At 65.7% G+C, this 107935-nt stretch carries 122 protein-coding genes, 2 tRNA genes and 6 pseudogenes (2 of these 130 running past the window's edge); 82 read left to right on the forward strand and 48 right to left on the reverse strand.

The window, feature by feature from the left end; translation table 11 throughout:
* Positions 1-262 carry the final stretch of an alpha,alpha-trehalose-phosphate synthase (UDP-forming) gene (locus tag ACM608_RS17015; RefSeq protein WP_419684826.1) on the forward strand. Its footprint begins 1148 nt before the window's first position, so only the last 262 of its 1410 coding nucleotides appear in the window; its start codon lies beyond the left edge, outside the window; its stop codon occupies positions 260-262.
* A gap of 84 nt (positions 263-346) precedes the next feature.
* Here ACM608_RS17015 and ACM608_RS17020 read toward each other — a convergent pair whose 3' ends face one another.
* Positions 347-1453 carry a mechanosensitive ion channel family protein gene (locus ACM608_RS17020; RefSeq protein WP_419684828.1) on the reverse strand — a complete coding sequence of 369 codons (1107 nt, stop codon included), beginning with the start codon at positions 1451-1453 and terminating at the stop codon, positions 347-349.
* Between the two features lie 124 nt (positions 1454-1577).
* Here ACM608_RS17020 and purS point away from each other — a divergent pair, with 124 nt between their 5' ends.
* Genes purS through ACM608_RS17035 form a run of 3 tightly spaced genes read left to right on the forward strand, consistent with a single transcriptional unit; the run spans position 1578 to position 2904 of the window.
* On the forward strand, positions 1578-1814 hold the full coding sequence (gene purS / locus ACM608_RS17025) for a phosphoribosylformylglycinamidine synthase subunit PurS (RefSeq protein ID WP_419684830.1): 237 nt from the start codon (positions 1578-1580) through the stop codon (positions 1812-1814).
* Between the two features lie 11 nt (positions 1815-1825).
* Entirely contained in the window at positions 1826-2494 is a 669-nt protein-coding gene (gene purQ / locus ACM608_RS17030; RefSeq protein WP_419684832.1) for a phosphoribosylformylglycinamidine synthase subunit PurQ, read from the forward strand.
* Entirely contained in the window at positions 2491-2904 is a 414-nt protein-coding gene (locus ACM608_RS17035; RefSeq protein ID WP_419684834.1) for a GFA family protein, read from the forward strand. Before purQ ends, ACM608_RS17035 begins: the two co-directional genes overlap by 4 nt.
* Positions 2905-3085: 181 nt before the next feature.
* Here ACM608_RS17035 and sucC read toward each other — a convergent pair whose 3' ends face one another.
* Positions 3086-4285 (reverse strand): ADP-forming succinate--CoA ligase subunit beta, encoded by a 1200-nt coding sequence (gene sucC / locus ACM608_RS17040; RefSeq protein WP_419684837.1) that lies wholly within the window; start codon positions 4283-4285, stop codon positions 3086-3088.
* A 110-nt stretch (positions 4286-4395) separates the two neighbouring features.
* On the opposite strand from sucC, the pseudogene ACM608_RS17045 reads away from it, so the two are divergent.
* Together ACM608_RS17045 and ACM608_RS17050 are read left to right on the forward strand one after the other, a co-directional pair.
* Positions 4396-4890: pseudogene (locus ACM608_RS17045) on the forward strand (sterol desaturase family protein); the annotation flags it as partial.
* Positions 4891-5729: 839 nt separating this feature from the next.
* Complete coding sequence (locus ACM608_RS17050; RefSeq protein WP_419684838.1) at positions 5730-6161, forward strand: DUF488 family protein; 432 nt, start codon at positions 5730-5732, stop codon at positions 6159-6161.
* A 12-nt stretch (positions 6162-6173) separates the two neighbouring features.
* Here the strand turns inward: ACM608_RS17050 and ACM608_RS17055 are convergent, their stop codons facing one another.
* The 4 genes from ACM608_RS17055 to crtY all read right to left on the reverse strand — a co-directional run bounded on the left by ACM608_RS17055 (position 6174) and on the right by crtY (position 10450).
* Entirely contained in the window at positions 6174-7106 is a 933-nt protein-coding gene (locus ACM608_RS17055; RefSeq protein WP_419684840.1) for a phytoene/squalene synthase family protein, read from the reverse strand.
* Positions 7093-7674, reverse strand: a complete 582-nt coding sequence (locus ACM608_RS17060) for a TIGR00730 family Rossman fold protein (protein WP_419684841.1) — start codon at positions 7672-7674, stop codon at positions 7093-7095. Before ACM608_RS17060 ends, ACM608_RS17055 begins: the two co-directional genes overlap by 14 nt.
* 158 nt (positions 7675-7832) lie before the next feature.
* The gene (locus ACM608_RS17065) at positions 7833-9311 is read right to left on the reverse strand and encodes a phytoene desaturase (RefSeq protein ID WP_419684842.1); all 1479 of its coding nucleotides are present in this window, start codon (positions 9309-9311) and stop codon (positions 7833-7835) included.
* Positions 9308-10450 (reverse strand): lycopene beta-cyclase CrtY, encoded by a 1143-nt coding sequence (gene crtY, locus ACM608_RS17070; RefSeq protein ID WP_419684843.1) that lies wholly within the window; start codon positions 10448-10450, stop codon positions 9308-9310. Before crtY ends, ACM608_RS17065 begins: the two co-directional genes overlap by 4 nt.
* 102 nt (positions 10451-10552) lie before the next feature.
* On the opposite strand from crtY, the gene ACM608_RS17075 reads away from it, so the two are divergent.
* The 3 genes from ACM608_RS17075 (at position 10553) to rpoN (ending at position 14067) form a co-directional block, all read left to right on the forward strand.
* A complete protein-coding gene (locus ACM608_RS17075; RefSeq protein WP_419684844.1) occupies positions 10553-11620 on the forward strand; it encodes a methyl-accepting chemotaxis protein in 1068 nt (355 codons plus the stop codon).
* Between the two features lie 63 nt (positions 11621-11683).
* The gene (lptB, locus tag ACM608_RS17080) at positions 11684-12466 is read left to right on the forward strand and encodes an LPS export ABC transporter ATP-binding protein (protein WP_419684845.1); all 783 of its coding nucleotides are present in this window, start codon (positions 11684-11686) and stop codon (positions 12464-12466) included.
* 119 nt (positions 12467-12585) lie between these two features.
* Positions 12586-14067 carry an RNA polymerase factor sigma-54 gene (gene rpoN / locus ACM608_RS17085; RefSeq protein WP_419684846.1) on the forward strand — a complete coding sequence of 494 codons (1482 nt, stop codon included), beginning with the start codon at positions 12586-12588 and terminating at the stop codon, positions 14065-14067.
* Positions 14068-14096: 29 nt separating this feature from the next.
* Here the strand turns inward: rpoN and ACM608_RS17090 are convergent, their stop codons facing one another.
* On the reverse strand, positions 14097-14390 hold the full coding sequence (locus tag ACM608_RS17090; RefSeq protein WP_419684848.1) for a 4a-hydroxytetrahydrobiopterin dehydratase: 294 nt from the start codon (positions 14388-14390) through the stop codon (positions 14097-14099).
* Positions 14391-14440: 50 nt separating this feature from the next.
* Here ACM608_RS17090 and ACM608_RS17095 point away from each other — a divergent pair, with 50 nt between their 5' ends.
* Genes ACM608_RS17095 through ccmB form a run of 3 tightly spaced genes read left to right on the forward strand, consistent with a single transcriptional unit; the run spans position 14441 to position 16067 of the window.
* The gene (locus tag ACM608_RS17095) at positions 14441-14848 is read left to right on the forward strand and encodes a metallopeptidase family protein (protein WP_419684850.1); all 408 of its coding nucleotides are present in this window, start codon (positions 14441-14443) and stop codon (positions 14846-14848) included.
* On the forward strand, positions 14845-15423 hold the full coding sequence (gene ccmA, locus ACM608_RS17100; RefSeq protein WP_419684852.1) for a heme ABC exporter ATP-binding protein CcmA: 579 nt from the start codon (positions 14845-14847) through the stop codon (positions 15421-15423). The genes ACM608_RS17095 and ccmA overlap by 4 nt, the downstream gene beginning before the upstream one ends.
* Complete coding sequence (gene ccmB / locus ACM608_RS17105) at positions 15420-16067, forward strand: heme exporter protein CcmB (RefSeq protein ID WP_419684853.1); 648 nt, start codon at positions 15420-15422, stop codon at positions 16065-16067. The genes ccmA and ccmB overlap by 4 nt, the downstream gene beginning before the upstream one ends.
* Here ccmB and ACM608_RS17110 read toward each other — a convergent pair.
* Genes ACM608_RS17110 through ACM608_RS17120 form a run of 3 tightly spaced genes read right to left on the reverse strand, consistent with a single transcriptional unit; the run spans position 16064 to position 19898 of the window.
* A complete protein-coding gene (locus ACM608_RS17110; protein ID WP_419684854.1) occupies positions 16064-18397 on the reverse strand; it encodes a xanthine dehydrogenase family protein molybdopterin-binding subunit in 2334 nt (777 codons plus the stop codon). The two genes, ccmB and ACM608_RS17110, sit on opposite strands and share 4 nt — an antisense overlap.
* Positions 18394-19377, reverse strand: a complete 984-nt coding sequence (locus tag ACM608_RS17115; protein ID WP_419684856.1) for an FAD binding domain-containing protein — start codon at positions 19375-19377, stop codon at positions 18394-18396. Before ACM608_RS17115 ends, ACM608_RS17110 begins: the two co-directional genes overlap by 4 nt.
* Positions 19374-19898, reverse strand: coding sequence for a 2Fe-2S iron-sulfur cluster-binding protein (locus ACM608_RS17120; protein WP_419684858.1), 525 nt, complete (start codon positions 19896-19898; stop codon positions 19374-19376). Before ACM608_RS17120 ends, ACM608_RS17115 begins: the two co-directional genes overlap by 4 nt.
* A 228-nt stretch (positions 19899-20126) precedes the next feature.
* Here ACM608_RS17120 and ACM608_RS17125 point away from each other — a divergent pair, with 228 nt between their 5' ends.
* Positions 20127-20378, forward strand: a complete 252-nt coding sequence (locus tag ACM608_RS17125) for a hypothetical protein (RefSeq protein WP_419684860.1) — start codon at positions 20127-20129, stop codon at positions 20376-20378.
* Positions 20379-20388: 10 nt separating this feature from the next.
* Here the strand turns inward: ACM608_RS17125 and metH are convergent, their stop codons facing one another.
* From metH to ACM608_RS17145, 4 genes are all read right to left on the reverse strand, one after another.
* Positions 20389-23061 carry a methionine synthase gene (gene metH, locus ACM608_RS17130; protein WP_419684862.1) on the reverse strand — a complete coding sequence of 891 codons (2673 nt, stop codon included), beginning with the start codon at positions 23059-23061 and terminating at the stop codon, positions 20389-20391.
* Positions 23062-23210: 149 nt separating this feature from the next.
* A complete protein-coding gene (locus tag ACM608_RS17135) occupies positions 23211-24260 on the reverse strand; it encodes a homocysteine S-methyltransferase family protein (RefSeq protein ID WP_419684864.1) in 1050 nt (349 codons plus the stop codon).
* Positions 24257-25198, reverse strand: coding sequence for a methylenetetrahydrofolate reductase (gene metF, locus ACM608_RS17140; protein WP_419684866.1), 942 nt, complete (start codon positions 25196-25198; stop codon positions 24257-24259). The genes ACM608_RS17135 and metF overlap by 4 nt, the downstream gene beginning before the upstream one ends.
* Positions 25195-26139: an ArsR/SmtB family transcription factor gene (locus ACM608_RS17145; RefSeq protein WP_419684867.1), complete on the reverse strand. Its 945-nt coding sequence runs from the start codon at positions 26137-26139 to the stop codon at positions 25195-25197. The genes metF and ACM608_RS17145 overlap by 4 nt, the downstream gene beginning before the upstream one ends.
* 109 nt (positions 26140-26248) lie before the next feature.
* Between ACM608_RS17145 and ACM608_RS17150 the strand changes: the two genes are divergently transcribed.
* Both ACM608_RS17150 and ACM608_RS17155 read left to right on the forward strand, forming a co-directional pair.
* Positions 26249-27109, forward strand: a complete 861-nt coding sequence (locus ACM608_RS17150; RefSeq protein WP_419684869.1) for a VacJ family lipoprotein — start codon at positions 26249-26251, stop codon at positions 27107-27109.
* Positions 27110-27174: 65 nt separating this feature from the next.
* Positions 27175-27495, forward strand: a complete 321-nt coding sequence (locus tag ACM608_RS17155; RefSeq protein ID WP_419684870.1) for a hypothetical protein — start codon at positions 27175-27177, stop codon at positions 27493-27495.
* Between the two features lie 49 nt (positions 27496-27544).
* Here ACM608_RS17155 and ACM608_RS17160 read toward each other — a convergent pair whose 3' ends face one another.
* The gene (locus ACM608_RS17160; RefSeq protein ID WP_419684873.1) at positions 27545-27862 is read right to left on the reverse strand and encodes a phasin family protein; all 318 of its coding nucleotides are present in this window, start codon (positions 27860-27862) and stop codon (positions 27545-27547) included.
* Positions 27863-27998: 136 nt separating this feature from the next.
* Here ACM608_RS17160 and ACM608_RS17165 point away from each other — a divergent pair, with 136 nt between their 5' ends.
* Positions 27999-28286 (forward strand): DUF3297 family protein, encoded by a 288-nt coding sequence (locus tag ACM608_RS17165; protein ID WP_419684875.1) that lies wholly within the window; start codon positions 27999-28001, stop codon positions 28284-28286.
* Positions 28287-28363: 77 nt separating this feature from the next.
* Here ACM608_RS17165 and cobT read toward each other — a convergent pair whose 3' ends face one another.
* The 4 genes from cobT to ACM608_RS17185 are packed head-to-tail and all read right to left on the reverse strand — an operon-like array spanning position 28364 to position 32713.
* Positions 28364-30208, reverse strand: coding sequence for a cobaltochelatase subunit CobT (cobT, locus tag ACM608_RS17170; protein ID WP_419684877.1), 1845 nt, complete (start codon positions 30206-30208; stop codon positions 28364-28366).
* A gap of 50 nt (positions 30209-30258) precedes the next feature.
* The gene (locus ACM608_RS17175; RefSeq protein WP_419684879.1) at positions 30259-31035 is read right to left on the reverse strand and encodes a tyrosine-protein phosphatase; all 777 of its coding nucleotides are present in this window, start codon (positions 31033-31035) and stop codon (positions 30259-30261) included.
* A gap of 1 nt (position 31036) precedes the next feature.
* A complete protein-coding gene (gene cobS / locus ACM608_RS17180; protein ID WP_419684882.1) occupies positions 31037-32047 on the reverse strand; it encodes a cobaltochelatase subunit CobS in 1011 nt (336 codons plus the stop codon).
* A gap of 57 nt (positions 32048-32104) precedes the next feature.
* Positions 32105-32713, reverse strand: coding sequence for a J domain-containing protein (locus ACM608_RS17185; RefSeq protein ID WP_419684884.1), 609 nt, complete (start codon positions 32711-32713; stop codon positions 32105-32107).
* 18 nt (positions 32714-32731) lie between these two features.
* Between ACM608_RS17185 and ACM608_RS17190 the strand changes: the two genes are divergently transcribed.
* From ACM608_RS17190 to ACM608_RS17255, 14 genes are all read left to right on the forward strand, one after another.
* On the forward strand, positions 32732-33025 hold the full coding sequence (locus ACM608_RS17190) for a BolA family protein (RefSeq protein WP_419684885.1): 294 nt from the start codon (positions 32732-32734) through the stop codon (positions 33023-33025).
* The gene (locus ACM608_RS17195; protein WP_419684887.1) at positions 33022-33738 is read left to right on the forward strand and encodes a glutathione S-transferase; all 717 of its coding nucleotides are present in this window, start codon (positions 33022-33024) and stop codon (positions 33736-33738) included. Before ACM608_RS17190 ends, ACM608_RS17195 begins: the two co-directional genes overlap by 4 nt.
* A 42-nt stretch (positions 33739-33780) precedes the next feature.
* Positions 33781-34446, forward strand: a complete 666-nt coding sequence (gene hisG, locus ACM608_RS17200; RefSeq protein WP_419684888.1) for an ATP phosphoribosyltransferase — start codon at positions 33781-33783, stop codon at positions 34444-34446.
* Positions 34436-35722: a histidinol dehydrogenase gene (gene hisD, locus ACM608_RS17205; protein ID WP_419684890.1), complete on the forward strand. Its 1287-nt coding sequence runs from the start codon at positions 34436-34438 to the stop codon at positions 35720-35722. The genes hisG and hisD overlap by 11 nt, the downstream gene beginning before the upstream one ends.
* Before the next feature lie 125 nt (positions 35723-35847).
* Positions 35848-36309, forward strand: coding sequence for a transcription antitermination factor NusB (nusB, locus tag ACM608_RS17210; RefSeq protein WP_419684892.1), 462 nt, complete (start codon positions 35848-35850; stop codon positions 36307-36309).
* Between the two features lie 65 nt (positions 36310-36374).
* The gene (gene thiL, locus ACM608_RS17215; RefSeq protein WP_419684894.1) at positions 36375-37217 is read left to right on the forward strand and encodes a thiamine-phosphate kinase; all 843 of its coding nucleotides are present in this window, start codon (positions 36375-36377) and stop codon (positions 37215-37217) included.
* Between the two features lie 218 nt (positions 37218-37435).
* Entirely contained in the window at positions 37436-39601 is a 2166-nt protein-coding gene (locus ACM608_RS17220; protein ID WP_419684897.1) for a sodium-translocating pyrophosphatase, read from the forward strand.
* 139 nt (positions 39602-39740) lie between these two features.
* The gene (locus ACM608_RS17225; protein WP_419684899.1) at positions 39741-40061 is read left to right on the forward strand and encodes an antibiotic biosynthesis monooxygenase; all 321 of its coding nucleotides are present in this window, start codon (positions 39741-39743) and stop codon (positions 40059-40061) included.
* An 82-nt stretch (positions 40062-40143) separates the two neighbouring features.
* Positions 40144-40362, forward strand: coding sequence for a translation initiation factor IF-1 (gene infA, locus ACM608_RS17230; RefSeq protein WP_010162480.1), 219 nt, complete (start codon positions 40144-40146; stop codon positions 40360-40362).
* An 8-nt stretch (positions 40363-40370) separates the two neighbouring features.
* Entirely contained in the window at positions 40371-40940 is a 570-nt protein-coding gene (locus ACM608_RS17235; protein ID WP_419684904.1) for a Maf family protein, read from the forward strand.
* Positions 40933-41913: a ribonuclease gene (locus ACM608_RS17240; protein ID WP_419684906.1), complete on the forward strand. Its 981-nt coding sequence runs from the start codon at positions 40933-40935 to the stop codon at positions 41911-41913. The genes ACM608_RS17235 and ACM608_RS17240 overlap by 8 nt, the downstream gene beginning before the upstream one ends.
* On the forward strand, positions 41897-42091 hold the full coding sequence (locus tag ACM608_RS17245) for a DNA gyrase inhibitor YacG (RefSeq protein ID WP_419684908.1): 195 nt from the start codon (positions 41897-41899) through the stop codon (positions 42089-42091). Before ACM608_RS17240 ends, ACM608_RS17245 begins: the two co-directional genes overlap by 17 nt.
* A 34-nt stretch (positions 42092-42125) precedes the next feature.
* Positions 42126-42201: transfer RNA gene (locus tag ACM608_RS17250), tRNA-Phe, on the forward strand.
* Between the two features lie 95 nt (positions 42202-42296).
* Complete coding sequence (locus tag ACM608_RS17255; protein WP_419684909.1) at positions 42297-44489, forward strand: MHYT domain-containing protein; 2193 nt, start codon at positions 42297-42299, stop codon at positions 44487-44489.
* Here the strand turns inward: ACM608_RS17255 and ACM608_RS17260 are convergent.
* Positions 44486-45745, reverse strand: coding sequence for a diguanylate cyclase domain-containing protein (locus ACM608_RS17260; protein WP_419684910.1), 1260 nt, complete (start codon positions 45743-45745; stop codon positions 44486-44488). The genes ACM608_RS17255 and ACM608_RS17260 overlap by 4 nt on opposite strands.
* A gap of 178 nt (positions 45746-45923) precedes the next feature.
* Here ACM608_RS17260 and ACM608_RS17265 point away from each other — a divergent pair, with 178 nt between their 5' ends.
* From ACM608_RS17265 to ACM608_RS17400, 28 genes are all read left to right on the forward strand, one after another.
* Complete coding sequence (locus ACM608_RS17265; protein WP_419684912.1) at positions 45924-48464, forward strand: hypothetical protein; 2541 nt, start codon at positions 45924-45926, stop codon at positions 48462-48464.
* Between the two features lie 184 nt (positions 48465-48648).
* Positions 48649-49020 (forward strand): 30S ribosomal protein S12, encoded by a 372-nt coding sequence (gene rpsL / locus ACM608_RS17270; protein WP_419684914.1) that lies wholly within the window; start codon positions 48649-48651, stop codon positions 49018-49020.
* 63 nt (positions 49021-49083) lie between these two features.
* Positions 49084-49554, forward strand: coding sequence for a 30S ribosomal protein S7 (gene rpsG / locus ACM608_RS17275; protein ID WP_419684916.1), 471 nt, complete (start codon positions 49084-49086; stop codon positions 49552-49554).
* A 78-nt stretch (positions 49555-49632) separates the two neighbouring features.
* The gene (gene fusA, locus ACM608_RS17280) at positions 49633-51729 is read left to right on the forward strand and encodes an elongation factor G (RefSeq protein WP_419684917.1); all 2097 of its coding nucleotides are present in this window, start codon (positions 49633-49635) and stop codon (positions 51727-51729) included.
* A 78-nt stretch (positions 51730-51807) separates the two neighbouring features.
* The gene (gene tuf, locus ACM608_RS17285) at positions 51808-52998 is read left to right on the forward strand and encodes an elongation factor Tu (protein ID WP_419684919.1); all 1191 of its coding nucleotides are present in this window, start codon (positions 51808-51810) and stop codon (positions 52996-52998) included.
* Between the two features lie 106 nt (positions 52999-53104).
* Positions 53105-53416: a 30S ribosomal protein S10 gene (rpsJ, locus tag ACM608_RS17290; RefSeq protein WP_419684921.1), complete on the forward strand. Its 312-nt coding sequence runs from the start codon at positions 53105-53107 to the stop codon at positions 53414-53416.
* 272 nt (positions 53417-53688) lie between these two features.
* Positions 53689-54438, forward strand: coding sequence for a 50S ribosomal protein L3 (gene rplC, locus ACM608_RS17295; protein ID WP_419684923.1), 750 nt, complete (start codon positions 53689-53691; stop codon positions 54436-54438).
* Between the two features lie 2 nt (positions 54439-54440).
* On the forward strand, positions 54441-55067 hold the full coding sequence (gene rplD, locus ACM608_RS17300) for a 50S ribosomal protein L4 (protein WP_419684925.1): 627 nt from the start codon (positions 54441-54443) through the stop codon (positions 55065-55067).
* Positions 55060-55371, forward strand: coding sequence for a 50S ribosomal protein L23 (locus tag ACM608_RS17305; RefSeq protein WP_419684927.1), 312 nt, complete (start codon positions 55060-55062; stop codon positions 55369-55371). The genes rplD and ACM608_RS17305 overlap by 8 nt, the downstream gene beginning before the upstream one ends.
* A gap of 3 nt (positions 55372-55374) precedes the next feature.
* Positions 55375-56211, forward strand: a complete 837-nt coding sequence (rplB, locus tag ACM608_RS17310) for a 50S ribosomal protein L2 (RefSeq protein WP_419684928.1) — start codon at positions 55375-55377, stop codon at positions 56209-56211.
* Positions 56212-56217: 6 nt separating this feature from the next.
* Complete coding sequence (gene rpsS, locus ACM608_RS17315; RefSeq protein ID WP_419684930.1) at positions 56218-56493, forward strand: 30S ribosomal protein S19; 276 nt, start codon at positions 56218-56220, stop codon at positions 56491-56493.
* A complete protein-coding gene (gene rplV / locus ACM608_RS17320) occupies positions 56493-56870 on the forward strand; it encodes a 50S ribosomal protein L22 (RefSeq protein WP_419684932.1) in 378 nt (125 codons plus the stop codon). Before rpsS ends, rplV begins: the two co-directional genes overlap by 1 nt.
* 4 nt (positions 56871-56874) lie before the next feature.
* Positions 56875-57588, forward strand: coding sequence for a 30S ribosomal protein S3 (rpsC, locus tag ACM608_RS17325; protein WP_419684933.1), 714 nt, complete (start codon positions 56875-56877; stop codon positions 57586-57588).
* A gap of 13 nt (positions 57589-57601) precedes the next feature.
* The gene (gene rplP / locus ACM608_RS17330) at positions 57602-58033 is read left to right on the forward strand and encodes a 50S ribosomal protein L16 (RefSeq protein ID WP_419684935.1); all 432 of its coding nucleotides are present in this window, start codon (positions 57602-57604) and stop codon (positions 58031-58033) included.
* Between the two features lies 1 nt (position 58034).
* Positions 58035-58238, forward strand: coding sequence for a 50S ribosomal protein L29 (rpmC, locus tag ACM608_RS17335; protein WP_419684937.1), 204 nt, complete (start codon positions 58035-58037; stop codon positions 58236-58238).
* Positions 58239-58249: 11 nt separating this feature from the next.
* Entirely contained in the window at positions 58250-58513 is a 264-nt protein-coding gene (rpsQ, locus tag ACM608_RS17340; protein WP_419684939.1) for a 30S ribosomal protein S17, read from the forward strand.
* An 18-nt stretch (positions 58514-58531) separates the two neighbouring features.
* Complete coding sequence (gene rplN, locus ACM608_RS17345; protein ID WP_419684941.1) at positions 58532-58903, forward strand: 50S ribosomal protein L14; 372 nt, start codon at positions 58532-58534, stop codon at positions 58901-58903.
* Position 58904: 1 nt separating this feature from the next.
* Positions 58905-59222: a 50S ribosomal protein L24 gene (gene rplX / locus ACM608_RS17350; protein WP_419684943.1), complete on the forward strand. Its 318-nt coding sequence runs from the start codon at positions 58905-58907 to the stop codon at positions 59220-59222.
* Positions 59215-59799, forward strand: a complete 585-nt coding sequence (gene rplE / locus ACM608_RS17355) for a 50S ribosomal protein L5 (protein WP_419684945.1) — start codon at positions 59215-59217, stop codon at positions 59797-59799. Before rplX ends, rplE begins: the two co-directional genes overlap by 8 nt.
* Positions 59800-59821: 22 nt before the next feature.
* Positions 59822-60127 carry a 30S ribosomal protein S14 gene (gene rpsN, locus ACM608_RS17360; protein ID WP_419684947.1) on the forward strand — a complete coding sequence of 102 codons (306 nt, stop codon included), beginning with the start codon at positions 59822-59824 and terminating at the stop codon, positions 60125-60127.
* Between the two features lie 12 nt (positions 60128-60139).
* Positions 60140-60535: a 30S ribosomal protein S8 gene (gene rpsH / locus ACM608_RS17365; protein ID WP_419684949.1), complete on the forward strand. Its 396-nt coding sequence runs from the start codon at positions 60140-60142 to the stop codon at positions 60533-60535.
* Positions 60535-61068 carry a 50S ribosomal protein L6 gene (rplF, locus tag ACM608_RS17370; protein ID WP_419684951.1) on the forward strand — a complete coding sequence of 178 codons (534 nt, stop codon included), beginning with the start codon at positions 60535-60537 and terminating at the stop codon, positions 61066-61068. Before rpsH ends, rplF begins: the two co-directional genes overlap by 1 nt.
* Positions 61068-61421: a 50S ribosomal protein L18 gene (gene rplR / locus ACM608_RS17375; RefSeq protein WP_419684953.1), complete on the forward strand. Its 354-nt coding sequence runs from the start codon at positions 61068-61070 to the stop codon at positions 61419-61421. The genes rplF and rplR overlap by 1 nt, the downstream gene beginning before the upstream one ends.
* On the forward strand, positions 61422-62156 hold the full coding sequence (gene rpsE / locus ACM608_RS17380; protein WP_419684955.1) for a 30S ribosomal protein S5: 735 nt from the start codon (positions 61422-61424) through the stop codon (positions 62154-62156).
* A gap of 5 nt (positions 62157-62161) precedes the next feature.
* The gene (gene rpmD / locus ACM608_RS17385; RefSeq protein WP_419684956.1) at positions 62162-62338 is read left to right on the forward strand and encodes a 50S ribosomal protein L30; all 177 of its coding nucleotides are present in this window, start codon (positions 62162-62164) and stop codon (positions 62336-62338) included.
* A 141-nt stretch (positions 62339-62479) separates the two neighbouring features.
* Entirely contained in the window at positions 62480-63031 is a 552-nt protein-coding gene (rplO, locus tag ACM608_RS17390) for a 50S ribosomal protein L15 (RefSeq protein WP_419684958.1), read from the forward strand.
* Between the two features lie 110 nt (positions 63032-63141).
* The gene (secY, locus tag ACM608_RS17395; RefSeq protein WP_419684959.1) at positions 63142-64509 is read left to right on the forward strand and encodes a preprotein translocase subunit SecY; all 1368 of its coding nucleotides are present in this window, start codon (positions 63142-63144) and stop codon (positions 64507-64509) included.
* The gene (locus ACM608_RS17400; RefSeq protein WP_419684960.1) at positions 64506-65156 is read left to right on the forward strand and encodes an adenylate kinase; all 651 of its coding nucleotides are present in this window, start codon (positions 64506-64508) and stop codon (positions 65154-65156) included. Before secY ends, ACM608_RS17400 begins: the two co-directional genes overlap by 4 nt.
* A 178-nt stretch (positions 65157-65334) precedes the next feature.
* Here the strand turns inward: ACM608_RS17400 and ACM608_RS17405 are convergent, their stop codons facing one another.
* Entirely contained in the window at positions 65335-66255 is a 921-nt protein-coding gene (locus tag ACM608_RS17405; protein WP_419684961.1) for a hypothetical protein, read from the reverse strand.
* Here ACM608_RS17405 and ACM608_RS17410 point away from each other — a divergent pair.
* The 3 genes from ACM608_RS17410 to ACM608_RS17420 all read left to right on the forward strand — a co-directional run bounded on the left by ACM608_RS17410 (position 66254) and on the right by ACM608_RS17420 (position 67929).
* The gene (locus tag ACM608_RS17410) at positions 66254-66994 is read left to right on the forward strand and encodes a TlyA family RNA methyltransferase (RefSeq protein ID WP_419684962.1); all 741 of its coding nucleotides are present in this window, start codon (positions 66254-66256) and stop codon (positions 66992-66994) included. The two genes, ACM608_RS17405 and ACM608_RS17410, sit on opposite strands and share 2 nt — an antisense overlap.
* A gap of 41 nt (positions 66995-67035) precedes the next feature.
* Positions 67036-67320: an accessory factor UbiK family protein gene (locus ACM608_RS17415; RefSeq protein WP_419684963.1), complete on the forward strand. Its 285-nt coding sequence runs from the start codon at positions 67036-67038 to the stop codon at positions 67318-67320.
* Between the two features lie 102 nt (positions 67321-67422).
* Entirely contained in the window at positions 67423-67929 is a 507-nt protein-coding gene (locus ACM608_RS17420; protein WP_419684964.1) for a YbjN domain-containing protein, read from the forward strand.
* A gap of 156 nt (positions 67930-68085) precedes the next feature.
* On the opposite strand, the gene ACM608_RS17425 is transcribed toward ACM608_RS17420, so the two are convergent.
* A complete protein-coding gene (locus ACM608_RS17425) occupies positions 68086-69465 on the reverse strand; it encodes a M20/M25/M40 family metallo-hydrolase (RefSeq protein ID WP_419684965.1) in 1380 nt (459 codons plus the stop codon).
* Between the two features lie 80 nt (positions 69466-69545).
* Between ACM608_RS17425 and ACM608_RS17430 the strand changes: the two genes are divergently transcribed.
* From ACM608_RS17430 to ACM608_RS17450, 5 genes and pseudogenes are all read left to right on the forward strand, one after another.
* Complete coding sequence (locus ACM608_RS17430) at positions 69546-70013, forward strand: RNA pyrophosphohydrolase (protein WP_419684966.1); 468 nt, start codon at positions 69546-69548, stop codon at positions 70011-70013.
* Positions 70014-70030: 17 nt separating this feature from the next.
* Positions 70031-70930 carry a DUF481 domain-containing protein gene (locus ACM608_RS17435; protein WP_419684967.1) on the forward strand — a complete coding sequence of 300 codons (900 nt, stop codon included), beginning with the start codon at positions 70031-70033 and terminating at the stop codon, positions 70928-70930.
* Between the two features lie 182 nt (positions 70931-71112).
* Positions 71113-72317: pseudogene (locus ACM608_RS17440) on the forward strand (hydrolase).
* Positions 72314-73345, forward strand: coding sequence for an arginine N-succinyltransferase (locus ACM608_RS17445; RefSeq protein WP_419684968.1), 1032 nt, complete (start codon positions 72314-72316; stop codon positions 73343-73345). The pseudogene ACM608_RS17440 and the gene ACM608_RS17445 overlap by 4 nt, the downstream one beginning before the upstream one ends.
* Before the next feature lie 2 nt (positions 73346-73347).
* Positions 73348-74601, forward strand: a complete 1254-nt coding sequence (locus ACM608_RS17450; RefSeq protein ID WP_419684969.1) for an N-succinylarginine dihydrolase — start codon at positions 73348-73350, stop codon at positions 74599-74601.
* Between the two features lie 153 nt (positions 74602-74754).
* Here the strand turns inward: ACM608_RS17450 and gloB are convergent, their stop codons facing one another.
* Genes gloB through ACM608_RS17475 form a run of 5 tightly spaced genes read right to left on the reverse strand, consistent with a single transcriptional unit; the run spans position 74755 to position 78453 of the window.
* Positions 74755-75480, reverse strand: a complete 726-nt coding sequence (gloB, locus tag ACM608_RS17455) for a hydroxyacylglutathione hydrolase (protein WP_419684970.1) — start codon at positions 75478-75480, stop codon at positions 74755-74757.
* Complete coding sequence (locus tag ACM608_RS17460; RefSeq protein ID WP_419684971.1) at positions 75477-76547, reverse strand: NAD(P)H-dependent flavin oxidoreductase; 1071 nt, start codon at positions 76545-76547, stop codon at positions 75477-75479. The genes gloB and ACM608_RS17460 overlap by 4 nt, the downstream gene beginning before the upstream one ends.
* 6 nt (positions 76548-76553) lie before the next feature.
* Entirely contained in the window at positions 76554-76970 is a 417-nt protein-coding gene (locus ACM608_RS17465) for a VOC family protein (RefSeq protein ID WP_419684972.1), read from the reverse strand.
* The gene (locus ACM608_RS17470; protein ID WP_419684973.1) at positions 76967-77722 is read right to left on the reverse strand and encodes a tetratricopeptide repeat protein; all 756 of its coding nucleotides are present in this window, start codon (positions 77720-77722) and stop codon (positions 76967-76969) included. The genes ACM608_RS17465 and ACM608_RS17470 overlap by 4 nt, the downstream gene beginning before the upstream one ends.
* Complete coding sequence (locus ACM608_RS17475) at positions 77719-78453, reverse strand: alpha/beta hydrolase (RefSeq protein ID WP_419684974.1); 735 nt, start codon at positions 78451-78453, stop codon at positions 77719-77721. The genes ACM608_RS17470 and ACM608_RS17475 overlap by 4 nt, the downstream gene beginning before the upstream one ends.
* A 96-nt stretch (positions 78454-78549) precedes the next feature.
* Between ACM608_RS17475 and ACM608_RS17480 the strand changes: the two genes are divergently transcribed.
* Together ACM608_RS17480 and ACM608_RS17485 are read left to right on the forward strand one after the other, a co-directional pair.
* Positions 78550-78639, forward strand: a tRNA-Ser gene (locus ACM608_RS17480).
* A gap of 165 nt (positions 78640-78804) precedes the next feature.
* Positions 78805-80265, forward strand: a complete 1461-nt coding sequence (locus tag ACM608_RS17485) for a tyrosine-type recombinase/integrase (protein ID WP_419684975.1) — start codon at positions 78805-78807, stop codon at positions 80263-80265.
* Here the strand turns inward: ACM608_RS17485 and ACM608_RS17490 are convergent.
* A complete protein-coding gene (locus tag ACM608_RS17490) occupies positions 80262-80639 on the reverse strand; it encodes a helix-turn-helix transcriptional regulator (RefSeq protein ID WP_419684976.1) in 378 nt (125 codons plus the stop codon). The two genes, ACM608_RS17485 and ACM608_RS17490, sit on opposite strands and share 4 nt — an antisense overlap.
* Positions 80548-81996, reverse strand: coding sequence for a hypothetical protein (locus tag ACM608_RS17495; protein WP_419684977.1), 1449 nt, complete (start codon positions 81994-81996; stop codon positions 80548-80550). The genes ACM608_RS17490 and ACM608_RS17495 overlap by 92 nt, the downstream gene beginning before the upstream one ends.
* Positions 81997-82144: 148 nt before the next feature.
* Here ACM608_RS17495 and ACM608_RS17500 point away from each other — a divergent pair, with 148 nt between their 5' ends.
* The 5 genes from ACM608_RS17500 to ACM608_RS17520 all read left to right on the forward strand — a co-directional run bounded on the left by ACM608_RS17500 (position 82145) and on the right by ACM608_RS17520 (position 86071).
* Positions 82145-82531, forward strand: a complete 387-nt coding sequence (locus ACM608_RS17500; protein WP_419684978.1) for a hypothetical protein — start codon at positions 82145-82147, stop codon at positions 82529-82531.
* Between the two features lie 73 nt (positions 82532-82604).
* The gene (locus ACM608_RS17505) at positions 82605-83393 is read left to right on the forward strand and encodes a hypothetical protein (RefSeq protein WP_419684979.1); all 789 of its coding nucleotides are present in this window, start codon (positions 82605-82607) and stop codon (positions 83391-83393) included.
* Positions 83393-83971 (forward strand): hypothetical protein, encoded by a 579-nt coding sequence (locus ACM608_RS17510; RefSeq protein ID WP_419684980.1) that lies wholly within the window; start codon positions 83393-83395, stop codon positions 83969-83971. Before ACM608_RS17505 ends, ACM608_RS17510 begins: the two co-directional genes overlap by 1 nt.
* A 268-nt stretch (positions 83972-84239) precedes the next feature.
* A complete protein-coding gene (gene mobC / locus ACM608_RS17515) occupies positions 84240-84557 on the forward strand; it encodes a plasmid mobilization relaxosome protein MobC (protein WP_419684981.1) in 318 nt (105 codons plus the stop codon).
* Positions 84554-86071, forward strand: coding sequence for a relaxase/mobilization nuclease domain-containing protein (locus ACM608_RS17520; RefSeq protein ID WP_419684982.1), 1518 nt, complete (start codon positions 84554-84556; stop codon positions 86069-86071). The genes mobC and ACM608_RS17520 overlap by 4 nt, the downstream gene beginning before the upstream one ends.
* A 509-nt stretch (positions 86072-86580) precedes the next feature.
* Here the strand turns inward: ACM608_RS17520 and ACM608_RS17525 are convergent.
* The 14 genes and pseudogenes from ACM608_RS17525 to ACM608_RS17590 all read right to left on the reverse strand — a co-directional run bounded on the left by ACM608_RS17525 (position 86581) and on the right by ACM608_RS17590 (position 99547).
* Positions 86581-88623: a hypothetical protein gene (locus tag ACM608_RS17525; protein WP_419684983.1), complete on the reverse strand. Its 2043-nt coding sequence runs from the start codon at positions 88621-88623 to the stop codon at positions 86581-86583.
* On the reverse strand, positions 88608-89525 hold the full coding sequence (locus ACM608_RS17530) for a TRAFAC clade GTPase domain-containing protein (RefSeq protein WP_419684984.1): 918 nt from the start codon (positions 89523-89525) through the stop codon (positions 88608-88610). Before ACM608_RS17530 ends, ACM608_RS17525 begins: the two co-directional genes overlap by 16 nt.
* A complete protein-coding gene (locus ACM608_RS17535; protein ID WP_419684985.1) occupies positions 89518-90534 on the reverse strand; it encodes a TRAFAC clade GTPase domain-containing protein in 1017 nt (338 codons plus the stop codon). The genes ACM608_RS17530 and ACM608_RS17535 overlap by 8 nt, the downstream gene beginning before the upstream one ends.
* A gap of 6 nt (positions 90535-90540) precedes the next feature.
* Positions 90541-91602 carry a GTPase-associated system all-helical protein GASH gene (locus ACM608_RS17540; RefSeq protein ID WP_419684986.1) on the reverse strand — a complete coding sequence of 354 codons (1062 nt, stop codon included), beginning with the start codon at positions 91600-91602 and terminating at the stop codon, positions 90541-90543.
* 22 nt (positions 91603-91624) lie between these two features.
* Complete coding sequence (locus ACM608_RS17545) at positions 91625-93118, reverse strand: metallophosphoesterase (protein ID WP_419684987.1); 1494 nt, start codon at positions 93116-93118, stop codon at positions 91625-91627.
* A 336-nt stretch (positions 93119-93454) separates the two neighbouring features.
* Positions 93455-93748, reverse strand: a complete 294-nt coding sequence (locus ACM608_RS17550) for a hypothetical protein (protein WP_419684988.1) — start codon at positions 93746-93748, stop codon at positions 93455-93457.
* Between the two features lie 29 nt (positions 93749-93777).
* Positions 93778-94169, reverse strand: a pseudogene (locus ACM608_RS17555) (IS6 family transposase); the annotation flags it as partial.
* A 6-nt stretch (positions 94170-94175) separates the two neighbouring features.
* Positions 94176-94445 (reverse strand): annotated as a pseudogene (locus ACM608_RS17560) (integrase); the annotation flags it as partial.
* 31 nt (positions 94446-94476) lie between these two features.
* Positions 94477-95526, reverse strand: a complete 1050-nt coding sequence (locus tag ACM608_RS17565; protein WP_419684989.1) for an alcohol dehydrogenase catalytic domain-containing protein — start codon at positions 95524-95526, stop codon at positions 94477-94479.
* 38 nt (positions 95527-95564) lie between these two features.
* Positions 95565-95945, reverse strand: coding sequence for a hypothetical protein (locus tag ACM608_RS17570; protein ID WP_419684990.1), 381 nt, complete (start codon positions 95943-95945; stop codon positions 95565-95567).
* Between the two features lie 108 nt (positions 95946-96053).
* Positions 96054-96821, reverse strand: coding sequence for an SDR family NAD(P)-dependent oxidoreductase (locus ACM608_RS17575; protein WP_419684991.1), 768 nt, complete (start codon positions 96819-96821; stop codon positions 96054-96056).
* A 187-nt stretch (positions 96822-97008) separates the two neighbouring features.
* Entirely contained in the window at positions 97009-98274 is a 1266-nt protein-coding gene (locus ACM608_RS17580; RefSeq protein ID WP_419684992.1) for an aromatic ring-hydroxylating oxygenase subunit alpha, read from the reverse strand.
* Between the two features lie 46 nt (positions 98275-98320).
* On the reverse strand, positions 98321-98668 hold the full coding sequence (locus tag ACM608_RS17585; protein ID WP_419684993.1) for a hypothetical protein: 348 nt from the start codon (positions 98666-98668) through the stop codon (positions 98321-98323).
* Positions 98669-98812: 144 nt separating this feature from the next.
* Complete coding sequence (locus ACM608_RS17590; protein ID WP_419684994.1) at positions 98813-99547, reverse strand: TetR/AcrR family transcriptional regulator; 735 nt, start codon at positions 99545-99547, stop codon at positions 98813-98815.
* 923 nt (positions 99548-100470) lie between these two features.
* Here ACM608_RS17590 and ACM608_RS17595 point away from each other — a divergent pair.
* The 5 genes from ACM608_RS17595 to ACM608_RS17615 all read left to right on the forward strand — a co-directional run bounded on the left by ACM608_RS17595 (position 100471) and on the right by ACM608_RS17615 (position 103058).
* Positions 100471-100938, forward strand: coding sequence for a hypothetical protein (locus ACM608_RS17595; RefSeq protein WP_419684995.1), 468 nt, complete (start codon positions 100471-100473; stop codon positions 100936-100938).
* The gene (locus ACM608_RS17600; RefSeq protein ID WP_419684996.1) at positions 100938-101564 is read left to right on the forward strand and encodes a hypothetical protein; all 627 of its coding nucleotides are present in this window, start codon (positions 100938-100940) and stop codon (positions 101562-101564) included. Before ACM608_RS17595 ends, ACM608_RS17600 begins: the two co-directional genes overlap by 1 nt.
* 7 nt (positions 101565-101571) lie before the next feature.
* A complete protein-coding gene (locus ACM608_RS17605) occupies positions 101572-102066 on the forward strand; it encodes an antitoxin Xre/MbcA/ParS toxin-binding domain-containing protein (protein ID WP_419684997.1) in 495 nt (164 codons plus the stop codon).
* Positions 102067-102201: 135 nt separating this feature from the next.
* Positions 102202-102465, forward strand: a complete 264-nt coding sequence (locus tag ACM608_RS17610; protein WP_419684998.1) for a hypothetical protein — start codon at positions 102202-102204, stop codon at positions 102463-102465.
* Positions 102466-102866: 401 nt separating this feature from the next.
* Positions 102867-103058, forward strand: coding sequence for a DUF5818 domain-containing protein (locus tag ACM608_RS17615; RefSeq protein ID WP_419684999.1), 192 nt, complete (start codon positions 102867-102869; stop codon positions 103056-103058).
* Between the two features lie 190 nt (positions 103059-103248).
* Here the strand turns inward: ACM608_RS17615 and ACM608_RS17620 are convergent, their stop codons facing one another.
* Entirely contained in the window at positions 103249-103719 is a 471-nt protein-coding gene (locus ACM608_RS17620; RefSeq protein ID WP_419685000.1) for a thermonuclease family protein, read from the reverse strand.
* An 89-nt stretch (positions 103720-103808) separates the two neighbouring features.
* Positions 103809-104456 carry an SOS response-associated peptidase gene (locus ACM608_RS17625; protein ID WP_419685001.1) on the reverse strand — a complete coding sequence of 216 codons (648 nt, stop codon included), beginning with the start codon at positions 104454-104456 and terminating at the stop codon, positions 103809-103811.
* A gap of 50 nt (positions 104457-104506) precedes the next feature.
* Between ACM608_RS17625 and ACM608_RS17630 the strand changes: the two genes are divergently transcribed.
* A complete protein-coding gene (locus ACM608_RS17630) occupies positions 104507-105103 on the forward strand; it encodes a hypothetical protein (RefSeq protein WP_419685002.1) in 597 nt (198 codons plus the stop codon).
* Here the strand turns inward: ACM608_RS17630 and ACM608_RS17635 are convergent.
* The 3 genes and pseudogenes from ACM608_RS17635 to ACM608_RS17645 form a co-directional block, all read right to left on the reverse strand.
* Positions 105094-105336: a hypothetical protein gene (locus tag ACM608_RS17635; RefSeq protein WP_419685274.1), complete on the reverse strand. Its 243-nt coding sequence runs from the start codon at positions 105334-105336 to the stop codon at positions 105094-105096. The two genes, ACM608_RS17630 and ACM608_RS17635, sit on opposite strands and share 10 nt — an antisense overlap.
* Positions 105332-105688 (reverse strand): annotated as a pseudogene (locus ACM608_RS17640) (alpha-ketoglutarate-dependent dioxygenase AlkB); the annotation flags it as partial. The gene ACM608_RS17635 and the pseudogene ACM608_RS17640, both read right to left, overlap by 5 nt.
* A 514-nt stretch (positions 105689-106202) precedes the next feature.
* Positions 106203-106388, reverse strand: a complete 186-nt coding sequence (locus ACM608_RS17645; RefSeq protein WP_419685003.1) for a DUF6771 family protein — start codon at positions 106386-106388, stop codon at positions 106203-106205.
* Between the two features lie 703 nt (positions 106389-107091).
* On the opposite strand from ACM608_RS17645, the gene ACM608_RS17650 reads away from it, so the two are divergent.
* The 3 genes and pseudogenes from ACM608_RS17650 to sthA form a co-directional block, all read left to right on the forward strand.
* Positions 107092-107454, forward strand: a complete 363-nt coding sequence (locus tag ACM608_RS17650; protein ID WP_419685004.1) for a hypothetical protein — start codon at positions 107092-107094, stop codon at positions 107452-107454.
* Positions 107455-107505: 51 nt separating this feature from the next.
* A pseudogene (locus ACM608_RS17655) lies at positions 107506-107640 on the forward strand (FAD-dependent oxidoreductase); the annotation flags it as partial.
* 200 nt (positions 107641-107840) lie between these two features.
* On the forward strand, positions 107841-107935 hold the 5' end (the start) of the coding sequence (gene sthA, locus ACM608_RS17660; protein ID WP_419685005.1) for a Si-specific NAD(P)(+) transhydrogenase. Its footprint extends 964 nt past the window's final position; only the first 95 of its 1059 coding nucleotides appear in the window; it begins with the start codon at positions 107841-107843; its stop codon lies off the right edge, out of view.

A 107935-nucleotide genomic window follows, 5' to 3' on the forward strand; every position in this document is an offset into this window, starting at 1 on the left:
CGTGCTGATCCTGTCACGCTTTGCCGGGGCCGCCGCGCAGCTGACCGAGGCGGTGCAGGTGAACCCCTATTCCGCCGAGGAGATGTCCGACGCGATCATGGTCGCGCTGCGCATGCCGCGCGAGGAGCGGGTGAGGCGCTGGCGGTCGATGATGGACAATATCGAGGCCGAGGATGTGATGTGGTGGATGCGCAGTTTCACCGACGTCCTGCGCGCCGCGCCAGTTGCGGCGAATGATCGAGTGGAGGCGGTGGCTTCGTGATGATCCTCCCCTGGGAGGGGAGGGGGACCAGCCGCAGGCTGGTGGAGGGGTAGTCTCCACGCACGAACCGCTCGCTTGTTGCGACTACCCCTCCACCGCCTTCGGCGGTCCCCCTCCCCCTCCGGGGGAGGATGCGTTGAAGATCTCCTGACGCCGCCTCGGCAGGGCCTCGGGCATTTCCTCGCGGATGAAGGCGAAGACGCCCTCGCGAATGTCGCAGCGCAGGTCGAAGGCGGTGCCGGCGTCCTTGGCGGTCATCAGCCCGCGCACCTCGATCGTCTCCGGCTTGCTGTCGGTCACCTGCACGTTCCAGAAGCGGCCGTCCCAACGCGGGTTGGCCTGGATCAGCTCGCCCGCCTTCTCCCGGATGCGGGCGATGTCGGCGGCGGGATCGAGGTGCCAGAAGACCGAGCCCATCAGCTGGCTGGTCTCCCGCGTCCAGTTCTGGAAGCTCTCCTCCAGGAACTTGGAGACGGGGACGACGAGGCGGCGGTCGTCCCAGATGCGGACGACCACATAGGTCAGGCGGATCTCCTCGATCCGGCCCCATTCCGCGTCGATGATCACCACGTCGTCGATGCGGATCGGTTCGGTGAACGCCATCTGCAGGCCAGCGATCAGGTTCTTGAGCGCGGGCTGCGCGGCGGCGCCGACCGCGAGTGCCGCCAGACCGGCAGAGGCGGCGAGGGTGACGCCGATGGTGCGGATGGCAGGGACGCTCATCAGCATCAGGCAGAAGGTCAGCATCATCACAACGAACAGCGCGATGCGATGCAGGATCGCGGCGCGCGTCCGCCGCCTTCGCGCGCGCAGATTGTCAGCGACGCTGATATCGGCGCGGACCTGGATGGTGTCGTTGGTCGCGCTGAGCACGGCGACGATCAGCCAGCCGAACAGTGCCGGCACGGTCAGCCCCGCGAGCAGCCGCCAGATATTCTCCCAGCGGTTCGGCAGGTCGAGGCCGGGCTGCACCACGGTGAGCGCGATCGCGACGAGCAGCCAGCGGGTCGGGCGGCGGAGGCGCTGAACGAAGATGTCGTCGGTCTGTGTCGCCGTCCGCGCCGCCGCGCGCTTTGCGATGAAGAAGAAGATGCGGTGGGCGATCAGCACGATCGCGACCGCCGCTGCTACGGCGATCAGGCCCTGTGCCCAGCCGGGCAGATCGTCGACGGCGTTGCTGATGTCGGTCATTCGAGTCCTTCGAAGCGGGCCGGCTCCGGGATGAACGGCGCGGGCCGCCGCCCGTTCCCGCCTTGCCCAGGCGGCTCGCCTGACGCATAGGGCGGGCCATCCACGATTTGACCCCGAGGCTGCCATGAAGACCCGCGTCTACGTCACCTTGAAGGGCGGCGTGCTCGACCCGCAGGGCCGGGCCATCCACCAGGCGCTCGACGGATTGGGCTTCACCGGCGTCAACGACGTGCGCGCGGGCAAGATGATCGAGCTGGACCTCGCAGAGGGCGTGACTGAGGGGCAGGTCGAGGAGATGTGCCGCAAGCTGCTGGCCAATACCGTCATCGAGAATTTCCGCATCGAGCATCCGGCGAAGTAGGAGGCAGCGCCATGAAGTCCGCCGTCATCGTCTTCCCGGGTTCGAACTGCGACCGCGATCTCGCCACCGCGATCGAGGCGGTGACGGGCCGCGCGCCGGAGATGGTGTGGCACAAGGAGACAGAGCTGGACCGTGACGTCGGGTTCATCGGCGTGCCGGGCGGTTTCTCCTATGGCGACTATCTCCGTTCGGGCGCGATGGCGGCGCGGTCGCCGGTGATGCGCGCGGTGGCGGAGGCGGCGGCACGCGGCGTACCGGTGCTGGGCGTGTGCAACGGGTTTCAGGTGCTGACCGAGGCGGGGCTGCTGCCCGGCGCCCTGATGCGGAACGCCGGCCTCAACTTCGTCTGCCGCGACGTCGCGCTGACCGTCGAGAACAGCCAGTCGATGTTCACCAGCCGCTATGACGCGGGCGAGGCCATCACCATTCCGGTCGCGCATCACGACGGCAACTACACCGCCGATCCGGAGACGCTGGACCGGATCGAGGGCGAGGGGCGGGTTGCGTTCCGCTATGCCGAGAAGGTCAACGGCTCCGCGCGCGACATCGCCGGTATCCTCAACGACGCGGGCAATGTGCTGGGCATGATGCCGCATCCCGAACGGATGATCGAGGCGGCGCATGGCCGCAGCGATGGCCGGCGGCTGTTCGAAGGGCTGCTGGAAACGGTCGGCGCGTGATCACCGGCGGCTGCCTCTGCAAGGCGGTCCGCTACGCGGTGGACGTGGACGCACCCTTGGCGGTCAGGACCTGCTGGTGCCGGCTCTGCCAGTATCTCGGCGGCGGCACGGCGACGGTGAACGTGTGCTTTCCGGCCGACAAGGTGACGCTCACCGGCGACCTTTCTTACCACGGCGCCGTGGCGGATAGCGGGAACGAGATGCGGCGCGGCTTCTGCCCGGCCTGCGGCACGCCGGTGACCAGCGAGGCGCTGGCCCGCCCGCATCTGATGTTCTTCCGGGCGGGAACGCTGGACGATCCGTCGATCGCCGCGCCGGAGGCGACGATCTGGACAAGCGAGAAGCCGGCCTGGGGCTTGGTCAGCGACGCGATCCCAAGCTATCCGGCGCAGATCCCGCCGGTGGCGTAGGACGATCCTCGATCCGTTCGTGCTGAGTGAAGTCGAAGCACGGGGTCAAAGCCGATCGCGTCTTACCCGTCCTTCGACTTCGCTCAGGACGAACGGGTGATGAGGTGACTTTACAACGCAGCTACGCTGCTTGTGCCTTGAGGTAGTAAGAGCGCCCGCCTGATGGCGGGCGCCCCCTAGATCACGCCGCCTTGCTGACCTCGGCAACGATCTTCTTCGCCGCGTCGCCCAGGTCGTTGGCGGCGATGATCGGCAGGCCGGAGCCGGCGAGGATGTCCTTGCCTTCCTGCACGTTGGTGCCCTCCAGGCGGACGACCAGCGGAACCTGCAGGTTCACTTCCTTCGCCGCGGCGATGATGCCCTCTGCAATGATGTCGCAGCGCATGATGCCGCCGAAGATGTTGACGAGGATGCCCTCGACCGCCGGGTCGGAGAGGATCAGCTTGAACGCCGCCGTCACCTTCTCCTTCGAAGCGCCGCCGCCGACGTCCAGGAAGTTGGCCGGGAACGCGCCGTTCAGCTTGATGATGTCCATCGTCGCCATGGCGAGGCCCGCACCGTTGACGAGGCAGCCGATCGTGCCGTCCAGCTTGATATAAGCGAGGTCGTACTTCGACGCCTCGACCTCGGCCGGATCCTCCTCGGTCTCGTCGCGGAGCGCGAAGACATCCTTGTGGCGATAGAGGGCGTTCGAATCGAAGGAGACCTTGGCGTCGAGGACGAGGAGCTTGTCGTTCACCGTCTGCACCAGCGGGTTGATCTCCAGCATCGACATGTCGGTGGCGACGAAGGCGTTGTAGAGCTGCTCGGCGGTCTTCGCGGCCTGCTTGCCAAGGTCGCCGGTCAGCTTCAGCGCGGCGGCGACGGCGCGGCCGTGATGCGGCATGAAGCCCTCGGCCGGATCGACCGAGAAGGTCTCGATCTTCTCGGGCGTGTCATGGGCAACCGCCTCGATGTCCATGCCGCCCTCGGTCGACACGACGAAGGCGATGCGGCTGGTGGCGCGATCGACCAGGATCGAGAGGTAGTATTCCTTGGCGATGTCAGCGCCGTCGGTGATGTACAGGCGGTTGACCTGCTTGCCGGCCTCACCCGTCTGGATCGTGACGAGCGTGTTGCCGAGCATGTCGGTGGCGTTGGCGCGAACCTCATCCAGGGTCTTGGATAGGCGGACGCCGCCCTTGGCATCGGGGCCGAGTTCCTTGAACTTGCCCTTGCCGCGGCCGCCGGCGTGGATCTGCGACTTCACGACGTAGAGCGGCCCGGGGAGCTTGCCGGCGGCCTCGACCGCCTCGTCCACGGTCATCGCGGCATAGCCGGCGGGGATCGCGACGCCGAACTTCGCGAGCAGTTCCTTGGCCTGATATTCGTGGATGTTCATGGGTAGAGGTTCCCCGAGGCTGCGAAAGAGTTGCGTGGGGCTAAAGCACAGGCGCGCGGCGATTGCCAGTGCGGCTCGCATGTGCAGCAAGGGAGGGCTATATGCCGGCGATGCCCTGGTACGCTGGCCTTGCCCTGTTCCTTGCGACCGTCCTGTTCATGGAGGGATTCGCCTATGTCATGCACCGCTGGGTGATGCATGGGCCGGGCTGGTTCCTGCATGCCAGCCATCATCGGGCGCGTAAGGGCCATTGGGAACTGAACGACCTCTATGCGGTGATCTTCGCGATCCCCTCGATCGTCATGCTGCTGGGCGGAGTGCAACTCGGCTGGTGGCCGGGCTGGGCCTGGATCGGGGCAGGAATCGCGGCTTATGGGGCGATCTATTTCGGCTTCCACGACTGGCTGGTCCACAACCGCCTGCCCCACCGCATCGTGCCGCGATCGGCCTATCTGAAGCGGATCGTGCAGGCGCACCGCTTGCATCATGCGGTAGAGACGAAGGGCGGTACGGTGAGCTTCGGGTTCCTGTGGGCGCCGAAGGCCTCCTTGCTCAAGCGGCGGCTGGGGGTGCTCCGCGACGCCCAAGCGGGCCGGGCGGCGCCCGCTCCGGAACCTGTTGCCGAGCCCCTCGCTGCAGCCGGAAGGGAGGACCTGGTAGCGGCCGCACCGGACGTGCTCGTTCGGGCGGTGCCGGACCCGCGGATTGCTGAGCGCCGCGCGAGCATTCGCGAACGGCTGGCCGGGATGGAAGGCGTTCCGTCGATCGATTGGTTCGTCAACGGCGATGCGGTGCAAAGCGAAGAGCGATGGCGCGCGGGCAACCCCCAGGGCATGGTCCTGATCAGCAGCGAAGCCTCGATATCAAGCAAGGTCAGGATCATCGTCCGCGGGACCAACGCCTTGCTGGCGATCGCACCCGGCGTGCGGATCGATCGCGGCCGGATCTACATCGGCGGCGACAATTGTACCGTTCTGATCGGCCCCCAGGTCGTGCTGGAGGACGTGTTCCTCGCTGCGGACGACTGTAACAGCCTGATGGTCTTTGGAAGCGGGGCGAGTTGGCGGCACGGCTTCGGTCTTGCGAGGGAGGGGCGGAGCTTGCTGATCGGCGACGACTGCATGTTCGCCAAGCAGGTGGAGCTGCGCACATCCGATTCCCACGGGATCTTCGACCGGCAAAACGGCGAACGCATCAACCAGGGGCAGGATGTTACCATCGGGCCCCATGTCTGGCTCGGCCAAGGCGCGCGGGTTGCAAAGGGGAGCTACATCGCGGCAGGCAGCATCGTCGGGCAGGGCAGCCTCGTGCTCGGGCGGCTCGAAGAGGAAAACGCGGTTTACGTCGGCCGTCCGGCGCGGCTTCAGCGATCGGGCATAGTCTGGTCGCGCAGCTTCGATGCAGGCGATATCCCAACCGCCTTTCGCTGACGGCGGCTTTCAAGGTGCGTATCTTCACCATTGGCTATGAAGCCGCCACGCAGAACGAACTGATCGCCGCTTTGCAGGGAGCGGGCGTGACCCTGCTGGCGGACATCCGGGCTGTGCCGTTGTCGCGGCGACCGGGTTTCTCCAAGAACATCCTTGCCAACGGACTGCGGGAGGCGGGCATCGGCTATGTCGGGCTGAAGGCGCTCGGCACGCCGCCGGAAGGCCGCGAAGCGGCGCGGAAGGGCGATCAGGCCACGCTCGAACGGGTCTATGCGGCGCAACTGGATACGGCGGAAGCGGCGCTGCAGGCGGCGCAGCTCCGCGACATGGCGGCGGAGCAGCCGACTGCGCTGCTCTGTTTCGAGCGGGAGCCTGGCGGATGCCACCGTTCGCTGCTGGTGAAGGCCGCGCTGCCCGAGGCTGAGGTCGTGGACTTGTACCCGTAAGCCGATCGGCGGTCAGCGCGGGCGGGTCCACAATCCCGACGGCCGCGCCTTCCCGCTCGGCGGGCGCAGCGCCTCTCCCGCCGCCTTGGCGATCCAGCCGAGCTTGGCGGCCTTGCTGGTGACGACGCGGGTGTCCCAGGCGCGTTCGCCGCGTGCGGCGACCTCGCGGGCGATGCCGCCGTAGATGCCGGCAGCCGCGAGCACTGCCCAGGCGGAGCGGTAGGGGAGGCGCGTGGCGCCGATGCGGGCGCTGGACTCGAAGGCTTCCGCGCGTGTGGCGAGGCGCTTGGCGAGGACGGCGAGGCGCTTGCGGTAGAAGGGCTTCATGTGCTCGCCGGGCGGCATGTCCATCTCGACCAGCCAGTCGACCGGCAGATAGCAGCGGCCGGCGACGTCGTCCTCGCCGATGTCGCGGGCGATGTTGGCGAGCTGGAAGGCGAGGCCGAGGTCGCAGGCGCGGTCGAGCGTGTCCTCGTCCTCAGGCGAAACACCCATCACCACCGCCATCATGCAGCCGACGCTGCCCGCGACATGGTAGCAATAGCGGTAGAGATCGTCCTCGGAGCGCGGGCGCCAGTCGGCGGCGTCGAGGGCGAAACCCTCCACCAGATCGAGGGCGAAGCGGTGCGGCATCTCGGTCTCCGCCGCGACGACGCCGAGGGCGTCGAAGGCGGGATCGCCGGTCCGCTCGCCGGCGAGGGCGCGTTCGGTAAGGTCGCGGATCTCGGCCAGCCGTGCCGCCGGGTCCTCGACCGTCTCATGGCCGTGGCCGGCGACCTGTCCGTCGGCGAGATCGTCGCAGCGGCGGCACCAGGCGTAGAGCAGCCAGGCCCGCTCGCGCACGCCGGGGTCGAAGAGTTTCGAGGCGGCGGCGAAGGACTTGGACCCGACCGCTATGCTGTCCCGCGCAAAAGCGACGAGGGCGGCGCGGTCAGCGTTCCCCATCGTCGATCCACTTGTCGAGGACCGGCGGGACATAGTCGGCGAGCTTGTCGAGCAGAGGGCCGACCTCGCTTTCGACCTGCAGCAGATCGCGGTGCTCGATCTTCAGGAAACCCTGGCGGACGACATGGTCGAGGAAGCGGAGCAGGGGATCGTAGAAGCCGGCGACGTTGAGGAGACCGACCGGCTTGGCATGGTCGCCGAGCTGCGCCCAGGTCCAGATCTCGAACAGCTCCTCCAGCGTGCCGATGCCGCCGGGGATGGCGATGAAGCCATCGGCGCGATCGGCCATGATCGCCTTGCGCTCATGCATCGAGCCGGTGAGGATCAGCTCGGTGAGGCCGCGATGCTCGACCTCAAGCGCCGCCAGCGAGTCGGGGATAACGCCGGTGACACGGCCGCCCTTGGCGAGGGCCGCATCGGCGACCACGCCCATCAGGCCGACCGATCCGCCGCCGTAGACGAGGGTGATGTCGCGTACCGCCAGCGCCGCGCCGAGGCGCTCGGCGGCGGCGCGGTAGGCAGGGTCGAAGCCGGGGGAGGACCCGCAGAAGACACAGATGGAGCGCACCGCCTACATCCTCCCCAGCAAAGCTGGGGAGGGGGACCAGCGAAGCTGGTGGAGGGGCCGCCGTTGCAAAGGGCGGTTGCACCGCCGCCCCTCCACCACTCGCTTCGCGAGCGGTCCCCCTCCCCGAGCAAGCTCAGGGAGGATGAAGAGGCTCTCCCTCACCGCAGATCCTCGATCATCAGCCTCGCCGTTGCCTTGGCCGAGCCGACGACGCCCGGAATGCCCGCGCCTGGATGAGTGCCGGCCCCGACGAAATAGAGGTTCCCGATCTCCGGATCGCGGTTGTGGACCCGGAAATAGGCGCTTTGGGTGAGCAGCGGCTCCAGGCTGAAAGCGGAGCCGAGATGGGCGTTGAGATCGGCCGAGAAGTCGTTCGGCGCATAGTGGAAGCGGGTGACGATGCGGTCCCGCAGGCCGGGGACGACGCGGCGCTCCACCTCCTCAAGGATGCGGTCGGCATAGGCGGGGCCGACCACGCCCCAGTCGATCGGCAGCTTGCCTTGATGCGGGACGGGCGCGAGCGCGTAGAAGGTGGAATGCCCCTCCGGCGCCATGCTCTCGTCGGTGGCCGTCGGGTGGTGGAGGTAGAGCGAGAAGTCGGCGGGCAGCACGCCGTGATCGTAGATGTCGTCCAACAGCCCGCGATAGCGCGGCCCGAACAGGATCATGTGGTGCGGCACGCCCGGCCAGCGCCCCCTGATCCCGAAATGGACGACGAAGAGCGAGGGCGAGAAGCGCTTCTTCTCCAGGCCGCGCGCCATGCGGCTGGCGTGGGTGGAATGGCGGATCAGGTCGCGGTAGCTGTGGACCACGTCGGCATTGCTGGCGATCGCGTCGAAATCGCCGGTCCAGCCGCTGGCGGTTGTGACTGAGGTTACCCGGTCACCCAGCGCATCGATGGCCGTCACCGCGTCGTTCAGCCGGATGGTGCCGCCGATCCGCTCGAAATGTCCCGCCATGCCGGCGATCAGCCGGTTGGTGCCGCCCTTAGCGAACCAGACGCCGCCATCACGTTCCAGCTTGTGGATCAGCGCGTAGATCGAACTGGTCGTCATCGGATTGCCGCCGACGAGCAGGGTGTGGAAGCTCAGCGCCTCGCGCAGCTTCTCGTTCTTCACGAAGCTGGCGACGATCGAATAGACCGATCGCCAGGCCTGGTACTTGGCCAGCGCCGGCCCCGCCTTCACCATCGCTGCGAAGTCGAGGAAGGCGACGTGCCCGAGCTTCTCGTATCCCTCCCGGAACACGCCGGCGGAATAGTCGAGGAACCGCTTGTAGCCGGCGATGTCCTCCGGGTTCAGGCGGGCGATCTCCGCCTGCAGCGCGGGATCGTCGTTGGTGTAGTCGAAGTTGGTCCCGTCCGGCCAGTTGAGGCGGTAGAAGGGGGTGATCGGCACGAGATCGACATCGCGCGCCATCTCATGCCCGGTCAGCGACCAGAGTTCGCGCAGACAAGCGGGATCGGTGATGACGGTGGGGCCGGCGTCGAAGGTGAAGCCGTCCTTCTCCCAATAGTAAGCCCGCCCACCCGGCTTGTCGCGCGACTCCAAGATGGTGGTCTGGATGCCCGCTGCCTGCAGGCGGATGGCCAGCGCGAGGCCGCCGAAGCCGGCACCAATGACCGCCGCCGTCTTCACGAGCGGATCGCCCGGATCGCGGCGTCGATCGGCACGGGCGGCTTGCCGGCCAGAATGCGAACCTTGTCGAGGGGACCCGAGCGCGCGGCGTAGAAGCGTTCGATCAGGCCGGGGGAGAGGGTGTAGAAGCGTTCGAGCACGCGGTAGCGATCCTTCGGTTCGGCGGCGCGGAACAGCATCCGGCTCAACATGCGATAGAAGCCGCGTTCGCGCCAGCGGGCGGCGGCATAGGTGCGGGTCACCTCGTGCAGCGAGCGGCCGTCGAGATGGACGAGGCGGACGATCAGGCTGGCGAGGCGGACGGCGTCGGGCAGCGAATAGCCGGTGACGGGGTGGAAGAGGCCGGCGCGCATCCCGGCCTTTGCGACGCCGTCATGGCCCCAGAGACGGTCGAAATCGCCACCCATCGCGACGGGCAGGGATCCGGCCTCCTCGCTCTCGACGGCGGCCACCGTCCATCCGCGCGCCTCGGCATAGCCGGCGATGCGTGAGGCGATGGTGGCGCGATCGAGATCGGGGCCGTCGCTATAATAGGTGTCCTCGACGAAGATGCGGTCGGGGGCGAGGGGGAGGAGATAGATGAAGCGGTAGCCGTCCTCCTGCGCCACCGTCGCGTCCATCAACACGGGCCGTTCGAGGGCGTGGGGTGCGGCGAGGCGCAGTTCCTGACCCACAAACTTCTGCCAGCCGAGATCGAGGGCAGAAAGGTCGCCCGCGCCCCGCGCGTCAATCACTCCACCCGCATCGATGACTACGCCGCTTTGCAGGGTGACGGCGTTCGACGTCATCTCCGTAGCGGCGTCGGTGACGATCGTACCGGGCGGAAGCAGGCGGGGCAGCCGATCGGCGAGGTCGTGCGAGCGGATCGAGTTGTAGCTGCTCTTCAGCTGGCGCCGGTGGCCGGGGAAGGCGACATCGTACCCCTTCCAGCGATGACCGATGAACGGGGCCACAATCCAGCGGTCGCCATGCGCCACGTCGCTGTCGAAGAAGGACCAGAGATGGTTGCCGCCGATCGGCCCCGGCTCGATCAGGCGGATCGACAGGTCGCGGCGGCGATGGGCGAGCGCATGGGCGATCAGCGCCCCCGACAACCCCCCGCCGACGATCGCCAGATCGCATCGCTTGTTCAACGCCATGGGTGGCGGGTAGCCGCTCCGGCACCGACAATCCACCGTGCTTATCAGCTCCTTAAGCTATCGGCCTCATTCCAGAGGTGAAACGTATTGGAGTTTGTGAAGATGGGTTCGGCATTGCCGATCGGGGGCGGTGGGGAGGCACCGTGGCGCGAGAGCGACGGTGCCCAGGCGCTGATCGAGTTTGCGTTGGATGGAACGATCGCCTGGGCGAATGCGGCCCTGCTCGGACTGGTGGAATATCGCCTCGACGAGATCATCGGGCGGCATCACCGGCTGTTCTGCACCCCCGACGACGCAATGTCCGCCGAGTACCGGGCGTTTTGGGAGCGGCTCGGGTGCGGTGAGTTCGAGCTGGGGGAGTATCGCTGGCTGACCAGGAGCGGGCGCGAGATCTGGCTGCAGGCGACCTCCGCGCCGATCTTCGGGCCGAACGGCGCGCCAATCCGCGTGCTGAAGATGGCCCGCGATATCACCGCCGATAAGTCGGTGCGCGCCGAGGTGGCGGGCAAGGTGCGCGCCATCGACCGGTCGCAGGCGGTGATCGAGTTCGATCTCGGCGGCCGCATTCTGGACGCCAACAGCAATTTCCTCGCCATCTTCGGCTATGGGCGCGGCGAGCTGATCGGGCAGCATCATCGCGTCCTGTGCAGCACCGAATTGGCGGCAAGCGATGGGTATCAAGGGTTCTGGGCGAAGCTGGCCGGGGGCGAGTTCGACAGCGGGCGCTACATGCGCCGGGCGCGCGACGGGCGGGACGTGTGGATCCAGGCGACCTACAATCCCATCTTCGACGCGCAGGGCCGGCTGCAGAAAATCGTCAAGTTCGCCAGCGACGTGAGCGGGCAGGTCCGGCTGGAGCAGGAGGTGCAGGCGCGGCTGGATGAAGGTGAGGCGTTTCAGGAAGAGCTGGAGGCGCAGCGCCGCGAGCTGGAGCAGACGCTGGGCCAGCTGTCCGACATCGTGGCGGCGATCGGGTCGATCGCGTCGCAGACCAACCTCCTCGCGCTCAACGCCACGATCGAGGCGGCGCGTGCGGGTGAGGCAGGGCGCGGCTTTGCGGTGGTGGCGAGCGAAGTGAAGAAGCTCGCCTCCGACACCCGCATCGCCACCGACCGGGCGGCGGCGATGGTGCGCGATCGTTCGCGGGCCGTTTCGCGCCAAGCGGCTTGATCGGGGCGGCGGGCGCTCCTACTCCATGCACGAAGCCTGCCAGTCGGCGGTAAGGACGTGCATATGAGCCCTGAAGGAACCCTGCTGGAGCGGCCGGATATCTCGCATCCCCGTGCCGGTGCGCCGCAGGGGCTGTCGATCGTCTCCATCGCCAAGGGCTATGACGGGCGGCAGGTGCTGTCGGATGTAAGCCTGGACGTAGCGCGCGGCGAGGTGGTCGGCCTGCTCGGCCCCAATGGCGCGGGCAAGACGACCTGCTTCTATTCGGTGATGGGGCTGGTGAAGCCGGATGCCGGGCGCATCCTCCTCGACGGTGACGACATCACCGGCCTGCCGATGTACCGCCGCGCGATCCTCGGCCTCGGCTATCTGCCGCAGGAGACCTCGATCTTCCGCGGCATGACCGTCGCGCAGAACATCATGGCCGTGCTGGAGATCGTCGAGACCGACAAGGCGCGGCGGCAGGAGCGGCTGGAACGGCTGCTCGGCGAGTTCCACATCGATCGCCTGCGCGACGTGGCGGCGACGGCGCTTTCCGGCGGCGAGCGGCGGCGGTGCGAGATCGCGCGCGCACTGGCGGCGAACCCGTCGATCATGCTGCTGGACGAGCCGTTCGCCGGCATCGACCCGATCTCGATCGCCGACATCCGCGATCTGGTGAAGGACCTGAAGCGCCGCGACATCGGCGTTCTGATCACCGACCATAACGTCCGCGAGACGCTCGACATCGTCGATCGCGCCTGCATCATCTACGACGGCAAGGTGCTGTTCCAGGGCACGCCCGAGGCGCTGGTCGCCGACGAAAACGTGCGACGGCTCTATCTGGGCGAGGGCTTTTCGTTGTGACGCGGGGGCAGGGTCATGCCTGCCGCCACATCGTCATCCCAGCGAAGGCTGGGATCGCGTCGAATGAAGCGTGCCGTTGCCAAGCGATGCCAGCCTTCGCTGGCATGACGGTGTAGCTGGTGTCGCTCGCCCCCCGCCTGGACGTCCGCCAGTCGCAATCGCTGGTGATGACGCCGCAGCTGCAGCAGGCGATCAAGCTGCTGGCGCTGTCCAATCTCGAACTCGAAGGCTTCGTCTCGTCGGAGCTGGACAAGAACCCGTTGCTGGACGCGGGGGACCAGGAGCGCGAGGCGCCCGTCGAGGACGGGCCCGATCTGCCCGACGAACCTGTCACCGCCGACGCCCTGCTGGAGACCGGCGACGCGATCGCCGACGCGCCGCTGGACGCGGATTATGTGGCCGAGACCTTCCATCACGACAGCCCCGCCGACGCGCCCGGGCCGTCGCGCGACAGCGGCCCCGCGACCGGCGGCGGCGATGGCGAGGCGATCGACTTCGACAGCTTCGCCGGGCCGGAACTCTCGCTGCACGATCATTTGATGACGCAGGCGGGCGAGGTCCTGTCCGGCGCGGCCTTGGTCATCGCCGGCGAGATCATCGATCGCATCGACGAGGCAGGCTACCTTTCCGCCGAACTCGACGGTGTGGCGCGCCGTCTCGGCACCGATCTTGACGCGGTGGAGCAGGTGCTCGCCGTCGTTCAGAGCTTCGATCCGTCAGGCGTCGGCGCGCGCGACCTTGCCGAATGCATCGCCATTCAGGCGCGCGAGGCGGACCGCTACGACCCGGCGATGGCGGCGCTGATCGCCAATCTCGATCTCCTCGCGCGCGGCGAGATCCCGCGCCTGCGCCGGATCTGCGGCGTGGACGAGGAGGACATGGCCGACATGATCCGCGAACTGCGCGGATATGATCCGAAGCCGGGGCTGAAGTTCGGCAGCGACGAGTCGACCGTGATCGTCCCCGACATCTTCATCGCCGAGACGGTGAAGGGCTGGGCGATCGAACTGAACGCCGCCACTTTGCCCCGCGTCCTCGTCAACCGCGCCTATTATGCCGAGCTGTCGGGTGGGCCGCAGGACAAGGCGAGCCGCGCCTGGCTGTCCGACTGCCTCGCCAGCGCCAACTGGCTGATCAAGGCGCTCGACCAGCGCGCGCGGACCATCGTCAAGGTCGCGACCGAGATCGTGAAGCAGCAGGAGGCGTTCTTTCGCCAGGGCGTCGAACACCTCCGCCCCTTGACCCTACGCACCGTGGCGGAGGCGATCGGGATGCACGAGTCCACGGTTAGCCGGGTGACCTCCAACAAATACCTGTCCTGCGCGCGAGGCACCTTCGAGCTGAAATACTTCTTCACCAGCGGCATCCAGGCGGCGGATGGCGGGGAGAACATCTCGGCCGAGGCGGTGAAGAGCCACATCGCGAAGCTGATCGCGGCGGAGAGCGCCAAGGACATCCTGTCCGACGACAAGCTGGTCGAACTGCTGACCGCCAAGGGCTTCGACATCGCGCGGCGGACGGTGGCGAAATACCGGGAGGCGATGGGGATCGGGTCTTCGGTGCAGCGGCGGCGGCAGAAGGCGATCGGCAACGCGGCGTAAGACTCCACACTCCCCTCCCACGGGGATGGCTAAGATGAGAGGCTGTCGATCGCCCTCGCCATCTTCACGTCCCGCTCCGACAGTCCACCCGCGTCATGGGTGGTCAGCAGCACGTCCACCCTGTTCCACACGTTCGACCATTCGGGATGGTGGTCCGCCTTCTCCGCCAGCAACGCCACCCGCGCCATGAATCCAAACGCCGCGCTGAAATCGGCGAAGGTATAGCGGCGGGTGATCGCATCCCGCTCTGCATCGTAGGTCCAGTCCGGTAGTTCGTTCAGCGCCGCCGCGCGCGCCTCATCGCTCAATCGCTCGATCGCCATCCTGCTCTCCTCTGGCGCGGGGATAATCGTCCGCTTATGTCGCCCGGAGCATGGACGACCGTCAAACCCCCCGCTTCGCGCCGACCGCAGAGGAAATCGAGGCGATCGCAAGAGGCGCGATGGCGCGGCTCCCGGAGGCGTTCCGCGCGCATCTCGGCGACGTTGTCCTCCGCGTCGAGGATTTCGCCGGCGAGGACGTGCTGGCCGAGATGGGGATCGAGGATCCGTTCCAGCTCTCCGGCCTCTACACCGGCCGTCCCGTCGGCGATAAGTCGGTCAGCGACTTCGCGGCGATGCCCGACATGATCCACCTCTATCGCCGTGCCATCCTCGACGAATGGGCCGAGGGGGGCGAGAGCCTGGAGACACTGGTCAGCCACATCCTGATCCACGAGGTCGGGCATCATTTTGGCCTGTCCGACGACGACATGCACGCGCTGGAGGCCGAGGCGGGATGACGCGGCTGTCCTGCCGCGGGCTGGCGGCGCTGCGTGGCGACAGGCTGCTGTTCGACGGGCTGGACCTGGAGGTGCAGGCGGGCGGGGCGGTGATCGTCACCGGGCCGAATGGCGCGGGCAAGTCCACGCTGCTGCGGATCATCGCGGGGCTGCTGCCGCCGAGCGCCGGTCGGGTGAAGCGCGAGGGTGCGGTGGCGCTGACCGGCGAGGGCGCGGCGTTGGACGAGGACAGGCCGCTGTTCGATGCGCTGATGTTCTGGGCGCGGATCGACGGGCGCGACGATCACGACGTGCGGCGCGGGCTGGACGCGATGGGGATCGGTGGGCTGGCCGACGCGCCGGTGCGCTACCTTTCGACTGGACAGCGGCGGCGCGCGGCGATCGCCCGGACGATCGTGTCGGGTGCGCCAATCTGGCTGCTGGACGAGCCGGCGAACGGCCTCGACGCGATCGCGACGGAGCGGCTGATCGGGGCGATCGGCTTGCATCGCGGCCGGGGCGGGATCGCGGTGATCGCCACGCACCAGCCGCTGCCGCTCACCGACGCCCGGCCGCTCGTGCTGGGCGCGTGGTGAGGATCGTGCTCGCCATTCTCGGTCGCGACCTCCGCCGCCATGCAGCCGGCGGCGGGGCGGTGCTGCCGGTCATGTTCTTCCTGCTTGTCGCGGTGCTGTTTCCCTTTGCGGTCGGGCCGGATGGCGCGCTGCTCTCCCGCACCGGCGGCGGGGCCTTGTGGATGGCGGCGCTGTTAGCGGCGCTGATGCCGGTCGATCGCCTGATCGCCGCCGATGTGCAGGCGGGCATCCTCGATCAGCTTGCATTGCGCGGCGTGCCGGATGAGACGGTCGCCGCCGCCAAGCTGCTGGCCCACTGGCTGAGCTTCGGCCCGCCGCTGATGATCGCGGCGGTGGTCGCGGGCGGGCTGCTTAACCTGGACGGGGCGGGGTTGATGCGGGTCGAGCTGGGGCTGCTGCTCGGGACGCCCGCGCTCGCCGCGATCGGGCTGGTGACTGCGGCGCTGACCAGCGGCCTGGGCGGGGGGAGCGCGCTCACCGGCCTGCTCGCTTTGCCGCTGACCATTCCCGTGCTGATCTTCGGGGCGGGCGCGCTCGGCAGCGACAGCGCGGCGGCGCTGAAGCTGCTGGCGGCGGTCAGCCTGCTGATGGTCGCCGGCGCACCCTTCGCGGCGGGTGCGGCGATGCGCTCCGTCCGACGCTAGAGCAGCTTGTCGAGCGTGATCGGCAGGTCGCGGATGCGCTTGCCGGTCGCGTTGTAGACGGCGTTGGCCACGGCGGCACCGGTGCCGGTGATGCCGATCTCGCCGATGCCGCGCGCGCCCATCGGGCTGTGCGGATCTGGGATGTCGGTCCACATCACCTCGATCTCCGGCACGTCCATCTGCACGGGGACGTGATAATCGGCGAGGTTGGCGTTCATTACCCGCCCCTTGCGCTCGTCAAAGGCGGTCTCCTCCATCAGCGCAAGGCCAAGGCCCATGATGATGCCGCCCTTGAACTGGCTGGTCGCGGTCTTGGGGTTGAGGATGCGCCCGCAGTCGAAGGAGCCGAGGATGCGGCTGACCCGGATCTCGCCGGTAATGGCGTTCACGCGGACCTCGCAGAACATCGCCGAATGGCTGTGCATCGACCAGTGCTGCAGTTCGACCGGTGCCGCTGCCTCGGCTTCAACCGCCACGCTGTCGCGCTGGGCGCGGGCGAGTATCGAGGCATAGGTCTCGTGCCGCGCGGGATCGTCGTATTTGCCGAGGCCGCCGTTCCAGCTGCCCACCTCTTCGGCCTTGAGACCGGCAAGCGGAGAGTCGTTGCCGGCCAGCTTCAGGAGCTGGGCCACCAGCGCGCGATGGGCGGCGATCACCGATGCGCCGATCGACGCGGTCTGCTGCGATCCGCCCGCCAGCACAGTGCCGGGCAGGGTCGAATCGCCATAGTTGAAGGTGATCGCTTCGGCGGGGAGGCCGAGCCGGTCGGCCGAGGCCTGGGTCTGCGCGGTGGCGGTGCCCATGCCCATTTCGTGCGCGGCGATGTCGATGGTGGCGTGGCCATCGCGGGTGAGCGTGATCCGCGCCGCGCCGCCCGGCATCCGGTGATAGGGATAGGTGCCTTTCGCGCAGCCCATGCCCACCAGCCATTCGCCTTCCCGCACCGATCGCGGCACAGGATTGCGCCGGTCCCAGCCGAAGCGTTCCGCGCCGTCGCGCCACGCCTTCACGATATCGCAGGAGGAGAAGGGGAGGCCGGTGGTGGGATCCTTTTCCGGCTCGTTGCGGAGGCGCAGTTCGATCGGGTCGATGCCGAGAGCCTCGGCCAGCTCGTCCACCGCGCATTCGAGGGCGAAGGTGCCGACCGCCTCGCCCGGCGCACGCATGAAGGTGTTGGCGAGCATGTCCACTTCGACGGTCTGCACGTCGAGGAGGACGGTCTCCGACGCATAGGCGCTGCGCGACTGCAGGATGAACGGCTCCGGCATGGCATTGTCGGGCGTCTTGGCGGTGACGCCCGTGTGGATCAGCGCCTTGAGCTTGCCGTCATGGTCCGCACCCAGCGCCACGCGCTGTTCGGTCAGGCTGCGGCCGCCGACGACGCGGTACACGCCCTCGCGCGAGAGGACGAGGCGCACCGGGCGTCCGACCACCTTCGCCGCGCCCGCCGCGAGCGTCTGGTGCTGCCACAGGCACTTGCCGCCGAAACCGCCGCCGACGAAGGGCGAGGTGACGAGGACCTGTTCCTCCTTGATCCCGAACATCTCGGCGATGGTCCAGGCGGTATGCGCGACCAACTGAGACGCATCGTGGACGCGCAGGGTGTCGCCCTCCCAGCCGCAGGTGACGGCGTGAAGCTCGATCGCGTTGTGGTTGTGGCGCGGCGTGCGGTAGATCGCATCGACCGTGAGCGGCGCGGCGGCGAACGCCTCGCCTGCCTCGCCGATCTCGTCACGAAGCGGGCCGCCCTGGAACATGCCCTGCCGCGTCCCTGCCGCCCGCGCATCGGCGAAGGCGGTGGTGGCCGGCTCCGCCGCGTAGCTGACGTGGATCAACGACTTGGCATGGTCCGCCTGCTCCTGCGTTTCGGCCAGGATGATGGCGATCGGCTGGCCGTTCCAGTGGACGACATCGTCCTGCATGACCGGGATGTCGTCGCCGGACGCGGCCTTGGGCTGCGACATGAAGGGCGGCGGCGCGTTGAGGCGGGGCATGTTGCGGTGGGTGACGACGGCGACGACACCGGGCGCCGCCTCCGCCAAAGCCGTGTCGAGCGTGACGATGCGACCCTTGGCGATCGTGCTGTAGGCCAGCGCGGCGTAGACCATCCCCTCCATCGGGAACTCGGCGGCGAAGCGCGCCTTGCCCGCGACCTTGAGGGGGCCGTCGATGCGGGAGACGGGCTTGCCGATCTCGCCATGCTGCTGGCGGATCAGCGGATCGGGCACGCCGCCCGGCACCCAGCTGTCGGGTGCCAGCGCCACCGCCTTGGCCATCGCGCCCTGAACGACGCCGCCCACCGCCTGCTTGGCGTCCTGGTAGATGCTCATGCAACCTCTCCCGCCAGTTCGCCGAGCACGGCGGCGATGGTCCGCCGTGCGAGTTCGACCTTGAAGCCATTGTCGCGGAGCGGCCGCGCATCGGCCAGTTCCGCATCGGCGGCGGCGAGGAAGGCGGCATGGTTGGCCGGCTGCCCGCGCAGTGCCGCCTCCGCCTTCTCCGCGCGCCAGGGCTTGTGCGCGACGCCGCCGAGGGCGAGGCGGACGTCCTTCACGCGGCCATCCTCGACCTCCAGCGCTGCGGCGACGGAGACCAAGGCGAAGGCATAGCTCGCCCGGTCGCGAACCTTGCGGTAGGTGGAGCGGGCGGCGAGCGGGGAGGCGGGAAGCTCGATCGCGGTGATCAGCTCTCCGGGGCGCAGCTCGGTCTCGATGTCCGGCCGATCGCCGGGCAGGCGGTGAAAGCCGGTCAGCGGAAGGGTGCGTTCGCCGTCTCGCCCGTGGAGGTGGACGATGGCGTCCAGCGCCGCCAGCGGGACACACATGTCGGAGGGATGGGTCGCGATGCAGTCGTCGGACGCGCCGAGGATCGCGTGCATCCGATGGAAGCCGTCGATCGCGTCGCAGCCCTGACCCGGCCGCCGCTTGTTACAGGCCGAACCCTCGTCGTCGTAGAAATATGCGCAACGCGTCCGCTGGAGCAGATTGCCGGCTGCGGTCGCCATGTTTCGGATCTGCGGCGAGGCACCCGCCACGATTGCGCGCGACAAGGCCGGATAGCGAGTGCGGATCAGGCGGTGCTCCGCGATGGCGGTGTTGCGCGCGGCGGCCCCGATCAGGACGCCGCCCTCCGCCGTCTCGGTGATCTCGGCGGACAGGCTCGTGACATCCACCAAAGCGGCGGGCCGCTCGATCGTCTCGCGCATCAGGTCGACAAGGTTGGTGCCGCCGCCGAGATAGCGGGCACCGGCCGAGGCGGCGGCAAGCGCAGAGGCAGGATCGGCGGCGCGGGCGTAGGTGAAGGGGGTCATTCGGCCGCCTCCGCCTGCAGTTCGCCTTCTCCGAAGGTCTCGAAAATGGCGTCGACAATGCCGTTATGCGCGCCGCAGCGGCAGAGATTGCCGCTCATCCGCTCGCGCAATTCGTCATGGCTGAGGGCGATTGTCGTGGCGGCAAGGTCGCCGGTAACGTGGCTCGGCACGCCGCGCCCGATCTCCGCCGCCATGCCGATCGCCGAGCAGATCTGGCCGGGGGTGCAATAGCCGCACTGGAAACCGTCATGCTCGACAAAGGCGCGCTGGAGGGGGTGGAGGTCGCCCGTCGTGCCGAGGCCTTCGATCGTGGTGACCTCGCGCCCCTCATATTGAACGGCCAAAGCCAGGCAGGACAGGATCCGCTCGCCATCGACCAGCACGGTGCAGGCCCCGCATGCCCCCTGGTTGCACCCCTTCTTGGTGCCGGTGAGGTGCAGGTCCTCACGCAGCAGATCCAGGAGCGAGACGCGTGGATCGCCGGGCAGGTCGACCGGGTTCCCGTTGATGGTGATGCTCATGCGGATGTCCTCGACCAGAGGGATGTGACGGCCACAACGCGCATCATGCCCGTTCGCGCCACCTTGTTCCATACCGATCGGTCTATTTCGTGACAGGGCACTTTCGGTTCGTCGTGGTAAATGGCGGATTTGTCGCAGCATCGCGCCGGGGAGCCGATCTGTCGCCTCCGCCACCACCGGCGATGTGGCACACGGCAGGGCACCATCGCCTTGCCGAATGGAGCCTGCATGAAGATCGCCGCCGCCTTGTTCGTCACGTCCCTCGCGCTACCGGTGCTCGCCCAGGCGGCGCAGATCGTCACTGCCGCCGAAAAGACCGGGATGGCAAAGCCGCCATCATCTCGCGTCAAAACTTCTCCGGCAAGCGCCGCTGAGGTGCCGGCGCCAACCACCCGGACGATCGTGATGGTCAGCTTGGGGGTGATCGGGGCGATAACAGGTCGTGGTGCCAAGCGGCGCTGGCGCGACGCCGGCTGCTGATCGCGCCCGCTCAGTCGAGGTTCGGGCGTAGCCAGCGCTCGGCCTGCTCCAGCGGAACGCCACGGCGGGCGGCATAGTCCTCCAGCTGGTCCGGGCCGATGCGGGCGACGCCGAAATACTCGGCCTGCGGATGACCGAAGTAGAAGCCGGAGACCGCCGCCGTCGGCAGCATGGCAAAGCTCTCGGTCAGCGTGATCCCCGTCGCCGCCTCGGCACCCAGCATCTCGAACAGGATGGGCTTCAAACTGTGTTCGGGGCAAGCCGGATAGCCGGGTGCCGGGCGGATGCCGCGATACTGCTCCCGAATCAGGGCATTGTTGTCGAGCTGCTCGCCCTCGGCATAGCCCCACAACGTCGTGCGGACATGCTTGTGCAGCCGCTCGGCAAATGCCTCCGCCAGGCGATCCGCCAGGGCCTTGAGCAGGATGTCCGAATAATCGTCGATCGCCGCCCTGAAGCGCTCCAGATGCGGGTCGATGCCGTGGATGCCGACCGCGAAGCCGCCCATCCAGTCGCCGCGCACGTCGATGAAGTCGGCCAGGCACATATTGGCCCGCCCTTCGCGCTTGGCGATCTGCTGGCGCAGCATCGGCAGCCGCACGCTCGCCTCGTTGCGGCGGTCGAGGTCGGGGATGTGGAAATGCTCGGGCACGCTTGCCCCATCTGGGCTGCGGTGGTCGTCCGAATGGCGGGTCTGCACCCAGATGTCGTCGCCATTGCGATGGCAGGGCCACAGGCCGGCAACGCCGCGCGCGGTGAGCCACTTCTCCTCGACGATGCGGTCCAGCATCTTCTGCGCGTCGGCGAAGAGAGATGTGGCGCTTTCACCGACCACTTCGTCGGTCAGGATCGCGGGATAGTTGCCCGCCAGCTCCCAGGCGCGGAAGAACGGCGTCCAGTCAATATACTCGCGCAGGTCGGAAAGGTCCCAGTCCTCGAAGACGTGGACGCCCGGCTGCTTGGGCGCGGCGGGCTTGAGCGCCATGTCGGCCGCGAAGCCGTTGGTGCGCGCGTCGGCGATCGGCACCAGCGCGCTCTGCCCCTTATTGGCGCGGGCGACGCGGACCTGCTCGTACTCGGCGGCGATCTTGGCGACGTAATCGTCGCGGATCGTCTCGGAGACGAGGGTAGTGGCGACGCCGACGGCGCGGCTGGCGTCGAGGACGTGGACGACCGGACCCTTGTACGCCGGCTCGATCTTCAGGGCGGTGTGGACGCGGCTGGTGGTCGCCCCGCCGATCAGGAGCGGCATGGTCATGTTCGACCGCTGCATCTCCTCGGCCACCGTCACCATCTCGTCCAGCGAGGGGGTGATGAGGCCGGACAAGCCGATCATGTCGGCATCGTTCTCGTTCGCCGCCTCGATGATCTTCGTCCACGGCACCATGACGCCGAGGTCGACCACGTCGAAGCCGTTGCACTGGAGCACGACGCCGACGATGTTCTTGCCGATGTCGTGAACGTCGCCCTTCACGGTGGCCAGGATGACCTTGCCCTTGCCCTTGGCGCCGGGCTCCTTCGCGGCCTCGATGAAAGGGAGGAGATGGGCGACGGCCTTCTTCATCACGCGGGCGGATTTCACCACCTGCGGAAGGAACATCTTGCCGGATCCGAAGAGGTCGCCGACGACGTTCATGCCGTCCATCAGCGGCCCTTCGATCACCTCGATCGGGCGGGCGAACTGAAGGCGCGCCTCCTCGGTATCCTCGACGACATGGGCGTCGATGCCCTTGACTAAAGCGTGCTCCAGCCGCTTGGCGACACCCCAGCCCCGCCATTCCGCCGCCTGCTTTTCCGCCACGGCATCGGTGCCGCGGAAGCGCTCGGCGAGCGCGACCAGCCGCTCGCCGGCTTCGGAATCGCGGTTGAGGATCACGTCCTCGCAGGCGGTGCGCAGCTCCGGCTCGATCTGGTCGTAGACGTCGAGCTGGCCGGCGTTAACGATCGCCATGTCCATGCCGGCGGGGATCGCGTGGTAGAGGAAGACCGAGTGCATCGCCTTCCGCACCGGCTCGTTGCCGCGGAAGCTGAAGCTCAGGTTCGACAGGCCGCCCGAGATGTGGACATGGGGGCAGCGCGCCTTGATCTCGCGGCAGGCCTCGATGAAGTCGACGCCGTAATTGTTGTGCTCTTCGATCCCCGTGGCCACCGCGAAGACGTTGGGGTCGAAGATGATGTCCTCCGGCGGGAAGCCGATGCCGGTGAGGAGCTTGTAGGCCCGCTCGCAGATCTCGACCTTGCGCGCCTGGGTGTCGGCTTGGCCTACTTCGTCAAAGGCCATGACGACGACGGCGGCACCATAGGCCATGCACTTGCGGGCATGGTGGAGGAACTGCTCCTCACCCTCCTTCATGCTGATCGAGTTGACGATCGGCTTGCCGGACACGCATTTCAGCCCGGCCTCGATCACGTCCCACTTGGAGCTGTCCACCATCACAGGGATGCGGGCGATGTCGGGTTCGGCCTGGATCAGCTTCAGGAAGGTGGTCATCGCCTCATGGGCGTCGAGCAGACCCTCGTCCATGTTGACGTCGAGGACCTGCGCGCCCGCCTCCACCTGCTGCAGCGCGACTTCGACCGCTGCGGCATAGTCGCCGTTCATGATCAGCTTCTTGAAGCGGGCGGAGCCGGTGACGTTGGTACGCTCGCCGATATTCACGAAGGCGGTGGAGTTGGGGGTCATATGTTCTTCTCAAATCCTCCCCGGAACGGGGAGGGGGACCATGCGCAGCATGGTGGAGGGGGGTCGCCGCAGGGGTCTCGCTCGCTGAAAGCCCCCTCCACCACCGGCTGCGCCGGCGGTCCCACTCCCCGTTCCGGGAAGGATCGTAACTACGCCGCCATCGTGAAAGGCTCCAGCCCGGCGAGCCGCGTCCGCACCTCCGGCACCGGCACGGGCCGTGCGGGGAGGCCCTTCACTGCCTCGGCGATCGCCGCGATGTGGGCGGGGGTCGAGCCGCAGCAGCCGCCGAGCACGTTGACCTGCCCCGCATCGGCCCATTCCTTGACGAGGCCCGCAGTGGTCTCCGGCAGCTCATCATAGGCGCCGAGTTCGTTCGGCAGACCCGCGTTCGGATAGACCATGATCAGCGAATCGCAGATGCCGCTCAGCGTCTTCACATGCGGCCGCAATTGCTCCGCGCCGAAGGAGCAGTTGAGGCCGATGGTCAGCGGCTTGGCATGGCGGATCGCATGCCAGAACGCCTCGACCGTGTGGCCGGAGAGGTTGCGGCCGGAAAGGTCGGTCAGCGTCATTGACAGCATGATCGGCAGCTCGCGGCCGAGCGCCTCGCCCGCCTCGATCGCAGCCATGACGCCGGCCTTGGCGTTCAGCGTGTCGAACACCGTCTCGATCAGGATGAAGTCGACGCCACCCTCAACAAGCGCATCGATCTGCTCGCGATAGACGTCCTTCAGCGTGTCGAAATCGATCTCGCGGAAGCCCGGATCATTGACGTCCGGCGACAGGGAGAGGGTCTTGTTGGTCGGCCCGAGCGCGCCCGCGACGAAGCGGGGCCGGCCATCCTTTGCCTCGAACTCGTCGGCGATCGACCGGGCGAGCTTCGCGCTCTCGACATTGATCTCGCGGACCAGATGCTCCGCCCCGTAATCGGCCTGGCTGATGCGGTTGGCGGAGAAGGTGTTGGTCTCGGCGATATCCGCCCCCGCCTCGAAATAGGCGCGGTGGATGGAGGCCGGCACCTCGGGCATGGTGAGCGCGAGGATGTCGTTATTGCCCTTTTGGTCGTGGCTGAGGCCGAGGGTGCCGGCATAGGCGGCCTCGTCCAGCTTCCAATTCTGGATCTCGGTGCCGAAGGCCCCGTCGGTAATCAGGATGCGCTTGGCGGCTTCGGCGCGGAAGCGGTCTGCGGCGGTGGTCATGCCGCAATCTCCTTGATGGCCGCACCTGCCCGCACACCCAGCAGGTGGCAGATCGCGAAAGACAATTCGGCGCGGTTGAGCGTGTAGAAGTGGAAGTGCCGCACCCCGCCCGCGTAGAGGCGGCGGCAGAGTTCGGCGGCGAGGGTGGCCGCGACCAGCTGGCGCGCGGCGGGGTGGTCGTCCAGCCCCTCGAACAGGCGGTCCATCCAGGCGGGGATCGCGGCGTTGCACATCGCGGCGAACCGCCTCGTCTGGGCGACGTTGGAGACGGGCAGGATGCCGGGCACGATCTCGATATCGATCCCCGCCGCCGCGACCTGATCGCGGTAGCGGAAGAAGGCCTCGGGCGAGAAGAAGAACTGGGTGATCGCGCGCGCCGCACCCGCGTCCTTCTTGGCGCGCAGCGCGTCGAGATCGGCGACTAGATCCTTCTTGTCCGGATGGCATTCCGGATAGGCTGCGACCGAGATGTCGAAGGGCGCGATCCGCTTCAGCCCAGCGACCAGATCGGCGGCATTGGCATAACCCTCGGGATGGGCGGTGAAGGCCTCACCCTCACGCGGAGGATCGCCGCGCAGCGCGACGATGTGGCGGACGCCCGCGGCCCAATATTCGCGGGCGATCTCGTCGATTTCGGCGCGGCTGGCATCGACGCAGGTCAGGTGCGCGGCGGCGGGAATGCCGGTTTCCCGAACGATACGCGCGACGGTGGCATGGGTCCGCTCGCGCGTCGATCCACCCGCGCCGTAAGTGACGGAGACGAAGCGCGGCCCGAGCGGGGCGAGCGTCTGGATCGCGGACCAGAGCGTCTCCTCCATCTTCTCCGTCTTGGGCGGGAAGAACTCGAAGGAGATCGAGGCGTCGCCGGCCAGATCGGCGAAGAGCGGCGTGTCGAGCGCGCGCCGCGCCTCCTCAAGCTGATTCAGGGTGAAGGTCATGCGGCGAGGTCCTTGATGGCGGCCGGACGGCGGCCGAGCCAGAGTTTCACGGTGAGCACATCGCCCGGCAGGCTGTCCACCGCGCCGCCATCCAGCCCGGCGGCGGCGAACCAGCGTGCGATCTGGTCGTCGTCGAAGCCGAGCCGGGCGTGGGCGTCGCGGCTGCGCAGTTCCTCATGATCATGCGCGGCAAAGTCGACGATGCAGAACACGCCGGAGGGGGCGAGGAGGCGCGCGGCCTCGGCGATCGCAAGGGCCGGCTGCTGCGCGTAGTGGAGCACCTGGTGGAGAATCACGGTGTCGGCGGAGCCGCTGTCGAGGGGCAGTGCGTACATGTCGCCTTGACGCAGATCGACGCCGCGATCCGCCAGCTTGGCGCGGGCGAGGCGAAGCATCTCCGGGCTGCGATCGACGCCGAGGGCGGATTGCGCGCGCGCGCCGAACAGCTCCAGCATCCGGCCGGTGCCGGTGCCGATGTCCACCAGCCGCCCGAGCGGGCGCTGACCAAGCGCACGGGCCATCGCCGCCTCGACCTCCGCCTCCGGCACATGCAGCGAGCGGACCGCGTCCCAATTCGCGGCCTGGCTCTCGAAATAACGCTCGGCAGCGGCGGCGCGATCGGCCCGCACCGCAGCGAGGCGAGCGACATCGGCGAGGCCCCAGTGGTCGCCCTGATCGACGCTCCACGCGTCGATGGCGGCGAAGATCGGGTCGAGCCGCGCCGGATCGCCCAGCGCAAGAAACACCCAGCTCCCTTCCTTGCGGCGGTCGATCAGCCGGGCGTCGGCAAGGATCTTGATATGGCGCGACACACGCGGCTGGCTCTGCCCGAGCACCTGTGCGAGTTCGCCGACAGACAGCTCCATCTGCCTGAGCAGCGCGAGGATGCGCAGGCGGGTGGGATCGGCGAGCGTCCGGAAGATGTCGAGCACGTCGTTCATCGGTGTTCGGGATATAAAGATATCCTTATATCCGGTCAATCGACTTGTCCGCTTCGGGGGCCTATGGCAGCGCGGCAAATCGCGTTCTTAGATGAAGGATTCCCGTACGATGCGCGCTTCTCCGGCTCTTCTGGCGCTCGTCCTCCTTGGCGGCTGCACGACCACGAACGTCGGTCAGGACCGGCTGGCAGAGCGTGATCCGCTGGAGGGGTTCAACCGCGCGATGTGGGGCGTCAATCGTGGCGTCGACAAGGTCGTGTTGAAGCCGGTGACGCAGGTCTACCGGGCGGTGGCGCCGAAGCCGGCGCGGCGCGGCGTCAGCAACTTCTTCTCAAACCTTGGCGAGCCCTGGTCGTTCATCAACAACCTGCTGCAGGGCAAGCCGAAGCGCGCGCTCGACAATCTCGGCCGCTTCGTCATCAACTCGACCGTCGGCATCGCGGGTCTGGCCGATCCTGCCAGCAAGATGGGCGTGAAGAAGGCACCGGAGGATTTCGGTCAGACCCTCGCCGCCTGGGGCGTGAACGGTGGCCCATATCTGGTGCTTCCGCTGCTCGGTCCTTCCACCTTGCGCGACGGGGTCGGCATGGGCGTGGCCTTCGCCGCCGATCCGTACCGTGTCTGCCAGCGCGAATGCGATCTGCCGAAGGGCGTGCCGACGGCGCTGAGCGTCACCGAGGTGATCGACACGCGGTCGCAGCTGGTCGATTCGGGCGCGGACAGCTTCCTCGATGCGAGCGCGGACTCCTACGCCACCGCGCGCTCGGCCTTTCTGCAGCGCCGGCGTGCCGCGATCCTGAACCAGGAGGATGGCGCCCCTTCCCCGGCGGGCGGCACCGGCGATGCCGATCTCGACGCGGCGCTGCAGGACATCGACGAGGGTGGCAACATGGCCGCGCCGACCGTCTCCCCGGACCAGCCGACGCCGGTCGAAACGCCGCCTGCATCGGACCAGCCGCCCAGCAACTGATCGCATCCGGGGGAACGGCTTGGCCGTTCGCGCATTTGCCTGCCCGATCATTACGGAGCAGGATCATGAAGAAGTCCCTGGTTCTTTCGGTTGCCCTCGCCGGCACCCTCGGCCTCGCCGCGTGCAGCCAGCATACCGAGAACGCCGCCGAGGCGGCCGCCGACAACGCGGCGAACGATATCGAGGCGACCACCGACGAAGCGGTCAACGACGTCGATGCCGCCAGCACCAATGCCTCGACGGCAGCGTCCAACACGGCGGCGGACACCCGTGACGGCCTCGACAAGGCGGGCGACAAGATTGAGAACGCGGCGAGCGACGCCGCCAAGTGGACCGGCAATGCGATGCAGGATGCCGGTCACGCGATCTCGAACGCGGCGCACTGATCCCGATCGGATGAGAAGGGCGAGGCGCGATGCCTCGCCCCTTTTGAGTTCAGGCCTGATTGTCCTTGTCGGTCAGGCCTGACATCGCCTTGCGACCGAAGCCCGTCAGGAGGTCCCCGATCTCCTTGGCGTGCTCCATGGCGCGCTGGCCCTGTTCCTTCACGAACTCCGCCTGCAGCTTCATCGCCTCGGCCGGGTTCGATACCTTGGCCATCTCCCGCATGGTGGCGAAGACGGCGCGGGTGTTGTTTTCCGCCTGCTCCAGCAGCTTCAGGCTGATCTGGTGGCTGTTCTCGGTCGCCTCGCTCGACGCCTTCTTGATGGCATCGCCCGCGCGCTGGAAGGCTCCGGTGGGATCGCTGGCCATGATCGTCTCCTGCATGCTGGAACGGAAAGGAAGATTGCTTCCGTTCGGCGCGCTTGTCGATGCCCCAACTGCGGTCAGCAACATGACGTCATCATGACGGTTGGCAGCGAAGCCCCGGGCAGCTATCGCCCCGGCCATGAGCGACACGCCCCCTGACCGCCTCTCGATCAACCCGCGCAGCGAGCATTTCGATTCCGACGCGCTCGGCCGCGGCATCGGCATCCGCTTCAACGGTGTCGAGAAGACGAATGTCGAGGAGTATTCGGTCCCGGAAGGCTGGATCAAGGTGGCAGCTGGCCGCAGCCTCGACCGAAAGGGCCAGCCGATGCTGTTGAAGCTGAAGGGTGCGGTGGAGCCGTATTATCGGAGCGGCCCGGAAGCTGAGGGTGAAGGCGAGACTGAAGCTTCGAGCGACACCGAGTAACAGGCCGTCATGCCAGCGAAGGCTGGCATCGCCTGACCCTTAAGCGACCCCAGCCTTCGCTGGGGTGACGGTGGGTTCTACCGCCCCTCTTCCTCGAACAACGCCGCCAGCTGTTCGACCATCGTCCCGCCAAGCTGCTCCGCATCCATGATCGTCACCGCCCGCGCGTAGTACCGCGTCACGTCATGGCCGATGCCGATCGCGATCAGCTCGACCGGCGACTTGCCCTCGATCCAGCCGATCACCTGGCGGAGGTGCCGTTCGAGATAGGCACCCGAGTTCACCGACAGCGTCGAGTCGTCCACCGGTGCGCCGTCGGAGATGACCATCAGAATGCGCCGATCCTCGGGCCGGGCGATCAGGCGCTGGTGCGCCCAGAGCAGCGCCTCCCCGTCGATATTCTCCTTCAGCAGCCCTTCGCGCATCATCAGGCCGAGGTTCTTGCGCGCGCGCCGCCAGGGTTCGTCCGCCCCCTTGTAGACGATGTGGCGCAGGTCGTTGAGGCGGCCGGGCTGGGGCGGGCGGCCGGCGGTCAGCCATGCCTCACGCGCCGCCCCGCCCTTCCAGGCGCGGGTAGTGAAGCCGAGGATCTCGACCTTCACGCCGCAGCGTTCCAGCGTGCGGGCGAGGATGTCGCCGCATATCGCCGCGATCGAGATCGGCCGCCCGCGCATTGACCCTGAATTGTCGATCAGGAGGGTGACGACAGTGTCGCGGAAATCCGCCTCCCGCTCGCTTTTGTAGCTGAGCGAATGGGTGGGGTTGATGACCACGCGGGCAAGGCGGGCGGCATCGAGCAGCCCCTCCTCCTGGTCGAAGTCCCAGCTGCGCGTCTGCTGCGCCATCAGGCGGCGCTGCAGGCGGTTGGCAAGCTTGGTGACCGCGCCCTGAAGGTGGACGAGCTGCTGGTCGAGATACTGGCGGAGGCGGGTCAGTTCCTCCTCGTCACAGAGGTCCGTCGCCGCGATCACTTCGTCGAACTTGCTGGTGAAGGCGTGATAGTCGAACCCGGACGGCACGTCGGACAGCGGCCGGTTCGGGCGCTGCGGCGCGGCACCGGTATCTTCCTGACCCTCGCCCTCGGCACCGTCCTGCTCGTCGACGGTCTCGGTCTCCCCGTCGTCGCCTTCGCCGTCCTCTTCCTCGGTCTCCTGCTCGGCGCGCATCTCGGTCTGCTCGCCCTGGCCCATGCCGTCTTCGGACTCGCTCTCGTCCTGATCCTCGCCGCCGTCCTTGTCGTCGGCCTCGTCCTCGTTCTCGTCCTGCGGCTCGGGCTCCTGCTCGGGCGGCAGCTCCGCCTCGATAAGTTCGAGGTCCTCAAGGACGCGATTGGTCAGCTGCTGGAACGCGCGCTGGTCGTCGATGGCGAGTGCCAGCGAGTCGAGATCCGACCCGGCCTTGTCCTCCACCCAGTCGCGGATCATCGCCAAGCCAGCTTCGGCAGCCTCGGGCGGGGTCTCGCCGGTCAGCCGCTCGCGAACGATGAGGCCGAGGGCTGTGGCGAGAGGCACCTCGCCCTGATTACGGGCGCGGGCGAGCGGGTCGGCCTTGATCCGCTGGTCGAGCGCCAAGGCGAGGTTGGCCCGGACACCCGCCATCGCCCGGCTGCCGATCGCCTCGACGCGTGCCTGCTCCACCGCATCGTAAACCGCGCGGGCATTGGCATCGGCGGGGGCGTGGCGCGCGTGGAGCTTGGTGTTGTGATGCTTCAGCCGGAGCGCGAAGCCGTCGGCAAAGCCGCGCGCCTCGGCGATCTGTTCGGGCGGCAGGTTGCGTCCGGGCATCGGCACCCGCACCGTGCCCATCGACATTGACGGCGCGTCGGATGTGAAGACGAGGTCGAGTTCCGATTCACCGGAGATCGCGCGCGTCGCCCCGGCGAGCGCGGCCTTGAGGGCGTCGAGGGTCTGACGGTCGGCCATGCCAAGCACATGGGCCGGGCGGCACATTCAGGCAAGCCGGGATGGGCGGCTCAGCTATACGAGATCAGCCGCTCGCGCATCGCGGCGATCGTATCGGGGGCGACACCGATCCAGCCGGCATAGCCTTCGATCCCGCCATGCTCCTGATCGGCCCAGGCGAAGAAGGACTGCAGATATGCGGGGTCAGCCGCGATCAGTGCCGGTACGGCATCCGGCGCGCGGTCGATCAGCCGCCGGATCATGCCGCCCGCCTTCTTCAGCAGCATCGACAGGTCGGCCTGTCCGGTCAGCAGATAGTCTTCCATGATGATTTCGCGCGGGACGCCGAGGAGACCGAGCACGGTGGCCACGGCGATCCCCGTCCGATCCTTGCCCGCCGCGCAGTTGAGGAGGAGCGGCACGCGCCCGGCCGCCAGCCGCTCGACGATCTCGCGATAGGCCGGCGCCTGGTCAACCGGGATCTGCCGGTACTCGCCGATCATGCCCTGACGGATGCTCTCCGCGTCGATATCCGCGTGGTGAATCGCCTTTCCGAGCGCACCGGCCTCATGCGCATGGTCGCGGCTCCAATAATCGGTCGCCTCCGGCTCATGCCATGCCGTTGGCTCATGCGCCCGCTCGTCGGTCCGGCGCAGGTCGCAGATGCTGACTATGCCGAGGTCGCGCAGCGTTCGCTTGGCATCCTCGTCGAGGAAGGCCATGCTGCCCGACCGGAACAGCATGCCCTGCCGTACCGTCCCGCCATCCTCGGTCGGATAGCCGCCGAAGTCGCGGAAGTTCACGCCCCCGCCGATCGGCAGGAAGCGGGAGGCCAGCTGCGTCGCCACGCTACTTCGCCTTCTTGCTCGCGACGCTTTCCGGCAGGTCCTTGCCGAACACGCGCTGGTAATATTCGGCGACCAGCGCGCGCTCCGCCTCGTCGCACTTGTTGAGGAAGGAGAGACGGAAGGCGAAGCCGACATCCTTGAAGATCAGCGCGTTCTGCGCCCAGCTGATCACCGTGCGCGGGCTCATCACCGTCGAGATGTCGCCGTTGACGAAGCCTTGGCGAGTCAGCTGGGCCACCTTGACCATGTCGTCGACGGTCTTCTTGCCCTCCGGCTTGTCGTATTCGCCCGACTTGGCGAGCACGATCCGGGCCTCGGTTGCGGCGGGCAGGTAGTTCAGCGTGACCACGATGTTCCAGCGGTCCATCTGGCCCTGATTGATCTGCTGCGTACCGTGATAGAGGCCGCTGGTGTCGCCGAGGCCGATGGTGTTGGCGGTGGCGAACAGGCGGAACCACGGGCTCGGGCGGATGACGCGGTTCTGGTCGAGCAGGGTCAGCTTGCCCTCGGTTTCGAGCACACGCTGGATCACGAACATCACGTCCGGCCGCCCCGCGTCGTATTCGTCGAAGACGAGCGCGGTCGGCGTCTGCAGCGCCCAGGGGAGAAGGCCTTCCTTGAACTCGGTAACCTGCTGCCCATCCTTCAGCACGATCGCGTCGCGGCCGATCAGGTCGATGCGGCTGATATGCGCGTCGAGGTTGATGCGGATGCAGGGCCAGTTGAGCCGCGCCGCCACCTGCTCGATATGCGAAGACTTGCCGGTGCCGTGATAACCCTGGATCATCACGCGACGGTTGTGGGCGAAGCCGGCGAGGATCGCGAGGGTCGTGTCCGGATCGAACACATAGGTCGGGTCGAGATCGGGCACCCGCTCGTCCGCCTCGCTGAAAGCCGGCACCTCGATGTCGCTGTCGATGCCGAAGGTCTCGCGCACCTGGACCATCTTGTCGGGCGCATCGAGCATGGTGGTGCTGCGGCTGTCGGGCTGGACGTTGGAAAGGTCGGCCATCACGGATTCCTCTGATCGGTCCCCGCTCGACACGAACGGCCGCGCAAAAACAACCCTCTAAGCGAAGGCGGGCGCGGATTTCAGCTGCGTATAGGCGGCGATCACGTCCTGCAGCCGCGCCTCCTGGCTGCGGTCGCCGCCGTTGCGATCGGGGTGAAAACGCCGCACCAGCTCGGCATAGCGGGAGCGGAGCGCCCGCCGGTCGGCATCGATCTCCAGCCCCAGCACCCCGAGCGCCTTGCGGTCCGCGCCGGACAGCGGCCGTCCGTCGGCGCGTCCTGCTGCCTCCTCCTTCATCCGGCCGAATCGCGCGGCGATCGCGTCCAGCGGATCGGTGAAGTCGGCCCAGCGCGGGCCTGATGACGCGTTGGATGAGAAGGCCCGCGTCTCCCGTTCCCAACCGGCGAAGGGACGCTGCTCCGCCTCGATTTCCTCGGTGCTCATGCCCGAGAAGTAGTTGTAGCCGGAGTTGAACTCGCGGACATGATCCAGGCACAGCCAGCGCCAGTTGCCGGGACCGTCGAAGCCGGGGCGACGTCCGGCAGGATCGGGCGAACGGAACTCGCCCGCCTCGCAGCAACCGGGTATGGCGCAGCCCTGCCCCTCCCGATCCACACGGCCGTGAAAGCGGGTGCGGGGTTTCTGCGCTGCGGACTCGGACGACATCGCCGCTATATAGGGAGGATGATGAGCGCATCCCAAGGCCCCGTCGCGGCCGAAATCCACGCCCGGCTGACGGCCGCCCTGTCCCCCGAACGCCTCGTCGTGACCGACGACAGCGAGAGGCATCGCGGCCATGCCGGCCATGACGCGCGCGGTGAAAGCCACTTCACGGTAGAGGTGGTCGCCGCCGCCTTCGCCGGGCAGTCGCGCGTGGCACGGCAGCGGCTGGTCAACGCGGCGCTCGCAGACCTGTTGGCAGAACGGGTCCATGCCCTGGCCATTCGGGCGAGGAGCCCTGACGAGGACGACCGATGACCTACGACCTCTGGTACTGGCCGGGCATCCCCGGCCGCGGCGAGTTCATCCGCCTGGCGCTGGAGGCGGGAGAGATCCCGTATCGCGATCGTGCGATGGAGGCGGGCGTAGAGGATGGCATGAAGCGCCTCATCCGCGACATGGACGACCATCCGGGATCGCCGCCCTTCGCGCCGCCCTATCTGGTCGCCGACGGCATGGTCATTGCGCAGGTAGCGGCGATCCTCCTCTTCCTCGGCGACAGGCACGGCCTCGCTCCCGCTGACACGGCAGGACGGCTCTGGGCGCATCAGGTCCAGCTGACCATCGCCGACATGGTGGAGGAGGTGCACGGCACCCATCACCCGATCGACATGAGCGCCTATTACGAGGACCAGAAGGAGGAGGCCGCCAAAGCCGCCCGCGCCTTCCGCGATGAACGCATTCCGAAATTCCTGCGCTGGTTCGAGCGCATCCTCGCTGCGCGGGGTCGGTGGCTCGCCGGGGGAGACCGCTGGAGCTATGCGGACCTTTCTCTGTTCCAGCTGATCGAGGGACTTCGCTTCGCTTTCCCGAAGCGCACCCAGCAGGTCATCCGCGACTGCCCGAAGGTGCTGGAGACCTGCGACGCCGTGCGCGAGATCCCGACACTCCGGCGCTATCTCGAAAGCGACCGGCGGCAGGCCTTCTCCAACGGCATCTTCCGGTACTATCCGGAACTCGACGCCGCCTGATGCCGTTGCCCCGCCCGTCTGTGCCTCTATAGGAGGCGCGTCATGGCCGAGCCGCTGATCATCGCCATCCCCAAGGGCCGCATCCTGTCGGAGGCGCTGCCCATGCTGGCCCGCGTCGGGATCGAACCGGAGGCGGCGTTCGGGGACGAGAACAGCCGCGCACTCAAATTCGGCACCAATCGGCCGGACGTGTCGATCATCCGCGTGCGCGCCTTCGACGTCGCGACCTTCGTGGCGCATGGCGCGGCGCAGCTCGGCATCGTCGGCTCGGACGTGCTGATGGAGTTCGACTATTCGGAGCTCTATGCACCCGTCGACTTGGGGATCGGCCATTGCCGCCTGTCGATCGCCGAGCCGGCCGCTATGGCCGAAGGAGACGATCCCTCGACCTGGAGCCATGTCCGCGTCGCCACCAAATATCCGAACGTCACCCGCCGTCATTTTGAGGCGCGGGGCGTGCAGGCCGAATGCGTCAAGTTGAACGGCGCGATGGAATTGGCTCCGTCGCTCGGCCTGTCGAGCCGCATCGTGGACCTTGTCTCCTCCGGTAAGACCTTGAAGGAGAATGGTCTGGTCGAGGTCGAGGTGATCGCCGAGGTTTCCAGCCGCCTCATCGTCAACCGCGCCGCGTTCAAGACGCGCGCGGCGGAGATCGTGCCGCTGGTCGAGGGCTTCCGGGAAGCGGTCGGAGCGGCGCGTGCCGCTTAGGCTCGACGCCACAAGCGTCGCCTTCGCCGGTGCCTTCGCCGCTCTGGTGAACGCCCGCCGCGACGCCGATGAGGATGTTTCGCGCGATGTCGCCGCCATCCTCGCCGATGTCCGCAGGCGGGGGGACGTGGCGGTCGCTGTATATACCCAGCGCTTCGACGGCCACGATCTCGACCGGACCGGATGGCGCATTCCCAAGGCGCGCTGCCAGGCGGCACTGGCCGATCTCGATCCGAAGCTGCGCGCGGCTCTTGAACTCGCCGCCCGGCGAATCAGCGACTATCACGCCGCGCAGAAGCCTCCCGATCGCGACGAGACCGACGCCGCCGGCGTCCGCATGGGCGCGCGTTGGACGGCGGTCGAGGCGGCGGGGCTCTATGTGCCCGGCGGTCGGGCGTCCTATCCCTCCTCGGTGCTGATGAACGCGCTGCCTGCCAAGGTGGCCGGGGTCCAGCGGCTGACGATGGTCACGCCGACACCGGGTGGCGAGGTCAACCCGCTGGTTCTCGCCGCCGCCGAACTGGCCGGCGTCGATGAGGTCTTCGCGATCGGTGGCGCGCAGGCCGTTGGCGCACTCGCCTACGGCACGGCGACGATCCGGCCGGTGGACGTGGTGGTCGGTCCCGGCAATGCCTGGGTCGCGGAGGCGAAGCGCCAGCTTTACGGCACGGTCGGCATCGATATGGTCGCCGGGCCGAGCGAGATCGTGGTGGTCGCCGACGCCGACAACGATCCCGAGTGGATCGCCGCCGACCTGCTCAGCCAGGCCGAGCATGACCCGACCAGCCAGTCGATCCTGTTCACCGACGATAACGCCTTCGCCGATGCGGTCGCGGCGGCTGTGGACCGACAGTTGGCAGACCTCGCCACCGGCAAGGTCGCGAGCGAGAGCTGGCGGACCAACGGCGCGATCATCCTTGTCGAGACGCTGATCGACGCCGCGCCGCTGATCGACCGCCTCGCGCCCGAACATCTCGAACTTGCGATCGCCGATCCCGACCCGCTGTTCCGCGCCGTCTGCCATGCCGGTTCGATCTTCCTCGGCCGCCACACACCCGAGGCTGTCGGCGATTATGTCGGCGGGCCGAATCACGTCCTGCCCACCGGCCGCCGCGCCCGCTTCTCCTCCGGCCTGTCGGTGCTCGATTTCATGAAGCGGACAAGCTTCCTCGGCTGCACGGCCGAATCGATCGCCGCGATCGGCCCGGCGGCGGTCGCGCTGGCGGAGGCGGAGGGGTTGCCGGCCCATGCGCGGTCGGTGGCGGTGCGGCTTTAGCCGGTTGTCGTGCTCCTGCGAAGGCAGGAGCCTTGGCCCACGGTATCCCCCAGGCTCCTGCTTCCGCAGGAGCACGAGCTTCGATGACATTGTGCGCCTCCCGCATCCCTCCTATGTGCCCGCCGATGCCCAGCAATACCCGTAGCCGTTCCCGCGCGCGATCCGCCGCGCGCCTTGCCGCCGTTCAGGCCCTTTATCAGCAGGAGATGGAGGGCACCGCGCTCGCCCGCCTGCTCGACGAATTCCACAATCACCGCTTCGGCGCGACGATCGAGGACGTGACCTATGTCGGCGCGGAAGCCGCGTTCTTCGACGATGTGGTGAAGGGCGTCGATGCCCGTCGTGCCGAGATCGACGAACTGGTCGCCGGCAAGCTCGCCAACGGCTGGAGCCTGGACCGCCTCGACAAGCCGATGCGCCAGATCCTGCGTGCCGGCGCCTATGAACTTCTCGCCCGCATCGACGTGCCGGTGGGCAGCGTCATCTCCGAATATGTCGATGTCGCGGATGCGTTCTATGCGAGGCGCGAAAAAGGCTTCGTCAACGGAATCCTCGACGCAATCGCCAAGGACGTGAGGCCAAGCTGAGCGGGGAGGCGGACTTCATCGCCGCACTTCGGCGGATCGCGACCGATCCCGCCGCACGCGGCTTGATGGATGACGCCGCCGTCCTCCCCGATGAGAACGGTTTTCTCGTCCTCACTCACGACATGCTGGTCGAGAACGTCCACTATCTGTCCGAAGACCCGCCCGAGGACGTGGCGTGGAAGCTGCTGGCGGTGAACCTCTCCGACTTGGCCGCCAAGGCCGCGACGCCGGTCGGTTGCCTGCTCGGCTACACGCTCGGCGACGACCCGGACTGGAATGCGCGCTTCGTCACCGGGTTGGGGGAGGCGCTCCGTTACTTTAACGTCCCGCTGCTCGGCGGTGATACTGTGTCGAGTTCCGGCCCCCGCGTACTTGGGCTGACCGCCGTCGGTCGAACCGCCTTCGCTCCCGATCGACGCGCGGCAAAGGCGGGCGACGATCTCTGGGTGGCGGGTGCGATCGGAGACGCCGGCCGTGGCCTAGCGCTCCTTCTCGCCGGCGAGACCGAGCCGGCGGCGCTCGTCGCCACTTACCGCCGTCCCATGCCGCTGCTGGACATCGGTCAGGTGCTGGGCGGCCATATTGCCGCTATGGCGGACGTGTCGGACGGCCTGCTGATCGACGGGCGGCGGATGGCCGATGCCAGCGGCTTGGCCGTCACCATCAACCTCGACGCCGCGCCGATCGCCTCACCCGATCGCCTCGCGGCCGCGACGGCGGGCGACGACTACGCCCTGATCTTCGCCGCGCCGGAGGCGAAGCGCGACGTGATCTTCACCCTTCTTCAACCATTCGGGGTCAGCTTCGCGCGGATCGGCCGCTTCTCCCCCGGCACGGGGTTGAGCGTCGCCGACGGCCGGGGCGCGGTGCCCCTGCCTGCCGCTCTGGGGTACGAACATGGCGCCTAAGGGCCCGCGATTGCTGGTGATGTGCCTCGGGCTGCTGGCCGGTGCCGCGACCGCGTTGCCCATCCTCGGCCTAGCCGGGCGACTCGCCGCCTGAACGCCTGAAACGCGCGCTTGCCAACGTGAATCCGCCACTCTAGCCTCCCCTGAACCGGAGCGGCGTCGCTGCAGAAGGTGGCGATGACCGACCCCGTAGATAAAAACAGGGGAAGGTTGAGAGGATGCAGTTGGTTCTACTGGCCGTCATGTGCGGCCTGATTGCCGTTGCCTATGGGGTGATCACCTCGCTTCAGGTGCTGCGCGCACCGGCGGGGAACGATCGGATGCAGGCGATCGCCACCGCCATTCAGGAGGGCGCGCGCGCCTATCTCGGGCGGCAATATCGCACCATCGCCATCGTCGGTGTCGTCGTGGTGGTGCTGGTCTACCTGTTCCTCGGCGCGACTTCGGCCGTCGGTTTCCTGATCGGCGCGATCCTCTCGGGCGTAACCGGCTTCATCGGCATGAACATCTCGGTGAAGGCGAATGTCCGCACGGCGGAGGCGGCGCGAACGTCGCTGCAGGGTGGCCTCACCACCGCCTTCCGCTCGGGCGCGATCACGGGGATGCTGGTGGCGGGCCTCGGCCTCCTCGCGATCTCGGTGTTCTTCTGGTATCTGATCGGCCCGGCAGGGCATGTTCCCGGCGACCGCGCCGACCGCACCATCATCAACGCGCTGGTGGCGCTCTCCTTCGGTGCCTCGCTGATCTCGATCTTCGCCCGACTGGGCGGCGGCATCTTCACCAAGGCGGCCGATGTCGGCGCGGACCTCGTCGGCAAGGTCGAGGCGGGCATCCCGGAGGATGACCCGCGCAATCCGGCGACGATCGCCGACAATGTCGGCGACAATGTCGGCGATTGCGCGGGCATGGCCGCCGATTTGTTCGAGACCTATGTCGTCACCCTCGGCATCACCATGGCATCGATCGCGCTGTTCGTGCGCGGCACGCCCGACGAGATCCTGCGGCTGATGAGCCTGCCGCTGCTGGTTGGCGGGGTGTGCATCGTCACTTCGATCATCGGCACCTATCTCGTCCGGCTGTCTGCCCGGGGCACGATCATGGGCGCGCTCTACAAGGGGTTCTGGACCGCGGCGATCCTGGCGGTGCCGGCGATCTATGCGGCCAGCGTCTATGCCCTGGGTGACCTCAACGCCGTGCTCGGCGGCGCGCGTGAGGCGGCGGGGCCGGATGTGGCGGGCTCGGTCGCGGCCACGGCCGTGACCGATGGCTTCACCGGCATGGACCTGTTCTGGTGCATGACCATCGGCCTCGCCCTGACCGGCGTGCTCGTGTGGATCACCGAATACTATACGGGCACCAACTTCCGCCCGGTGAAGTCGATCGCGAAGTCGTCAGTCACCGGCCACGGCACCAACGTCATCCAGGGTTTGGCGATCAGCCTCGAATCGACCGCTCTGCCGACGCTTGCCATCGTCGTCGCGGTGATCGCCACCTATCAGTTGGCGGGCGTGATCGGCGTCGCCTTCGGGGCGACGGCCATGCTGGCGCTGGCCGGCATGGTGGTGGCGCTCGACGCTTACGGCCCCGTCACCGACAATGCCGGTGGCGTCGCCGAGATGGCGGACCTGCCGCCGGAGGTGCGGGAGCGGACCGATGCGCTCGACGCGGTCGGCAACACGACGAAGGCGGTGACCAAGGGCTATGCGATCGGATCGGCGGCGCTCGCGGCGCTCGTCCTGTTCGGTGCGTATACGGCCGATCTGAGGGAGTTCTTCCCCGGCGTCACCGTCGATTTCTCCCTCTCCAACCCCTACGTCATCGTCGGCCTGCTGCTCGGCGCGCTCCTGCCCTACAGCTTCGGCGCGTTCGGCATGACGGCGGTCGGCCGCGCGGCGGGATCGGTGGTCGAGGATGTCCGGGCGCAGTTCCGCGACAATCCCGGCATCATGGAAGGGACCAGCCGCCCCAATTACGCCCGCACTGTCGATCTCGTCACCCGCGCCGCGATCCGGGAGATGATCCTGCCGTCGCTGCTGCCGGTGCTGGCGCCGATCGCCGTGTACTTCATCATCACCTTGGTGGCGGGGCAGGCGTCTGGCTTCGCGGCGTTGGGGGCGCTGCTCCTCGGCGTCATCGTCTCCGGCCTGTTCGTCGCGATCTCGATGACCAGCGGCGGCGGCGCCTGGGACAATGCCAAGAAGTATATCGAGGACGGCAATTACGGCGGCAAGGGCTCCGACGCGCACAAGGCGGCGGTGACCGGCGACACTGTGGGCGATCCCTACAAGGACACCGCCGGCCCGGCGGTGAACCCGATGATCAAGATCACCAACATCGTGGCGCTGCTGCTTCTGGCGGCGCTCGCGGGGCAGGTGGCGGGGTAGGGTTTGTTCACGCGGAGGCGCGGAGACGCGGAGATGATCGAGTGGAGCCGCAAAGCGGCTCAGGAACACTTTTCTCTCCGCGCCTCCGCGTGAACCCTACTGCCTCATTTCCCGCATGATCGCCGGCTAACGAAAACTCATGCAGAAGAACGCGGTCGCCGTCATCTTCGCCAACCAGCGGACGACCGCCGACGCGGAGGGTTACGCCGCTGCGGCCGCCGCGATGGTCGCCGCCGCAGAGCGCCAGCCCGGTTACCTCGGCATCCACAGCGTGCGGGATGAGAGCGGCTTCGGCATCACCGTCAGCTACTGGGCGGACGATGCCGCCGCGCAGGCCTGGCGCGATGACCCCGCGCACAGCGCGATCCGCGGTCAGGGCCGCGCCGGATGGTACGAATGGTACGACCTCCAGGTCGCCACCGTAATCCGCGCCTATGACTGGCGGCGCGGCGGCGATTGAACGCGATGGCAAGGCGCCCCATCTTCCCTTTTCGCGCCCGCCCGTCTAAGGCCGGCGCGATTTTCCCTTCAAGAGACGGAACTTGGCGAAAGAAGAACTCCTCGAAATGCGTGGGCAGGTCGTCGAACTGCTCCCCAACGCGATGTTTCGCGTGAAGCTTGAGAACGATCACGAAATCCTCGGCCACACCGCCGGCAAGATGCGCAAGAACCGCATCCGGGTGCTGGTCGGCGATGAGGTGCTGGTCGAACTCACCCCTTACGACCTGACCAAGGGTCGCATCACCTACCGCTTCAAATAAGGCGGGCCGTGCGGCTCGTCCTTGCGTCGACATCGCCGCGTCGACGCGATCTGCTCGTCCGGATCGGCGCGACGCCGGATCGGCAAGCCTCGCCCGACATCGACGAGAACCCGCTGAAAGGCGAGCTTCCGCGCGCCTATGCACTGAGGCTCGCGCGGGAGAAGGCGGGTGCGGTGGCGCGCGCGGACGGCGAGATCGTCGTCAGCGGCGATACCACCATCGCGGTCGGCCGCCGCATCCTGCCGCCTGCAGAGACCGTCGAGGTCCAGCGCCGCCTGCTCGATCTGCTCTCTGGTCGCCGGCATCACGCCCTCTCCGCCGTCTGCGTGATCGGTACGGACGGAACAGTCCGCACCCGCATCGCCGACACGGTCGTCGCCTTCAAGCGGCTGACCGCGGCCGAGATCGACGCCTATGTCGATTGCGGCGAGGGGCTCGGCAAGGCGGGCGGCTACGCCATCCAGGGGCGTGCAGAGGCCTTCGTGCGCTTCATCTCCGGCAGCCATTCGGGCGTCGTCGGCCTTCCCCTCTATGAGACGCGGGCACTGCTGATCGCCTCGGGCTACCGGCTTGGCTGAATGGCTCTACGAGGAGGGCATCGGCGAACGCCGTGCCGCCCTTGTCGACAAGGGCGCGATCGTCGAAGCGCTGATCGAACGCGACGGCGCGGGCGCAAGGCTCGGCGCGATCCTGCCCGCGCGTCTCGGCCGCGCGATGGTGGATACTGGCCGCGCCGCCGCCACCCTCGACACGGGCGAGCCGGTCATCCTTCGCCAGCGGCCGCCCGGTGTGTCAGAAGGCGCGGCGATCCGCGTCGAGATCCTGCGCGAAGCCATACCCGATGCGGGCGATCCCAAGCCGGCGCAGGGCCGCGCCACCGATGCGTATACAACCCCCGCTCCGACACTTCGCCAGCGCCTGACTGGCCACCCCGTCCGAGAGCTCTTGCCCCACCAGCCGGATGAACTGGAGGCGGCGGGCTGGTCCGAGTTGATAGAGGAGGCGCGCAGCGGTCTGGTCGCCTTTTCCGCCGGATTGCTGCGCATCGCGCTCACCCCCGCGATGACCGTCATCGATGTCGATGGCTCGATCCGCAACGTCGCGCTGGCGCTCGCCGGGGCGGAGGCCTCGACCAGGGCAATTCGGCGGCTCGGCATCGCCGGGTCGATCGGCATCGACTTGCCTACGCTTCAGTCCAAGGCCGATCGCCAGGCGGCGGCAGGTGTGATCGACGCCATTCTGCCGCAGCCTTTCGAGCGCACTGCGGTCAACGGCTTCGGCTTCATCCAGATCGTCCGCCCCCGCTTCCGTCCGTCGCTTCCCGAACTGATTCGCGCGACGCCGATCGAGACAGCCGCGCTTGCCCTGCTCCGTCGCGCCTCACGGCTGAGGGCCGGATCATGTGCCCTCCACGCGGCACCGGCCGTGATGGACTGGCTGGCGGCGCGACCGCATCTCACCGATGCGCTTGCCCGCGCCAACGGTGGAGCGGTCGCCTTGCGGCCCGATCCCGCGCTCGCCATATCCGCCGGCCATGCCGTCCGCCTCTAGCCTCAAGCTCTGCCCGATCTGCGCCGCGCCGCCAGTGCGGGAATTCGCCCCTTTCTGCAGCCCTGGCTGCCGGGATCGTGATCTTCTGCAATGGCTGGGCGAAGGCTACCGCATCCCCGGCCCGCCCATCGATCCGCTTGAACAAACAGAGTTGCGCGACGGGCTGGACAGGGACTGACTGCCGCCTCTATAGGCCCCGCTCCAACGCGCGTGCCCGAGTAGCTCAGTTGGTAGAGCATGCGACTGAAAATCGCAGTGTCGGTGGTTCGAATCCGCCCTCGGGCACCATCCCCCAGCGCGTTGTCTAACACGCGTTGTGCCTTGGCCCTGACGTGGGTTAGGCTTCTCCCGTGATCGTCACGGGCTCTCACGATATGGCCTTGGTGGCGCTGTCGATCCTCGTTGCGGTCGCGGCGTCCTATACGGCGCTCGACCTGGGCGGGCGGGTGATCGTCACGCGCGGATCGGCACGCCGCCTGTGGCTGGGGACGGCGGCGGTGGCGATGGGCGGGGGCATCTGGGCGATGCACTTCGTCGCGATGCTGGCGTTCAAAATGCCGGGAATGACCTTCGGCTACGACATTGGCCTGACCCTCGCCTCGCTGGCGATCGCGATCGTGGCGACCGGCTTCGGCTTCTGGATGATGACCGCGACGAGCGGCTTCTGGGCGCTCCTGCCGGCCGGGCTGTTCATGGGCCTTGGCGTCCTGTCGATGCACTATATGGGCATGGCGGCGATGCGGATGAACGCCGCCCTGTCCTATGATCGGGGCTGGGTGGCGATTTCCGTAGCCATCGCCATCGCCGCTGCCACCGCCGCCCTGTGGCTGACGACCCGCAACAACCGCGTGTTCGAGCGAGCGGGCGCGGCGGCGGTGATGGGGTTCGCGATCGCCGGCATGCACTATGCGGGAATGCGCGCCGCGATCTTCACGATGGATCCAGGCGCGCCGATGGGCCGGTACGGACTGGATCAGGGAACGCTTGCCTCCGCGGTTGCGGCAACCGCCTTCCTCATCTTCTTCCTGGCGCTGGTCGCGGCGATGTTCGACCGCCGTTTCGCGCATCTTGCCGAGCGTGAGGCGGTCGCCTTGCGGCACAGCGAGGAGCGGTTCCGCTCGCTCTACAGTCGATCGCCGCTCCCCCTCCATTCGCTCGACGCGCAGGGCCGGCTTGAGCAGGTCAGCAACGCGTGGAGCGATCTGACGGGCTACGCGCCCGCAGAGGTGCTCGGGCGAACCATCGCCGACTTCCTCGCACCCGAAAGTGCGGCGCGTTTCGAGGACGATCTTCGTGAACTGCTATCCAGCGGTTCGGTGGCGGATCGCGAATACCGGCTGGTCACCCGGGGCGGTGAAGAGCGGATCGTGGTCGCCTCCGCTCGTGTCGAACATGATGGCGAGGGTAAGTTCCTGCACATCCTAGGGGGTTTCTCCGACGTGACGGAACGGCATCTCGCTGAAGACGCCCTGCGGCAGGCGCAGAAGATGGAGGCGATCGGCCATCTCACCGGCGGTGTCGCGCATGACTTCAACAACCTGCTGGCGGTGGTGATCGGCAGTCTCGACCTCCTCCGCCGCCGCCTGCCGGAGGAGCCGGCCGTGCAGCGTCTTCTCGACAATGCCATGAACGGGGCGCAGCGCGGGGCGATGCTGACGCAGCGCCTCCTCGCCTTTGCGCGGCGGCAGGACCTCCGGCCTGCGGCGGTCGATCTGGCCCGATTGGTCGCGGGAATGACCGACCTCCTGCGCAGCTCCATCGGCCCGCAGATCGCGATCGAGACCAGCTTTCCGGCCGCCCTGCCGATGGCAAAGGTCGACGCTCACCAATTGGAACTTGCGATCCTGAACCTCGCCGTCAACGCCCGCGATGCGATGCCCGGCGGCGGCAGGCTGACGATCTCGGCCGACGAGGAAAGCGTGCGCGGTGACACGGACGGCCTTGTCGCCGGAAACTATCTTCGCCTGAAGGTCGCCGACACTGGCGAGGGCATGGATGCCGCCACCCTTGCACGGGCGGAGGAGCCGTTCTTCACCACGAAGGGGGTCGGCAAGGGAACCGGCCTGGGTCTTCCGATGGTGCACGGTCTCGCCGCGCAATCGGGCGGACGGTTGCAGCTGAACAGCGTGAAGAGGGAGGGGACGACCGCCACCCTCTGGCTGCCGGTCGCGCCCGATCATCTGGCCAGCGTGCCGGAAGGCGCGGCGGAGGCTCACCTGCTTGCGCCGGCCGGGACGCGATCGATCCTGCTGGTCGATGATGATCCGATGGTGCTGGATAGCACCGCCGCGGTCATCGAGGCGCTCGGCCATCGCGTCGTCACCGCCGGCTCGGGCGAGGCGGCGATGATTGCGGTCGAGGGCGATACCGAGATCGACTTGGTCCTGACCGATCATCTGATGCCCGGCATGACCGGAGCGGAGGTCGCATCGCGGATCGCCGCGCGGCGTCCCGATCTGACGGTCCTTCTGATGACCGGCTTCGCCGATCTCGATGGGGACCGCATAAGCCGCCCCGTGCTCCGCAAGCCGTTCACGCAGGAAGCGCTCGACGCCGCGATCCGGCGCGCTGGCTAGGCCGTGCCTTCCGCCTTGTGCGCGCGCTTCGCCGCGAACATCGCGCTGTCCGCTTCCATGATCAACTCGGACGCGCTGGTCGCGCCGAGCGGAACGCGCGATACGATCCCGAAGCTCGCGCGGATCCGCCAGCTGTCTGCGTGCCCCAGGCGAGAGACCGCCGCCTTCATCCGTTCCACGGCCCGCTGAGCCTGCAGCGCGTCCACGCCGGGGAGCACCAGCACGAACTCGTCCCCGCCGATCCGCGCGATGAGGTCGGTGGGCCGGGTCGCCTCCGTCAGGGCCCGTGCAACCTCGGTCAGGCAGGCATCGCCTTCGGCGTGCCCGAACACGTCGTTGACGTCCTTGAAGTCGTCGAGATCGACGTAAATCACCGCGACGGGGCCGTTCTGCCGGGCGGCGCGGGCGATCTCCGCATCGGCATCGTTCATCAGTCCGCGCCGGTTCAGCAAGCCTGTCAACGGGTCGCGGGTTGCTTCCGAATAGGCACGCTTCATGACCGAAAGGTCTTCGATCGCCGCGACGATTATGTCCGACGAACCGTTGGTTCCGTGAAGAAGCGACGCGGTGAGATTGGTCCAGACGGTTTCACCGTCCGACCGAACATATCGCTTCTCCATGGAGAAGTTGCCCCCTCCTTCGGAGAGCAGGCGCTCCAGATGCACTATGTCGTCGGCGAGGTCATCCGGATGTGTGACGCGTTGGAACCCGTCGGCCAGCAGATCTTCGCGAGAATGCCCCATGATCTGGGCGAACCGCTCGTTGACGCGGAGGAACCGGCCTGTTGCATCGACATGAGCAATGCCCACCGGCGCGACCTCGAAAGTTGTGGCAAAGAGGCGGGCCGCCTCCGCCGCTTCACGTTGAAGCCTATCGCGCCGAACTTCACTGATCGCAGTCGCGACGTGCGCTGCGGCGAGATCAACCGTAATGGCGACGTAAGGATCATTCGCCAGCGACTCCGGTCCGTGCAGCGTGACCACGCCAACGGTGTCGCCTTCCAGATAGACTGGGGCGGTGGCCGCAATTTCGAAGGGCACGGCCTTGCGGTAGCGGTGATCAACCCGGCATTGGAGATCCGGCCCGGAGATGTGCAGCCCGACGCCCCAAGCATCGGGAACGAGCCGGACAATATCGGCGACCACGGCGTCTCCAAGCGCCTCGGGCGTGAGGCGACCTTCCGCCAGCACTGCGGGCAGGGCCTCGAAGCGTTCCGGCCCTGGTTCACCAGGTAAGTCTGGATCCGTCATGGACATCAAAGCGGGCGGCCTGATCGTTAGGTGGGGGCGCGGGCGCTGGTGAACGCAGTATCGGGAAATTGGTTCTGCAATGCAACATTTCCGCAGACTCGCGCCGCGCCCACTTCACCGGGACGAATGCATGCGGCGCTTAAGGGGATGTTTTTCCGCGGCCGTCCGCTAATGGCTCAGCGGCATGCCAGCACCCGAGCCTAGCCCGGCTTCCAGCCCCGTTCCCGTCGCACCGACGATGAAGGAGCTGGCCGCTCGCCTGAACGCGGATGTTCTGCCGCTCGCGCAAGCGCGCCTGGATGCGCTCGGCGAAGAGGAATCCGGGTTCTACAATTTCTACGCTGCCCGTATTCGGGACGGCAGCCTGTTCGCCTCCTATGAGGTCGAACTGGCCGAGGCGATTCTGGCCTTGCCGGACGTCCCGGCCGTTGTGCACGAGGTGGGCGGCGGTCTCGGCACCCTGTCCTGGCTTCTAGCGGCGGCGGGGTTGGATGTTCTGTGCATGGAGCACGATCGCCGCAGGATTGAAGCAGCCGCCGCACTGCTCGATGGCATTGCCGATCGCTGGCCGGATCTTGTGGCGCGATGCCGGCTGGTGCGGTCGAGCTTCCCGGATGCGGAGCTCGACCCGGCGGGCGCGACACTCGTCATAACCAACCTTATCTACACCACGACGCCCGCCAAGCGCGCGAGCCTTGTCGCGGCGATCGCCCGGTATCCGCAGGCTATCGTCGACATCGACCGCTTCTGCGAACCCGCCCGCAACGAAGCCGAGCGGGCCGCCGTCCTCGCGCAGTTCACCGGGGCGGGGATGCCTACCGAGCCATTCTTGGAGGTCGGCAAGAGCGCGAACCTGCATCGTATGGCGGGGCGCGCCCGGATCGGGGCGGTGCGGACCGGCGGCTCGCCCATCGTGCCGGATCATGGCGAGATTCTGAGGCGCCGTGGCGTCGACCGGATCGTCTACTTCCACACCGACCATTTCGAGCCCTGGCGCGACGACCCCGGGCTCACGGGAGCGGATGCATTTGCGGCCAGCCTGGATCGCGTGGTCCGCTATTCGGAGCGGGTAAGCGAGCGGTACTACGCACGGCGCCTGACGCTGCACTATCTGCCGAAGCTCGCCTTTCAAGGGCGCGGCGACATGGCGTCGATGCTCCACGTCGAGGGCGATGGCATCGGTATCATCAGGCGCACGGCGGAACAGGATGCTGCAGCGGCCGCCGCCTTCGCGGCGATGGACCCGCGACAGGATTTCGACCTGCAGGTCCATTTCCATCACGAAGCGCTGACGTACAACACGCACTATGCCCAACGTAAGTCGTTGCGCCGGCACCACCGGGAGAACGACGTGGCGGTCAACCGCCTGCGCTTCGACCTGGGACTGGCGGAATGTCTGAGGCGTGTTCGGAACGATACCGGGCGGGCCTTGCCGCAATGGTTCTTCGTCCACGGCGTCTGGGCGCTGAACGCCTCCGATCCGGAGGTCTGCTCGATCACCGACGAGATCTCGCGCTTGAAGGCGGCAGGTGGCCTCGGCGACTTCACGTTCCCGGCAGGTCGCCCGCATTGCGATCCGTCATTCGATCGTCCCGCGCTCGTCCGCCCCTTCGACGCGGTGAAGTGCTATGCGCGCGATCGGGCCGACCCCCGTGCGCCCGGCACGATCGATCCAGCCGATCGCTTCTTCATCTGGTCCTCGCGTGTGTCGCATGGAGACTGCTCGCTCGACTTCTTCTCGGAAGGGGTCGCCGCGAACTTCCGGAACATCGACGCCTGGGCCTCGCGCCTGCTGCTGAATGGCTATCAGCGCGGATCGACCTTGTACGTGAAGACGCACGCCCATTCGGTCTTTCCCTTCTACTTCACCGAGGAGTCGGGAAGACCCGCCGGCATGTTCCCGCACGAGCGGGACGAGGTCGCGCGGCTGATCGAGTGCTTCGAGGATGCGGCGGCGGCGGTCGGCGGCCATGTCGCCTATCTGCAAGCGAGCGAGGTCTATGCCGAGCTGATGCGACCGCCGGAGCCGCAGGCGGTCGACGGATATGTCGAAACGAGCCTCACCTTCCCGCGCGCGGCAATCGACCGCGCGGATGCGACGGGGCTCACCGTCCTGCGCGAGCGGATCGCGGGGACGGGAGCGGAAGCGGCGGCGCTGGCCGGCCATTACGAGATGCTCGTCGCGCGTGAGCGGATCATTTTGCCCGCCGAGATCGAGATCGCCAATCTCGTGGAGCGGATGGTGCCGCGCGACATGACCATCGTCCATCACCGGAGCGCCGCCGGCATCCTGTCGAACGCGCTCGCGTCCGGCGGGCGTCGGGTGCGATCGGTCGAGCGATCACGCAAGCGGGTGGAGGTCCAGCAGGAGATCGCCCGACGGCTCGGCTCAAGGCTCCACGTCAGCCATGGCAGGCTGGAGGCGCTGAAGCCGGGCGTGTTGCGCGGCCGAGCGTTGCTTCTCGTCGACGCGGGTTCGCCATTGGATACCGTCCAGATGGATGCGGTGATCAGCAGCTTCGACACGGCCGATCTGGTGATCCTCGACGTGCTGCGTTTCGGTGGGCGGCGGCAGGCGGCGGAGATCGGTCCGATCGTGGCGCGGCTGAAAAGCGTCGACGGCCGGCCCGCCGAGCCGATCCTCGACCTTGGTGATGACGGCAAGTTCTACCTGATCGACAACCGCTCGGTGAAGCGGCCGTGGTGGTGGCGCCTGTTCCGATAGGGCCCGTGGTTGACCCTTCGGGGCCTGCCGCGTATAGGCCCGCTCCGTTCGCCATCCGGTGATTCCCGGCTGGCAAGCGCTTGAACATTGCGGCGTGCATTCGTTTGGGGCCTGACAGCACATGCTGCCGGGGCCTTTTCGTTTTCCGGACGATCGCAAAGTAACTGGATAGGTGAAGAGTTTCATGCCGACGATTAATCAGCTGATCCGCAAGGGTCGCGAGTTGCAGAAGGCCAAGTCGAAGGTCCCTGCGATGGAGAAGAACCCGCAGAAGCGCGGCGTTTGCACCCGCGTCTACACCACGACCCCGAAGAAGCCGAACTCGGCGCTGCGCAAGGTGGCCAAGGTCCGCCTGACGAACAGCCGCGAAGTGATCAGCTACATCCCGGGCGAGGGCCACAACCTGCAGGAGCACTCGGTGGTGCTGATCCGTGGCGGCCGCGTGCGCGACTTGCCGGGTGTGCGTTACCACGTCCTTCGCGGCGTGCTCGACACGCAGGGCGTGAAGAACCGCAAGCAGTCCCGTTCCAAGTACGGCGCGAAGCGTCCCAAGTAATCATAGCCAGAGTAAGCGCCGGACAGGTTCCGGGTTCGCTGAAGATCCAGAAGGAATTTTGAGATGGCTCGTCGTCGTCGTCCCGAGAAGCGCGAAATCCTCCCCGATCCGAAGTTCGGGGATGAGGTGCTCTCCAAGTTCATGAACTCCGTCATGCTCGACGGTAAGAAGTCGGTCGCGGAAGGCATCGTCTACGGTGCGCTCGAAACCGTCGAGACCCGCGCCAAGCGCGATCCGCTGCAGGTGTTCCACGACGCGCTGAACAACATCAAGCCGGGCATCGAGGTCCGCAGCCGCCGTGTCGGCGGTGCGACCTACCAGGTCCCCGTCGAGGTGCGTCCTGAGCGTTCGCAGGCGCTGGCGATCCGCTGGCTGATCTCGGCCGCGCGCGCCCGTTCGGAGCACACCATGGCCGGCCGCCTGTCGGGCGAGCTGATGGATGCCGCCAACAACCGCGGCAACGCGGTGAAGAAGCGCGAGGACACGCACCGCATGGCGGAAGCGAACCGCGCCTTCTCCCACTACCGCTGGTAAAGCTGGCGGTCGAACTCTTCGTACCTATATCTGGGGAGCCGGCGCCCGCCTGCTCCCCACATTGCTAAGGAAGTCGTCATGGCCCGCAGCCATCCGCTCAATCGTTATCGCAATATCGGCATCATGGCGCATATCGACGCCGGCAAGACGACGACGACCGAGCGCATCCTCTATTACACCGGCAAGTCCTACAAGATCGGCGAGGTGCATGAGGGCACCGCGACGATGGACTGGATGGAGCAGGAGCAGGAGCGCGGGATCACGATCACGTCCGCCGCGACGACCTGCTTCTGGCGGGCCGAAGAGGGCAAGGGCGAAGAGCACCGCATCAACATCATCGACACGCCGGGCCACGTCGACTTCACCATCGAGGTCGAGCGTTCGCTGCGCGTGCTGGACGGCGCGGTCGCATGCTTCGACGGCGTGGCCGGCGTCGAGCCGCAGTCGGAGACGGTGTGGCGTCAGGCCGACAAGTACGGCGTGCCGCGCATGTGCTTCGTCAACAAGCTCGATCGCACCGGTGCCGACTTCTACTATTGCGTGAACTCGATCATCGAGCGTCTCGGTGCGCGTCCGGCGGTGCTGTACCTGCCGATCGGCATCGAGGGCGGGTTCAAGGGCCTGGTCGATCTCGTCGAGAACCGCGCAATCATCTGGCTCGAAGAGAGCCTGGGCGCGAAGTTCGAATATCAGGCGATCCCGGACGACATGGCCGAAAAGGCCGCCAAGTACCGCAGCGAGCTGATCGAGATGGTCGTCGAGCAGGACGACGACGTCATGGAGCAGTATCTGGAGGGCAACGAGCCCGACGTGGCGACGCTGAAGCGTCTGATCCGCAAGGGCACGCTGGCCATGAGCTTCGTGCCGATCGTCTGCGGCTCGGCCTTCAAGAACAAGGGCGTGCAGCCGCTGCTCGACGCGGTCGTTGACTATCTGCCGAGCCCGCTCGACGTGCCGGCGATCAAGGGCGTGAAGCCCGACACCGAGATCGAGGATTCGCGTCCGTCATCCGATGAGGCTCCCTTCGCGGCGCTCGCGTTCAAGATCATGAACGACCCGTTCGTCGGCACGCTCACCTTCGCCCGCATCTACTCGGGCAAGCTGGAAACCGCGTCGCAGGTGATGAACTCCGTCAAGGAGAAGAAGGAGAAGGTCGGCCGCATGCTGCTGATGCATGCGAACAGCCGTGAGGACATCCAGGAGGCCTATGCCGGCGACATCGTCGCGCTCGCGGGTCTCAAGGACACCACCACCGGCGACACGCTCTGCGCGCAGAACGCGCCGATCATCCTGGAGCGGATGGAGTTCCCCGAGCCCGTCATCGAGCTTTCGGTGGAGCCGAAGACCAAGGCCGACCAGGAGAAGATGGGCGTCGCGCTCAATCGCCTGGCGCGCGAGGACCCCTCGTTCCGCGTCACCTCGGACGCCGAATCGGGTCAGACCATCATCAAGGGGATGGGCGAGCTCCACCTCGAGATCCTGGTCGACCGCATGAAGCGCGAGTTCAAGGTTGAGGCCAATGTCGGCGCGCCGCAGGTTGCTTATCGCGAGTACCTCAAGAAGGCCGTCGACATCGACTACACCCACAAGAAGCAGTCGGGCGGCACCGGCCAGTTCGGTCGCGTGAAGGTGAAGCTGACCCCGGGCGAGCGCGGCGCCGGCATCATCTTCAAGGACGAGATCAAGGGCGGTAACATTCCGAAGGAGTATATCCCCGCGATCGAGAAGGGCTTCCGCGAGACGGCGGCGACGGGTTCGCTGGTCGGCTTCCCGATCATCGACTTCGAAATCCTGCTGTATGACGGTGCCTATCACGACGTCGACTCGTCGGCGCTGGCCTTCGAAATCACCGCCCGCGCCGCGATGCGCGAGGGTGCGCAGAAGGCGGGCATCACGCTGCTCGAGCCGGTCATGAAGGTCGAGGTCGTCACCCCGGAGGATTATCTGGGCGACGTCATCGGCGACATGAACAGCCGTCGCGGCCAGATCCAGGGCACCGACAGCCGTGGCAACGCGCAGACCGTCGAGGCGATGGTCCCGCTCGCCAACATGTTCGGCTACGTCAACGCGCTCCGCTCGTTCACCCAGGGTCGCGCGAGCTATTCGATGCAGTTCAGCCACTATGACGAAGTGCCGCAGAACGTCGCGGACGAGGTCAAGGCGAAGCTGGCATAAGCGAAAAAAACTGCTATGGGCGCGCAGCTTTGGCGGCGCGCCCGCCAACTCCACAGATTCGAAGCAAGGTAGGAAACCATGGCCAAGGCTAAATTTGAGCGGACGAAGCCGCACTGCAACATCGGCACCATCGGTCACGTCGATCACGGCAAGACGTCGCTCACGGCCGCCATCACCAAGGTCCTCGCGGAGACCGGCGGCGCGACCTTCGTCGACTACGCCAACATCGACAAGGCGCCTGAAGAGCGTGAGCGCGGCATCACCATCTCGACCGCCCACGTCGAGTACGAGACCTCGGCGCGTCACTATGCGCACGTCGATTGCCCGGGCCACGCCGACTATGTGAAGAACATGATCACCGGCGCCGCGCAGATGGACGGCGGCATCCTCGTCGTGTCGGCGACCGACGGCCCGATGCCGCAGACCCGCGAGCACATCCTGCTCGCCCGTCAGGTCGGCGTGCCGGCGCTCGTCGTGTTCATGAACAAGGTCGACCTCGTCGATGATGCCGAGATCCTCGAGCTCGTCGAGCTGGAGATTCGCGAGCTGCTCTCCTCCTACGAGTTCCCGGGCGACGACATCCCCGTCATCCAGGGTTCGGCGGTGAAGGCTCTCGACGGCTCGAACGACGAGATCGGCAAGAACGCCGTCCTGAAGCTGATGGCCGCGGTCGACGAGTACATCCCGCAGCCGGAGCGTCCGCTCGACAAGCCGTTCCTGATGCCGATCGAAGACGTGTTCTCGATCTCGGGTCGCGGCACCGTCGTCACCGGCCGTGTCGAGACCGGCCAGGTCAAGGTCGGCGAGGAAGTCGAGATCGTCGGCATCAAGGACACCCGCAAGACGACCGTCACCGGCGTCGAGATGTTCCGCAAGCTGCTCGATTCGGGTCAGGCCGGCGACAACATCGGCGCGCTGATCCGCGGCGTCGGCCGTGAAGAGGTCGAGCGTGGCCAGGTTCTCTGCAAGCCGGGTTCGATCAAGCCGCACACCGAGTTCACCTCGGAGGTCTACGTGCTGTCGAAGGAAGAGGGTGGCCGTCACACGCCGTTCTTCGCCAATTATCGCCCGCAGTTCTACTTCCGCACCACGGACGTCACCGGCGAGGTCCAGCTTCCCGAGGGCACCGAGATGGTGATGCCGGGCGACAACGTGCAGCTGGGCGTCAAGCTCATCGCGCCGATCGCCATGGAAGAGGGTCTCCGCTTCTCGATCCGCGAAGGCGGCCGCACCGTCGGCGCCGGCGTCGTGGCGTCGATCACCAAGTAATCTGTTGCGTTTGCCGGCCGGCTCTCATAGGGAGCCGGCCGGTATTTTTTCGTCCCGCGTAGGCGGCTTGGCCGTTGGGACTGGCTCTTTCTAATCGGTGCAGGACATGGACACGCAGAATATCCGTATTCGTCTGAAGGCGTTCGATCATCGAGTGCTCGATCAGGCGACCGGCGACATCGCCGACACCGCCCGCCGTACCGGCGCGCTCATTCGCGGTCCCATCCCGCTCCCCACCCGCATCGAGAAGTTCACCGTGAACCGCGGGCCCCACATCGACAAGAAGTCGCGCGAGCAGTTCGAGGTGCGCACCTACAAGCGCCTCCTGGACATCGTGCAGCCGACCCCGCAAACCGTCGACGCGCTGATGAAGCTCGATCTTGCCGCGGGTGTTGATGTCGAGATCAAACTGGCGTAAAGGCGCGCCTCACGAGATTCGTTGGCCGTCTTGAGGTGGCCCAGATTTCGATCAGCACAGGCTGAATGAAACAGGTTCTGCTTCGGCAGGGCGACGGTTGTTGGGATACCGGTCAGCTTCGGCTGACGTCCATGGTCCCCGCCATCCACCTCGGTGGATATCCAGCCCGGGCGGGGGCTATCGTAGATTGGGTTGGGGCTCCGGTTATCCGGGGCCTTTTTCGTTGGCACGCTCCCCGGAATCCGGGAGCCTCTGTTTGGGAGTGTTGGATCATGCGCACTGGCGTGATCGCGAAGAAGATGGGGATGACCCGTCTGTTTCAGGACGATGGTCGGCATGTGCCGGTGACCGTTCTGCAGCTGGACGGTCTCCAGGTCGTCGCCCGCAAGGAAGCCGGCACGGATGGCTATGTCGCCGTTCAGCTTGGCGCGGGAACCGCGAAGGTCAAGAATGTCGCCAAGCCGCAGCGCGGCCATTTCGGCAAGGCCGAGGTGGAGCCCAAGGCTTACGTGGCCGAATTCCGCGTCGCCGAGGATGCGCTCCTCGATGTCGGCGCCGAGATCTCGGCCGATCATTTCGTCGCCGGCCAGTTTGTCGATATCCAGGGTCGTACCCAGGGTAAGGGCTTCGCGGGCGGTATGAAGCGCTGGGGCTTCGGCGGTCTGCGCGCCACCCACGGCGTCTCCGTCTCGCACCGTTCGCTCGGTTCGACCGGTCAGCGCCAGGATCCGGGCAAGGTCTTCAAGAACAAGAAGATGGCCGGCCACATGGGTGACAAGAACCGCACCCAGCAGAACCTCGAAATCGTCTCGACCGATGTCGAGCGCGGCCTGATTTTCGTCAAGGGCTCGGTGCCCGGTTCGAAGGGCGGCTGGCTGCTCGTCAAGGACTCCGTCAAGGTCGCCCGCCCGGCGGACGCGCCTTATCCGGCCGGCCTGAAGGCCGCCAACACCAACGCGCCCGCCGAGACGCCTGCCGACGACGTCGCAGCGCCGGAAGCGACCGAAGGCCAGGAGGGCTGATCATGAAGGTCAACGTGACCACCCTCGACGCCGGCGCCGCTGGTGATATCGAGCTCAACGACGAGATCTTCGGTCTCGAGCCGCGTGCCGACATCCTGCACCGCGTCGTCACTTGGCAGCTTGAGAAGCGTCGCGGCACCGCCCGCGGCACTCGCGAGCGTGCCGATGTCGCGCGGTCGGGCAAGAAGCTCGGAAACCAGAAGGGCGGCGGTTCCGCCCGTCACGGCGATCGCCGCGCCCCCGTCTTCATCGGCGGTGGTAAGGCGCACGGCGCCCGCGTCCGCGACTTCAACCCCGGCCTGAACAAGAAGGTTCGCGCTTTGGGCCTGAAGATGGCGCTGTCGTCGAAGGTCAAGGACGGTTCGCTGATCGTCCTCGACGGTCTCGACGTCGCGGAAGGCAAGACCAAGACCCTGGTCGGTCAGCTCAAGTCGCTCGGCTTCGGCAAGAAGGCGCTGGTGATCGACGGCGACGCCCTGAACGTCAGCTTCGCGCGGGCGTCCGGCAACATCGTCGGGCTCAACCTGATGCCGGCGGTCGGTGCCAACGTCTACGACATCCTGAAGCATGACACGCTGGTGCTGACCCGCGCCGCTGTCGAGAAGCTGGAGGCCCGCTTCAATGGCTAAGGCGAGCAAGAGCACGGACATCCGGCACTACGACGTGGTGCTGGCGCCGCACATCACCGAGAAGTCGACCCTGGTCTCCGACCAGAACGCCGTCGTCTTCAAGGTTGCCAAGGACGCGACCAAGCCGGAGATCAAGGCGGCGGTCGAGGCGCTGTTCAGCGTCAAGGTGACCGGCGTCAACACGATCGTCCAGAAGGGCAAGACGAAGCGCTGGAAGGGTGTCCCCTACAAGCGTTCCGACGTGAAGAAGGCGATCGTGACGCTGGCCGATGGCCAGTCCATCGACGTGACGACGGGAATCTAAGTCATGGCGCTGAAGCATTATAACCCGACGAGCCCGGCCCGCCGCGGCCTGATCCTCGTCGACAAGTCGTCGCTGTGGAAGGGCAAGCCGGTCAAGGCGCTCGTCGAGGGCAAGCGCAAGTCGGGCGGCCGCAACAACCAGGGCCACGCGACCGCGCGCGGCATCGCGGGCGGCCATAAGCAGAAGTACCGCTATGTCGACTTCAAGCGTCGCAAGTGGGACGCGCCGGCCACCGTCGAGCGTCTGGAGTACGATCCCAACCGTTCGGCGTTCATCGCGCTGGTGAAGTACGAGGATGGCGAGCTCGCCTACATCCTCGCGCCGCAGCGTCTTTCGCCGGGCGACAGCGTCGTCTCCGGCAAGAAGACCGACGTGAAGCCGGGCAACGCCATGGAGATCGGCCAGATGCCGGTCGGCACCATCGTCCACAATGTGGAGATGAAGCCGGGCAAGGGCGGTCAGCTGGCGCGTGCGGCGGGCACCTACGTGCAGGTCGTCGGCCGCGACAAGGGCATGGTGATGGTTCGCCTGAACTCGGGCGAGCAGCGCTATATCCACGCGAACTGCATGGCGACGGTGGGTGCGGTGTCGAACCCCGACAACGCCAACCAGAACCTAGCAAAGGCCGGTCGCAACCGCTGGCTCGGCAAGCGTCCGCTCACCCGCGGCGTCGCCAAGAACCCGGTCGACCATCCGCACGGCGGTGGTGAAGGCCGCACCTCGGGCGGCCGTCATCCGGTCACCCCGTGGGGCAAGCCGACCAAGGGCGCGCGCACGCGGTCGAACAAGTCGACCGACAAGATGATCATCCGTTCGCGTCACGCGAAGAAGAAGAGGTAACCCACGATGGCTCGTTCCGTCTGGAAAGGTCCGTTCGTCGACCTGCACCTGCTGAAGAAGGCCGAGTCCGCACAGGACGGCGGCGCGCGTGGTGCGATCAAGACCTGGTCGCGTCGCTCGACCATTCTGCCGCAGTTCGTCGGCCTGACCTTCAACGTCTACAACGGCCGCAAGTTCGTGCCGGTGTCGGTCAATGAGGACATGGTCGGCATGAAGCTCGGCGAGTTCGCGCCGACCCGGTACTTCCCGGGTCACGCCGCCGACAAGAAGGGCAAGCGCTGATGTCGAAGCCAGCATCCCCCCGCAAGGTGGGCGACAAGGAAGCCCTTGCCGTCAACACCTCGGTCCGTGGCAGCCCGTACAAGCTCAATCTCGTCGCGGGCCTGATCCGCGGCAAGAAGGCCGGTGACGCGCTGAACATCCTGTCCTTCTCCAAGAAGGCGATGGCCGTGGACGTCCGCAAGGTGCTCGCCTCCGCGATCGCCAATGCCGAGAACAACCACAACCTGGATGTCGACGCGCTCGTCGTCCAGGAGGCTTCGGTCGGCAAGGCGATGGTGATGAAGCGTTTCGCCACCCGCGCGCGCGGCCGCTCGTCGCGGATCGTCAAGCCGTTCAGCCGCATCCGCGTCGTCGTGCGCGAGCAGGAAGAGGCGTAAGCTCATGGGTCAGAAGTCAAACCCGATCGGCATGCGGTTGCAGATCAACCGCACCTGGGACAGCCGGTGGTACGCCGATGGTGCCGATTACGGCCGCCTGCTCCTTGAGGATCTGAAGATCCGCAAGCACATCATGAAGTCGCTGCCGCAGGCCGCGATCTCCAAGGTGGTGATCGAACGTCCGGCCAAGCTGTGCCGCATCTCCATCTATGCCGCGCGCCCCGGCGTGATCATCGGCAAGAAGGGCGCGGATATCGAGAAGCTGCGTTCCAAGCTGCGCCAGTTCACCTCTTCCGACGTGTCGCTGAACATCGTCGAGATCCGCAAGCCGGAGATCGACTCCCGCCTCGTCGCGCAGGGTGTCGCCGACCAGCTCGAACGTCGCATCGCCTTCCGCCGCGCCATGAAGCGGGCGGTGCAGTCGGCGCTGCGTCTCGGCGCGGAGGGTATCCGGATCACCTGCGCGGGCCGTCTCGGCGGCGCCGAGATCGCCCGCACCGAATGGTATCGTGAGGGCCGCGTGCCGCTCCACACGCTCCGCGCGAATGTCGACTATGCCGAGGCCGAGGCGCACACCGCCTATGGCGTCTGCGGCGTCAAGGTGTGGATCTTCAAGGGCGAGATCCTGGGTCACGACCCGCTCGCCCAGGATCGTCTGATGATGGAGGCCCAGACCTCCGGCGTCCGCCCCGCGCGCGACGACGATCGCCGCCGCTGAGGACTAGAGAACAATGCTGCAACCGAAGCGCACAAAATTCCGCAAGGCCTTCAAGGGCCGCATCTCCGGCGACGCCAAGGGCGGCACCGCGCTGAACTTCGGCGCGTACGGCCTGAAGGCGATGGAGCCGGAGCGGATCACCGCCCGTCAGATCGAGGCGGCCCGCCGCGCGATCACGCGTCACATCAAGCGTCAGGGCCGTCTCTGGATCCGTATCTTCCCGGACCTGCCGGTCTCGTCGAAGCCGGCCGAAGTCCGCATGGGTTCCGGCAAGGGCGCGCCCGAGTTTTGGGTCGCCCGCGTGAAGCCGGGCCGCATCCTGTTCGAGCTGGACGGTGTGCCCGGCCCGATCGCCCGCGTTGCCTTCGAGCGTGCGGCTGAAAAGCTGCCGATCAAGGTGAAGGCCGTCGCCCGTCTGGGCGAATCGCTGCACGAGGCTGAGTAAGATGGCGAAGATTGCTGATCTCAAGGCGAAGACCGACAGCCAGCTGTCCGACCAGCTCGTCGAGCTGAAGCGGGAGCAGTTCAACCTGCGCTTCCAGGCGGCCACCGGCCAGCTGGAGAAGCCGGCGCGCGTCCGCGAGGTGCGTCGCTCGATCGCGCAGATCAAGACCCTCCAGACCGAGCGTTCGCGCTCGGCTCAGGCATAAGGAAGCAGACGATGCCGAAGCGCACGCTGACCGGAACCGTCGTCTCCGAAAAGGGCGACAAGACGATCGTGGTGCTTGTCGAGCGCCGGGTGGCTCACCCGCTCTATGGCAAGATCATCCGTCGTTCGAAGAAGTATCACGCTCATGACGAGGCGAACGCCTATCATGAGGGCGAGACCGTCCGCATCGAAGAGTGCGCGCCGATCTCGAAGCTGAAGACGTGGAAGGTTGTGGGCAAGGTTGGCGGCGACGCCACCGTGACCGCGGCCGCCTGAGCTAGGAAGGTCTGACACATGATCCAGATGCAGACGAACCTCGATGTCGCTGACAACAGCGGCGCGAAGAGGGTGCAGTGCATCAAGGTGCTGGGCGGCTCCAAGCGGCGCTTCGCGACCGTGGGCGACGTGATCGTCGTCTCGATCAAGGAAGCGGCGCCCAAGGGTCGCGTCAAGAAGGGCGACGTGCATCGTGCCGTGATCGTCCGCACCGCCAAGGACATTCACCGTGCGGACGGATCGACAATCCGTTTCGACGGCAATGCGGCGGTGCTGATCAACAAGAATTCGGGCGAGCCAATCGGCACCCGTATCTTCGGCCCGGTGGTTCGCGAGCTCCGCGCCAAGAACCACATGAAGATCATTTCGCTCGCGCCCGAGGTGCTGTGACATGGCCGCTCTGAAGATCAAGAAGGGTGACAACGTCGTCGTCCTGTCCGGCAAGGACAAGGGCAAGACGGGCACCGTTACCAAGGCGTTCCCGAAGGAAGCCAAGGTGCTGGTGTCCGGCGTCAATGTCGCCACCCGTCATCGCAAGCCGACCCAGATGAACCCGCAGGGTGGTCTGGAAAAGTCGGAAGCGCCGCTGCACGTCTCGAAGGTTGCGCATGTGACCGCCGACGGCAAGCCGACGCGCGTCCGTTTCGAGGTCCAGGACGGCAAGAAGGTCCGCGTCGCCGTCAAGACCGGGGAGAAGATCGATGGCTGATGCCTACACGCCCCGCCTGAAGAAGCTGTACGACGAGACCATCGCGCCCGCGATGATCGAGAAGTTCGGCTACAAGAACAAGTTCGAGGTTCCGTTTCTCGAAAAGATCGTCCTGAACATGGGCGTCGGCGAAGCGACCCAGGACAAGAAGAAGGTCGAGCAGGCCGCGTCCGAGATGCAGCTGATCGCCGGTCAGAAGCCGGTGATCACCAAGGCCAAGAAGTCGATCGCGCAGTTCAAGCTGCGTGAAGGCATGCCGATCGGCTGCAAGGTGACGCTCCGTCGCGAGCGGATGTACGAGTTCCTCGACCGCTTCGTCACGATCGCGCTGCCGCGCGTCCGCGACTTCCGAGGTCTGAACCCGAAGTCCTTCGACGGCCGCGGCAACTACGCGACCGGCCTGAAGGAGCAGCTGATCTTCCCGGAGATCAGCTACGACAAGGTCGACAATATCCGTGGCATGGACGTGATCGTCGCGACCAGTGCCAAGACCGACGAGGAGGCGCGCGAGCTCCTCCGTCTGTTCGGCTTCCCGTTCCCTGTGGACGAGGCAGCTGAGCAGAAGAAAGCGGCGTAAGGTAGGAAAGAGAACTTAAGTCATGGCGAAACTGAGTTCCATCAACAAGAACGAGCGTCGCAAGCAGCTCGTGAAGAAGTATGCGGGCAAGTATGCCGCGCTGAAGGCTAAGGCGAACGACGAGTCTCTCGACGAGACGGAGCGTCTGATCGCCCGCCTGAAGATGGCGGAGCTGCCGCGCAACGGCAATCCGACCCGCATCCGCAACCGTTGCGAAGTCACGGGCCGTCCGCGCGCCTACTATCGCAAGTTCCGTCTCGCTCGCGTGATGCTGCGCGATCTTGCCAACAAAGGCATGATCCCCGGCCTCACGAAGTCGAGCTGGTAAGGAAGCACGAGAATGGCTTTGACCGATCCCCTGGGTGATCTGCTCACCCGCATCCGCAACGGCCAGCGTGCGCGCAAGGACAGCGTGGTCACCCCCGCGTCCAAGCTGCGCGCCCGTGTGCTCGACGTGCTCCAGCGCGAAGGCTACATCCGCGGCTACAGCGACGAGGACGTCGCCGGCCATGCGGGCATCCGCATCGAGCTGAAGTATTTCGAGGGCCAGCCGGCGATCAAGCATGTCGCCCGCGTCTCGAAGCCGGGCCGCCGCATCTATTCGGGCGCGCAGGATCTGCCGCGCGTCCGCAACGGCCTCGGCATCACCATCGTTTCCACGCCCAAGGGCGTTCTCTCCGACGCGGAAGCGCGCGAGCAGAATGTCGGCGGCGAGGTCCTCGCGGAGGTCTTCTGATGAGCCGCATCGGTAAGAAGCCGGTCGCCGTGCCGGCGGGCGTCACCGCCTCGATCGACAACGGTCAGCTTTCCGTGAAGGGGCCGAAGGGCACTCTCGCGATCAAGCTGGCGGACGACGTCAGCTATGCGGTCGAGGGCGGCAACGTCGTCGTCCAGCCGGCGAACGACACCAAGCGCGCCCGCGCCTTCTGGGGCATGCAGCGCACCCTGGTGCAGAACCTGGTCACCGGCGTGACGGAGGGTTTCACCAAGCAGCTCCAGATCACCGGCGTCGGCTATCGTGCAAACGCCCAGGGCAAGAAGCTGAAGCTTCAGCTCGGCTACAGCCACGACGTCGACATGGAGATCCCGGAGGGCCTGACGGTCGCGACGCCGGATCAGACCACGGTTAACATCACCGGCATCGACAAGCAGCTGGTCGGCCAGTTCGCCGCAGAGGTCCGCCGTTGGCGCAAGCCCGAGCCGTACAAGGGCAAGGGTATCAAGTACGCCGGCGAGTTCATCTTCCGTAAGGAAGGAAAGAAGAAGTAATGGCCAAGCTTTCTCTCTTTGCGAAGCGCCGCCAGCGCGTCCGCACGGCGCTGCGCGCCAAGGGCAGCACGCGTCCGCGCCTGTCGATCCATCGTTCGGGCCGTCACATCTACGCGCAGGTGATCGACGACGCCGCCGGCACCACGGTCGCTTCGGCCTCGACGCTGGAGAAGGACGTCCGCGACGTGACCGGTGCCACCGCCGATGCCGCGACCAAGGTCGGCCAGCGGGTCGCCGAGCGTGCGAAGGCCGCCGGTGTCACCACGGTCGTGTTCGATCGTGGCGGCTTCCTCTTCCACGGCCGCGTCAAGGCGCTGGCCGAAGGTGCCCGCGAAGGCGGATTGGAGTTCTAAATGGCTGACGAAACCGAAATCCAGGCGACCGCGCCTGAGGCGGCTCCGCAGGAGCAGCAGGCTTTCACGCCGTCGGGTCCGGGCGGCCCCGGTGGCCGTGGCCCGCGTGGCGGCCGTGGTGGTGACCGCGGTGGTCGCGGCGGCCGTGACGGCAATCGGGGGCGTCGTGACGATCGTCGTGGCAACCAGGATGATGGCGGGGAGGAGCTGATCGAAAAGCTCGTCCACATCAACCGCGTTTCGAAGACGGTGAAGGGCGGCAAGCGCTTCGGCTTCGCGGCGCTGGTTGTCGTCGGCGATGGTAAGGGCCGGTCGGGCTTCGGCCACGGCAAGGCACGCGAAGTGCCGGAGGCGATCTCGAAGGCGACCGCGTCCGCCAAGAAGGCGATGGTCCGCGTTCCGCTGAAGGAAGGCCGCACCCTGCACCATGACGGCAACGGCCATTTCGGCGCCGGCAAGGTGACGCTGCGTTCGGCCCCGGCCGGCACCGGCATCATCGCGGGCGGCCCGATGCGCGCGATCTTCGAAAGCCTGGGCGTCCACGACGTGGTCACCAAGTCGGTCGGCACGTCCAACCCCTACAACATGATCCGCGCGACCTTCGAGGCGCTGAAGGATCAGACCTCGCCGAAGTCGGTGGCGCAGCGTCGCGGCAAGAAGGTCGCGGATCTGCTCGGCCATAGCGGTGCGACCCAGGCGGAGGCGGAAGCCGCTGCCGAGGCGATCACGGAGTAATTGAGATGGCCACCATCAAGGTCACCCAGATCGGCTCGCCGATCCGCCGCGAGCCGAGCCAGCGCCAGACGCTGGTCGGCCTCGGCCTCAACAAGATGCACCGCACCCGCGAGCTGGAGGATACTCCCGAGGTCCGCGGCATGATCAAGAAGGTGCAGCATATGGTGCGGGTCGAGGACTAAGGTCCTCCACCTCACCTGACCGTCACCCCGGCGAAGGCTGGGGTCGCTGCCGGCCGGAGCGCCCCGGCAGCGCGCGATGCCAGCCTTCGCTGGCATGACAATTGGGGCGCAGCGCGACAAAAGCGAAAGCGAGTGCAAGACATGAAACTGAACGACATCCGCGACAACCAGGGTGCCCGCAAGAGCCGCGTTCGCGTCGGCCGCGGCATCGGCTCCGGCCTCGGCAAGACCGCCGGCCGTGGTCAGAAGGGTCAGAAGAGCCGCGAGGGCGTCTCGATCAAGGGCTTCGAGGGCGGCCAGATGCCGCTCCACATGCGCCTGCCGAAGCGCGGCTTCAACAACCCGTTCGAGAAGGACTATGCCGAGGTCAACCTCGGCACGCTCCAGAAGCTGGCCGATGCCGGCAAGCTCGCCGACGGCGTGCTCGACCATGCCGCCCTGCAGGCGGCGGGCGTAGCGCGCGGCGGCAAGGACGGCGTCCGCATCCTCGGCAAGGGCGAACTGACCGCCAAGCTGTCGTTCCGCGTCGCCGGCGTGTCGAAGGGCGCGCGCGAGGCGATCGAGAAGGCCGGCGGCTCCGTCGAGGTGATCGAGATCGTGCCGGCCGCCGAGAAGGCCGCTGCCAAGCACCGCACAGTGCAGAAGGCGCGCGCCGCCGACAAGGAAGCGAAGAAGGCCGCCGCAAAGGCCTGATCCGCCGCACCGCCGATCGCGCTTAGACAAGCGCGGCGGGCTGATTATATGAGGCGGCGGGGTGCTCGGAAGAGAACCCCGCCGTTTCCTTTTCCGGGGTCCAACCGACAATGGCATCCGCCGCCGAACAGATGGCCGCAAATCTCAGCCTGGCGAACTTCGCCAAGGCGACCGAGCTCAAGAAACGCCTGTGGTTTACGCTCGGCGCATTGATCGTGTTCCGCGCGCTCAGCTTCGTGCCGCTGCCCGGCATCGATCCCCGCGCACTCGCCAGCCTGTTCGACACGACCAAGGGCGGCGTCCTCGATTTCTTCAACACCTTCTCAGGCGGCTCGCTCAGCCGCATGTCGCTGATCGCGCTCGGCGTGATGCCCTACATCACCGCCTCGATCGTGGTGCAGCTCGCGACCTCGCTGTCGCCGACGCTCGCCGCGATCAAGAAGGAGGGGGAAAGCGGCCGCAAGAAGCTCAACCAGTACACCCGCTACGGCACCGTGCTGCTGACCGCGATCCAAGGCTATTTCATCGCCGTCGGGCTCGAAAGCTGGGGCGCGGATCAGGGCATGTCGGCGGTGATCGAGCCGGGCATCATCTTCCGCATCTCGGTCGTCATCAGCCTGATCGGCGGCACCATGTTCCTGATGTGGCTGGGTGAGCAGATCACCAGCCGCGGCATCGGCAATGGCGTGTCGCTCATCATCATGGCCGGCATCGTCAGCCAGCTGCCCCACGCGCTCGCCTCGATCTTCGAGGGCGGCCGTACCGGGTCGCTGTCGCCGCTCATCATCATCGGCGTGATCGTCCTCGCCTTCGGCCTGATCGTCGGCATCTGCTTCATGGAACGCGCCCAGCGCCGCGTGCTCATCCAGTACCCCAAGCGTCAGACCCAGCGCGGGATGATGCAGGCGGACAAGAGCCACCTGCCGCTGAAGATCAACACCGCCAACGTGATCCCGCCGATCTTCGCCTCGTCGCTGCTGCTGATGCCGCTCACCATCGCCCAGTTCGCCGGCCAGCGGGCGGAGAACGACGGCATGTTCAGCGACGTGCTGATCTCGATCACCACCGCGCTCCAGCACGGCTCGCCCGTCTACATGGCGCTCTATGCGGCGGGAATCATCTTCTTCTGCTTCTTCTACACCGCCGTCGTCTTCAATCCGGAGGAGACGGCCGAGAACCTGAAGAAGCATGGCGGCTTCATCCCCGGCATCCGTCCGGGCAAGAACACCGAGAATTATCTCGATTACGTCCTCACCCGCATCACCGTGCTCGGCGCCGCCTATCTGACGGTGATCTGTCTGGTGCCGGAATTCCTGATCTCCAAGGCGGGTCTTCCCTTCTATCTCGGCGGCACTAGCCTTCTGATCGTGGTCAACGTAACGATCGATACCGTTACGCAGATTCAGAGCCACTTGCTGGCGCACCAATATGGTGACCTGATCAAGAAGGCGAAGCTGAAGGGGGGAGTGCGGCGTTGAACATCATCCTGCTGGGGCCGCCGGGCGCAGGCAAGGGAACCCAGGCCGCGAAGCTGGAGGCCGAGCGCGGCATGGTCCAGCTCTCTACCGGCGACATGCTCCGCGCGGCCGTGAAGGCGGCGACCCCGGTCGGCCTGCAGGCCAAGGCGGTGATGGAAACTGGCGGCCTCGTCTCGGACGAGATCGTCACCGGCATCATCTCCGAGCGGCTCGATCAGCCGGATGTGGCGAAAGGTTTCATCCTCGACGGCTTCCCGCGCACCGAGGCGCAGGCGGCCTCTCTCGACACGCTGCTGACCGAAAAGAACATGAAGCTCGATCACGTCATCGAGCTTGAGGTCGACGAAGCGATCCTCGCGGACCGCGTCACCGGCCGCTTCACCTGCGCGAAATGCGGCACGGGTTACCACGACCGTTACAAGCTGCCCGTCGTTCCGGATGTCTGCGACGTTTGCGGCTCGACCGAGTTTAAGCGCCGCGCCGACGACAATGCCGAAACCGTCCGCGCCCGCATGGCCGAATACCACGCGAAGACCGCGCCGATCCTGCCGTACTACGAAGCGAAGGGCCTGGTCGCCCGGGTGGATGGCATGGCGGACATCGCGCATGTCTCCGAGGCGATCGAAGCGATCCTGGACAAGCGGTAGCCATCATCCCAGCTAAGGCCGGGATCGCTCGCTGGCAGTCCCCCGACCTCCAACTCCGTTCGCGCTGAGCCTGTCGAAGCGCCAGCGCGACGGTCTTCCCCGGCCGTTCGACAAGCCTGTCCCGAGCGGAGCCGAGGGGCTCAGGGCGAACGGCGGAGGGAGCTGGCACAGGGCCGGGTCACCGCCCCAGCCACCCCCGCACCCGCGCACCCCAGCCAACCGGCGCACCCATCTCTGCCAGCAACCGTCGCGCCTCGCCCTCCACGATCCGTCGCTGTTGGGCAGGCGGGGGCGGGATATGCCCGCGCCCCCAATCGCCGAACATCACGCGAAACCGCCCCTGCTCCCCGTCACGCACCGCCATGCCCATCGCGTCAGCGAGCGGACGCATGTGCAGGTCGAGATGGTCGTCGCTGGTGTTCTGGACATAGACGATCCGTCCCTTGGGCGGGCAGATACGCAGATCGCCGATCGCGGCCATCACCGCCTCTTCACCATCGCGATCGTTCGCCGCCCAGCCATGGCGGATGTATGGCCGCGTCCGCCCGCGCGTGAACCGCGACAGGATGGTCTGCGGGTTGATCGTGACGGTCACATCCTCCGCCCGGCCATAGGCGAGCGCCGCCGTACCCCCCGCGCTGTTCCCCCAAAGCAACCGCCGCTTCGCCCCCATCAACCCATCGGCATGGTCGAGCACGCGCGGCAGGATCTCCCGCAAGGCCATCTCCCGGTTGCCCAGGAACCATCCCGCCGTGACGGCCGGATGCAGGTAGAGCGACGGGTCGCAGAGCAGGATCGAATTGAGACCCGCCGGTGCTACCTGCCGCCCCTGAAAGAACGGCACCGGCCGCCGCACCGCCGGGTTCATCGCCGCATGGAAGCCGACGAAGGTCGCCGGCGCGCCGCGATTGCTGACCAGCATGGGCAGCTCGACCACCCCATGCTCGATCACCGTCAGCCCGTCCGGCAGATCACAGGTCGCCAGGAACGCATCGACGCTCATCCGCCGCGCCGCGCCCCATCGCCCGTAATCCGTCTCCACCTTCATCTTCACTGCTTGGGTGAAATCGCGGTGCTCATCAAGTAGAGCAGCGCGCATGGCCCAACGCATCCGCGCCGATCAGCTCGTCGTCGAACGGGGGCTCGCAGAAAGCCGCGCCCGCGCGCAGGCGCTGATCCTCGCCGGGCTGGTCTATTCCGGCGACCGCCGTGTGGAGAAGGCGGGGCAGCCCTTTGCGCCTGATGCACCGCTAGACTTGAAAGGCCGGGACCATCCCTGGGTCTCGCGCGGCGGGGTCAAGCTGGCCGGCGGCCTTGACCATTTCGGCTGGGACGTGACGGGTGCGGTGGCCCTCGACATCGGCTCTTCCACCGGAGGCTTCACCGACGTGCTGCTCACCCGGGGCGCCGAGAAGGTCTACGCGATCGACGTCGGTACCAACCAGCTCGCCTGGAAGCTGCGGCAGGACTCCCGCGTCATCGTCCACGAACAAACCAACGCCCGCGCGCTCACCGCCGAACAGGTCCCGGAGCCGATCGACATCATCGTCTGCGACACCAGCTTCATCGCCCTTTCGAAGGTCCTCGCCACCCCGCTCACCTTCGTCCGCCCGGGCGGACGCGCGATGGTGCTGGTGAAGCCGCAGTTCGAGGCGGAGCGGCAGGAGGTCGGCAAGGGCGGCGTCGTCCGCGACGCGGAGGTGCGCGCCCGCACCGTCGCCTCCGCCGTCGACTGGTTCACCACCTCCGGCTGGAGCGTCGAAGGAACCAGGGAGAGTCCGATCACCGGGCCGGAGGGCAATGTCGAATACCTCCTCGCCGCCCATCTTGCGGCCTGAGGATCGCGCCCCCAAATCAAGCCTGACCAAGGAGTTATCCGATGCAGTCCGAAAACCGCTTCTTCGACGATATCGCCAAGATGATGAACGGCGCTGCCGGCACGCTCGCTGGCATGGGCCGCGAGGCCGAGGCGGGTTTCCGCGAGAAGATCAAGGAGTACCTCGCCGGTCTCGACTTCGTCTCGCGCGAGGAGTTCGAGGCGGTGAAGGCGATGGCGGCGGCCGCCCGCGACGAAGTGGACGCTCTTCGTGCGCGCCTCGAGGCGCTGGAAGGCGGATCGGCGGGCGGGGCTCCGGGCCATAACCACACCGGCCCGGTGGTCTGAAGGGAAGACAATCCACAGGAAACTGCGCCGGCGCAGCGATCTTGCTTGCGCACCGCGCAAGCGCGCGTCACGATTCACCTGTGACAATCGCGGGGGAACGCGGTGATCGCTGACGAATATGAGGCCGAACGCGATCCTTCGGCGCCGATCGACATGCTCGAAGACTATTTCGGCGCGCATGGCTGGTCCTGTGAGCGGGTCGGCGATGACGAGGTCGTGGCCACGGTCTCGGGCAGCTGGACCCAGTACGAACTTCGCGCGGTCTGGCGCGATGACGACCGCGTGCTGCAGTTCCTCGGCTTCCCGGACATCCGCGTGGCCGACGACAAGCGGGCGCTGATCTACGAGACCATCGGCCTCATCAACGAACAGCTTTGGGTCGGGCATTTCGAACTCTGGGCGAAGTCCGGCATCCTCCTCTTCCGCCACGCCGTGATCCTTGAAGGCGGCGATCCGTCGCTGACGATGGAGCAGGCCGAAACGCTGGTGGATGCCGCGCTGGACGAGTGCGAGCGCTTCTATCCCGTCTTCCAGTTCGTCCTCTGGGGCGGCAAGACCCCCGCCGAGGCGCTCGCCGCCGCCCTAATCGAGACGCACGGCGAGGCTTAACCCCTTGCGATCCTCCCCTGGAAGGGGAGGGGGACCAGCCGCAGGCTGGTGGAGGGGTAGGTTCAACGAGCGTCGGACGTCGCTTTTGCGGCACCTACCCCTCCACCACTCGCTTCTCGAGCGGTCCCCCTCCCCCTCCGGGGGAGGATGCCAGCTCTACCGTCCCAACTTCCTTAGCACGCTGTCCCACTGCGCCAGCGATCCGGCGATCCCCGCCACCGGCACCCGCTCGTTCAGCCCGTGCGAGAAATCGTCCTCGGGCTTCAGGAACACCGTGCCGACGCCATAGCTCGGCAGGCCCGCCGCCCGGAAATACAGGCTGTCGGTGGCTCCGGCTGACATCTGCGGCACCACCTCCAGCCCCGGATAGCGCGCCGCGACCGCCTTCTTCACCGCCGCCATCACGTCCGGCCGCAGTGGCGAGGCGTCGCTGGCCGTCGGCTTGTCGAGCGTGGTGATTACCGCCTTCGGGTCGCCCGCGACCTCAAGCAGCTTCGCCTTCACGGTGTCGATCGCCACGCCCGGGAAGATGCGGCAGTTGACCGATACCGTCGCCTTCTGCGGCAGGGCGTTGTGGGCATGTCCGCCGTTCAGCATCGTCGCGACGCAGGTGGTGCGGACCTGTCCGACATATTCCGGATTGGCCGACAGCGTCGCCGCCGCGCCCGCGTCTTCCGGATTGGCGGCAAAGGCGCGCATCGCTGCCGCCAGCTTCGGCTCCGCCCGCTTGGCGCTGGCGTTGAAAAAGGTGCGGGTCAGTTCGTTCGACTGCGGCGGGAACTGAAAAGCGGCAATGCGGTCGATCACCTTGGCGAGGCTGTAGATCGCGTTGCTCGCACCTGGACGGCTGGAATGGCCGCCCTCGTCGGCGATCGAGATGTCGAAATCGGCATAGGTCTTCTCGCCCGCCTGCAGTGCGTAGACCAAAGGCTTGCCGTCCGCGCCCAAGGTGCCGCCGCCCGCATCGCCGTTCAACACCATCTCCGCCTTCCCCCGGAACTGTTCGGCGAGGGCGGAGGACGTCACCATGCCGGTCTCCTCGTCGCCGGATAAAGCGAGGATCAGGTCGCGGCGCGGCTTGAACCCCGCGCGCTTCAGGCGGACCAGCGCCTCCACCATCATCAACACGTCGTATTTGTTGTCGAGCGATCCGCGCCCGTACACATAGCCGCCCTCGACCACCGGCACGAACGGGTCCCGCTCCCAATCCGCCCGCTTCGCCTCGACCACATCCATATGGCCGGACAGCACGATCGGCTTGGCCGTCGCGTCCGTACCGGCATAGCGCGCCACCAGCGTCACCGCTCCCCCGATCGGCGTCACCGTCACGTCGCCCTCGGCAAAGCCCGCCGCCGTCAGCACGCTCTTCAGATAGGCGGCGTAACCGGTGAACTGGTCCGTCTGCCCCTCCACCGTCCGAAACGCGATGCCCCGCTTCAGGATGTCCAGCGCCTCGTCGGCATCCTTCTGCGGCACGGCGGCAAAGGCGGGGAGGGCGGTCGCGATCATGATGGCGGTCAGAGCGGGGCGGAACATGCGGTTCTCCGGAAGGGGTGCCGGACCATAGCCGCTCGCCCACCCCTTGCAACGCCGCCGCCCCAGCGTAGAGCGGCGCGATGACCGATCTCCCCTACCGCCCCGCCGCCGGCGTCATGCTGCTCAATGCCGAGAACAAGGTCTTCGTCGCCCAGCGCATCGATAACACGCTGGAGGCTTGGCAGATGCCCCAGGGCGGGCTCGATCCCGGCGAGGACGCCCGCGCCGGCGCGCTCCGCGAACTGGAGGAGGAGACCGGCATTCGCGCCGATCAGGTGGAGGTCATCGCCTGCGCCGCGCAGGAGCTGCTCTACGATCTGCCCGAGGATCTCGTCGGCAAGCTGTGGAAGGGCCGGTACCGCGGCCAGCGCCAGACCTGGTACCTCTGCCGCTTCCTCGGCCGCGATGAGGACATCAACCTCGAGACCGCGCATCCCGAGTTCCGCGCCTGGAAATGGGCCGAACCGAGCGATCTTCCCGACATGATCGTCCCGTTCAAGCGCCGTTTATATCAGGACGTGCTAAAGGAATTCGCCGCTTTCCTTTAGTTTTCAGGACGACCGACATGCGCCGATCGCTCCCAGCTCTCGCCCTCCTGCCAGCGCTGTCGGTCTCGACACCGGCCGTCGCGATCCTGCCGGCGCCGGTCCGCGCGATGATCGAGAGCGCCTTCATGACCGGCGATCAGTCGTCGGTGAACGCGGTGGTGCGCGCGGCGAAGGCCACCAACCCCAATGACGCATCGGAGATCGACCAGCTCGTTCAGGCGCGCCAACTCGTCCTCGACAAGAACAACGTCGTGAGGGAAGCGGATAGTACCTTCCTGCAGAAGTTGGATGGCGAGATCGAGCTGGGCGCCAGCCGCTCCACCGGCAATGCCAACACCGTCGGTGCCTATGGCGCGTTCCGCGTCGTGAAAGCCGGTCGCAAATGGGACCACAAGCTGACCGGCCGTCTGGAATATCTCCGCACCGAAGGCGAGACCACCACCGAGCGCGCGATCGCCGCCTACGAGCCCAAGTACAAGCTCTCCGACCGCCTCTTCGTCGCAGGCCTGGCGCAATACGACCGCGACCCGATCCTCGGCTATTCGAGCCGCTACACGGGCGGCGCGGGCATCGGCTATGCGGTGGTCGCGAGCCCTTCGGCGCGCGTCGAGGTGACCGGCGGCCCTGCCGTCCGCCGCACCAACTTCACCGACGAACCGAGCAAGACCACGCTCGCCGGCCGCGGCTCGATCGACGCCCGCTGGCAGATCACCCCGACGCTCGGCTTCACCCACAACAGCTCCGCGTTCTTCGAGGACGGCGGCATCAGCGCGCTCGCGACGACCGCGTTCGATACCCGGCTGATCGGCGCGGTGAAGGCCCGGCTCTCCTACGACGTGAAATACGAAAAGGATCCGCCCGAGGGGACGGACCCGCTCGATACCACAAGCCGCGTCACCTTCATCTACAGCTTCTAGCGTCCGTTCCCGCCACCCACCTCCCTTCGCGCTGAGCCTGTCGAAGCGCCAGTCAGACGGCGGGCACTGGCCCTTCGACAAGCTCAGGGCGAACGGCCGAGCGGTGCTGTCGTGAAAGGCCGAACGGTGCCGTCGCGAACGGCGGAGTGGTGCTGTCGTAAAACTGCGCCTAACCTCCAAACATGACCCTCACCAGCGCAGACCACGCCGCGCTCGAAACCGCCGCAGACCAGCCGATGCTGTCCCATGTCGAGGACTGGGCTGCCCAGAACAGCGGCTCCCGCAACCTCCCCGGCCTTGCCGCGGTAGCCGGCAAGCTGGCGGATGCGTTCTCCGCCTTACCCGGCGAGATCACCCTCCGCGAACCGGCACCCGTAGACGCCGTAGCCGCAGACGGCACCACCTCGACCATCGAACACGGCCGCAACCTCGTCCTCTCGGTCCGCCCCGACGCACCCGTCCGAGTCCTCCTGACCGGCCATATGGACACCGTCTTCCCCCCGATCACCCGTTCCAAACGCTACGCTGGCGTGAGCCCGGCGTCCTCAACGGCCCCGGCACGGCGGACATGAAGGGCGGCGTCGCCGTCATCCTCGCCGCACTCACGGCGGTCGAGACGAGCCCGCTCGCCCCCCGTCTCGGTTATGACGTGATGATCAACAGCGACGAGGAGGTCGGCTCGCTCGGTTCCGCCCCGGTGATCGCCGAACTCGCGCGCGGCAAGGCGGCGGCGCTCACCTACGAACCCGCGCTCGCCGACGGAACGCTCGCCGGGGCGCGGCCGGGCAGCGGCAATTTCTCCTTCGTCATCCACGGCCGCGCCGCCCATGCCGGCCGCAATCCAGAGGATGGCCGCAACGCGCTCCTCGCCGCCGCCGACCTCGCCCTCCGCCTCGACGCGCTCCGCCGCGACGGTCTCAGCGTCAACCCGGCGAAGATCGACGGCGGCGGGCCGAACAACATCGTGCCCGACATGGCGATCCTCCGCGCCAACCTCCGCCCGCTCACCCCCGAACTGCAGGCCTTCGCGCAAGCGGAGATCGCCGCCGCCGTCGCCGCCGTCACCGCCGCCCGCGACGTCCACATCCACACGCATGGCGGCTTCAATCGCCCGCCGAAACCGCTCGACGCCCCGGCCGAACGCCTCTTTGGCCTCGTCCGCGATTGCGGCGCGCAACTCGGCATCCCCATCGCCTGGAAGGCGACCGGCGGCGTCTGCGATGGCAACAACATCGCCGCATGCGGCGTGCCGGTGGTCGACACGATGGGACCACGCGGCGGCGCGATCCACTCCTCCGACGAGTTCCTGATCACCAACAGTCTCGCCGAACGCGCGCGACTCTCCGCCCTCGTCCTCCTCCGCATCGCCGAGCACGGCCGCCCATGACCCCGCCCGGCACCCACATCGTCCGACCCGCCCGCGCCGACGACATCGACGCGCTGTATGAACTCGCCAAGCTCACCGGCGGCGGCTTTACCAACCTGCCCGCAGATCGCCACGCGCTGGTTGGCAAGCTCGACCGCTCGCTCGTCAGCTTCCGCCATGAGCATGAGGAACCCGGCGACGACCTCTTCCTCCTCGTGCTGGAGGAGGTGGCGACCGGCCATGTCCGTGGCACCGCGCAGGTCTTCGCCCGCGTCGGCGCGCGCGTGCCCTTCTACTCCTACCGCATCGGCGCGCTCAGCCAGACCTCGCGCGAGCTCGGGCGCACCTTCCGCGCCGAGATGCTGACCCTCTCCACCGACCTCGAAGGCGCGAGTGAAGTCGGCGGGTTGTTCCTCCATCCGGCGGAGCGGGCGGGGGGCCTTGGCCTCCTCCTCGCGCGCAGCCGCTACCTCTTAATCCGCCGCAATCGGGAGCGGTTCGCCGATCGCACGATCGCCGAACTGCGTGGTGTCATCAACGATGCCGGCACCTCGCCCTTCTGGGATGGCCTCGGCGCAAAGTTCTTCGGCATGACCTTCAGGGAGGCGGACGATTTCAACGCCATCCACGGCCACCAGTTCATCGCGGACCTGATGCCCAAGCACCCGATCTACACCGCCATGCTGCCGGAAAGCGCGCGCGCGGTGATCGGCCACCCCCATGCCAGTGGCCGGGCGGCGATGCGGATGCTCGAAAACGAGGGCTTCGTCTTCGACCGCTATGTCGACATCTTCGACGGCGGCCCGACCGTCACCGCCGAGACCGACCGCATCCGCTCGATCCGCAAGGCGCGGGCGGTGAAGGTTTCCGGAACCGACCTGGACCCTGCCGGTCGCAGGAGCCTGATCGCGCGCGGCGGGTGCGACGACTTCAGCGTCGCCTTCGCCATCGCCGTCGAACGCTATGGCGGTATCGCCGTCGATCGCGACACCGCCACCGGGATGAAGCTGAAGGAGGGCGACGACGTGCTCTGGCTCGAGGAACGCTGACGATGCCGCTCGTGGAGATCAACTTCGACGGCATCGTCGGGCCGACCCACAACTATGCCGGCCTCTCGCTCGGCAACCTCGCCTCGGCCCGCAATGCCGGCGCGGTGGCCCATCCCCGCGCGGCGGCGCTGCAGGGGATCGAGAAGATGCGCAGCAATCTCGCTCTCGGTCTCGCCCAGGGCATCCTGCTGCCCCATCGCCGCCCGAACGAAACCTGGCTCGCCCGTCTCGGCGCGACGGTCGAGAGCGCCGACCCGACGCTGCTGGCCAATGCCTGCTCCGCCTCGCCGATGTGGGCCGCCAACGCGGCGACCGTCTCCCCCGCGCCCGATACGGGCGACGGCCGCTGCCACCTGACCGTCGCCAATCTCGCGACCATGCCCCATCGCAGCCACGAATGGCCCGAGACATTGGCGCAGCTCCGCCTCGCCTTCGCCGATAGCCGCCACTTCGCCGTCCACGATCCGGTGCCGCCGCCCTTCGGCGACGAGGGCGCGGCTAACCACATGCGCCTGACCGCATCCCACGGCGCGCCCGGCATCGAGGTCTTCGTCTACGGCAAGGCGGGCGGCGCCTTCCCCGCGCGACAGCACGCGCAAGCCTCCGCCGCCGTCGCCCGCCTCCACCGCCTCGATCCCGCGCGCGTCATGCTGGTCCAGCAATCGGAAGAGGCGATCGCCGCCGGCGCCTTCCACAACGATGTCGTGGCGGTCGCGAACGAAGGCGTCCTCTTCACCCACGAACAGGCGTTCGCCGACAGCCAGGGCTTTTACGCCGACCTCCGCGCCAAACTGCCCGAGGTCCAGATCGTCGAGGTCCCCGCCTCCCGCATCTCTCTCGAAGCGGCGATCCGCAGCTACCTGTTCAACGCGCAGCTCGTGACCCTGCCGGAAGGAGGAATGGCCCTCGTCCTCCCCACCGACGCCAAGGAAGTGCCCGGCGTCTGGGGCTGGCTGGAGGAGATGATCGCCGGCAACGGCCCGATCCGCCGCCTGGTGCCGGTCGACGTCCGCCAGTCCATGGCCAATGGCGGCGGCCCCGCCTGCCTCCGCCTCCGCGTCGTGGCCGACTCCGCGACGATCGACCCGCGCTTTCTGGTCGACGCGGAGAAGCTCGACCGCGTCGCGGCGGTAATCGCGGCGGAATGGCCGGAGGATGTGACTCCCGCTGATCTTGCTTCGTCCCTGTTCAGGACGCCGGCACTTGCGGCCCGCAAGGCCTTGCTGCAGCTTTTGGCGTTGCAGGAACTCATCTGAGCACTCGTCACCCCGGCCTTGTGCCGGGCTCACCCGCGTCACACCCTCGTTGCTCGAGCCGAACGGTTCGCCCGGTTTCGCTTCGTTGAGGATGACCGTCTCCCGTCGGCGCGGGACCGAACACCGAGCGGTGAGCGACCCGCCTGCCAGCGCTCAGAAGCTGTCCTTCTCCGCCCTTCGCCTCGCCAGCGTATCGACGTCACCGGCGCGCATGAATGGATTGGTCGCCAGTTCCAGCGCAATCGTCGTCGGCACCGTCGGCTCACCCGCCGCGCGCAGCCGCTCGACCTCCGCCATACGGGCGACGACGGTTGCGTTCTCCGGCTCGGCATGGAGCGCATAGCGGCCGTTGGACAGGGTGTATTCGTGCGCGCAATAGACCCGCGTCTCGGGCGGCAGCGCGGCCAGACGCTGCATATTCGCGAACATCTGCGCTGCGGTTCCCTCGAACAGACGCCCGCACCCCATCGCGAACAAGGTGTCGCCGACGAACACCACGCCCTCACTAGGCAAGTGATAGGCGATGTGCCCGCCGGTATGCGCCGGCACTTCCAGCACGATCGCTTCGACCGCGCCGATCGCCATGCGATCGCCCTCCTTCACCCGCACGTCGAGCGTCGGGATATTCGCTGCTTCACCCGCCGGGCCGGTGATCGTACAGCCGGTCGCCGCCTTGATCTCGGCATTGCCGCCGGTGTGATCGGGGTGCCAGTGCGTGTTCCAGATCTGCGTGATCCGCCAGCCGCGCGCCTCCGCTGCCTCCAGCACCGGGGCCGCTACCGCGGGATCGACCGCTACGGTCTCGCCGCTCGCGGCATCGTGGAGCAGCCAGACATAATTGTCGGACAGGACGGGGACGCGGGCGATCTCGATCGTCATCGCCCGCCTTCTATCAGCGCGAGTGCCTCCGCCGCCAGCACCTCCGTCAGCGCCTGTGCGCGCAGCGCTCGCCCCAGCCGCGCGCCCTGCCCTGCCCAGAGCGGCGAGAAGCCGACGTCACCCCGTGCCTCCGCATCCTTGCGCAGACCGGAGAGCGCCGCCGAGGCATATGGAAAAGACGGGGCGATCGGCGACACCGGCCCAAGCTCCGCCACCAGCCGGTTCTGCAGCCCGCGCGCCAGCGCACCGCTGAACAGGTTGGTGAACACCGTCTCCTCCGCCGCATCCTCGGTCAGGAGGCGGCGGTGCTGGACGGAGATCAGGCTCTCGGGACAATGCAGATATGCGGTGCCGATCTGCACCGCCGAGGCGCCCAGCATCAGCGCCGCCGCGATCCCCCGCGCATCGCCGATCCCGCCCGCCGCGATCACCGGCACGTCGACCGCGTCCACGATCTGCGGCACCAGCGCGAGGGTCCCCATCTGCGCCTCGGGTCGTGATCCGGGCAGAAACCGCCCCGCGTGACCGCCCGCTTCGAACCCTTGCCCGATGATCGCATCGACACCGCGCACCGCCAGCCAGCGCGCCTCCTCGACGGTGGTGGCGTTGCCCAGCACCACCGCGCCGCTTGCTTTCACCCGATCGAGCAGCGCGTCCTCCGGCAGTCCGAAGTGAAAGCTGACGATCGCCGGCCGCAGCAGCTCGACCACCCCGCACATCGCTTCGTCGAACGGCCTGCGCGCCGCGCCCATTGCGCTCGGCGGCGCGATACCCCGCTCGTCATAATAAGGCGCGAGCGCTGCTTCCCAGCCGGCCGTATCCGGCACAGGCACCTGTCGGTGCGCGAAGAAGTTGACGTTCAGCGGCCCGCTCGCCGCCGCGCGAACCGCCTCGATCTGTCCCCCCAATTCCTCAGGCGTCAGCATCGCGGCGGGCAGCGACCCGACCGCGCCACCACGTATCGCCGCTCCCGCCAGATCGACCCCACCCGCGCCCGCCATCGGTGCCTGGACGATCGGCACAGTCGCGCCGGTCAGGTCCATGAACCGCCGTTCGCGCCAGCTCATCGCCCGTTACCAGCTGCCCGTATTCGGCATCGAGGCCCAGGGTTCGGCGGGTGCGAGCCGTTCGCCCGCCTGCAGCAGCTCGATCGAGATGTTATCGGGCGTGCGGACGAACGCCATCCAGCCGTCGCGCGGCGGCCGGTTGATCGTCACGCCCGCATCCATCAGCCGCTGGCAGACGGCGTAGATGTCGTCCACGCGATAGGCGAGATGGCCGAAATTGCGGCCGCCGTCATAGCCCTTCTCGTCCCAGTTATGCGTCAGTTCCACCTGCGCGTCCTCGTCGCCCGGCGCGGCCATATAGATGAGCGTATACCGCCCCGCCTCGCTATCGAACCGCCGCACCTCCTTCAGGCCGAGCAGTTCGAAGAAGCGCATGGTCTCGTCCGGGTCCGACACCCGGATCATGGTGTGGAGATACTTCATTTCGGTTCCGCCTCCTTCGCCGATGTGTCCAGCCCGGCGAGCGCCCGCTGCGCCGCGCGTCCCGCCTCACCGCTCGGATCGGCGGCGACCGCGCGGGTCCAGGCGACCCGCGCCGCATCGTCCGCGCCGATCATCGCCGCGACATTGCCGGCCTCCAGCGCCACCTGCGCCGCATCGGGTGCCAGGCGCACGGCCTCGGCGATGTCCTTTTCCGCCCGCTCCGCCTCACCCTGCCGGCGAGCAAGCGTTGCCGACAGCAGCCAGGCCATCGGGTCCTCCGGCACAAGCTTCAGCGCCTCGTCGATGTCAGCCCGCGCGCCCGTCGGGTCGCCCGCCTGCACATCGGCCCGTCCCCGATCGAGCAGCGTCTCGCCGCGAAAGGGGCCGGCGAGGCTCTCATGGTCCAGTGCCTTGGTCAGCAGCGTGCGGGCGCGCCCCGCCTCACCCGCCGCCAGCGCCGCATTGCCCGCCGCCGTCCAGAACACCGGCGCATTGGCTGGCTGCGCCTTCTCGGCGAGATCGGCCGCGCTCTCGAATGCCGCCGCCGCAGCCGGGAACTGTCCGCGGTTGGTCTCCGCCGTACCCAGGCAACGCAGCGCATCGATGCCGCCGCCCTTCGCCTTCCACTCCGTCGCTTCCTCGGCCGCCTTGGCCGGATCGCTCTCCGCCCGCATCAGGCATCCGCGCAGGCGGTCGGGTGGGGGCAAGGGCTGGCTGATGTCCGCCAGCGTCATCAACAGGAACGGGATCACAGGGCCTCCAGCAGGCGCTCGACCGTCGCGATCAGCAGGGCGATGTCCTGCGGCCGCGACAGGCGATGGTCGCCGTCCTTGACCAGGGTCACCTGCACATCGGCTGAACCGAGCCGCTCCGCCAGATGCAGCGCCGTCGCCCAGGGCACGTCGGGGTCGCGCTGCCCTTGCAACAGGCGAACCGGGCAATGAAGCGGGATCGTCCGTTGCAGCATGCGCGCCGCCTCGCCGCTCTGCCAGAAGGCGCGGGTGGTCACCAACGGCTCGCCATAGTCGGAGGGCCGGGCGATCCGTCCCTCGCGCAGGATCGTCATCTTCTCCTCCTGGGTGAAACCCCAGTCGGTGAAGTCCGGCGCGGCGGCGATCCCGACCATCGCCTTCACCCTCTCCGGCCGGGCGAGCGCCACCAGCAGCATCAGCCACCCGCCCATCGACGATCCGACCAGCAGCAGCGGACCCTCTGTGGCGTCGACCAGCGCCAGCACTTCGTCCCGCCAGCGGGCCAGCGTGCCGTCCTCGAACGCACCCTCGCTTTCACCGCATCCCGAATAGTCGAGGCGGAGGAGGGGACGGCCGGTCCGCGCCGCCCATTCGTCCAGCGCCACCGCCTTGCTGCCCAGCATGTCGGACTTGTACCCCGGCAGGAACAGGACCGCCGGCCCCTGACCGTCGCGAAAACGATAGGCGATCGCCGGCTCGCCCGCCCGGCTCAGCATCTGGGGTGCGCTCATGGCCGCATTCTAGCGCTTCACCGGTGCGAACGGAAAGCCGCATCACCGCGTTGCACCGGGAACTCGCCCCAGCTATACGCACCGGCAGCCAGGCCTGGAGACGTGGGTGAGTGGCTGAAACCAACGCTTTGCTAAAGCGTCGTACGGGAGACCGTACCGAGGGTTCGAATCCCTCCGTCTCCGCCAATACTGCTTCCACAGTGGTTCATAGGGTTCCGTAAGCATCTGTAATCGCTGCGGTTGTAATGGATGACACTTCCGCTGACGTGCGCCCAGTTCCACAGGCATCCACGGCGTTGCATGGCACCGATTATGGTATCGGTAAGAGAGCGCATGGTATCGAAAAGTACCATGTTGAACGACACGAAAATACGCGCGGCAAAGCCCGCCGACAAACCATACCGGCTGGGTGATTCTGGCCAGCTCTATCTCCAGGTGACGCCGAGTGGCGGGCGCCATTGGCGAATGAACTACACGTTCGGCAGGAACGACAAAGGCAAGCCGCTCCAGAAGACGTTGAGCTTCGGCTCATACCCGGCGGTCTCTCTCGCTGAGGCTCGCGAAGCGCGTGACCGCGCAAAGTCGATCCTCGCGAAGGGTCTTGATCCCGCTGTGGAACGCCGGCGAGCAGAGCAAGCGGACGATGTAGTGCGGCGTAACACGTTCCGAGCAGTGGCCGAGGAGTGGTTCGAGCTGAATAGCGGATGGTCACTCGGAAGGCTTGCCGAGTGGGCAGATGCTCATGGCGGCCGGTGGTCTGCTTCTCAGGCGGAACATTGGACCAAGAGCCACAATGGCCGCTGGTCTGCTGTTCATGCGGCCGACGTTTTGACGAGTTTGGAACGGGACGTACTACCGAGCCTGGGCGGCACCGCGATAACCGCAATCGCGAGCCGCGATGTGCTCGACACACTCAGGGCGGTGGAGCGACGAGGCGCGATCGAAACTGCACATCGACTGCGGCAAAGGATCTCGGCCGTCTTCGTGTACGGCATCGCGCTGGGCGCTTGTGACACTGATGTTGCAGCGAGCTTAGGGTCGATCCTCGCGCCGATTCCTCGCGCAACGCCGCAGCCGTCGATTGTCGACGGGCTGCTTGACCAGGACGAGCGACTGACAGCGATCCGCCAGCTTCTGATCGACTGTGAAGCTGAGCGGTGCCGGGCGACGACAAAGCTGGCTCTTCGTTTTCTCGCGCTAACCGCCGTCAGGCCCGGTGAGTTAGCGGGCGCCAAGTGGGACGAGTTCCGCGATTTAGATGGCAATGAGCCTCTTTGGGTTATCCCGACAGGCCGAATGAAGGGCGACAAACAGAAGAAGGATAGCGCACGGCACGATCATCTGGTGCCACTCGCCTGGCAGGCGGTTGATGTCCTTGTCGCGCTGCGGCGGCTCACCGGTCGCTATACGTTTTGCTTCACAAGCGATCGGCACGTTCACCGGCAGATGAGCGAGAATACGCTACGCGCACTGCTCATTCGGGCAGGTTATCATCAGCGGCATGTACCACACGGTTTCCGCGCCGCCTTCTCGACAATCATGAACGAGCGTCCGGCCAATCTGCGGCAGGATGGCGATAGGCATGTCATCGATATGATGCTTGCGCACACGCCGAGCGATCGCGCTCGGGGTGACGATCGCCGGACTGCAGTCTCATCAGCCGAGATGGCCTACAATCGGGCCGCGCACATGGCCCGGCGGCGCGCGCTGGCTCAGCAGTGGGCGGACATGTTGCTCGCCGACTTCTGGCCGGCAGTTGCATTGGTCGGCGGCCCGATGCGCTGGGCGGCGACCGGGCCGGGACACGGCTAGGCGCGCACCGAAGTCTGCGCATCTACGGTGCGCTGACCTGCGCACCAGGCGACCACCTCGGCGCGACTCCAGCGCGTCGATGCGCCGCCTGGTTTATAGGGCGCGGGAAACCTTGCCTCGCGTACGAGCTGATAGATCTTCGATTTTTTGATACCTGTCAGCCGCTCGACCTCTTCGAGGGCGATCAAAGCGCTCACATCTGAAGCGTGGCGCTGGGCAGCAACTGCCGCCGACACGAGCGCGATGAACGTCTCATCGGCCTGCAGCCGCTCGAGCAGGGCGTCACACAGAGCCTCTGCCTGACGTGCGATCGCCGGATCCCCCGCCTTTTTTCTGGATGCGGTACTCGGTGACTTGCTTGGGAAGCTGGGCATGCGTCGTGCTACCGAGGACGACGCTGCCGGGCGTGGGGGGCAACACCGTCGTAATTCGAAAGCGGTAATCAGGAAGAATGTCGAAGAGCTGTGAGGCGATCAGGTCGGCGCCGATCGGAGGACGCGAAAAAAGCCTCCGATGCTCCTCCCGAACCGTCTTGATCAGGTCCTCGCCCGCCGTTCTGGCGTCCTCGTGGTAGGTCTTCAAAAGGCTGCGTAGATCGACCTCTTTACCACGGGCGTCGAGCGCGTTCTCCGTGCCACCCGGGTGCCATACGGCCGCGCGATTGACAAAGAGGAGCATCTCTACATCTCGGTCGGAACGAGGTGGCAAAGGGTCTGCCAGCCAATTGCGAGCGATTTGACTGAGGCCGCCGTGTCGACCCCGCTTTCGCAGTTTCCGCATGTAGCTGATCACGCGGATGCTCGCGAAGGCAAGCTGTTCTCCTCCAGAAAACCCAGTCCAGGCGGTCGATATGCGGGTGCGTGCTGCGGACGCAGCCTCGCTCTCGTCCAGCGCGAACATATCCGGGCTGATCTGAAAGAGGTCGACAAGGATGGTCAGCGTTGACGCAAGCAATGTCTCCAGCTGATCTTCAGACACGTGCGGGTACGCCGACTTGAACCGCTCGTGGAGCGCCTCGGCCTCCTCCTTGAGATCAGCAAACAGCTTGGGTCGACGACCCGCCTTCGGTCCTTCACCGAGGCGTCGCTCGGCATACAATAGCGCCTTGGTCATTGCCTTGGTTACGGTCAGAACGGACCCGAGTGTGTCGCCGGAACCTCCCACCTGCTCGGAGTGATATTCGGCTATGCGCTTCAGACGGAGCGCGACGAGCTGCTCCTCGAGAGCACCCCAAATGATAGCGCTGTCGATCAGATGCTCGTTCAAAAGCTGAAAATCCGCATGGAATGTGGCGATCAGAGCTTCGGCATCGCCAAGCAGCCCGCGTAAGCAGAAGAGAGCAAAGGGGCGGTGATTCTCAGCAAGCGTGCGTGCGCGGGACGCGTATGCGGGCATGTCCAGCTTAAGCGCAGACGCCACGAGGTCCGCGGCGTGGGAGTGATCCACAGAACAGAGCATCTTCCTACAATACGCGGCGATGGCGGTGGGCGGCTGAGCGATCAACCACTCTGCTCGCTCCGCAGGCATCGTCACCCGATGGTCCAGAAAGTGGCCGACGGGCAGCGTTTCGATGTCGAGAAAGCTGAACAGTCGAGCCTCGAACTCTTCGCGCGTCATATTTTCAAACATCGCGCGATGCTGCTCAACTGGCAGCGAGCGCAACACTCCTTCGACGCTCAAGTCGAGGCTCGGCTGTATCCCACTCCGCGGTTCGATTGACTCATGCTTCATCGTGACTCCCTCGTTCCTGAGGGAGGGTCTGACGTCGATCGCTTGCGATCCGCTTAATTAATCGCAGGTCACCCCCCGAGCGCGATGGACGCGAGTCGCCCAGTCTCCGGCCGCGAGTGGCTTTTCGCTCGCGTGAAGGAGACGTCATGTGAACCATAGCGAGTTTGGCTCAATGATTGGCGAGTTGCTCGCCAAAGCCGAGACTTCCGACAACGTGCCGGGCGTCGCGGCCGCTCAGATGATCGCAGCGCTGCTGGACAAGTGCGACACCGCCCGGCTGCCGGCGATCCTCGCGAACCCGCAGGTTCGCGAGTGGATGCTGCGGACGAATGTAACCGAGAACCTTTTGCGACGCGCTTTGACCGACTCGCGCAAGGTTCGGAAGGCGGCGGACGAACCTGCGCCCCTTGTCCTGCCGCCAAAGCGCCGGAAGCGCGCCGCGCCCCCGCTCGACGAGCAGATCACGCAGCGTTCGACCGCGGCCACGCCTTCCAACTCGCTCTTCGACGAAGACGACGGGTTCGTGCCGAACTGATCGCTTCGCCTCGCCGCTCGCGCCCGACCACGCGGCGTGAGCGAGCGCAGCTCCCAAACAAAAGAAGATCGCGATGACCAACAATCATTCTCTCAAAAGTTCTCTACTCGCCCAGGGCACCGCTCTTGCGGACCGTGAACTGCTGGCAGGCTTGCCGACGCGGCCCGTGATTGTTGTGGTCAACGGAGACAAAGGTGGGGTAGGCAAGTCGTTTGGCGCACGTGTCGCGGCTGGCCTGCTCCATCGCAGCGGCGTCAATGTCCACGGCTTCGACTGCGATGCCCGCAACGCGCATCTGGATCGTTACTACTCGTCCAGCTTCCCCGTCACCCGTGTGCAGTTGCGGCGTGAGAGCGGCCTCGAGGCGCTCTTCGATCGGATCGAAGGTCACCCGGACGCGCTCGCACTCGTCGATCTGCCGGCCAACATCGGCGACGTCATCGAGAGGGAAATGCCTCGCCTGATCTCCGTCGCAGACGCGCTCAAGCGTCCGATCATCCACGTCTGGGTGGCGGACGAAGAGTACGATTCGATCACCCTCCTAAAGCGTGTCCAGCATCTCGCTCCCCCGACGCACACGCTGATCGTCCTCAACGGGCGCTTTGCGGCCAGCCCGCGCGAGTTCCGGCTGTGGCAGGAGTCCGACGTTCGTGCCGAGCTGATCGCTGGAGGCGCGCGTGAAACCTTCCTGCCGGTTCTGCCGATCCGTGCTCGCACCCGGATCGATCGCGCGCGGAGCCCCTTTCACGACGTGTCAGCGGCAGGTCTGCAAACTTGGGAAAAGGTCGACTTCAACATGTGGTGGTCGGCCGCCGCTCATGCATTCGCGCCCCTTCTCCAGATGGTCAAGGAGTCGAAGTGATGGACTACGACACGATGATCCGCCGTCTTCTCGAGCGTGCTCCGACCGCAGATGACTACAAGCGTATCAACCAATTGACCCTCGACCTGCCGGATGAGCTGTCCCGCTCCCCCGGGGCGATCGCGGAGATCATTCTTCGCGCTGAACACCTCCGCCAATTCGAGCAGGTGGTGAAGCAGGCCTCGTTCGACGCGCAGCAGCGCGTCCACGCAGATCTCTCTCAGCGGATCGACGCCGCTGCACTGGCGGCGCTCGCGAAGATTCGCGACCGTATGCCGGTCGACGCCGCCGATCGCCTCATTCGCATGCTGCGGTGGTCCGTCTGCTGGACCTTGGTGGTTGCGATCACCTTCGCCGCGGCCGGATGGATGCTTGCGAGCCGCCGAGCCGAGCAGACCTTAGCAGAGGCGCACGCTTTGAACGAGGAGCTGTTCAAGGCGTGTATGGACGAGGCGGCAGGTGCCGCACTGCGTGGTCCCAATCGGCGGCAGGCCTCCCCGCTCGACGTCACCACGTACGTCCAGACTGCGCGAGAGTGCGCCGCGAGCTATGCCGATCGCCGCGCAGCTGGCAGCTAAGTCACGTCGGCGAGCAGGCCAACACCGTCTGCGACGGCTGCGACAAGAACAGAAGACGGAGGCATCCGCCGCTCCGCGCCGAATAGTGAGGAAAGGAGCAAGGGCTGGCCAGAGCATACCGCGCCGCCCTGCGGCGTCGCGGGGGTTGCGCTCTGTCGCTTCGCTCTGTCGCCGTACCCCGCTCTGGCCCGACCTTGCGGGGGAGGATCCATCCTCCCCCGACCCCCTCCGGCTTCCCAAGAACGGTTCCTCGAAAAGGATGAAAGATATGCCAGGACAGCGTGGCAGCGAAGTTCGTCAGCGTCAGAACGTTAGGACGACCCGCTGGACCGACCTGGAGGCGGCGCAGCTGACGCGCATTGCCGACTATTCCGGCTGCAGCGAGGCCGAGGTCCTGCGGCGCCTCGTTGCGCGCGCCGACCGCAACATCCTCATTTCGCGCGACTTGGTCTTCCAGGTCACCAAATTGGGCACCAACATCAACCAGATCGGGCGCCGCCTCAACGCGAACGGCGTCATCACCGCAGATGACCTGCGCGACGCCTACGCCGCTCTGCTTCTCGCCGTTCAGGTCGCACGCTTGTGATCCCTAATCTCTCCCGCGGCGCGGACTTCGCGGGACTGATCCATTATCTCGTCGATCATCGCGATCACGAGCTTCTGGGTCTCGCACATGTCTCATCGATTGAGCATGCCGCCGCAGAGATGTCCGCCGTCGCGAGCTTGTCCGAGCGCGTACGAACCAAGCTTCTTCACCTCTCCCTATCCGCATCGCCCGATGATGGCGTGCTCACGCCAGACCAGTGGCTACTCGCCGTGCACCGACACGAGCTCGAATTCGGTCTCGCGGGCCACCAGCGCGTCATCGTCCGTCACCGCGACAAGGACCATGATCACGTTCACTCATTTTGGTGCACGGTCTCCGTTGAAACCGGTCAGACTCCACCCAAGCGCTGGTTTCTCGAAAAGGGTTGTGGCGACCCCGCGATTGGACCGCGAGCTCTGACCGGTGAGGAAGTCGACCGCACCCCGCCACACCGCCGCAAACGGAAGAGCTACGACTCCCGGATGCTGCCGCGCGCACAGCATGTCTGCCGTGAACTCGAACGCGAACTGAAGCTTCGTGAGCTTCGGACGCCCGCGCAGGCCGCGAACGATCGAGCTGCTGGTGCCGCCCGCCCGGTGTCGGTTGGCCAAGTTCGACGTGCCGAGCGGACCGGCAGCGTTCCACTTGTCGAGCGCGCCGCTGACATCCGCGCAGCACTGGATACGACTGATTGGTCGAGCCGACAGCGCGCGCTCGGCGCGCTTGGGCTGGCATTTAAGCCGGTGTCGAGGGTCGCAATAGGCCAGCAGAAGATCCGCGGCGTCGTGATCTTTGATCTCTCGGATCCGGCGAACTCCGTCAAAGCGTCGCAATTTGATCTGGCCGACCGCAGATATGGGTGGCGCCAGCTTGAGTCGCGGAATGCACCCGGGGCACTAGGACTTGAAGAGTACTGGGCAGCCCAGGATGATGCACCGCCGGAGTTGTCTGCTCCCGGACCGAATGTGTCGAGTGCGTCTCTCAAAGCCGAGTATGACCGCTTGCGCGCGGCCCATGTCGCAGCGGAGTTTGAGAAAAAGCGCAAGCGTCACGCACTGCGGGAGAAACTCGCGGCGGCCATCGCGAAGCTGCGCGGTGCGCTCATGCGCCGTCGCCGCGGCGAGGCCAAGAAGCTTGCAAGGGGCGAGCGACGAGCTTTCTACAGTCGCTTTGATGCCGAGGTCCGCGCGCCTGCGATAGCCGCTGAACGCCAAAGGTTTGAGGACGAACTTGCTTCTCTCAGCCGCTCGCGTTGGCCCGACTGGTCGGAGTTCGTAGCGGTCCGCAAGAAGAGCGCTTCCGCCAGCACGTCGCAAAAGCCGCTGTCGCGGCGCGTCAATGTCACTGCTGTAATGCGCTCGCGCCCGCCCGACGATCTGTTCGCGACACCGCATCCTGCACTACGACAAGAGGCCACGAAGCAGCCGACACTTGAGGTGAAGTGGTCGGACATCGATGACATCGATCCGGCGACATTGGCAGCACTCGCTGCACAGCGCGGTCGCACCCGATAACGCGAATGGGAGGGCAGGCTTTCGCCTACCCTCCCTCGCTGGCGTCCTAAAACGCCATCGATAGGTTTTTACCGAGGCTTCCGTCTGCCAGGCAAGCCCAACAGCATCAGCGTAGGTTTTGTAGCTGGCCCTTCCGAGCCATCGACGTTCGCCCCTCGATGTGATCGTTATGGCCCGAAAGTCCTTCATGTTTTTTATCAGGGAAGGTTGGTGCAAAGATAACTACGATACTGAAATAGCTGTTCTCACCCACGGATGCGCCTTCTCCGATGTGAGTGCTAGATCCAGATATCGGCTTTCCGATTTCATCGACCGACCTCGTCTCTTGAACCTTCCACGGTTTTGGTGGATAACGGCCCGTCCGCTTTTGGGCGCTGATGCTGTGCAAGCGGACGTTCGTTCATCAGACGAGCAGCGACCGCTTTGCGCCCTCATTATAGCCGTTCGCGCTGCGGCACGGCGATCTCGAAAGCTGCCGCTCGTTTATTCCCGGTCATCGGCGTGCGGTGCTATCTCACCTTGCGGTCGATCAGCTTCGCGCGCTCGGCCCACCACGGCTCGCCGCCGTTACGGAGTGCCTTGCGCACCTCGTCCAAATAGCGGCGTCCACGCGAGCTCTCCGCGGCCAGTTTCACGAATTCCCACCAAAGCTTTCCGTCATCGACGACGGTGCCGAATTCGATCGGAGGAAGGTCGCGGTCGAGGAAGTTGTCCACGACGGCGTGCCGAAGCCGATCGCAGCGATCCCACTCCCGCCACATCGAACTGGGAATTTTGGGACCTACTAGCCGCCAGGCCGCGTCGGAGAGCCGCGCTGCGGCCATCGCTTCGTGAATGCGCTGAACGGACAGGAAGAAGAGCCGTCCCGCCGATCGCGAGCGCCATCCCCGGGCGCGGTTGAATAAGAAGGCCGCTAGCAAGTCCTCCGAAGCGACGTCGTCCGAGGTTCTCGTTCGCTCCACAGCCGTCACCCAAGGGTCCGTTCCGACGCTGTTCGGCACGGCGTCAGGGTCAATCGACTCGGTCAGCAGAAAGAGGAGCGGCCTGTGTGACAAAACGCCGCTGGCCATGAGGCTGGCGACGTCGTCCGTCCGGCGGGCGAACGCGCGGACCCACTCCGCTCGGGAACGAATCCCATTTGCATCAAGGCCGGACAGTGCGGTTACTACCGGCCCGGTCCCGAACCGCTCGACCGCTTGCCAAGCGCAATCGTCACGACCGGCGTGCACCATCGCGCGAACGATTCTGCTGGCGCGCTCCGGCTCCACCGTTAGGAAACTGATCAGACGCGGTACATTGATCGTTCCGATCTGCCAGAACGAAGGCAGCTCAAGGATGTCAGGGCGAGCCGTGATTATCACGGCGGCCGTGACCGATACATTCGCGACGACAGCTGTCAGTTCGTCCGCGGTCGCCTCGGCAAGGGCCACACTCACGGCCCTCCGCAGCGGATCGGCCTGATCCAACTCCTCGGCCAACACATCCGGACACCACCGCAGCAGTACCCTGCCGACCACGCTAGCGTCGACGCCGAGGAGATCCTCGTCCGACCGTACTTGCTCGAGGGCGAAGTCGAATAGCCGCCGGTCGGCGATGTAAGGTTTCGAGAAGATCGCCCTAGCCGCAGCGGCACGTCCCATGCGACCCTGTCCCGGCCCGAGCAGCTCTAGGTCGGATACGGCATCAGCCAGCCGCCTGGGATCGGCACGGGGGTCCAGAGCCTCGAACAGCTGGATCAAAGGGACCATAGCCGCGCGACCGTTGGCCACATCGGAGCCGACGTCGCGCAGGAAACGCCGAAGGCCGGAACCGGACGGCATCTCGAGATCGTCCAACAGGGTTTGGATCCAGTCGCCCCGGGCGACCGAAGACGCGAGGATGGCTCCAGGAACGTTGGAACGGCTCGACCGGGAACCCTCGACGAGTTGCAGGTCGAACACCTCGTTCGAAGTGGATCGGTCGTCGGTCGAGAAGGAGCAGAACCGAAAGGCCCGCCGCAAACGCGGCCACTGCTGCATCCAAAGGGCGACGACGAGTTTGTCGTCGCGCTGCCCCTCGCGTTCGCCGATAATCCTGCCCTTCGGCTTTCCATAGAGCGCACCGGCCCACTCGCCGGCCCTGGCGAGGTCGTGGGGCGGGATGGTGGTAGGCATCCGCGTGAGCTCGATCTTCAGTCGACTGCCGAACCCGCGGCCCCCTATGCCCGAAGGACGATGGAATATCTCGAGTAGTTCGTCCGCTGAGCCAAGGCGGGCGAGATCCGGGAAGTCGATGAGCAGCGAATGCGTCCACACGCACCCCGGGCGGCTCATCTCGGGTGCGGCCCACGTCCGGGCGAGGACATACTTGCCGGCCTCGGCGAGCGGGTAGCCCGTGAGATAGCCGTCCGGCGGGATCCGGCGGCCGCTCCCCGAGGCGTCGCTTAACACCAGCATGGTGCGCGCGTCCGGCTGCGGCAGCTTGACCGAGCCCTCTATGAGCCGGTGCCCCTCACTATAACCATGAAGCGTCTGGTCGACCGTGATGCGGACCGCGTTCAATGCATCAGCCATTGCAACGGCTCGGTGAGATCGTTGGACTCCTTATCCCCGCTCACGAGCCGGATGCGGTTCGCCGGGATGTCCACCTCCCGCAGACGATCGGCGTCCCCGCTCTTGACCGCCCGCTTCTTCCGGGCGGGCGCGTCTCCTTCGACACGTTCGGCGTTGTCGTCGTTCGGATCGTACTCCCCTCCCTGGGCGCTCACGCCGTAGACGCGGCTTGTCCAGCCGTCACGGCCGGACTCGAGATACTGGGCCAGGAGAGGCAGCTTTCTTTTCAAAAAGATGTCAGGCGTGAGGCGTTCGCCCTCGGCCTTGTCCCACGCGCTGATCATCACCGCCACCTTGCGTCCGGCACTACCGACCGGGGCATGAGAGATCGTCTGGAGCAGGTCCACCAGCTGAACCTGGGTCGGCGCAAGACTCGGGTGCCAGTCCTTAGGCAGCGTCTGATCGTCCTGCCTTCCCGTGGTCCGACGCTGTGCGGCCCGCTCGGTAACCCACGCGGGCGCCTTTACCTTGTTGCCATTCACGAGCAGCATGATATTGCCGACGGCTAGGCTCTCCCCCAGGACGCGGCCGAGCTCGCGATCCTCCCACATCGCCCTGAAGTCCTCGCCCGGTGCGTCGGGCATCGCGACCTGTACGACGTTGCCCGCCTTGTCCTTGAGGTTCATCCGGACGGCGGTCAGGCCGGTGATCCTCGTTCGCGCCTGCTCTGTCGCCTTGCGCCAAACCGTTACGATCTTGCGGAGGTAGCTGAGGTCGTTGTCCCCGATTGATGCGAAGCTGAGCGCCTTCGCGACCCGGCGTTCGCCCACGAGCTCCCATAGCGCGGCCAGAAATGTCGTCTTGCCCGACCCAGGAAGTCCGACAATGGAGATCGACACGTCTCGTCGTCCGTCCTCAGCCATTTTTCGGCTCCTCTGCCGTAAGCCGATCGAACACGCGACCGCTCCGGTAGCGCAGGCGGACCCCTCGTGGCTCCGGTGGCGGCCTCAGCCAGAAGTCGAGCACGGCCGCCAAGCCGTCCCCGCGCTCGACGTTCACGTCCTTCGGCGAGGCGGAGGTGACGAATGAGGAGAACTCACCGAAATCGTCGGCAAAGGTTTCGCGGACCCCCTCGACGATGGACTGGAAGTCGTGCTCGACCCGTTCCCTTCTCGGTGAGGCCACCACGTCGTCGTTCTTCGTAAGGACAACGGCGAGGTTCGGCTTGCGCTCGAATGCTCCGTTCTCGACCATCCCCTGGATGATCAGCGGTATCGCGCCCATCACGTCTGCGCGATCGGTCGGGGATGTCAGCCGGCAACCGTCCACCAGGACTGTTATGACGTCCGCGCGCCGTAGCTCGAACATTGCGGTCGCGTTCGCCGCGAGGTCGGCGACCTCCTCATATTCCTCGCCCGAGCGGTCGGCGATGAGCAGCGACTGCAGGGTGTCGTCGCGTCTCACGTCGAGGTGGTAGAACTTCACCTCGCCGCGCTTGGTCCGCTCGGAGTGCGGCTCATCGCGCTCTGAGGCTACCCTCGCGTCGTGGCAGATCAACTCTAGGCCGTGAAGCGTCGAGGACCCGGCGAACGCGATGTCCGTGATAGGCCCCGTCTGGAACAGGTCGAAGATGCCGGCGATGACACTGGTCTTGCCGGAATCGTGGACCCCGATGATGCCGATCATTCGCGAGCGCAGAATGGAGAGAACCCTATCCGCGCGGCTGTTGCCGAGCGGTAGCGCGTCCGGGAGATGCAAGCCGTCAAACGCGTCAGCGACCGCGTCGTCATCGACCTCATCCTCCTCGTCGCGCTCTTCGGGCTCCCTGCCATAATAGGGGCACTCGCCCACATCGTCATAGCCTTCGACGCACTTTCCGTCCTGGGCTATTCGGCATTCGCGGTTCGCGCAGATCACCTCGGTGTCGGCCATGGTGGTTTAGCGAAGCCAGAGGATTTCACGGTAGAAGAGCTCGGCAAGCTCAATCGGTGACATCGCAGCTGCAACGTCGAGGCCGGTGATCGCGGCCCATCCGGCGTGCCAACCGTCACCCGCGCCGGTCTCCTGGCGCTTGAGCAGCGCGAAATGGACCGGCGAGGTCGCCGGCGACGGCTTGCGGTCCTTCAGAGCCTCGGTCGTCCATCCGTCCGGAATGGCGTTGACCGCGTCGGCTATCTTGATCTTGCCCGTGGACTTGATGCCTGCGCGCGCCATCAGCGCCGGCACTGAGTTTGGTCCCGGATAGATCGTGGTGAGCGAGGCTAGGTCGCGAGCGAACACGAGCGGCTTCTGGTCGGCCGGCACCTCGGTGAAGGGCTGGTCCGGCAGCAGTGCACGCTGTCCGAACACCCACGAGAGCATGTCGAGCTCCTCGTCGGCCTTCTTGCCCGCATCAACGAGGAGCTTCGTGGACTCGTTGAACTTGGCGGCGAGATCGGCGAGCGCCTCGTCCACCGCCGCGGTGAACTGGTCAAATACGCCTTTGAAGGTGGTGGGGGAGTTCGGCTGCGCTTCGGCGAAGTCGGGTTCGAACGAGAAATCGGAAGCTTCTATCTCGACGTTGCCTAGGTTCCGGCGCTTGCGGCGGGCGGCTGCGAGGCGCGACATCTCATTCTCAGCGACGCTCGCAAGATCGATAGGTAGCGCCGCCTTCCGCGCGCCCGCGCAAGCCGTGTTCGTCACCGCCATCGCGGCGATCGACGTCGTGCCGAAGTATTGAAGCAACGCCGCCGCCGCGAGGATCTGGTCCTGCCGCTCCGCTGGCTGGAAGGTCGGGTCCGCATCTGTGAAGGCCTTGTGGAAGGCGGTCAGAGCGGTCGCGAGATCGTCCTGCTGAAGCCCGCCGGCGGGCGGTTTCGTCCCGAAGGCGAGGCGGGCGAGCATTTCGATCCGCGCCCTCGTGTATGTGCCGGCGTAGGTTTCGATAGCCGTCCAACGCAACTCCCTCTGGGCGCCATCGGTTGAGATCTCGGAGAACAGCTTCGGAAAGTCTTCGTGCATCTTGGATCCTGCTCCCGTCTTCTCATCCTCTCTCGTCGACTAGCTGTTCAAGCCGGTCGAGGAGAGTGCGCTCTGATGCGCGTATGAAGGCGATGCCGTAGCGCTGCGGCTCGGGCAGATCGATCTCCTCCTCGGTGATCAGTCCGAGTTCGAGCGCGATCTCGCGCCGGTCGCTGGCATCGAGGTCCCAGAAGCGGTCGACGAGATGTCTTGTCCTCATGTCGCCCATTGAAGCCTCCGCATCGGTGTCGGCGGGCACCGCCGTCTCCGCGATCGATATGGTCTCCATCACGACTGCCTCCACGACGCCGCCACCGATTATGTCAGCCCGCCCGTCGATCTCGGCCGGGAACGGGATGGAGTGTCGAAACACCTCCTGCCCGTCGTTCTTCCTGATCGGCTGGAAGCCCTCTGGTTGAGCCTGATACTTGAACAGGTGGCTTTTGACGTCGATCCTACGCTCCGCTCCCTCGCCGGCGACCTCCAGTTCGATGATGTTGTAGCCGGGCTCGAACTGCTTGTCGGTATGCGACGGATTCACTGCGCCCGCGCCCCAGCGCACGTAGCTTTCGCTCTCCAGTATGCGTTGCCTGTGCTTGTGTCCGAACACCTGGAACATTGCCCTGGCGTTGAGCATGTCCTCGACGTCGTCCCCGTCTATGAGCCAGTCGGGCGGATGGTGGCAGATCGTCAGGTTCACGACGTTCGGCGCCGGATCGATGGTCTGGAGCGGACTCAGGTAGAGGGACCCCCTCTCGTCGTCCTTGCCGTTGCGCCCGGACAGGAGAGTGGACGTCAGGCCGTGGATCCGAAGCATGACGCCCGGCCCGAGCTCCCGCTCCTGCTTCCAGTAGAGGTGGCCGGGATAGACCTGGCAGATCATCTTCTTGGCGAATTCGTTATACGCCACGTGGCCGTGAAAGATCGCCTGCCCGGTGTCGTTGTGGTCGAGCTGCTTCTGAAGCATCCAGAGGCGGTCGTCGTCGTTCTTCTGCTGGAAGACCATGGCGTGCGCGTTCATCGTCGGCACGTCCTCGCACGACTTGCGATTCACATCATGGTTTCCGGGCACGACCCAGATGCTGGCGCTGTCGCACCCGCATTTGCTCGCGAGATCCAGAAGCCATTGCCGTGCGGTCTCGTATTCCTGCGGGTCGCCTTTGAACGCGACGTCGCCACCAACCATGATCGCATCGATGGCCCCCAGCGTCGCGACGCGCTTGACCAGATCCCGTTCGAGCCGCGTACGGTAGGGCCGATCCCGATCGTGATCGGGATCGAGACATTGCGGAGCTTTGAAGTGGATGTCTGAAAGATGGAGTATCCGCATTGTTGTGTTCTCGAGACTCCGCTGGCAGCTATAGGTGACGCCAATCCGACCAGTCTCGAACCTACCTTCGGACCGCCGACTTGATCTTGTTACGTTATAGGTTCGATGTCGAGCTTCCGCCAGCGATGTGACCTGTGCCCGGCCGGCTGGCCGTGACGTTGCGACCTTTGCGTCTGGATGCGCCATTCTTAGCGTCCACCAGTCGCAGCTGCCGCACGATACCTAAGCCAGGGTCTACGGCTCAGTTCCAGCCGCTGTCGCCGATTGATCGAACAGCGTCCGCTCTTGCGGTCCACTGCCTCAAAGCCGCCAGTCGGTAACCGGCCCACTTTCAGCCGTTCAGGCTCAAGGCGTCACGATGGCAGGTATTCGGCCGTATGACGACTGGCGGCTTTTGAGAAGAAAGCCGTGAGTAGCGGACCTGCCCACAAGTCAGCGCCGTCGTGGAGAGGCATAGCACTAGCGCCACGCCGTCCTATGAAGCGGGAGCGATCCGCAATCCGTATGTCGCATCAAGTTGTCTCAGACTGACGAAGGTGAGCGACTGCGCGGCGAATTGATTGCGTGCACCTTGAGCAGCACACCCAACTCTCGCGCGCGGGTCTTCAGATCGTCAGGCAGATCGCGTTCGGTCAGCAGCATCGTGCGTACTGCGACCGATACCGGGCTTTCCTGCGCCGCGACCACCGCGCGGTATTTGACGCATTGATAGACGCCGCGCTGCAGGTCGTCATCGGTGGACAGCGTCGACTTAACCTCGACCGCGACGAATGATGCGCCGTCGGTAAACAGGACGTCGATCCGATCGCCCGACAACAGCCCCTTCTCGGGTGTGCCCGCTACAGAGCAAAATGGTTGTGGACGTTGGCATGCATACTGGCGAACCTCTGTAACGACTTCATTCGTCAGAACCGAAGCATCGCCCGCTCCCGTCTTCGCAGCGGAAGGTGATTGTTCTCGGCCCGATTGTTCGCATGCCTTCCCATCTGCTGCTTCTCGCGGTTACCCAGCTCGTCCATCGCGGCACCGTAGGAGCGTAGACCATCTGTGGTAAATATTTCGGGTGAGCCATGGCGCTTCAGCGCCTTCTTTATGAACGTCAGCGCTACCCTCTTATCCCGCTTTTGGTGACGAAGCTCTCCAGCACTTCACTTTCGTGATCGATGGCTTGACACAGGTAAACCTTCTCACCGTTGAGCTTCACGTACATTTCGTCGAGGTGCCCGCCCCAATGCCGACAGGCATAGTCGCCAACTGCTCCTCCCCGGCGCTCTAGCCAAGTCAGCATGCTTGCCCGACCATCGGTAGTAATCTCGAATTGCACTGGTCCGCCAGTCTTCTGCTGTATGACAATCGAGCGGTTTCTGATCACTGTCCCCATGACGTGATCGCCAATCTTGATTTTGACCAAGTCACAGCTGCGCAGCTTGCTGTCGATCGCAAGGTCGAAGAGCGCCCGGTCGCGAAGCCGCCCCTCGCATTCGAGGAAGAAGCGGACTGCCCATATTTGTTTTGCGTCAGAGGGCGCTTGAAGCACATCCGCTTTATGGCAGAAGGAGCGCCTTGAGCGTTCCGCCTTCCCGGCGGTCGAACTTGGCGTAGGCTTCAGGTCCCTTGTCCAGCGAGACGCGCTCGGTAATGAACTGTTCTGGTCGTATTCTTTTTTGCTGTAACATGGGCACCAACGCTGGCCAGAATTTGTGCACCTCAGTGATGAAGTTGCCCCTGATAGTCACCCCTTCCGCGAATGCCTTGAAGGGGATGCGAAAGTCCATTGATGTGTTGACGCCAAGTGCAGACACAAACCCCTGCACACCAACCAGCGAAATCGCGGTTGTCATTGCTGCATCACGCCCAACTGCCTCGATGACACAATCAACCATCAAGCCTTGTGTCGCCTCGCGGATCTGCTCAGCCACATCAGTCCCGTCGACGGGAATAGCTCCCAGTTTTTCGGCCCACGCTTTTCGCTCAGCGACCGGATCGATGGCATAGGCGACGCTCGCACCCATCACCAGCGCCAGTTCAACGGCCATAAGGCCGATTGGCCCCAGGCCGACCACCGCGACGGACTTCCCAGCGCGGACCTCAGCTCCCAACAACGCGCCGTATGCGGTCGCCAAATTGTCGGTGAGCAGAATTGCCTGTTCATTGCTGACCCCATCGGGGATGCGAGCCGCGTTGAAGTCTCCGGCGGGGACGCGGATTGCCTCTGCTTGGCAGCCGCCGAGTTCGCCGCCAAAACCGTAGACCTTAAAGCCGCGCTTGCATCGCTTACTCTCGCCCAGCAAGCACCACCGGCAGGCTCCACATCCGGTCATAGCGGCAAGCATCACCTGGTCGCCGACGGCGAGATCGACAACTCCTTTCCCAACCTCAACCACCTCACCGACTGCCTCGTGCCCGATACAGAAGGTATCCTTTCCGCCGCCGATCCCGATGTCGCTCGCTTCGTTATGGTAGACGTGCAGGTCACTGCCACAAATGCCGCAAAGCTTCGTCTGGACCAGAATGTCATGGTCGTCGGCGATCTGAGCGTCATCGATGTTCTCGCATCTGACGTCGCCGGTGCCATGAAACACAATTCCGCGCATCACGCAGTCCTTTCTTCTTCGATCAACTTCAGGCGGTTTCACCGTTTCAGTGATTCATAACGGTCAATCGGTTCGAAGTTCACGTCTCCCAGCGCGACGAACATCGGCTCAAAGAACTTGGTTTGATCGATATCGCTTGAGAAGACATATTCCGGGCGGTGGGCGAAGGTAGCTTTGATTTTGTCCATGAACGCCACAGGATCATCCGCCTCAAAATAATACAGCGACAGATACTGAAATTCATTGTCCATTTCGAAAGGAAACATATGCGGCATGTCGACGGCTTTGAAGCGGCCGAGTGGAACCAAGCCCGGCATCGACTTATAAGTGGGATATGCCACATTATCGTACCAGTCATTGTACTCGGCGTCCCGTCCCTCGACCGGGTTGGTCAAGGCCATAATGAGGTGCTTTGCCATTGTCTTGCTCCTAATCCGATAATGTAATTGGGTCGCTGACAAAATGATCTGAGCCCTACGCCGTTTTGGGGCGGGGTTGATCTTTGAGTGCTATCAGTCAGGATGATTTCAGTTGGCAGTCCATCCGCCGTCTACCGACAGGTCAGCACCGGTGATGTAGGATGCCGCCTCAGAGCATAGAAACGCAACCATCTCGGCCTGCTCTTCCGGAAGACTCGGACGATCAAACATCGTCGTCCCCATCATCATCTTGCGCATTTCGGGATCTTTGAGTTCCTGCTCGTTCAGTGTTGTCTCGACGAGTCCAGGGTGAAGCGCATTCACGCGGATGTTGTACTGCCGGTAGTCCCACGCACAGACCTTGCTGAAAACTCTCACCGCTGCCTTGCTCGCCGAATATATCGACAACAGCGGGAACAATGCTTTGAGTGCGCTGGCTGAGCCGACGTTGACGATCGAGCCTCCGCCCGCTGCCTGCATTGCCGGGAGCACCGCCTTGCAACCCAGAAATACGGCTTTGAAGTTAACGCCCATGACGAACTCGTAGTCCTCGGCGCTCGTTTCCGCGACCGGTTTGACGACAGCGACGCCTGCGTTATTGACGAGCGCGTCGATCTTTCCGTGAGATGCCATCACCTGCCCGACAATAGCCTGCCAGTCTGCTTCCGATGTGACGTCGTGCCGGAGGTATTGCGCCGTCGCACCGGTTGCGACGATCTGCTCCGCAGTCTGATTGCCCGCTTGGTCAACGTCCGTGATGATCACGCTGGCGCCGCGCGCGGCCAGCAGGCGAGCATGTGCAGCCCCCATGCCTTTCGCGCCGCCCGTCACAACCGCGACTTTACCAGCCATACTCAGCTTGTCGAATGCCTGCATCTGCCTCTTCCCACTATCAGTGTTGCCATGTACGCAGACTTGTCCGTCGCTTGAATGACGCAGGGCCGCCGTGAAGATTAAAGCCTGGCAACTGCCTGCGCATTTATTGCCGGCCCATCAGGTCAACTCGACGCAATTTGCGGCCTGGGCCGCCCCCCCCCCAGCCTTTACATAGCGAACAATTCGCTCACGCCATCGCTTCTGCGACGGTTTCGGCAGCTACCCACTTCTCTGCCATGTAAGTCGAATGACGCAGCATGATCTCATTGTCCTGCAGCTGCATGAAGTCTTTCCCGCGACTCTCAAGTCCTATCTGGGTTGCAACGACATTGGTCGTATCTTCCAGGATAACTTCGCAAACGCGCGCGATATATTGCTCAACTCGGAACCGCTCCACGGCGTTGGTCGGCCGCGCCACGTAGAAACGAGACTCGTAGCGCGTCTTGTTGACGGAAATCGGCCAATACTGATGCGTGAAGAAGCCGCCCTGACCGAAATCAATCTGGGTGTTAGGGAAAACCTGGTTGATGTCGAGCGACCAGTCGGCCGTCCGCGTCGGATTGACTGCCGGATGATCGAGGAAGTTCGCCACCAGACTGGTGTCGACGGCCGTGATCACGTTCGTCGTTTCCATGGCGTTCTGGCCCAGCTTTTCGACCTTGCTTGAATCCAGCGACTCATACTGGCTATTGCCGAACATCGAGCACATGCGGTGCGCGCCGAAAACGCGCGCGTTCAGCAGATGCGCGAACGGATTGCTTCTCGAAGCAAAGGTGCTCCCGATTGTTTTCTGGTGGATTGCGGGAATATGGTACGACTCGCTGAAAGCGTCAGACATGACCTTCCAATTGCAGTCCAGTTCAGCCGTGAACACGACCGGGCTGTCCGCCGCGACGTAATCGACACCCTTGAGGTACTCGCCAAAATTACCGAGGTACTCCGCCAAACTGACCTCGGGCGTACGGCTGAGGTTGATGAAGATCCAGCCTTCCCATACCTCGGTTGCAATAGGGGTCAGGCCACATTTCTTCTTGTCCAGGTTGAAGAAAGTGGCTTCGTCGGGCACGCCGATGAGGCGACCGTCGTTGCCATACGTCCAGTTGTGATAGCGGCAAACGAAGCGACTGCCGCTGCCGCTCTGATCGAGCACCACCAGGTTTCCGCGATGCGAGCAGACGTTGTGAAAGACTTGAACGCGGCCATCCTTCGCACGCGTGACAAGAACTGAGGCGCCGCAGACTTCGACTTTCTTCACAACGAAATCGCCGGGCGAAGCAATTTCCTCTACTCGCCCCATCATCAGCCAAGTTCTACCGAAAATCCGACTGCGTTCCAGTTCGAAGAATTCAGTTGACCGGTAAGGTTCCATCGAAACTGGGCCGGTCGAGAGACCCGCTGCCTCGGTGAGCGTTGTTGCGCCAGGACGCTTCCAGTCAGTAGATTGATCGTTCACAGCAAACCGCCTTCCTTCGATGAGGATTCACAGAGCCACGCTAGGGTCAGGCAAACGGCGCGGGACCTACGGCAACTCGTATGGTGTGGGGATAAGGGGAATATTTCGCGCGTGGCGCACCGTGCACCTCAACAGCCATCGCCGCGTGCGCCAATCCCAGGACGAGCTGGTATAGGCGTGCCTTCGGACCTGTCAGTTGCTCAAGGCTGAAAGGCTGAACGAGCGCTAGCGCCTCTTCAGCCCGCGGAAGCATGGCGTCGTAAAACGCCTGGATCTCGGGCATCTCTGCTTTAGCTCGCGCATCCCAGCGAGTTTGAAACCCATCATGCGCCCAACGTTCTACAAAAGACGTCAGGTCTTCAAACCCCGCGGGCAAAATCGGCTCGTTCGCCATTTAAGATGTCCTCGTCCGTAAGCGCTGGCGTTACGCCGTCGCAATTTGGTCGAGCGCTCAACGTCAGCCTGCGACCTCAGACTCGGAAATATCATATTTGATATGCATGTCAATCTGGAACGAGGCTCGGTGATGGATGCTACTCTAAGTGGCGTCCACCACTGAGCCGGCGCGCCGCTTGCGCCGCGGCAGGTTCCACCGATCGGGAAGAGCGGAAGGCGCGTCAAAGCTCAATCGAGCGTCTGAGATGTTGCGGATTAAAACCTCAGTCTCGTGTTCATCCGCAACGCATAGTAAGCGCAGAGATATGCCGTGCTGGATTTGCGCGCGAAATGCATCCGCACTGAGTTCATCGTGAACCCAAAACTCGGTGGCCCCGGTGAAAAATATCAGCAGGTCTCGCGCTATGTCGTTGGACTTGAGTCCTGAGGCAACTAGCCTATCCGAGTTATCGAGTGGGGCGGCAGCGGCAGTCCAGTAGGATTGGCTGAGCCGCATGAATTCCGCTCGCGGTCCGGGTTCTTCGGCGCTGAAAAGAAATCGGAGTAGCGGACGGTAAAATGTGGGCTCGGACGTAAAAACAGCGACTGCTGTGTCACCGGCGTGAAGCAAAATAGCCAAGGGGTCACGGTGCTCCGTACTCACCAGCCGTGCCGAGCCAATGCTTTCAACCGATTTGTTCAACAGCGTGTAAAGCACCGCAGCTTTGGAACCTATCAGATTATATGTAGTATTGGTGCTGAGACCTGCGTGACGCGCCAAAGAGTCCATTGAGAAGTTGGTGTTACCGCGCGATCTGATTAGATCTTCGGCAGCATCGATGATGCGCCCTCGACGAATTACCTTTGCTAGTTCGACTGAAGCTCTCGTTTTCGTCATCTCAAACTCTCTGTACGACGCAACACGCCTCAGCGAAACGTTACTTTTTGGCGACTCCCCCTTGGCCGTCCGCTGCCCTTTGTCAAGGCAGTGGCACATGGCGATGACGTGGCAGGTTGGTTGCTAGATTCCAACGTTGATCGTCAAAGCGCCACGTCGTCGCGAGCTCGGAAGAGCTGAGCTTCATTGCGCCCTGCTGCCGTGGTGTCGCTTCCTTGCTGTCGATTGCTGTCTAGAATGGGAGCCAGCCCCCGCCGCTGCCTATGTCTCTAAATCCACATACTCGTGGCGGCGCGTTGCGCCAAGCGGTTGCGGTGGGGCCTTGCGATGTCCCAAGAGCGGCGGCGCATCCCGCACGGACATGCAAAATGAATGACCGGCCGCAATGGCGAATGAGCATATGGAATTTGCGAGTCTGAATCGTCAGCACACCCGAACATTGGTGCGCGGTGGCGGGGGCGACGAACGAAAGCAGCTCGGCCCGGGTCAGGCCCTGGATGTGCCGTTCCGGGATGTCCGGAGAGTCGGGCATTGGAGAAGAGCCACTAGTGGCTGATGAATGGCCGGTTTTGACGTACCCGGACGTCCCTGTAAGCAGCCGAGACCGGCAGGGAAGTCCCCAGAACAGGCCGCTCCAAGCGCCTGGCTGGGCTGACAGACGCGATCGATCCACTTCCATGAATCGGTGACTGTCTCCGGTTCTGGTTTAAGCGCGCTGAACGCAGAAAGCTGGACCGAAGCGGTCGCGAGCACCGACCGCTCGATAAGATGAAGGTTGAGGACGAAGCTGCGAGCTTCTGGAAGTGATGAAAAAGGAAGGAGGCTCCGAGCGACCAGAAGGTCGTCCGACACCCCCTGAGGACCTCCTCGAAATGAACACTCTTGTTACAGCCGACACTTATGTTGCGTCGTCGACGCACGCCATGATCAGCCTGCTCCTCGGTGCAACCGAGCAGGCCGAAGGTTCACCGATCACCGCCGGCCTTCCCGCCGGCTCGATCTATCTCGACAAGCCGCGCCTCATCATCGGCGGCACACCGATGATGATCCCGCTCTTTCAGCCCGTCATGACACGCGTTGCTGAGGACACACGCGCCGACGTGATCCTGGCGCGCCACGGATTCTATCCCGAGGCGCTGAGTCCTGTCCTCTGGGACGTGGCTTACTGGTACAATAAAAGTGTCGCGTCCGTCTGCGACTACATCCTGTGCGAGACCAGGTATGGAGAGCTCTGGCTCGTTCCGCCCGAGACCGGACCCTATCTCCGGCTGGCGGCCGACGGCATTCACATCGAGGTCGTGCCTGATTTCGTCAGCTGGGATGAGCGTAATTACGGCGTTTGCCAGGCCGCGAAGCGGATCCGCAATGTAGCCATGGAGGGGTGGCGTTGATGGCGGCCCAGATGAAGATCCCACCCGGACTGGACTACGCGCCAATCTCTGGCACCAATCCAAACCTCTCCTATGGCGTGGTCGAAGCCGCGAACGGCGACGAACCGAGACGCACGCTCAGTGATGTCCTCGTTCGGCGCCTTTTTCCGACCGAGCGACCGGGGGCGGGGCTCCCGTGGGAGAACCCGACCTGCGAGGCGTGGGATGTTGTCCTGCCCCGAGAGGCGTGCGACGGACTCCGGGATCCGCAGGTTCTCTCACTGGCGTACCACCTGCGAGCAGGCGAAAAGATCCAGCATCTCGCGGCGGTCGTGACCCTGCGCTTCCCGGAGGTCGAAGACCCGGCAGTTCGCATGCACTTGCATGAGGCCTGGGAGCTGTCGCGCGGCTTCGCTTTTAGGCTCACCCGCAAGCTCGAGGTCGCCAGCGTCGTGATCCTGCACGTGCCCGCGCGCTCCTGGGGCGCGAATGGCGCTCACGCGCACCTCGTTATGCCGGTTCGCAGGATCGGCTCAATGGTCGGCTTCTCGACCTTCGTGAAGCAGCTCATCAACCCCGCCGAGGGTCGTAAGCTGATCGACGCTGAGTGGTCGGCTCATCGCGAAGGAGCCGGTTATGCAGGATGAGGCTTCGATGCTCGCTCGCTTCGACGCGTGGTTGGCGCAAGTGCAGGACGCGACCCGGGATGCGGCTTTCGCCAGCGGCGACCGCGCCATCGCAATCGGCTTCGTCCTGCGGCAAGCCCGCGAGGCGGATGCCGGCATTACGGCTTCAGAGCTCGCGGAAATGCTCGTGCTCGCGGCCAGGAGCATCCGCCGTGGTCTCGATCTGGACGACGACGAGACGCAGCGCCTGTTCGGGCTCGATCCGGGCTCGACCCTCGACGCACTTCGAGCGGTGCCGATCACACAATGGCCGCTCCTCACCGTCGAGCGGGTCATCATCCTCATGGAGAATGTCACTCTCGCTGCCACGCTGCTGTCGAACGTGGAGCGCGGATGCGCCTGGTTTCGCAAGCCAAATAGCGCGTCAATAACCGCGGGGCGATCTGCGCTGGCAGTCATGCTCGAGGAGCAGGACGGAGTGCGCAAGGTGCGGGACTATCTGCGCAGCGAGGTCTGGGGCTGAAGCGTACCGAGACTGGTCGGCCCCAAACGCCGACTGACCGGTAACGAGAAAATGGCTGCTCGGTGATCAGTAGCAGATGGAGGAAATGATGATCACCAACTCAGAGGGCGAAGCACAGCCGCGGGAGACGACGCGATGATCGTTGTAACAGTCCAGCTCTGGCCATTCGGCAAGGAGGAAGAAGCTCGAACCCTCGCGGAGGCAAGGATCGCCAATACCAGCCGCAACATTCTTGAGGAGCGCTACACTGCGTATGTCACCGAGGAAGCAGCCCATGAACTTGGCATTCCGGGTATGGATCGGAAGGTCCACATCACAGAACACGATCGCCGGCAGAGCGTCTGGGCGCTAGTCCTGCGGGTGATCGAGAAAGCGATGAAGAGCGAAGCGTCAGATTAAGGTAGGAGAGCGCCCCGCCGCGAGCACTTGCGCCAGCTGCGGGGGTTGGATTGAGCGCCTGGAGTTTCTCCGACCTGGGACCAAGATGATCTTGGAACTCCAGCGAGCGCCACGAGCGATGAAATCTGCGTATTCGTAGGACCGCGCGAATGGCACATCGTCAAACTGGACACGCGCTGCTGAGGCGCTAGCCATTCCGATGTGGCAATCGACGAGCGTGAGATCTAGGCCTGCGCCAACCATGTCCTGAGGCGTTACGGCGCCGACGCGTGGTTTCACGCCTCGCAGCGGGCGGACGAACTCCTCGCAGCAGGCGACCGAGACGGCCATGCCACCTGGATGCGCATTCTGCAGCGGATCAACGATCTCGATGCGATGACGCCGGCCGGGGAGGTTCACTGATGCCGCTCGGAGAACGCTTCAGGTTAACGGGCTTGCTCCTGAAATCGAGGCGCGGTCCAGTCCTGCAGATGGATGATGGTGGTGTGTGGGCGCTGGACATGGACGACTATGAGGCCGGTCTCGGCAAGCGCATCACCGTGGAAGGTCGAAGGTCAGGCTTCGATCGCATCGACGTCGAATGGTGGCAGTGAGCTCGTGGGGATGAGAGGCGGACGATCGAGAAAAAGCTCTGTCCTACAGATAACCAGATAGGTTAAGCACTTTCCCGTTCCGGAGAGGTGTTCATGGTTGTCGCTGATTCTCAACTGGTGCTCGCAATCGCGGCGTGCCTTGTCGCGATTTCGAAGCTGATCTGGTCTATCCGCCGCAAGCCGTGAGGGTTCAGCACCAGGGACGGCGGCGGCCTTCCCATGTGCGCGCGAGACCCTCAGCTACAAGCTGATCGCCAAGGGAGTGCCCGCTTCGCACCAGCACGCGGAGCTTGCGGCCGTAGCGATCGGTATCACGATCGAGCACCTCTAGATTAAATGGCCCCTCGTTGACGAGTTGGGCCAGCCGTTCGGTCGCGCGTTTTCCAAGCTTCGCTTCATAGTCACATCTCGGGGGATGCGTCTCAGGGGCGTCGATGTCGGCGACGCGGATCTTCTCGCCGTCTACCCAGATGGTATCCCCGTCCACGACGCAGTTGGTACCCCCGCCAGTGTGGCAGATGGAAAAGCGGCGTTGGGGAACAGGGTCCGTTGGAGCCGTGGACGAGGTCACGGTTGCTGGCTGCCGCGGCAGCAAGATACCAGCGGCTGAACCCAGAACACCCGCGCCCAGCAGCACCGCTGCGACGAGCTTCATCCCCATGACAACTGCCCTAATGCCCTGCTTTTAAGCTGCTATGGCCGCCCTGATGCTCTCAGGCCAGAGTGCGCGCCGGTCGCAAGCGAGGTCAGCTATGCGAGTGCGAGCCCTTCTAGAGGCGGAGCCTTGCGCTTGACCCAAAGCTCGTTCGTCCGGGTCATCTCGATCAACTCGTCAGGAAAACAGCGGTTCTGAAAGTCGAGTGCTTCGTCGAAGCTGCCGTTGAGCCACTGGTCGTACTCGTCGGCGTGAAGCAGGACCGGCATGCGATCGTGGACAGGCCGGATGGCCTCGTTGCAGTCGGTCATCACACCCGAATAGACCGGACCCCATTCGTCACTGATGCGCCAGAGTCCGGCCCAGGCGAAAAGCGGCTGATCCTTCACAGTGAACCAGGTGCGGGTTTTTGCACCCTTCGGCCCCTCGGCCTCAGCGAAGCCCGTCAGCGGGATCAGGCATCGCCATTGCGGCTTGCGAGCAAGACCGACCCACATCGGCTTGGTGAGGTCAGCGATGTTGTTGACGGGCTTCAGCTTGGCCGTGGGTGACATCCCCTTCAGTCGAAGCGGGAAGCCCCAGACCATCGACTGCATGACCCTCGCGCCGACATGCTCCCGCACCACCATTCCCGGGGTGCCCGGATAGACCTCGTCGACGGCATTGGATGCGACCGGGTTCTCGATGCGGAAATGCGCCGCCACCTCTGCCGCACTCCGACGCATGGTGTAGAGATTGCACACCCGGGAAGCTTAGCACGCGCGCACGGCAGGGCCAGCACTAGCGCAAACTGATGAGGCGTTCACGGCAGCCGAGCGTTCCCAATCCCATGGCGCGTGCGCAGAAGCTCAAGGTCTACCGAACGCCGATTGGCTTCCACGATGCCTATGTGGCGGCGCCAAGTCAGAAGGCGGCGCTGGAAGCCTGGGGCAGCGACGCAAACCTGTTCACGCGAGGCGTCGCTGAACTCGTCAGCGACGAGGCGCTCACCAAGGAGCCGCTTGCGTCTCCCGGCAAGGTCATCAAGCGTCTGCGCGGCACCGCCGACGAACAGAATGCGGCACTTCGCTCCGGCAGGGACGGGGGCCGGTCAAGGACAAAGAAGCGCGGTGACGACCCGGAGGAACCTCCTACGGAGCGGAAGGCAAAGCCAAAGCCGCGCCCCTCGCGCGCTGCTCTCGACGAGGCTGAGCAGGCGCTGGATGCGCTCCTCAAGGCGCAGCGTCGTGAGGATGCCGATCTACTTGAACGACAGCGTGCGTTCGATCTTGAACGAAAGCGGATCACGCAGGAACATGAGCGCGCCCGAAAGACCGCCGAGAAGCACGTCGAGACAGCCCGCAAGGCGCACTCCGCTGCCCTTGATCGCTGGCTCGAAGATCAGGGCTGAAGGGACGCAGCGCGCAAGATCGAGCGACCCTTCTCCGACGGTGTGCGGAACGTGATCGACCAGCGCGTGCGGTCCATCTCGACGATGCTGTGCTCCCAGACATGCCGGGCTTCGCCCGACAGGTGATAGGCACCGCGCGGCTCCAGCGGGAGCGACGCGCGCAGCCAGCGGTTGCCGTCCCGCCTTGCGGAACCGGAGCACTGCCGGTGCCCCAAGCGACAGACCGACGACATGTTCGTAGATCGGCCGATCGCGATGCCAGCCGATCCCCGCGCCCACATCGTAGCGTAGAAGGAGCGCCTGGATCAGGGCCTCGGCCGGAAGATCGGCAAATGAGGCGGCGCGATCGCGGACCTCGATCAGCCAGTCCGGCATGGGTGCGGCACGGGCAAGCTCGCCAGACTGGAAGTCGTATCTCCAACCGAAGCTGTGCGTCAGGCGCTTACCCGTCCACTTCTGGAACGCGAAAGGTTGAAGATCCTGAGCATCGATCGCACCGATGAGCTCAGCTTCCTCTCTCGCGGACACGAGGTCCCCGCGCGAGGTGAGCCCAGGAAGAACAGGAGCATCGAACAGGTCCAGCATGTCACCTCATTTGAGCAGAGGACGTGGTCAGAGCAACGTCAGCTGCTTCGGATCTGTCATCGCCTCCAAATGCGCCCGGTCAGGCTTGCGGTCCGGGATCAGAACGCAAAAGCTCGTCCCCGGGGATTCACCCGCGTGCCTGCCTCACCAGGCGGCGGCGCTCCCGATCATCCTTGGCGCGTTCCCATTCTGATGCATCCACACCGCGCGGCGCTGGAAGCGTTCTCCTCACCAGCCTGGGACGCGGCGGCAGCGGGTCAGTGTCGGGCGGAGGTGGACCGATGTACCAATGGACCTTTGGTGCTCGATTGCCACAGCCCCCTGAGGACAACTGGCACCGAAGCTTCCGCGCGAAGTCAGGCCATGAATCATCCCAGCCCTTCCTCGAGAAGTACAGAGCGAGGTCGCTGACGCTGAACTTGGCCACTCTTCCGCAAGCCCGGCATTCGGCGTGGATGTGACCGCCCTTAGAGACGAGCTCGCGTAGGTTCCGGATAGGCCCGACCACGACCCATCAGAGCGGCAGCTGACGCTGAGCCGCGTCGTCCGTCGCCGACGTCTCGAGCTTCGTCAAAACCACGCTCGCCAGCAACTCTGCGCATGATCGCCGCGTCGTACGATCTGGCTGAACCAGAGCATGGCGCAGCCATACGGGTGCGTCGGTCAAAGCGTCGGCGAGGCGGTGAGCATCGATGGTCATGAGCGAATCTCCATACCCGCAAGGGATAGAACGTAACGGGAACATGGCTCAAGTGCGTTCGTGCTCCTTGAATGGTCCGCTTCATTTGCTCATCCGGAGAAAGTCCGCTCATAAGGTACGTTAGGCTCCGCTCATGGTGGAGGGTGGCGTTCTGCGACGACCTTACACGAGCAGATCGGGGGCAACTCAGGCTTCGCGCTGGCGGCCCTCGGCGGGGTTCACTACTGTCACGAGTGAACATGCGACTACGGCATGCGGTGCGAGGCCTTTCCAGCCGTGGGTCCCAAGTGCGACGTTCGATCCTTAGACGATCGGATTTGCGATCGCAGGTAGAGAGGCGCCAAACGTCCCCATTGATCTACCGTCTATCATCTATGGTATGATGTATGGTACATTGCCCTGTTTCTGCTGGTTCTACCCTTTTCAAGCAGGCACATAGACCATTTATTTTCTTTCCTCCGTCTCCGCCAATTCCTTAGGGGAACCAACGGCTCAGCCCGGGTAAGTGCGAGCCTACGCCTCAGCTACCACATGCCGCGAGCGTCTACGGCCGGGAACCGGGCCTCGCAGGAGTGGAGGCCCAGTCGGCGGACACACGGGCAGGCGGCACACCCTCTGGCGCAAGCGCTGCTGAAAGGCACCATTCGCTTTTCCCTTGTTCTCTGCCTCTGGCGTCCGTCCGCCGCACCGCTTAGCAGGGGGCATGACCACGCTTTTGCGCCGCTACGGCTTTGTCCTGGTCGTTCTGTTCTGGGCGGCCATGGTTTTCGCCTGCGTGATGGCCACCATCCCCAGCGAGCCGCAGATGCTGAGCGAGGTGCGGGACAAGTACCAGCATATCGCCGCCTTCACCGTCCTGGCGCTGACCGCCGCGATCGCATATCCGCGCACCCCGCTGCTGCGCATCGCCGAGCGGCTGTCCTTCCTCGGCGCGATGATCGAACTCGTCCAATCGATCCCCAGCCTCTACCGTGACTGCGACATCTGGGACTGGGTGGCGGATACCGGCGCGATCCTCGTGACCCTTGCGATCGTGCAAGCGGTGCGGAGCGTCCGCGCCCGCTAAGCGGAACCGATGCCCGGCTCGCACGCTCGTGCCCGCGAAGGGGAGCGGGCGATGGAACGGCAATACGACCTGATCGTGATCGGCAGCGGCCCGGCCGGACGCCGCGCCGCGATCCAGGCGGCGAAGCTCGACAAGTCGGTGCTGGTGGTCGAGCGCGGGCGGGAGGTCGGTGGTGTCTCCGTCCACACCGGCACGATCCCCTCGAAGACGCTGCGCGAAACCGTCCTCAACCTCTCCGGCTGGCGGGAGCGGGGCTTCCACGGGCGCGGCTACCGGGTCAAGCAGGACATCTCAGCCGCAGACCTGATGGCCCGCCTCCGCAAGACGCTGGAGCATGAGGTCGAGGTGCTGGAGCACCAGTTCGCCCGCAACGGCGTCAAGTCGTCATGGGGCAGGGCCGCTTCGTCGATCCGCATCAGGTCGAGATCACCTTGCAGGATGGCGAGGTCTGGACGGCGAAGGCCGACTTCATCCTCATCGC

Origin of the sequence: Sphingomonas sp. ID0503, assembly GCF_048565625.1 — a bacterium.
GTDB lineage: Bacteria > Pseudomonadota > Alphaproteobacteria > Sphingomonadales > Sphingomonadaceae > JBLZUR01.

Excerpts from the sequence above, each read along its gene's own strand:
- ACM608_RS17020 (WP_419684828.1), bottom strand. The coding sequence starts at position 1,453 with ATGACCGACATCAGCAACGCCGTCGACGATCTGCCCGGCTGGGCACAG.
- purS (WP_419684830.1), top strand. The coding sequence starts at position 1,578 with ATGAAGACCCGCGTCTACGTCACCTTGAAGGGCGGCGTGCTCGACCCG.
- purQ (WP_419684832.1), top strand. The coding sequence starts at position 1,826 with ATGAAGTCCGCCGTCATCGTCTTCCCGGGTTCGAACTGCGACCGCGAT.
- sucC (WP_419684837.1), bottom strand. The coding sequence starts at position 4,285 with ATGAACATCCACGAATATCAGGCCAAGGAACTGCTCGCGAAGTTCGGC.
- ACM608_RS17055 (WP_419684840.1), bottom strand. The coding sequence starts at position 7,106 with ATGGGGAACGCTGACCGCGCCGCCCTCGTCGCTTTTGCGCGGGACAGC.
- crtY (WP_419684843.1), bottom strand. The coding sequence starts at position 10,450 with ATGGCGTTGAACAAGCGATGCGATCTGGCGATCGTCGGCGGGGGGTTG.
- ACM608_RS17075 (WP_419684844.1), top strand. The coding sequence starts at position 10,553 with ATGGGTTCGGCATTGCCGATCGGGGGCGGTGGGGAGGCACCGTGGCGC.
- lptB (WP_419684845.1), top strand. The coding sequence starts at position 11,684 with ATGAGCCCTGAAGGAACCCTGCTGGAGCGGCCGGATATCTCGCATCCC.
- ACM608_RS17090 (WP_419684848.1), bottom strand. The coding sequence starts at position 14,390 with ATGGCGATCGAGCGATTGAGCGATGAGGCGCGCGCGGCGGCGCTGAAC.
- ACM608_RS17095 (WP_419684850.1), top strand. The coding sequence starts at position 14,441 with ATGGACGACCGTCAAACCCCCCGCTTCGCGCCGACCGCAGAGGAAATC.
- ccmA (WP_419684852.1), top strand. The coding sequence starts at position 14,845 with ATGACGCGGCTGTCCTGCCGCGGGCTGGCGGCGCTGCGTGGCGACAGG.
- ACM608_RS17110 (WP_419684854.1), bottom strand. The coding sequence starts at position 18,397 with ATGAGCATCTACCAGGACGCCAAGCAGGCGGTGGGCGGCGTCGTTCAG.
- ACM608_RS17115 (WP_419684856.1), bottom strand. The coding sequence starts at position 19,377 with ATGACCCCCTTCACCTACGCCCGCGCCGCCGATCCTGCCTCTGCGCTT.
- ACM608_RS17120 (WP_419684858.1), bottom strand. The coding sequence starts at position 19,898 with ATGAGCATCACCATCAACGGGAACCCGGTCGACCTGCCCGGCGATCCA.
- ACM608_RS17125 (WP_419684860.1), top strand. The coding sequence starts at position 20,127 with ATGAAGATCGCCGCCGCCTTGTTCGTCACGTCCCTCGCGCTACCGGTG.
- metH (WP_419684862.1), bottom strand. The coding sequence starts at position 23,061 with ATGACCCCCAACTCCACCGCCTTCGTGAATATCGGCGAGCGTACCAAC.
- ACM608_RS17135 (WP_419684864.1), bottom strand. The coding sequence starts at position 24,260 with ATGACCACCGCCGCAGACCGCTTCCGCGCCGAAGCCGCCAAGCGCATC.
- metF (WP_419684866.1), bottom strand. The coding sequence starts at position 25,198 with ATGACCTTCACCCTGAATCAGCTTGAGGAGGCGCGGCGCGCGCTCGAC.
- ACM608_RS17145 (WP_419684867.1), bottom strand. The coding sequence starts at position 26,139 with ATGAACGACGTGCTCGACATCTTCCGGACGCTCGCCGATCCCACCCGC.
- ACM608_RS17150 (WP_419684869.1), top strand. The coding sequence starts at position 26,249 with ATGCGCGCTTCTCCGGCTCTTCTGGCGCTCGTCCTCCTTGGCGGCTGC.
- ACM608_RS17155 (WP_419684870.1), top strand. The coding sequence starts at position 27,175 with ATGAAGAAGTCCCTGGTTCTTTCGGTTGCCCTCGCCGGCACCCTCGGC.
- ACM608_RS17160 (WP_419684873.1), bottom strand. The coding sequence starts at position 27,862 with ATGGCCAGCGATCCCACCGGAGCCTTCCAGCGCGCGGGCGATGCCATC.
- ACM608_RS17165 (WP_419684875.1), top strand. The coding sequence starts at position 27,999 with ATGAGCGACACGCCCCCTGACCGCCTCTCGATCAACCCGCGCAGCGAG.
- cobT (WP_419684877.1), bottom strand. The coding sequence starts at position 30,208 with ATGGCCGACCGTCAGACCCTCGACGCCCTCAAGGCCGCGCTCGCCGGG.
- cobS (WP_419684882.1), bottom strand. The coding sequence starts at position 32,047 with ATGGCCGACCTTTCCAACGTCCAGCCCGACAGCCGCAGCACCACCATG.
- ACM608_RS17185 (WP_419684884.1), bottom strand. The coding sequence starts at position 32,713 with ATGTCGTCCGAGTCCGCAGCGCAGAAACCCCGCACCCGCTTTCACGGC.
- ACM608_RS17190 (WP_419684885.1), top strand. The coding sequence starts at position 32,732 with ATGATGAGCGCATCCCAAGGCCCCGTCGCGGCCGAAATCCACGCCCGG.
- ACM608_RS17195 (WP_419684887.1), top strand. The coding sequence starts at position 33,022 with ATGACCTACGACCTCTGGTACTGGCCGGGCATCCCCGGCCGCGGCGAG.
- hisG (WP_419684888.1), top strand. The coding sequence starts at position 33,781 with ATGGCCGAGCCGCTGATCATCGCCATCCCCAAGGGCCGCATCCTGTCG.
- nusB (WP_419684892.1), top strand. The coding sequence starts at position 35,848 with ATGCCCAGCAATACCCGTAGCCGTTCCCGCGCGCGATCCGCCGCGCGC.
- thiL (WP_419684894.1), top strand. The coding sequence starts at position 36,375 with ATGGATGACGCCGCCGTCCTCCCCGATGAGAACGGTTTTCTCGTCCTC.
- ACM608_RS17220 (WP_419684897.1), top strand. The coding sequence starts at position 37,436 with ATGCAGTTGGTTCTACTGGCCGTCATGTGCGGCCTGATTGCCGTTGCC.
- ACM608_RS17225 (WP_419684899.1), top strand. The coding sequence starts at position 39,741 with ATGCAGAAGAACGCGGTCGCCGTCATCTTCGCCAACCAGCGGACGACC.
- ACM608_RS17245 (WP_419684908.1), top strand. The coding sequence starts at position 41,897 with ATGCCGTCCGCCTCTAGCCTCAAGCTCTGCCCGATCTGCGCCGCGCCG.
- ACM608_RS17260 (WP_419684910.1), bottom strand. The coding sequence starts at position 45,745 with ATGTCCATGACGGATCCAGACTTACCTGGTGAACCAGGGCCGGAACGC.
- ACM608_RS17265 (WP_419684912.1), top strand. The coding sequence starts at position 45,924 with ATGCCAGCACCCGAGCCTAGCCCGGCTTCCAGCCCCGTTCCCGTCGCA.
- rpsL (WP_419684914.1), top strand. The coding sequence starts at position 48,649 with ATGCCGACGATTAATCAGCTGATCCGCAAGGGTCGCGAGTTGCAGAAG.
- rpsG (WP_419684916.1), top strand. The coding sequence starts at position 49,084 with ATGGCTCGTCGTCGTCGTCCCGAGAAGCGCGAAATCCTCCCCGATCCG.
- fusA (WP_419684917.1), top strand. The coding sequence starts at position 49,633 with ATGGCCCGCAGCCATCCGCTCAATCGTTATCGCAATATCGGCATCATG.
- tuf (WP_419684919.1), top strand. The coding sequence starts at position 51,808 with ATGGCCAAGGCTAAATTTGAGCGGACGAAGCCGCACTGCAACATCGGC.
- rpsJ (WP_419684921.1), top strand. The coding sequence starts at position 53,105 with ATGGACACGCAGAATATCCGTATTCGTCTGAAGGCGTTCGATCATCGA.
- rplC (WP_419684923.1), top strand. The coding sequence starts at position 53,689 with ATGCGCACTGGCGTGATCGCGAAGAAGATGGGGATGACCCGTCTGTTT.
- rplD (WP_419684925.1), top strand. The coding sequence starts at position 54,441 with ATGAAGGTCAACGTGACCACCCTCGACGCCGGCGCCGCTGGTGATATC.
- ACM608_RS17305 (WP_419684927.1), top strand. The coding sequence starts at position 55,060 with ATGGCTAAGGCGAGCAAGAGCACGGACATCCGGCACTACGACGTGGTG.
- rplB (WP_419684928.1), top strand. The coding sequence starts at position 55,375 with ATGGCGCTGAAGCATTATAACCCGACGAGCCCGGCCCGCCGCGGCCTG.
- rpsS (WP_419684930.1), top strand. The coding sequence starts at position 56,218 with ATGGCTCGTTCCGTCTGGAAAGGTCCGTTCGTCGACCTGCACCTGCTG.
- rplV (WP_419684932.1), top strand. The coding sequence starts at position 56,493 with ATGTCGAAGCCAGCATCCCCCCGCAAGGTGGGCGACAAGGAAGCCCTT.
- rpsC (WP_419684933.1), top strand. The coding sequence starts at position 56,875 with ATGGGTCAGAAGTCAAACCCGATCGGCATGCGGTTGCAGATCAACCGC.
- rplP (WP_419684935.1), top strand. The coding sequence starts at position 57,602 with ATGCTGCAACCGAAGCGCACAAAATTCCGCAAGGCCTTCAAGGGCCGC.
- rpmC (WP_419684937.1), top strand. The coding sequence starts at position 58,035 with ATGGCGAAGATTGCTGATCTCAAGGCGAAGACCGACAGCCAGCTGTCC.
- rpsQ (WP_419684939.1), top strand. The coding sequence starts at position 58,250 with ATGCCGAAGCGCACGCTGACCGGAACCGTCGTCTCCGAAAAGGGCGAC.
- rplN (WP_419684941.1), top strand. The coding sequence starts at position 58,532 with ATGATCCAGATGCAGACGAACCTCGATGTCGCTGACAACAGCGGCGCG.
- rplX (WP_419684943.1), top strand. The coding sequence starts at position 58,905 with ATGGCCGCTCTGAAGATCAAGAAGGGTGACAACGTCGTCGTCCTGTCC.
- rplE (WP_419684945.1), top strand. The coding sequence starts at position 59,215 with ATGGCTGATGCCTACACGCCCCGCCTGAAGAAGCTGTACGACGAGACC.
- rpsN (WP_419684947.1), top strand. The coding sequence starts at position 59,822 with ATGGCGAAACTGAGTTCCATCAACAAGAACGAGCGTCGCAAGCAGCTC.
- rpsH (WP_419684949.1), top strand. The coding sequence starts at position 60,140 with ATGGCTTTGACCGATCCCCTGGGTGATCTGCTCACCCGCATCCGCAAC.
- rplF (WP_419684951.1), top strand. The coding sequence starts at position 60,535 with ATGAGCCGCATCGGTAAGAAGCCGGTCGCCGTGCCGGCGGGCGTCACC.
- rplR (WP_419684953.1), top strand. The coding sequence starts at position 61,068 with ATGGCCAAGCTTTCTCTCTTTGCGAAGCGCCGCCAGCGCGTCCGCACG.
- rpsE (WP_419684955.1), top strand. The coding sequence starts at position 61,422 with ATGGCTGACGAAACCGAAATCCAGGCGACCGCGCCTGAGGCGGCTCCG.
- rpmD (WP_419684956.1), top strand. The coding sequence starts at position 62,162 with ATGGCCACCATCAAGGTCACCCAGATCGGCTCGCCGATCCGCCGCGAG.
- rplO (WP_419684958.1), top strand. The coding sequence starts at position 62,480 with ATGAAACTGAACGACATCCGCGACAACCAGGGTGCCCGCAAGAGCCGC.
- secY (WP_419684959.1), top strand. The coding sequence starts at position 63,142 with ATGGCATCCGCCGCCGAACAGATGGCCGCAAATCTCAGCCTGGCGAAC.
- ACM608_RS17410 (WP_419684962.1), top strand. The coding sequence starts at position 66,254 with ATGGCCCAACGCATCCGCGCCGATCAGCTCGTCGTCGAACGGGGGCTC.
- ACM608_RS17405 (WP_419684961.1), bottom strand. The coding sequence starts at position 66,255 with ATGCGCGCTGCTCTACTTGATGAGCACCGCGATTTCACCCAAGCAGTG.
- ACM608_RS17415 (WP_419684963.1), top strand. The coding sequence starts at position 67,036 with ATGCAGTCCGAAAACCGCTTCTTCGACGATATCGCCAAGATGATGAAC.
- ACM608_RS17425 (WP_419684965.1), bottom strand. The coding sequence starts at position 69,465 with ATGTTCCGCCCCGCTCTGACCGCCATCATGATCGCGACCGCCCTCCCC.
- ACM608_RS17430 (WP_419684966.1), top strand. The coding sequence starts at position 69,546 with ATGACCGATCTCCCCTACCGCCCCGCCGCCGGCGTCATGCTGCTCAAT.
- ACM608_RS17435 (WP_419684967.1), top strand. The coding sequence starts at position 70,031 with ATGCGCCGATCGCTCCCAGCTCTCGCCCTCCTGCCAGCGCTGTCGGTC.
- ACM608_RS17445 (WP_419684968.1), top strand. The coding sequence starts at position 72,314 with ATGACCCCGCCCGGCACCCACATCGTCCGACCCGCCCGCGCCGACGAC.
- ACM608_RS17450 (WP_419684969.1), top strand. The coding sequence starts at position 73,348 with ATGCCGCTCGTGGAGATCAACTTCGACGGCATCGTCGGGCCGACCCAC.
- gloB (WP_419684970.1), bottom strand. The coding sequence starts at position 75,480 with ATGACGATCGAGATCGCCCGCGTCCCCGTCCTGTCCGACAATTATGTC.
- ACM608_RS17460 (WP_419684971.1), bottom strand. The coding sequence starts at position 76,547 with ATGAGCTGGCGCGAACGGCGGTTCATGGACCTGACCGGCGCGACTGTG.
- ACM608_RS17465 (WP_419684972.1), bottom strand. The coding sequence starts at position 76,970 with ATGAAGTATCTCCACACCATGATCCGGGTGTCGGACCCGGACGAGACC.
- ACM608_RS17475 (WP_419684974.1), bottom strand. The coding sequence starts at position 78,453 with ATGAGCGCACCCCAGATGCTGAGCCGGGCGGGCGAGCCGGCGATCGCC.
- ACM608_RS17485 (WP_419684975.1), top strand. The coding sequence starts at position 78,805 with ATGTTGAACGACACGAAAATACGCGCGGCAAAGCCCGCCGACAAACCA.
- ACM608_RS17490 (WP_419684976.1), bottom strand. The coding sequence starts at position 80,639 with ATGCCCAGCTTCCCAAGCAAGTCACCGAGTACCGCATCCAGAAAAAAG.
- ACM608_RS17495 (WP_419684977.1), bottom strand. The coding sequence starts at position 81,996 with ATGAAGCATGAGTCAATCGAACCGCGGAGTGGGATACAGCCGAGCCTC.
- ACM608_RS17505 (WP_419684979.1), top strand. The coding sequence starts at position 82,605 with ATGACCAACAATCATTCTCTCAAAAGTTCTCTACTCGCCCAGGGCACC.
- ACM608_RS17510 (WP_419684980.1), top strand. The coding sequence starts at position 83,393 with ATGGACTACGACACGATGATCCGCCGTCTTCTCGAGCGTGCTCCGACC.
- mobC (WP_419684981.1), top strand. The coding sequence starts at position 84,240 with ATGCCAGGACAGCGTGGCAGCGAAGTTCGTCAGCGTCAGAACGTTAGG.
- ACM608_RS17525 (WP_419684983.1), bottom strand. The coding sequence starts at position 88,623 with ATGGCTGATGCATTGAACGCGGTCCGCATCACGGTCGACCAGACGCTT.
- ACM608_RS17530 (WP_419684984.1), bottom strand. The coding sequence starts at position 89,525 with ATGGCTGAGGACGGACGACGAGACGTGTCGATCTCCATTGTCGGACTT.
- ACM608_RS17535 (WP_419684985.1), bottom strand. The coding sequence starts at position 90,534 with ATGGCCGACACCGAGGTGATCTGCGCGAACCGCGAATGCCGAATAGCC.
- ACM608_RS17540 (WP_419684986.1), bottom strand. The coding sequence starts at position 91,602 with ATGCACGAAGACTTTCCGAAGCTGTTCTCCGAGATCTCAACCGATGGC.
- ACM608_RS17545 (WP_419684987.1), bottom strand. The coding sequence starts at position 93,118 with ATGGCGCATCCAGACGCAAAGGTCGCAACGTCACGGCCAGCCGGCCGG.
- ACM608_RS17565 (WP_419684989.1), bottom strand. The coding sequence starts at position 95,526 with ATGCGCGGAATTGTGTTTCATGGCACCGGCGACGTCAGATGCGAGAAC.
- ACM608_RS17570 (WP_419684990.1), bottom strand. The coding sequence starts at position 95,945 with ATGGCAAAGCACCTCATTATGGCCTTGACCAACCCGGTCGAGGGACGG.
- ACM608_RS17575 (WP_419684991.1), bottom strand. The coding sequence starts at position 96,821 with ATGCAGGCATTCGACAAGCTGAGTATGGCTGGTAAAGTCGCGGTTGTG.
- ACM608_RS17585 (WP_419684993.1), bottom strand. The coding sequence starts at position 98,668 with ATGGCGAACGAGCCGATTTTGCCCGCGGGGTTTGAAGACCTGACGTCT.
- ACM608_RS17590 (WP_419684994.1), bottom strand. The coding sequence starts at position 99,547 with ATGACGAAAACGAGAGCTTCAGTCGAACTAGCAAAGGTAATTCGTCGA.
- ACM608_RS17595 (WP_419684995.1), top strand. The coding sequence starts at position 100,471 with ATGATCAGCCTGCTCCTCGGTGCAACCGAGCAGGCCGAAGGTTCACCG.
- ACM608_RS17600 (WP_419684996.1), top strand. The coding sequence starts at position 100,938 with ATGGCGGCCCAGATGAAGATCCCACCCGGACTGGACTACGCGCCAATC.
- ACM608_RS17605 (WP_419684997.1), top strand. The coding sequence starts at position 101,572 with ATGCTCGCTCGCTTCGACGCGTGGTTGGCGCAAGTGCAGGACGCGACC.
- ACM608_RS17610 (WP_419684998.1), top strand. The coding sequence starts at position 102,202 with ATGATCGTTGTAACAGTCCAGCTCTGGCCATTCGGCAAGGAGGAAGAA.
- ACM608_RS17615 (WP_419684999.1), top strand. The coding sequence starts at position 102,867 with ATGCCGCTCGGAGAACGCTTCAGGTTAACGGGCTTGCTCCTGAAATCG.
- ACM608_RS17620 (WP_419685000.1), bottom strand. The coding sequence starts at position 103,719 with ATGGGGATGAAGCTCGTCGCAGCGGTGCTGCTGGGCGCGGGTGTTCTG.
- ACM608_RS17630 (WP_419685002.1), top strand. The coding sequence starts at position 104,507 with ATGAGGCGTTCACGGCAGCCGAGCGTTCCCAATCCCATGGCGCGTGCG.
- ACM608_RS17635 (WP_419685274.1), bottom strand. The coding sequence starts at position 105,336 with ATGTCGTCGGTCTGTCGCTTGGGGCACCGGCAGTGCTCCGGTTCCGCA.
- ACM608_RS17645 (WP_419685003.1), bottom strand. The coding sequence starts at position 106,388 with ATGACCATCGATGCTCACCGCCTCGCCGACGCTTTGACCGACGCACCC.
- ACM608_RS17650 (WP_419685004.1), top strand. The coding sequence starts at position 107,092 with ATGACCACGCTTTTGCGCCGCTACGGCTTTGTCCTGGTCGTTCTGTTC.